Genomic DNA, 113,743 nt, shown 5'->3' with positions numbered 1-113,743 from the left:
CATGCCGCCGTGGCCCATCGCGATGCCGTCGTCGACCGCGATGGTGTTGAACTCGCGCGGGATGCCGCCCGCCTGCTTGATGGCCTCGGAGACGATCCGGCCGACCGGCTGGAGGTGCGTGTGGCCCGGGACGAACTCGGTGAAGGAGTTGGCCACCGCGATGATCGGCTTGCCGAAGTCCTCGCGGGCTACGCCGGCGGCCCGGAGAAGCGCCCGGGCGCCTGCCATGTTGCGACCGTGGGTGACCGTACGGGACTTCAGCTCGGGCACTGTGCTCCACTCCTTCGGAGGCTGCTGGCGGCCCCGCCGGAAGGGAGGGTGCGCGGCCGCTGTGTCTTTCGAGCCTACGCCCGCCGTCCGGCGGGCGGACACCGCGTCCGCCATGCGGTCAGGCCGCGCCGCCCGGGGTCCGGGCGACGGTGAGGTCCAGGATGTAGGGCTCGATCACCCAGCCGTCCGGGAACTCGGCCAGCAGGGCCTCGCGTTCGACGGCGAGCAGCGGCGCGCGCTCCTCGGGGGCGAGGGAGGCGAGGTAGGAGCGCGAGGTGAGGTCGGTGATCACGTGGTCGACGGTGACCCGGCGTTCCCAGCGCAGCACGGCGGTGTCGATCCGCAGGTCGTAGGGGGCGAGGTGGCCGACGATCTCGTTCACCGCGCCGTAGCCGTGGTAGATGCCGGACAGCGCGGTGGAGAGCCGCTCGCCCATCGCCCGGACCCAGCCGACACCGGCGTCCTTCACGTTCCACCAGGTGGCCAGGGCGCCGCCGGGCCGCAGCACGCGGATCGCCTCGGGGACGGACCGCTCGGCGCGGGTCCAGTGGAAGGCCTGGGCGTAGGTGACGAGGTCGGCGCTGTGGTCGTGGAACGGCAGCTCGTCGCCGGTGCCCTTGACCAGCGGCAGGCCCGGGGAGGAGGCCAGGTACTGGGCGCCCATGCCGGGGCTGGGCTCGACGCCGATGACCTCGGCCCCCCGGGCGGCCAGCAGCCGGGTGGCGATGCCGGTGCCGGCGCCGACGTCCAGCACCCGGGCGCCCTTGAGGGTCCGGCCGGCCAGGCGCTCCAGCTCGTCGAACAGCTCGTCGGGGTAGGAGGGGCGCCCCCGGTCGTACTCGGCGGCCACCCCGCCGAAGGATGCGGCGAGCTCGCGGTAGTCCCTGTTCTCCGTCATGTCTCCCCCTCGGTACGGCAGTTCGGTGATCATCGTACGCGTGCGGGGGTCGCCAGGTGCAGGCGGGTGAAGGCGAGCGCCTCGGCGAGATCGGCCTCGCGTTCGGCGGGGGAGATCGCGCGCCGGGTGTTGACCTCCAGCACCACGTGGCCGTCGAAGCCGGTCCGGGCGAGGTGTTCCAGCAGCTCGGCGCAGGGCTGCTTGCCGCGGCCGGGGATCAGGTGCTCGTCCTTGCCCGAGCCGCTGCCGTCGGCGAGGTGGATGTGGGCGAGCCGGTCGCCCATCCGGTCGACCATGGCGAGGGCGTCGATCCGGGAGGTGGCGGCGTGCGAGAGGTCGATGGTGAAGTGCCGGTACTCCTCCTCGGTGACGTCCCAGCCGGGGGCGTAGGCGAGCATCTCGCGGTCGCGGTAGCGCCAGGGGTACATGTTCTCGACGGCGAAGCGGACGTCGGTCTCGCCCGCCATCCGGTTCACGCCCTCGACGAACTCGCGGGCGTACTGGCGCTGCCAGCGGAACGGCGGGTGGACGACGACGGCGTCGGCGCCGAGCTTCTCGGCCGCGGCCCGGGCCCGGACGAGCTTGGTCCACGGGTCGGTGGTCCAGACCCGCTGGGTGATCAGCAGACAGGGCGCGTGCACGGCCAGGATCGGCATCCGGTGGGTGTCGGAGAGGCGGCGCAGGGCCTCGATGTCCTGGCTGACGGGGTCGTTCCAGACCATCACCTCGACGCCGTCGTAGCCGAGCCTGGCGGCCAGTTCGAAGGCGATGGCGGTGTTGGCCGGGTACACCGAGGCGGTGGAGAGGGCGACCTTGGTGTCGGGGATGTGCAGGGCGGGGTGCGGGGGCAGCACCAGGCGGTCGGTGGTGCGCAGCAGGGGGGCGGTGCGGGCGGCGGCCTGGCGGGCGGCCTTGACGGACTTCACCGACTGGACGGCGGCCTTGGCGGCGCCGGCGGCGCGGGCGGTCCTGGTCTCCCGCGGGGCCCTGGTCTCACGGGCCGTCCTGGTCTCGCGAGGGGGCTGGGTGGCAGGGGTCCCGGCGGCCTTGGCGGTGGGCGGCTTGGCCGCGGGGGTCTTCTTGGCGCTCTTCTTGGCGGCCTTCTTCACCGCCTTCTTCGCGGCCTTCTTCGCCGTCTCGGCCGGCTCGGCCGGCTGCGCGGTCTTCGCCGCCCTGGCGCCCTTCACGGCCTTGCCGAGCTTGCGGGCCCGTCCGGGGGCTCCCGGTTCGTCGCCCCCGCCGCCGCCTGCGGGGCGCCGACCGCGCGGGGCGTCCGACCGCGGCTGCCCGTCCCCGGGCGCGCGGCCCTCCCGCGTCCCGTCCTCGTCCGCTGGTTGCGCCACGGGAGACAGCGTAAGCGGACCGCGCCCGGAACGGGACCGGCCCCCCCGGGACCGGCTGCGCGGATGTCGTCGGATCGGCGCCCGGCCGGGCGTGTCGGCGGCGCCCTCAGGGCGTCAGGGCCGGGCTGCGGTCGGCGGGGCTGTTTATGGCGTCCAGGCGGCGCAGGATGATGCCCTCCCGCAGCGCCCAGGGGCAGACGTCGAGCTCGTCCAGGCCGAACAGGTCCATCGCCGCGTCGGCGACCAGGGCGCCGGCCAGCAGCTGCTTGGCCCGGCCCTCGGAGACGCCGGGGATCTGCGCCCGCTCGGCGACGGTCATCGCGGACAGCCGGGGCACCCAGGCGGCGAGCCCGCTGCGGGTGAGCCGGCGGTCGGTGTACGGGCCGGCGTCGGCGGGGGCGGCGCCGGTCATCCGGGCGAGCTGCTTGAAGGTCTTGGAGGTGGCGACGGCGTGGTCGGGGGCGCCGAGCCGGGAGATCTCGCCGACCACGGTGGCGATCTCGGCCCGGATGTGGCGTCTGAGCTCGCGCAGGCCGTCCGGGTCGGCGACGTCACCGGGCAGCCAGCGGGCGGTGAGCCGGCCGGCCCCGAGCGGCAGCGAGCAGGCGACGTCGGGCTGCTCGTCCAGGCCGCAGGCGATCTCCAGCGAGCCGCCGCCGATGTCGAGGTTGAGCAGCCGCCCGGAGGACCAGCCGAACCAGCGGCGCACGGCCAGGAAGGTGAGCCGCGCCTCGTCCTGACCGGAGAGCACCTGCAGCTCGACGCCGGTCTCCTCGGCGACCCGGCGCAGCACCTCCTCGCCGTTGGCGGCCTCCCGGACGGCGGAGGTGGCGAACGGCAGGATGTCGACGACGCCCTTGTCCTCGGCGACCCGGATCGACGAGGCGATCATGCCGACCAGCCGGTCCACCCCGGCCGCGCTTATCGCCCCCTGCTCGTCGAGGAGTTCGGCGAGCCGCAGCTCGGCCTTGTGGGAGTAGGCGGGCAGCGGGGCGGCACCGGGATGGGCGTCCACCACAAGGAAGTGGACCGTGTTGGAACCTACGTCGAGCACACCGAGTCGCATAACTCTCCACGCTACGCGATCCGGCCCCGCGGGAGGCCCGGGGTGGCGGTATCCGTGCTGGTCCGGGCGGTTGGTACGAACCAGTGCGAAGCGGGTGGGGTGCGGGTGCGGGTGCGCGGTCGGCGCGTACGGCTGTCCGGTCAGTGCGGGCGGCCGCCGCGCGGCGCGACCCCGTCCGCACCGCGGCAGTTGGCGTCGGCCCAGTGCCGGGCCCGGCCGGGGGTGTCGGTGATCAGGCCGTCGGCCCCGCGTTCGGTCATCAGCTGCCAGGAGTCCTCGTCGTCCAGCGTCCAGACGTAGACCTCGCGGCCGGCCTTCCGCTCGGCGGCGATCCGGGAGGCGGTGGCGAGGGTGGCGTCCAGGGCGATGCCGTGGAGGGGCAGGTCGCCCGGGTCCTCGGCGATCGCGCCGCCCTGGATGAGGACGACCGGCAGGGCGGGCGCGACGGCGTGGGCCTGCCGCAGGTGCTCGGCGGAGAACGAGTAGAGGAAGACCCGGGCGCCGCTTGCGGACGCGATCCGGGCGATCCGCTGCACGTCCTCGGCGCGCTGCCACTTGAGCTCCATGAGCAGCGTGACGCTGCTGCCGGCCAGCCGCCGGAGCAGCTGGTCGAGGGTGGCGACGGGTTCGGCCGGGCCCGGTCCGACGGTCACCTTGAGGTCGGCGATCTGGGCGGCCGTCAGGTCGGAGACGGCGCCCCTGCCGTTGGTGGTCCGGTCCACGGCGGCGTCGTGCATCAGCACCGGCACGCCGTCCCGGGTGGTCTGGACGTCCGTCTCCAGCCAGTCGGCGCCCTGGGTGAGGGCGGTCTCGAAGGAGGCCATGGTGTTCTCGGGGGCGCTGAGCGGCGAGCCCCGGTGGCCGATCACCGCGGGTGCACCGCAGGCCGGCGGGGCGGCGGCCGTCCTGGCGCGCAGGCCGGGTGCGCCGGCGCAGCCGGCGGCCAGGACCGCGAGGGCGGCCAGGACGGCGGTGTGGGCGGCGCGGGGCGAGGCGGTCACGGCTCGGGCTCCAGCTCTGGTTCGGACGCCGGGTGCGGGCGTGAGGGGAATCCTCGACGGATCGGTGGAGGATCATCAAATCGATCTGACAACCCGACAGCGCTGCCGGTTCCCCTCAGCCTGCTCCCGCGGTACGGGGCATCCGGGCCGCGCCGCACCGCGGTTCACCCGGACGCCCGCCGGGATCCCGCCGCGCCGCCCGCCCGCACCGCCCGCCGCCGGGCCCCGCCGGCCGTCCTCACAGCAGGCCGTCCCAGAGCTGCTCGACGATGACGGCCCACCAGTTCTCGGGGTCGTCGAAGACCGTCGGGTCGATCGCGGCCAGGCCCCACTGCAGGGCGGCGACGGCGGGCCCGGCGGCGTGCGGGTGCAGTCCGCGCAGGCCGGGCAGCTGCTCGGCGAACAGCGCCAGGCACCGGACGAAGGCCGCCGGGCCGGCGTTGCAGTGCCGGGCGGTGGCGTAGTCGGGGTCGACCGCGCGGACGGCGCCGCAGGCGGTGTCCAGGGTGACCAGCGCCCAGCCGTCGGTGCCGAGCAGCAGCTGCGGCGCGAGCGCCCGGAGCTCGCGCTCGGCCGCCCGGGTGCCGCGGCCGGCCTCCGCCAGGTGGGCGGCGATCGGGGGGAGCACCGGGCCGGGCCGGGTGCCGTCCGCGATGGCGTCCGGCCTGGGGTGGTGCAGCGCGAAGAAGCCCTCGACGGCGACCGGCACACCGACCGTCAGCAGGAACCGGGCGGTGTCCTCCGGCAGGTCGGCCCGGGTGACGTTCTGCGGGTCGAAGCGCTGGACGCCGCCGGGGCCGAACCGCTCGACGAGCCGGGCGGCGAGCAGCCGGTCCGGCTCGGCGGGCAGCGGCGGGACGGCCCGCGGGAACGGCACCCGGTTGCGGCGCGGCTCGCCGGGCTCGGGCGGCAGGGCGCGGACGGCGGCCGCCCGGTGGTCGAAGCGCGGCCCGTACGGCAGCTCGGAGCCCACCCGGGCGGCGGGCAGCTCGGCGGCCAGGGCGTGCGCCCAGTAGCCGCCGGGCAGGGCGCCCATCCGCAGGTCGGTGTGGACGGCGAGGACGTCCTCGGGCCGCAGGCCCTGCTCGCGCAGCCGCCACCAGGCGCGCAGCGCGGGGTGCGGCCGTCCGGGCTCCGAGCGCAGGACGAGCGAGCAGGGCTCGCCCTGGGCGTCCAGGTAGCTCAGCTCGGCCCTGGCGCCCCGGCCGGTGACCGGCGGCAGGGCCGGGTCGTGGCTCCCGGCACCGAGGAAGTCCCGGTAGAGCGTGACCACCTGGTCCACCGGTACGGACGGCCAGACGGTGAACCGGCCGGTCGCCCGGTCCACCACCGCGCAGGCCGCGCCGATCTCCTCGGGGGCCCGCCGCTCGCCGGTCAGCGGGTCGATCCGGACCGGTGGGGGCTCGGCCCAGACCACCCAGCCGAGGTCGAACTCGTGCGAGTGCACCGGACGGCTGCCGGTCGCCCCGTCGGCCGAGGCCCTGGGCAGGTCGCCGTTGATCCAGCGATGCGCGGCCTCGATCGCCTGCGCGCGGGTGGTCACGGGGTGGTGCTCCTTGCATCGGCGCGGTGGGGGGCGGGGGGTCCGCCCGGGCGGGGTGCGGCGCCGCGCGGGCCCGCCGGACGGGTGGCGGCCCGCGCGGTGCGGCGGGCGGTCACGAGGCGGCGCCCACCGCATGGGCGGCGCCGGTGGCGGCGAGGTCCAGCGGGCGGCCCTCCGGGTCCAGGGCGATCGCCCAGAGGCCGTGGCCGCCGTCGTGCAGCGGGGCCGCGCCGCGGCGGCCGACCTGGTGGTCCAGGTAGGTCACGGTGTCCTGGTGGTTGACCGCGTTCCAGGCGTGCGGGCGGCCGAAGCCGTCCAGGGTGAGCAGGACGGCCTGGGAGCCGTGGCCGGCCCGGCGCAGCTCGCCGGCCAGCCGGTCGAAGGCCGGGTCGCCGTCGCCGAGGTCGCGGAAGGGCGCACCGAGCTCGCGCTCGGCGCGGTCGCGGCCGCCGCGCTCGCCCGCGTCGCCCTCGGTGGGGATCCGCGGGGCCGCGCAGGTGGGCCGGCCGGTGAAGGTGTCGACGGCGGAGAGGGCGATCTCCAGGCTGTTGTTGGCGCGGCCCGGCTCGCCGTACCCGCCGTCGTTGACCACCTCGGCCCAGCCGCCGGCCGCCGGGTCGGGGTGGCGTACCGGCACGCCGTCGCCGTCCCGGGGTGCCCGGCGCTCCACCTCGCGCTGGTGCTCCGGGTCGACCGGGCCGAGCCCGCCCGGGAGCCCGTACGGGCGGCTGTCGGCGATGGTGCGCAGCCGGACCGCCAGGGCGTCCTCGGCGCCGCCGTCCTTGCGCAGGGCGCGCATGGCCAGCTGGAGGGCCATCGCGTGGGCGGTGGCGACGGGGAGGACGGCCCAGCCGAGGCCGGTCTGGCCCTCGGTCGGCGAGCCGTCCGGGCGGCGGCGGGTGTCACCGGAGTGGAACTCGGGGCGGCCGGCGCCGGGTCCGACGACCGGCGGGGCGGCCGGGGGCGGCGGCACGGGCAGCGGGCCGGGGGCGGTGACGGGGTGCGGGGTGCCGGTGGCCGCCCGGGGCGCGCCCACGGCGGCGCCCGGCCGGGCCTCGGCGGGGGCGTGCTGTCCGGGGCCGGCCGTACCGGGCGTACTCCCGCCGGGCGTGCCGGAGCCTGGGGCGGCCGCCCCCGGGAGGGCGACCAGGCCGGCCGGACCGGCCGGGCCCGCCGGTGTGCCGTGGACCGCGCCGGCGGCGCCGGCCGGGGCGGCCGGGCCGGTACCGCCGCCGAACGGCGCCGGGCCGTGCCCGATCGCACCGGAGCCCGGCGCCGGGCCGCCGCCCGCGTACGGGCCGGGGCCGACCGGTCCGGCGCCCACCGGTCCGAGGCTGACCGGCCCCGCGCTCACCGGTCCGCCGAACGGGGTGCTGTACGTGCTGCCGCCCGAGCCCGCGGACGGCCCGTGGTGGACCTCCGGGCCCGGGGCGGAGCCGGGGCTGTACGAGGGGGGTGCGGGCGGTGCGAGCACCGAGTCGGTCCGCACGGTGACGGGCGCGCCGACGCCGCCACCGCCACCGTTGCCGTTGCCGTGCGAGGGCGCCGAAGGCTGGCCGGCGGAGGGCGCGTCGCCGCCCCCGCCGCCGGAGGGCGCCGAGCCGCCGCCCTGGTGGGCCGGGGCGGCGGGCCGCACCGGCGGGGACCAGTCGCCACCGCCACCGCCGCCCGCGCTGACCGGCCCGGTCCGGACCTGCACCGGGCCGTCGTCGCCACCGCCGCCGTTGGAACCACCGTTGGAGCCGTTGGAGCCGCCGTGCGCACCGCCCACGCGGACGGACGCCTCCGGGCCCGCCGCCAGCACCACGCCGTCCGCACCGGACGCCGTCAGCACCACCCCGTTCGCGCCGGGCGGCACCGAGCCCGGGCCGCCCGGGCCACCCGGACCGCCCGGTCCACCCGGCCCGCCCGGGGCGCCGTCCAGCGCCGTCTCCCGCCCCGGTTTGCCGTGCGTGTGCCCGGGGTCGGCCAGCGGCACGCCGAGCACCTGTCGGCCGTCCTGGTCGGTCAGCACCGGTCGGCCGTCCTTGCCGAGCACCGGCCGTCCGTGCTCGTCCACCTGCACGGCCAGGTTCTCCACCCCGACCACCGGCTTGCCGTCCGCGCCCTGGACCACCAGCAGCCCGTCGGAGTCCGCGACCGCGGTGCCGTCCGCCCGGACGATGACCGGGTTGCCCTCCTCGTCCAGCACCGGCTTGCCCGCCGCGTCGAGCTTGACGGTCAGGCCGGGTACGCCGACCACCGGCTTGCCGTCCTGGCCGACCACCACCGCCAGGCCCGCGCCGTCGGCGCCCAGCACCCCGGGCTCGCCGAGCACGGCGGGCAGTCCGGCCGCCGCCGGGTCGAAGACGCCGCCCGGCCCGGTAACGGAGGTCGTACGCACCGCGGTGGAGCCGCCGGGGCCGGTGGCCAGGCGCAGCAGCGCGACCACGGCCGGCTCCTTGAGCGTGCTGGTGAGGCCGTCCTTCATGGCCCGGCCGAGCTCGTCCAGCAGCCCGCCGATCTTCAGCTTGGCGGTCTCGACGGCGACCGCCGCCATCGTCTCGGCGACCTTCTCGGTGGCCGTGTTCCGCACCCCGGAGGCGATCGCGCCGACGCTCTGGCGCAGCCCGCCGAACACCCCGCCGGGCGCGTCCCCGCCGCCGTTCTGCGCGGCCGCGGCGACCTTGGCGGCGGCCTCCTTGGCCTGGGCCGCCTGCTCCTCGGCCTTCTTCAGCTCGGCGGCCAGCTCGTTGAGGGTGGCGACGATGTCGGCCTTGCAGCCGTCGACGGCCCGGGCGGCCGTGTCGAAGGCCCCGGCGACCAGCCCGGCCGCGGAGTGCGCGTCGTCGAGGTGGCCCTTGCCGCCGCCGGTGAACGCCTGCCAGTACTCGCCGAAGGCCTCCACCGCGAGGCCGGAGTTCTCCCCGGTGACGCGCTTGGCGGAGTCCCCGCCGCGCTTGGCGAGGCGTTCGGACTCCGTGGCGAACTCCCGCCAGTGCCCGGCCGCCTTGCGCAGCCCGTCCTCGTCGGCCTGCGGCCACTGGTGGCCGGTCCTGGCCAGTACGGGTACCAGTTCATCGGGCAGCTTCCGGGACACGCGCATCTCCCCCTTCGACGTACGCACTTCAGCGGATCTCTGCGGTCCGCGGCCGTCGCACCGGCGCCGCGGACGGTTCGGGCGTCAGGCCGACCTGTCCCTGGGGACGGTCCCGGGCGCGCGCGGGGTTGCCGCCGGTCCTGCGGCGGAGCCCGGGCCGAAGGCGGCCGCGGCCGTGCCGTCGGCGTCGGCGGTGCGCTCGGCCATGGTGTGCAGACCGGTCCCGACCTGGCCGAGTCGACCGGCCAGCCCGCGCAGCCCGCCGAGCAGCGGGCCGTGCGCCTCCTGGTAGGCGGCGGCGAATCCGCTGCCCGGCTTGTCGAGGCCCCAGGGGCTGCCGAGCGCGGTGAGGCTCTGCTCCAGAGCCGCCGCGGCCTTCCCGAAGTCCTGCGAGATCTTCTCGAACTCCCGCCCCTCGCCGTGCAGTTCCCACGGCTTGATAACGAGCTTCCCACCCCCGGACGTGCCGGTACTGCTGCCGCTGGCCATCCCCGTACCTCCCCGTAGCGGACCGGCCGCCATCCTAGGGGTGCCGCCGGTGCGGCCCGCAGGGCGCAGGCGACCTCTTCACCCCGCCTTCACCACCACCGCCCGGGCCGCCGGGGCCGCCCGGCCGGTGAAATCACCGCAAATGCCCCGGCCACGGGCGGTTCGCACCCCCGTGGAGGCTCTACCCTTGCCGGGTGGCAGCAGACACGTCCAAGAAGAAGTCCAAGGCCGGCTCGACCCCGGTCGATCTCGCCATGCCCACCCTGGGCCCCGGGGTCCCCGAGGTCGCGCTCGACTTCCCCCGCGCCTGGGTCGAGTTCGCCGACCCGGACGACGAGGAGCAGGTGTTCCGCTGCGACCTCACCTGGCTGACCTCCCGCTGGACCTGCATCTTCGGCCGGGGCTGCCACGGCATCCGCGAGGGCCGCGGCGAGTCGGACGGCTGCTGCACGCTCGGCGCGCACTACTCGGACGAGGACGACGAGAAGCGCGTGTCCGGCCACGCGGCCCGGCTGACGCCCGAGATCTGGGAGAACTTCGAGCACGGCACCGACGACAGGGGCCGGATCAGGCTCGACGGCGGCATCACCATGTTCGACGAGGACGGCGACCGCCAGACCCGCCGGATCAACGGCGCCTGCCTCTTCCTGAACAGCCCCGGCTTCCCCGGCGGCGCCGGCTGCGCGCTGCACACCCTCGCCCTCAAGGAGGGCCGGGAGCCGCTGGAGACCAAGCCCGACGTCTGCTGGCAGCTGCCGGTGCGCCGCACCTACGACTGGATCGACCGCCCGGACGACACCCGCTACCTCCAGGTCACCATCGGCGAGTACGACCGCCGCGGCTGGGGCCCCGGCGGCCACGACCTGCACTGGTGGTGCACCGGCAGCCCGGAGGCGCACGACGGCCCGGACCCGGTGTACATCAGCTACCGCCCCGAGCTCACCGAGCTGATGGGCCCCGCCGGGTACCAGGTGCTGGCCGGCCTGTGCGAGCAGCGGATCGCCACCAAGGGCGACCGCAAGGTCGCCCCGCACCCGGCCGACCCGGTGAAGAAGGCCAAGAAGTAGCGGCTACTTGTCGATGTCCCCGACGACGAAGAACATCGAGCCCAGGATCGCCACCATGTCGGCGACCAGGGTGCCGGGCAGCAGCTCGGTCAGCGCCTGGATGTTGTTGAAGGACGCCGAGCGGAGCTTGAGCCGCCACGGCGTCTTGTCGCCGCGCGAGACCAGGTAGTAGCCGTTGACCCCGAGCGGGTTCTCGGTCCAGGCGTAGGTGCTGCCCTCGGGCGCCTTGAGCACCTTGGGCAGCCGCAGGTTGACCGGGCCGGGCGCCAGCGTGGCGAGCTTGTCCAGGCAGGCGTCCGCGAGGTCCAGCGAGTTGACCGTCTGCTCCAGCAGGCACTCGAAGCGGGCCAGGCAGTCGCCCTCCTCGCGGGTGACCACGGTCAGCACCCGCCGCAGCTCCTCGGAGCCGTACGCCAGGTACGGCTCGTCGCGGCGCAGGTCGAAGTCCAGGCCGCTGGCGCGCGCGATCGGGCCGCTGACCCCGTAGGCCTCGGCGTGCGCCCGGCTGAGCACCCCGACGCCGGCCGTCCGGGCGCGGAAGATCTCGTTGCCGAGCACCAGCTCCTCGAACACCGGCAGCTGGGCGCGGACGATGCCGACGGCCGCCCGGACCCGGCCGAGCCAGCCGGCCGGCAGGTCCTCCTTGAGGCCGCCGACCCGGTTGAACATGTAGTGCATCCGGCCGCCGGAGGCCTCCTCCAGCACGTGCTGGAGGTCCTCGCGGCCGGAGAAGGCGTGGAAGATCGGGGTGATCCCGCCCAGCTCCAGCGGGTAGGAGCCGAGGAACATCAGGTGGTTGAGCACCCGGTTCAGCTCGGCGAGCAGGGTGCGGATCCACACCGCCCGCTCGGGGACCTCCATGCCGAGCATCCGCTCGACGCCCAGCACCACGCCGAGCTCGTTGGCGAAGGCCGAGAGCCAGTCGTGCCGGTTCGCCAGCATGATGATCTGCCGGTAGTCCCGGGCCTCGAAGAGCTTCTCCGCGCCGCGGTGCATATAGCCGATCACCGGCTCGGCGGACACGATCCGCTCGCCGTCCAGCACCAGCTTCAGGCGCAGCACGCCGTGGGTCGCGGGGTGCTGCGGGCCGATGTTGAGCACCATGTCGGTGGTGCCCGCCTCGCCCGTGAAGTTCTCGGCTCCCGCCCCGATGCCGACCGTGGTCTCCCTCATGACTGGAGAGTCTGCCATCCCTCCAGGCCGGCGAGGCTCTCCGGTACCGGCATGCGGACGGTCTGCGCCAGCCAGCCGAAGCCGCCCAGCCCGGCCGGATCGGTCAGCTCGGCGCCCTCCCCCGCGCCGCCGAGCGCCCGCAGGTAGGCCACCGGATCGGTGGACGCCAGGGCCAGTGCCGGGCGGGCCCCGCTCACCCCGAGGGCCCGCAGGGCGTCGCGCTGCGTTGTCCACAGGCTGTGGAGGGCGGGGGCCGCCACCGCGTCCAGCGCCACGTGCGCGGTGATGTCGCAGGAGCCGTCCGGCACCGGCGGGACTTCACGGCCGGCCCGGAAGCCGGTCCGGGTGGTGAACGGCGGGCGGGTGGCGAGGGTGTGCCCGTAGTCCACGGCCACCGCCAGGCCGCGCTCCAGCGTGCCGACCGCCGCGGCCCAGGCCTCGTCGCGCGGGGCGCCCAGCTCGACGAGGTCCCCCGGGCGCCGGACCGGCCACCAGCGCCCGGCCCAGGCGGCGTCGGCCGCCGCCACCGGCTCGCCGAGCCGCTCCACGCCGGTCGTGCGGTCCACCTCGGCGTAGCGCAGCACGCCGTCCCCGTCGACCTCGGCGAAGTCCAGCGGCACGTTGTCGAGCCACTCGTTCGCGAACAGCAGTCCGGTGACGCCCGGCGGGGGCGTGTCCGTCCACAGGACTGTGGACGGCAGGCCCGGCGGGCGGGCGGCGATCTCCACCCCGTACGGCCGGAGCCTGGCCCGCACCGGGTCCGGCAGCTCGGCGAGGACCCCGGACAGCAGCTCGCCGCGGCCCGCACCGACGTCCACGAAGGCCAGCTCCTCCGGACGGCCGAGGGCCCGGTCCACCTCCACCAGCAGCCGGGCCACCGCCCGGGCGAACAGCGGGGAGGCGTGCACCGAGGTGCGGAAGTGCCCCGCCGGGCCCTCCGGCCTGCGGTAGAAGCCGCCGTCCGGGGCGTAGAGGGCCTGTTCCATGGCGGGCCGCCACCGCATCCAGCTCATGCCGCCGGACGCTACCGGCAGACCGGGCGACCCTCCCAACCGAAGCCGGGGCTTCTCCGACCTAGGGAGTAGGAGGGATCGCCCTCCCGGCGGACCTGGACACGCTTCGCGACTGCCTAGGCTTAACAGCGTGCAACGACTCAATGCCTGGATCCGCCGACACCCCATGGTGGTCGACTCCGCATGGGCGGCGATCGTGCTCTTCCTCGGCGTCCTCCCGGACAGCGGCGCCAACACGGGCTGGCGGGCGGGCGTCCAGTTCGCCGTCGCCCTGATCATCCCGCTGCTGATGGTCTTTCGGCGCCGCTACCCCGACGCCACGGTGGCCGCCGCCACCGCGCTCGGCGTCGGCCAGATCGTGCTGGGCGTCCTGCCCGCCGCCTCCAGCATCGGTTACCTGGTCTTCGCCTACACCGGTGCCGCGTTCGGCTCCCGCTGGACGTCCCGGCTGGCCCTGACCGCCGGGCTGGCGGCCGGACCGCTGACCTTCTGGCAGATCCACCCCACCAAGGTGCTGCGCGACGAGGACGGCGACATCCTGCAGCGCCCGTACCAGCTGGGCGAGTCCGTCCTGATCACCGCGCTGATGAGCACCCCGTTCATCCTCTGCTGGGCGTGGGGCAGGCTCACCCGGGTCCGGCGGGCGTACCTGGTCGAGCTGGAGGACCGCGCCGCCCGGCTGGAGCGCGAGCGCGACGCCCAGGCCAAGGTGGCGGTCGCCGCCGAGCGCGCCCGGATCGCCCGCGAGCTGCACGACGTGGTCGCGCACAACGTCTCGGTCATGATCGTCCAGGCCGACGGCGCCGCCTACGTGCTGGACAACTCGCCCCACCAGGCCAAGGAGGCGCTGAGCACCATCGCCTCCACCGGCCGCCAGGCCCTGGTCGAGATGCGCCGCCTGCTGGGCGTGCTGCGCACCGCCGACACCGCCGAGGAGTACGTGCCGCAGCCGGGCGTCGAGGAGCTGCCCGAGCTGCTGGAGCAGGTCCGCACGGCCGGTCTGCAGGTCGAGTTCGCCACCTCCGGGGACCCTCGCGAGCTGCCCCGCGGCGTCGAGCTGACCGTCTACCGGATCGTCCAGGAGGCGCTGACCAACGTCCGCAAGCACGGCGGCCCCGATGTGCACGCCCGGGTCGCGGTGGACTTCGGCGAGCGCGAGCTGGCCGTGCTGATCGAGGACGACGGCCGCGGCACCACCGACGAGCAGCTGGCCTCCGGCGGCGCGGACGGCCAGGGCCATGGTCTGATCGGCATGCGTGAGCGGGTCGGCATGGTCAGCGGCAGCCTCGACGTGGGCCCGCGGCCCGGCGGGGGCTTCCGGATCCGAGCAGTCCTGCCGCTCAAGACCGCCCACTGAACCGCGCCGCCGCACCCCTGCGCAGCCCTCGAAATAGGAGCCACCTTGACCATCCGCGTGATGCTCGTCGACGACCAGGAGCTGCTGCGCACCGGGTTCCGGATGATCCTGCAGTCACAGGGCGACATCGAGATCGCCGCCGAGGCCGGTGACGGCGCGCAGGCCCTGGAGCGGCTCAGGCACACGTCGGTGGACGTGATCCTGATGGACGTCCGGATGCCCCGCCTGGACGGTGTGCAGACCACCCGCCGGATCTGCCTGGCCGAGGACGGCAGCCCGCTGCCGGACGCCCCGCACGTCCTCATCCTCACCACCTTCGACCTGGACGAGTACGCCTTCGCCGCGCTCAAGGCGGGCGCCAGCGGCTTCCTGCTCAAGGACGTGCCGCCGACCGAGCTGGTGGCCGCGATCCGCGCGGTGCACGGCGGGGACGCGGTGGTCGCCCCGACCACCACCCGCCGCATGATCGACCGCTTCGCCGAGGTGCTCCCCACCCCGGCGAGCGCGGCCGGACCGGACACCCTCGCCCCGCTGACCGAGCGCGAGCGGGAGGTGTTCCTGCTGGTCGCCCAGGGCCTGTCGAACGGCGAGATCGCCGCCCGGCTGGTGCTGTCCGAGGCCACTGTGAAGACCCACGTCGGCCGGATCCTGGCCAAGCTCGGCCTGCGCGACCGGGTCCAGGCCGTGGTGCTCGCCTACGAGGCGGGCCTGATCCGGGCCGGCGCCGCGGACTGAGCCGTCGCCACGGCCCGAGCCGGGACCCGGGTTTGGGCCCGGGCGGCGGTTCGACCGGCCACCGGCGGATGGATGCACCCCGGCGTCCGGCCCGTAGAATGGGCCGGTACGTCCGGTACCCGAAGAGGACCGGAACGGAGAGTGAGGACGAGGGTCGAGCCGTGAGCACGTCCGACAGCGCCGACTTCACCGGGTCCGACGGGTTCGCCCCGCTCGGCGACGGCTTCGCCGACCCGGCCGACCCCGGCAACCGCCCGGCCCGACTGGCCGTCGGCGTGGTCGGCACCGGCCGGGTGGGCCCCGCGCTCGGCGCCGCCCTGCAGCTCGCCGGACACCGGGTGGTCGCCGCCTCCGGGGTCTCCACCGCCTCCCGCCGCCGGGCCGACGCACTGCTGCCCGGTGTGCGGATCGTCACCCCGCCGCAGGTGCTCGCCGCCGCCGACCTGGTGCTGCTGACCGTCCCCGACGACGCCCTGGCCGACCTGGTCGCCGGGCTCGCCTCGACCGGCGCCGTCCGCCCCGGCCAGCTGGTCGTGCACACCTCCGGCGCGCACGGCGTCGCCGTCCTGGAGCCCGCCACCCGGGCCGGGGCGCTGCCGCTCGCGCTGCACCCCGCGATGACCTTCACCGGCACCTCCGTCGACCTGGCCCGGCTGGCCGGCTGCCCGTTCGGGGTGACCGCCCCCGAGGAGCTCCGCCCGGTCGCCGAGGCCCTGGTGGTCGAGATGGGCGGGGAGCCCGAGTGGGTGCCGGAGGGCGTCCGCCCGCTCTACCACACGGCCCTCGCGCACGGCGCCAACCACCTGGTCACCCTGGTCGCGCAGGCGCTGGAGCTGCTGCGCACCGCCGGTGTCGCCGAGCCCGGCCGACTGCTCGGCCCGCTGCTCGGCGCCGCCCTGGACAACAGCCTGCGCTCCGGCGACGCGGCCCTCACCGGCCCGGTCGCCCGGGGCGACGCCGGCACCGTGCGGCGCCACCTGGCGCAGCTCAGTACGGTGTCCCCGGACATCCCCGCGGCCTACCGGGCGATGGCCAGGGCCACCGCGCAGCGGGCACTCGCCAACGGAACCATCGACGAAGCGTCGGCGGCGGCGCTGCTGGACGTACTGAACGAGGAGAGCAACTGATGGCACGCGGCAAGCAGCCGGCCAAGGCGCACCGGGCACCCAAGGTCCGCCGGGCCGTTGTGACGTACACCGTCGCCGACTTCGAGTCCGCCTTCTGGCCGGACGAGCAGCCGGTGGACAACGCGGTCGTGATGACCATGGGCGCGCTGCACGCGGGCCACGCCGCCCTGATCCGGGCCGCCCGCAAGCAGGTCGGCCCCGAGGGCCGGGTGGCCGTCACGGTCTTCGTCAACCCGCTGCAGTTCGGCGCGGGCGAGGACCTGGAGCGCTACCCGCGCAGCCTGGACGAGGACGTCCAGCTGGCCGAGGAGGCCGGCGCCGACGTGGTCTTCGCCCCGACCGCGGACGAGGTCTACCCCAACGGCGAGCCGCAGGTGCGCCTGGCGGCCGGCCCGATGGGCGAGCGCTTCGAGGGCGCCACCCGGCCCGGCCACTTCGACGGCGTGCTGACCGTCGTCGCCAAGCTGCTGCACATCACCGACCCGGACTTCGCCTTCTTCGGCGAGAAGGACGCCCAGCAGCTGGCGATCGTCCAGCGGATGACCGCCGACCTGGACTTCGACGTCGAGATCGTCGGCGTGCCGACCATCCGCGAGGAGGACGGGCTGGCGCTGTCCTCGCGCAACCGCTACCTCTCGGAGGAGGACCGCGCGCACGCGCTCGCCCTCTCCAAGGCCCTGTTCGCCGGCCGCGACGCGGCCGCGCAGGGCCCCAAGGCCGTCCGCGAGGCCGCCGCGGCCGTCCTCGACACCGCCGAAGGTGTCACCCTTGACTACCTCGCCCTGATCGATCCCCACGACTTCGTCGAAGCCGCGGACGACTTCCAGGGCGAGGCCGTGCTGGCCGTCGCCGCGACGGTGGGCTCCACCCGCCTGATCGACAACGTCCGCCTCATCTGCCGCTAGGCGGCCGGGGCGCCCGCACGCGTCCGCCGCCCGGCGGCGGACGAGCACCACGCACGGAATCCGCCACCACTGCGCGGACGAGCACCACACTGAACCGTTCGGTAACCGAAGCACCCTCAGGCATGCACTCACAGGAGGCGTGACCCCATGCTCCGCACCATGCTCAAGTCCAAGATCCACCGGGCCACCGTGACCCAGGCCGACCTGCACTACGTCGGCTCGGTCACGGTGGACGAGGACCTGCTCGACGCCGCCGACCTGCTCCCCGGCGAGCTGGTCCACATCGTCGACATCAACAACGGCGCCCGGCTGGAGACGTACACCATCGCCGGCCCGCGCGGCACCGGCGTGATCGGCATCAACGGCGCCGCCGCCCGCCTGGTCCACCCCGGCGATCTGGTCATACTCATCGCCTACGGGCAGATGGAGACCGCGGAGGCCAAGGGCTACGTCCCGAAGGTGGTCTTCGTGGACGCGCAGAACCGGATCACCGGCATGGGCGGCGACCCCGCCGAGGCCGGGGAGGGCACCGGACTGATCCGCGGCGACGAAGCGTACGGTAGCCCGGACGGCGCGGCCGCAACCGCCGCGCGCTGAAGGAGCCACTGAACGCCATGCCCACCACGCACCGCCTCACCGCCCCCGCCCCCGGCTGGACGACCGCCACCGACGTCGTCGTGGTCGGCTCCGGGGTGGCCGGCCTCACCGTCGCCCTCAACGTCCGCAAGGCCGGCCTGCGGGCCGTGGTGGTCACCAAGGCGATGCTCGACGACGGCTCCACCCGCTGGGCCCAGGGCGGCATCGCCGCCGCCCTGGGCGAGGGCGACACCCCCGAGCAGCACCTGGCCGACACCCTGGTGGCCGGCGCCGGGCTCTGCGACGAGGAGGCCGTCCGGACCCTGGTGACCGAGGGCCCGGAGGCCGTCCGCCACCTGATCGCGACCGGCGCCGCCTTCGACCGCGGCGAGGACGGCGAGATCCTGCTCACCCGCGAGGGCGGCCACCACCGCCGCCGGATCGCGCACGCCGGCGGGGACGCCACCGGCGCCGAGATATCCCGTGCCCTGGTCTCCGCCGTCCGGTCCGACCCGGGCCTTGAGCTGATCGAGCACGCCCTCGTGCTCGACCTGCTCACCGACGCCGACGGACACACCGCCGGCCTCACCCTGCACGTGATGGGCGAGGGCCAGCGCGACGGCGTCGGCGCGATCCGGGCCCGCGCGGTGGTGCTCGCCACCGGCGGGATGGGCCAGGTCTTCTCCGCCAGCACCAACCCCGCGGTCTCCACCGGCGACGGCGTGGCGCTCGCGCTGCGGGCCGGCGCCGAGGCCACCGACCTGGAGTTCGTGCAGTTCCACCCGACCGTGCTCTGGCTCGGCCCGGAGGCCGCGGGCCAGCAGCCGCTGGTCTCCGAGGCCGTCCGCGGCGAGGGCGCCCACCTGGTGGACGCCGAGGGCACCCGCTTCATGCTCGGGCAGCACGAGCTGGCGGAGCTCGCCCCGCGCGACATCGTCGCCAAGGCGATCACCCGGCAGATGCAGCTCAAGGGCGCCGAGCACATGTACCTGGACGGGCGGCACTTCGGCGCCGAGATGTGGGAGCAGCGCTTCCCCACCATCCTCGCCTCCTGCCGCTCGCACGGCATCGACCCGGTCACCGAGCCGATCCCGATCGCCCCGGCCGCGCACCACGCCTCCGGCGGCGTACGGACCGACCTGTCCGGCCGCACCACCGTCCCCGGCCTGTACGCCTGCGGCGAGGTGGCCTGCACCGGTGTGCACGGCGCCAACCGGCTGGCCTCCAACTCCCTGCTGGAGGGCCTGGTCTTCGCCGAGCGGATCGCGGCCGACCTGGTCGCCCGCCACCGGGCGGACGACCTGCCCGAGCGCTCGGTGGACGTCGCCGCCGCCCGCGCCGCGCACCCGGTGCCGCTGCCCGCGCCCGAGGCCCGCGCCGAGATCCAGCGGCTGATGTCCCGCGGTGCGGGCGTGCTGCGCTCGGCCGCCTCGATGGCCGACGCGGCCGCCGGGCTGGCGCTGCTCTCCGAGCAGGCCCACGCGCACATCGCCGAGGAGAAGCCGGCCGACCCCCGGGTCGAGACCTGGGAGGCCGCCAACCTGCTGCTGGTCGCCACCGCCCTGGTCGAGGCCGCCTCCCAGCGCGCGGAGACCCGCGGCTGCCACTGGCGCGAGGACTTCCCCGAGCGGGACGACGACCGTTGGCAGCGCCACCTGATCACCACCCTCACCGCGTCCGGCGATCTTGTCAGCACTCCTGAGGAGCAGTAGAACCATGACCCACTCGCACGAGGAACTCCCGATGGCCGACGGCTGCGGCGACGGCTGCGCATGCGGGGACGCCGAGGGCTACGAGACCGGCCTGGACCCGCAGCTCGCCGAGCTGCTGGAGGCGGCCGGGCTGGACCCGGTCGAGGTCGAGGACATCGCCACCCTGGCGCTGGCCGAGGACCTGGCCGGCGGCGAGGACGTCACCTCGGTGGCCACCGTGCCGGCCGACGCCGTCGCCACCGCCGACTTCACCGCCCGCGAGGCGGGTGTGGTGGCCGGTCTGCGGATCGCCGAGGCCGTCGTCTCGCTGGTCTGCGAGGAGGAGTTCGAGGTCGAGCGGCACGTCGAGGACGGCGACCGGGTCGAGGCCGGCCAGGTGCTGCTCTCGGTGCGCAGCCGCACCCGCGACCTGCTGACCGCCGAGCGCAGCGCGCTGAACCTGCTCTGCCACCTCTCCGGCATCGCCACCGCCACCCGGGCCTGGGCGGACGCCCTGGAGGGCACCGCCGCGGTGGTCCGCGACACCCGCAAGACCACCCCGGGCCTGCGGGCGCTGCAGAAGTTCGCGGTGCGCTGCGGCGGCGGTGCCAACCACCGGATGGCGCTCTCCGACGCGGCCCTGGTCAAGGACAACCACGTGATCGCGGCCGGCGGCGTCGCCGAGGCGTTCCGGGCCGTCAGGGCCGCCTACCCCGACCTGCCGGTCGAGGTCGAGGTGGACACCCTGGAGCAGATCCCGCCGGTGCTGGAGGCCGGGGCCGACCTGATCCTGCTGGACAACTTCACCGTCCCGCAGCTGAAGCAGGCCGTCGAGCTGGTGGCCGGCCGGGCCCGGCTGGAGGCCTCCGGCGGACTGACCCTGGCCACCGCGGCCGAGGTCGCCCAGACTGGTGTCGACTACCTGGCCGTGGGTGCGCTCACGCACTCCTCGCCGATCCTGGACATCGGCCTCGACCTGCGCGCCTGATCGGACCTCACCTCCCCTCACGCAGAAAGCGCCCCATGCTCCTCACCATCGACGTCGGAAACACCCAGACCACGCTCGGCCTGTTCGACGGCGAGGAAGTGGCCGAGCACTGGCGGATCTCCACCGATCCGCGCCGCACGGCCGACGAACTGGCGGTGCTGCTGCAGGGCCTGATGGGCTCGCACACCGCGGTCGCCGAGGCCGCGGTGGACGGCCTGGCGATCTGCTCCTCCGTCCCCGCCGTGCTCCACGAGCTCCGCGAGGTCGCCCGCCGCTACTACGGCGACGTCCCCGCGGTGATCGTGGAGCCGGGGGTGAAGACGGGCGTGCACGTCCTCATGGACCACCCCAAGGAGGTGGGCGCCGACCGGATCGTCAACGCGCTGGCCGCCAGCCACCTCTACGGCGGCCCGTGCATCGTGGTCGACTTCGGTACCGCCACCACCTTCGACGCGATCAACGCCCGCGGCGACTACGTCGGCGGGGCGATCGCGCCCGGGATCGAGATCTCGGTGGAGGCGCTCGGGGTGCGCGGCGCCCAGCTGCGCAAGATCGAGCTGGCCCGCCCGCGCAACGTGATCGGCAAGAACACCGTGGAGGGCATGCAGTCCGGCATCCTCTACGGCTTCGCCGGCCAGGTCGACGGCCTGGTCGACCGGATGGCCCGCGAGCTCGCCAAGGACCCGGACGACGTCCAGGTCATCGCGACCGGCGGCCTCGCCCCGCTCGTCCTCGGCGAGGCCACCACCATCGACGTGCACGAGCCCTGGCTGACGCTGATCGGCCTGCGCCTGGTGTACGAGCGCAACCGGCCTGCGGCCGCCTGAGCCGGCCCCGGCACCACCCGCCCGCCACGTGCCGATGGCGCGTCCGTCCTGCGGACGCGCCATCGGCACGTGGGCGGGTGGGCCGGATCAGCGGCCCGCCTCCGCGGTCGGCGAGGGGAGCGGCCCCGGGGAACGCCCGACGACCACCTTCGTGTAGCCGTCCGCGGAGGTCGCCTCACCCTGCCCGGCCGCCAGGGAGGCCAACGCGGAGGCCACCGCCTCCGAGGGCGCGGACGGAGCCTGGCCGCCGGGGCTGGCGGGGGGAGCGCTGGGCTTCGGTCCGGCCTGCGCCAGGGATGCGGCGACCTGCCGCCAGCGCGCGTCGGTGGCCACCGCGGCGAGCTGCCCGGTGTTCAGCAGCGGGTCGGTACGGGTGATCGGGGTGCCCCGCTCCAGCGGCTTGCGGTTCCACTCCTGGATCATCAGCGTGTAGCCGTTCGCGCTGTACAGCGACGCGGCCCAGGTCTTGGAGCCGGCCGGCTCGCCCGCCCGGGTCCCGGCTTGGTAGACCACCAGGTCGGAGCCGTCCGGCAGGGTCGTCGCGGTGCAGCCGTCCCCGGCGATCGGCGGATTCGGGCAGGTGTGGTCGGGGCCCACCGCAGTCGGGGTGATCCAGAACAGCAGCTGGCCCGCGCCGTTGCCGTCGTCGTGGACCATCCGGATCTGGGTGGTGTCGGTCTCCGTCCCGCGGGCCTCGCCGACCTCCGTCGTCCCGGCCGGCAGCAGCTCGGTCAGCAGGGCGAGGACCTGCTCGCCGGAGAGCTTCGGTGCTGCGGTGCCGCCCTCCGACGCCGCGCCGACCACGGAGGGGGAGCCGGCTCCGGAGCCCAGGGCCACCCCGCCGACCCCGATCAGCGCCAGGGCGGCGGCGCCGGCCGCCATCGACGCCCGCCGGCGGCGGCGCAGCCGGCGGCCCACCACCCAGGCGGAGTCGATCAGCGCGGTGGGCTCGGTGTGGAAGGTCTCGCCCGCCCGGGCGAGCTCCCGGGCGAAGTCGTGCGTGTACTGCTCGTCGATCGGGGTCGGGTCTGCGGACATGACGGATCTCCCTGTCGGGCCTGGAGTGCGGGTGAAGGTGGTGATCGAGGGCGGGCGGGCGGCGCGGTCAGCGCTCCGCGAGCTCGCCGAGGCTGTCGCCGAGCAGCGACCGGATCCGGCCGAGCGCGCGCACCGTCCGGGTGCGGACCGCCCCGGAGGTGCTGCGCAGGATGTCGGCGGTCTCCCCGACGCTGCGGTCCTCCCAGTAGCGCAGGACCAGGACCGCCCGGTCCTGGGGCGACAGCCGGCCGAGCGCGTCGACCAGGGTCAGCCGCAGCGTGGTGTCGCCCTCCCGGGCGGCGCCGTCCGGGACCTCGTCCACGGGCTGCTCGGTGGAGCTGCGCCGGCCGCGGTGCGAGAGGAAGACCCGGACCAGCACCGTGTGCGCGTAGCCGGCCGGGTTCTCGATCCGGGCCCGCGGCGTGAACCACGAGGTGCGGTGCCACTGGGCGTAGATCCGCCCGAGCGCCTCCTGGACGAGGTCCTCCGCGAGGTGGGTGTCGCCGCCGGTGAGCAGGCACGCCGTCCGGTACAGGTGTCCCGTCCGGGCCACCGCGAAGGCCTTGAACGCCTCGTCCCGCGCGCCGCGGCCCCCCGGGCCGGCCTCACTGTTTCGCGCCATCTCTGCCTGGGCTCCCCCGGATTGATTTCCCTTACATATGGATGACCCGGGTCGCGGCGGGGATGTTACAGCGGCGGCGAAAAACTCTTCCGGGGCGAGTTCGTGTCCGGCCGAACGTGGGGCGTCGGCGCGACGTTACCGACAAATCGGATATTCCTCACGTAGTGTCAACCCATGCCTACGCCACACGGATCGCGCGGCGGCATGGCCTTCAGCGCCGACGAAGTCCGCGTGCTGCGCCGCGCCCTCGCCCAAGCCCTGCACCCCGCCGTACCCGTCCACCTCCAGGTCTCCGACCGCCTGCCGTTCGCCGGCGTCGGCGCCGAACTGTGGGCGGAGGACGTCCAGGACGCCCTGCGTCTGACCGAGGCGATCGACGAGGCCGTCCAGGAGGGCGGCCGGCTGCGCGCCTTCCTGCTCGCCGACCTCGCCCGCTACCGGGCGGCCCTGCCCGGCAGCGCGAGCGGCTACCTGGAACGTCTGGAGGAGGCCGTGACCGACGGCTACCTGCCCGGCCCCGAGGACCTCACCGCGCTGCGCGGGCTGACCCGCCAGCCGTGCGGCCAGAGCGAACGCTCCCGCCGCTCCCGGCTGGCCGGCCGCTGCCACGCGCTGGCCGAGGCCGCCGTCCGCGAACGGCTCGCCCTCACCACCGGACAGCGCCACCTCATGGCCGTACCGAGTCCTGCCGCACCCCCGCGCAGTCTCCCCACCCCTGTTGGAGGACGGATCCCGATGAGCAGCACCGACTCCCCCGCCGAGAAGCCCGCCGCTCCCAAGGGCCAGCCCCGGCCGCACCGGATGCCCACCCCCGCCGAGCTCTTCGGCCGCCGCCCCAAGCCCGCCGTCCACCCGGCCCCGCCCACCACGGACCCGGAGGAGCTGGAACTCGCCACCGGTACCGGCTGACCCCGGGGCGTCGGAGGGGCGGTGGGCCATCGGCCCGCCGCCCCTCCGAGGTTTTTGCCGAACGGTGATCATCGGGGTGCAGCCGGAGTGATCGCCGCGCTGGTATGACTGTGGGGTGCCGGAGCGCCCCTCCGGCGGGGGCGGGCTTTGCAGGGGCATCCTCATTCCTTTTCGCCGGACACCGCACCGGCCGCGATCCGCGCGGCCGCACCGCGGGCGGCCGTCCATCGTGCGCTCCCCCCGATCTACCGACCCACGATCCCTGGAGCAAGGATGGATTCGTCCGCCCCCCACCCGCCGCGGCCCCGGGCCTGGTCACCGCCGCGCGCACTGCTGCGCCTCGCGGTCGCGGGCACCGCCCTCGCCCTGGCGACGGCCGCCGTACCGGCCTCGGCCGCACCGGCCGCCGCCGGCGGCCCCGTCCCCCCGGCCGCCGTCCAGCCCGGCCGGTTCGTCCAGACCGACCTCACCCGGCTGCTGGACACCCGGAACGCCATCGGCGTCCCGACCAGGAGCCCGCTCGGCGGCGACAGCACGCTGCGCTTCGCCGTCGGCCAACTCGCCCCCGGCGCCACGGCGGTGGTCCTGAACGTCACCGCGACGGACACCACCGAGGAGAGCTACGTCACCGTCCACCCCGACGGTAGGCCGCGGCCCCGCACCTCCAACCTCAACTTCACCCCCGGCCAGACCGTCGCCAACCTGGTCACCGTGCCGGTGACCAACGGCTACATCGACATCTACAACCACCTCGGCTCGGTCGACCTGGTGGCCGACGTCTTCGGCTACTACACCGACGACGCGGCGGCGACGGCGTCCACCTTCCAGCCGGTCACCCCGTCCAGGGCCCTGGACACCCGGAGCAGCGGGCCCGGCGGCAGCGCCCAGCACGTCGGCACCGACGGCACCGTCAACCTCAAGCTCGCCGGGAAGAACCGCGTCCCGGCCGCCGGGGCGACCGCCGTGGTGCTCAACGTGACCGCGACCGACACCGCGGACTCCAGCTTCGTCACGGTCTACCCGCACGGCACCGCCCGGCCCTCGACGTCGAACCTCAACTTCTCCGCCGACCAGACGGTGCCCAACCTCGTCACCGTCCCGCTGGGCGCCGACGGCAGCATCGACCTCTACAACCACATCGGCACGGCCGACCTGGTCGTGGACGTGTTCGGCTTCTACACCGGCGCCCCGAGCGGCTCCGGCTTCACCGCCACCGGTCCGACCCGGGTCCTGGACACCCGGGACCCGGGCCGCCAGAAGGTCGGCCCGGGCGGCGTGCTCGGCTGGAACGTCGGCGAGGGCTCCGGGCTCGGCGACGCCAGGCCGAGCGCCGTCGTGCTCAACGTGACCGCGACCGGTCCGACCGCCACCGGCCACCTCGACGTCTACCCGGGCGGCAGCCCCCGTCCGAGCAGCTCGAACCTCAACTACACCGCGGACCAGACCGTGGCCAACACGGTGATCGTCCCGGTGGACGCCTCCGGGAACGTGAACTTCTACAACAACGCCGGCTCGGTCGACGTGGTGGTCGACCTCTTCGGCTACTTCACCGCCCCCCAGGGCGGCCCGACCGGCCTGTCGATGGACTGGGAGTACCCGGTCGCCTGCGACGTCCCCAGCCCCGGCCGCTGGCTCCACCCGGGCATGTACTCGACCGGCTTCAGCGCCGTCGGAAGCCCGGTGCCCGGCGCCACCGGCCCGGTCTGGACGCAGTACGTCATCACCGGCCCCGACGGCACCAGGAGCTACGCGGGCCCCCAGGCCGCCCCCGGCACCAAGTCCACCTTCGGCGTCCCCCTGGCGGACCTCAAGACCGGCAGCGCCTACAGCTGGTACGCCTACGGCACCGACGGCGTCCACACCACCGCGGCCAGCCGGCCGTGCAGCTTCCGCTACGGGAACGACCCCGGCTTCCGGATGACGATCTCCGACCCGGGGACGCTCTACTCCGGACAGACCGCCCGGTTCACCCTCACCGCCGCCACCGACGAGATCGAGCCCGGCTTCCAGGCCGCGACCTTCCGCTACGGCCTGGACGACAACTCCTCGCTGCGCTCCAGCATCGCCGCCACCGGCGGCACCGCGACGCTCGACCTCCCGGTGTACCAGTGGGGCAGCCACACGCTCTACGTCGAGGCCGTCAGTGCCGACGGCACCCGGACCTCCCGGACCAACGCGTACTTCTACGTGATCTCGCGCTGACCCGACCGGACCCGGAAGGGGGAGGGCGCCCCGGCGCCCTCCCCCTTCCGCCGTACCGCACGGCGGTGCGGCGGGGATATCCCGTGGCGGAGCACGGTGTGTGGCTGGCTACCCTTGTGGGGTGAGCGATCAGAGCCCCATCACCGCGACCGACGACCTTCCCGAGCAGATGCGCGTCCGGCGCGAGAAGCTGGACCGGCTCCGGGCGGCCGGCGTCGACCCGTACCCGGTCGGCTTCCCCCGCACCAGCACCATCGCGGACCTGCGCGCCAAGCACCCGGACCTGGCGCCGGACACCGCCACCGGTGAGCGGGCCGGCATCACCGGCCGGGTGATCCTCTCCCGGACCGGCGGCAAGCTCTGCTTCGCCACCCTGCGCGACGGCAGCGGCGACCTCCAGGTGATGCTGTCGCTGGACAAGCTCGGCGAGGAGCGGCTGGCGGCCTGGAAGGCCGACATCGACCTCGGCGACCAGGTCGGCGTCGAGGGCGAGGTGATCACCTCCCGGCGCGGCGAGCTGTCGGTGATGGTGGACAGCTGGGCGCTCACCGCCAAGTGCCTGCGCCCGCTGCCGGACAAGCACAAGGGCCTGACCGACCCGGAGGCCCGGGTCCGCCAGCGGTACGTCGACCTGATCGTCAACCCCGAGGCCCGCGAGATCCTGCACCTGCGCAGCAAGGTGGTCCGCTCGATCCGCCGCACCTACGAGGACCGCGGCTACATCGAGGTCGAGACCCCGATGCTGCAGCCGGTGCACGGCGGCGCCAACGCACGTCCGTTCAAGACGCACATCAACGCGTACGACATCGACCTGTTCATGCGCATCGCCCCCGAGCTGTACCTCAAGCGGCTGGTGGTCGGCGGCGCTGAGAAGGTCTTCGAGATCAACCGCAACTTCCGCAACGAGGGCGCGGACTCCACCCACAACCCCGAGTTCACCTCGCTGGAGTCGTACGAGGCCTACGGCGACTACGACACCCAGGCCGAGCTGATCCGGGCGACGATCATCAACGCCGCCCGCGACGCGCTGGGCACCACGGTGATCCGGGGCCTGGACCCGCACGGCGTGGAGCACGAGATCGACCTGGCCGAGCCGTGGGCGGAGGTCGGCGTCTACCCGGGCATCTCCAAGCACCTGGGCACCGAGGTGACCCCGGAGACGGGCGTGGAGGAGCTGCGCAGGCTCGCCACCGAGCACGGCATCCCGTTCGAGAAGGACTGGGGCCACGGTCAGATCGTGCTGGAGATGGTCGAGCGCCTGCTGGAGGAGAACGCGATCGCGCCGACCTTCATCAAGGACTACCCGACCGAGGTCTCCCCGCTCACCCGCCAGCACCGCTCGGTCGCGGGCGTGGCGGAGAAGTGGGACCTGGTGATCTTCGGGACCGAGATCGGCACCGCCTACTCCGAGCTGGTCGACCCGGTCGAGCAGCGCGCCCGGCTGACCGCGCAGTCCCTGCTCGCGGCCGGCGGCGACGTCGAGGCGATGCAGGTGGACGAGGACTTCCTGCGGGCCCTGGAGTACGCGATGCCGCCCACCGGCGGGCTCGGCCTCGGGGTGGACCGCCTGATCATGCTGCTCACCGGCAAGAACATCCGCGAGACGGTGCTCTTCCCGCTGGTGAAGCCCGAGCCCAAGGCGTCCGCCGCACCGGCGGCGGAGAAGACCGAGGAGGAGTGACCTGATGGACTACGTCAGCGCGATCGTCCCGCCGCTGGTCATGGCGATCGGCTTCGGATTCCTGGTGCGGGCCATCATCCGCAGCCAGGGCGGGGCCCAGAAGGCCAAGGAGGACGCGGTCGACTGACCCGTCGGCCGCCCGTCCACCGGCGCGCCGCCATTCCCGATTCCCGGGGGTGGCGGCGCGCCGGTTTGGCGGCACTTCACAAGATTTGCCCCATTCACTCCCTATCCTGGCCGCACTATGGTCCGGCAACTCGGCGAACTTGAGAACGCCATCATGACCCGGGTGTGGCAGTGGAACCGACCGGTCACGGTTCGCGAGGTTCTCCTGGATCTGCAGTCGGAACGCGAAATCGCGTACACCACGGTGATGACCGTCCTGGACAAGCTCCACAGAAAGGGCTGGTTGCGTCGGGACCGGGCCGGGCGGGCCTATCGATATGAACCGGTCTCGTCCCGCGAGGCGTACACGGCGGCACTGATGAACGACGCGTGGGCCACCAGTGACAATCCCGCGGCCGCCCTGGTGCACTTCTTCGGCCTGATGTCACCCGAGCAGCGCGAGGCACTGCGCGATGCACTGCGGGTCGCCGCTCTGTTCCCGTCCGATCCGGCCAACCCTGATTCCGAGGGCAACGGGCCCGATACCGGGGAGACCCCACCGGGTCCGACACGATAACGTCCCGCCATGGAGGTCACCATCCGCCGGGCGCGGACCACGGACGTGCGGGCGGTACGCGGGCTCATCGACGCCTACTCGCGCGACGGCATTCTGCTCGACAAGCCCACCGTCACCCTGTTCGAATCCGTGCAGGAGTTCTGGGTCGCGGAACGCGACGACAACGGCGCGGTGGTGGCCTGCGGCGCACTGCACGTGATGTGGGAAGACCTGGCCGAGGTCCGCACCCTCGCGGTCGATCCGTCCTGCCGCGGACACGGCGTCGGACACGTACTGCTGGACAAGCTACTGCAGACCGCGCGCTGGCTCGGCGTCCGTCGGATTTTCTGCTTGACGTTCGAGGTCGCCTTCTTCGCGAAACACGGTTTCGTCGAGATCGGCGAGCTGCAGGAAACCGATGATGGTACGACAGACCCGGCGGCGATCGCTACGGATGTCTATGAAGAACTTCTCCGCTCGTACGATGAAGGTGTCGCGGAGTTCCTGGACCTGGAGCGGGTGAAGCCCAACACGCTGGGCAACTCGCGCATGCTGCTGCACCTGTGAGGCGCTCCCGACCGGGGCAGGGGTTTGTGTTTTCCGGTGAAAGGCGCTTTCCTTTCCTTAGGCAATGGGTCGTTTAGCGGAAAGGGAAGCCCGTGGCACAGAGGGTGCAGGTCATTCTTGAAGACGATCTCGACGGCGGTTCGGCGGACGAGACGGTGACGTTCGCGCTCGACGGCGTTGCCTACGAGATCGATCTGAAGAGCGCCAACGCGGACAAGCTCCGCGGTCTGCTGGCGCCGTACGTGGACAAGGGCCGCAAGCAGAGCGGCCGGCTGGTCGGCGCCCGGCGCCCGGGCCGGGGCACCGCCCCGCGTCCGTCCGGAAGCGCCCCGGACACCGCCAAGATCCGCGCGTGGGCCAAGGAGCAGGGCCTGGAGGTCAACGACCGCGGCCGGGTGCCGAGCAACGTGCGCGAGGCGTACGAGAAGGCCAACGCGGCCTGATTCCGGCTCCGCCGGACGGACAGCAGGACCCGGCTCCGCCGGACACACTGCAGAGCCCGGCTGCGCCGGACCGCCGGAGCGGGTGCGGGGCCCCGGCGGCCGCCCGCGGCGTCCGTGGCACACGCGCGGGGCGCGGAGGGATCCCCTCCGCGCCCCGCGGTGCACACACGGGCATCCCGGGTCCCGGCGACGGGGGCTCGGACGACGCGGGCTCGGGCGGCGGAACATTCACGGGCTGTGCAACGCTGTAGTGGCGAAGCGGTAACGCCGGTACCACCGGGACGGCCTACGGACCGAGGCATCCGCCGCTGAGACACCGTCACCGCCGGCCGACTTCTCGCCAGGCGAACACCGCCACCGCGGAAACTGCGCGAGAAGCTCCCCGTAACCGGGTATGAATGCAGGTGGACGGGGTCCCAGACCCCGACCGGGGCAGTATGCACGACCGGCCGGACGCCATCCCGCTCCGCCGAGGCGGCTGTTGTTCGCCGATGGCGTAGCGGTATCTGGTGCATCGGGCCCACCTGTGGGAACACCGTCTCCCAGCATCAGGTTGGGATTGGTGTCGGCTGGTCGCGCAGCATCTCGCTCCCGATACCGGGGAGTGAATCCGTGGGCCGCGCCGCTGAGCGGGACTAGCATGCGGAAGGACAGGGCGGGGACCGACCCCGAACTGCCCGACCGCTCTGAGGAGCGATAAACGATGTTCGAGAGGTTCACCGACCGCGCGCGGCGGGTTGTCGTCCTGGCTCAGGAAGAAGCCCGGATGCTCAACCACAACTACATCGGCACCGAGCACATCCTCCTGGGTCTGATCCACGAGGGTGAGGGTGTCGCCGCTAAGGCCCTGGAGAGCCTCGGGATTTCTCTAGAGGCCGTTCGCCAGCAGGTCGAGGAGATCATCGGCCAGGGCCAGCAGGCCCCGTCCGGTCACATTCCCTTCACCCCCCGGGCGAAGAAGGTCCTGGAGCTGTCGCTGCGGGAGGCCCTGCAGCTCGGCCACAACTACATCGGCACCGAGCACATCCTGCTCGGCCTGATCCGCGAGGGCGAGGGCGTCGCCGCCCAGGTCCTGGTGAAGCTGGGCGCCGACCTGAACCGGGTGCGCCAGCAGGTCATCCAGCTGCTCTCCGGCTACCAGACCGGCAGCAAGGAGTCGGCCACGGCCGGCGGGCCCGCCGAGGGCACCCCGTCGACGTCGCTGGTCCTGGACCAGTTCGGCCGCAACCTCACCCAGGCCGCCCGCGAGGCCAAGCTCGACCCGGTGATCGGGCGCGAGAAGGAGATCGAGCGGGTCATGCAGGTGCTGTCCCGCCGCACCAAGAACAACCCCGTGCTGATCGGTGAGCCCGGCGTCGGCAAGACCGCCGTGGTCGAGGGCCTGGCCCAGGCGATCGTCAAGGGCGAGGTCCCGGAGACGCTGAAGGACAAGCAGCTCTACACGCTGGACCTCGGCGCCCTGGTGGCCGGCTCGCGCTACCGCGGTGACTTCGAGGAGCGCCTGAAGAAGGTGCTCAAGGAGATCCGCACCCGCGGCGACATCATCCTGTTCATCGACGAGCTGCACACCCTGGTCGGCGCGGGCGCCGCCGAGGGCGCCATCGACGCCGCCAGCATCCTCAAGCCGATGCTGGCCCGCGGCGAGCTGCAGACCATCGGTGCCACCACGCTGGACGAGTACCGCAAGCACCTGGAGAAGGACGCCGCGCTGGAGCGCCGCTTCCAGCCGATCCAGGTCGCCGAGCCGTCGCTGCCGCACACCATCGAGATCCTCAAGGGCCTGCGCGACCGCTACGAGGCCCACCACCGGGTCTCGATCACGGATGCCGCCCTGGTCGCCGCCGCCACCCTGGCCGACCGCTACATCTCGGACCGCTTCCTGCCGGACAAGGCCATCGACCTGATCGACGAGGCCGGCTCGCGAATGCGCATCCGCCGGATGACCGCGCCGCCGGACCTGCGCGAGTTCGACGAGAAGATCGCCGACGTCCGCCGCGAGAAGGAGAGCGCGATCGACGCGCAGGACTTCGAGAAGGCCGCGTCCCTGCGCGACGACGAGAAGCAGCTCCTGCAGGCCAAGGCCAAGCGCGAGAAGGAGTGGAAGGCCGGCGACATGGACGTCGTCGCGGAGGTGGACGAGGAGCTCATCGCCGAGGTCCTGGCCACCGCCACCGGCATCCCGGTCTTCAAGCTCACCGAGGAGGAGTCCTCCCGGCTGCTGCGCATGGAGGACGAGCTGCACAAGCGCGTCATCGGCCAGAAGGACGCCATCAAGGCGCTCTCCCAGGCCATCCGGCGCACCCGTGCGGGCCTCAAGGACCCGAAGCGCCCCGGCGGCTCGTTCATCTTCGCCGGCCCGTCCGGCGTCGGTAAGACCGAGCTCTCCAAGACGCTCGCCGAGTTCCTCTTCGGCGACGAGGACGCGCTGATCTCGCTCGACATGTCGGAGTTCTCGGAGAAGCACACCGTCTCCCGGCTCTTCGGTTCGCCTCCCGGCTACGTGGGCTACGAGGAGGGCGGCCAGCTGACCGAGAAGGTCCGCCGCAAGCCGTTCTCCGTCGTCCTCTTCGACGAGGTCGAGAAGGCCCACCCGGACATCTTCAACTCGCTGCTGCAGATCCTGGAGGACGGTCGCCTGACCGACTCCCAGGGCCGCGTGGTCGACTTCAAGAACACCGTCATCATCATGACGACCAACCTCGGCACCCGGGACATCTCCAAGGGGTTCAACCTGGGCTTCGCGGCCACGGGTGACTCCACCACCGGGTACGAGCGGATGAAGGCGAAGGTCGGCGAGGAGCTCAAGCAGCACTTCCGCCCCGAGTTCCTGAACCGTGTCGACGACATCGTGGTGTTCCACCAGCTGTCCGAGGAAGACATCATCCAGATCGTCGACCTCATGATCGACAAGGTGGACGGCCGGCTGCGGGACCGCGACATGGGCCTGGAGCTCAGCATCGAGGCCAAGAAGCTGCTCGCCAAGCGCGGCTACGACCCGCTGCTCGGTGCCCGTCCGCTGCGCCGCACCATCCAGCGCGAGATCGAGGACCACCTCTCCGAGAAGATCCTCTTCGGCGAGCTGCGGGCCGGCCACATCGTGGTCGTCGGCGTCGAGGGCGAGGGCAAGGAAGCGAAGTTCACCTTCCGCGGCGAGGAGAAGTCTGCAGTTGCGGACACTCCGGCGGCTGTCGCTTCCTCGGGTCCCGACCTGACGAAGTAGAAACAGTTAACAGATAACAGCACACCGTCTGGGCCCCCGGCGTTCACGCCGGGGGCCCAGACCGTTTTACACGGCGTCACAGAAGCTGTGATCAAGCCCACGAATCCGCAGCTCGGAGGCCTGATCGGGGGGCTGTGCGGGTGCGATCGAGTTGACCTCCCGCTTTTATTACCAATACTGTTGACGGACCGTCAGCTGATAGGAAGTTGCGGAGCATAGCGCTGTAGCCATGTAACGGTCAAGGTCTATCTTTTCGGTCCACGCTTGGATCAAATGACGTCCACCTGTCTTTCATTGGTTTACCGGGAGGCCAAGAGCCAGACCGGTTTGGGGAGGACGTCACAACGTTGAAGATGACCAGGAAAGCCGCTGCGGCCGCCACGGCCGGGGCTGTCATAGCCGCGCTCGGCGCGGGGCTGTTCCCGAGCGTGGCCCTCGCGGCCGGCTCGGCGCCCGTGCCGAACGACCCGGCTGACGCCGTTCAGTCGGTCAAGACCGATCACAACCTGCCGGGCCCGCTGACCGAGAAGGTCGAGGCCGAGCAGAAGGCCGCCACCGAGCAGCTGCTCGCCGGCACCGCCCAGGTCGAGCAGCACGGCGGTAGCTCCAGCATCAAGCTGGGCAAGGACAAGTACGTCGAGCTGGCCCGTGAGCGCACGGACAAGATCTTCACCATCCTGGTCGACTTCAGCGACCAGGTGGACAACACCACGAAGACGCCGGACGGCAAGATCAAGTACGGCGGCACCCCCGGTCCGCAGCACAACCAGATCGCCAAGCCGGACGCTGCGACCAACAACTCCACGCTCTGGCAGGCTGACTACAACCAGCAGCACTACCAGGACATGTACTTCAGCAAGACCCAGGACTCGCTGAAGACCTTCTACGAGAAGCAGTCCTCGGGCCGCTACTCGGTCGACGGTCAGGTCACCGACTGGGTGAAGGTCCCGTGGAACGAGGCCCGCTACGGCTCGGACTACTGCGGCCAGCACGTCTGCAACAACGCGCAGGACCTGATCCGCGACGGCATCAACGCCTGGGTCGCCGACCAGAAGGCCAAGGGCCAGACGGACGCTCAGATCCAGGCCGTCATCGCGCAGTACGACCAGTGGGACCGGTACGACTTCGACCACGACGGCAACTTCAACGAGCCCGACGGTTACATCGACCACTTCCAGATCGTGCACTCCGGCGAGGACCAGTCGGCGGGCGGCGGCAAGCAGGGCACCGACGCGCTCTGGGCCCACCGCTCGTACGCCTACGGCACCCAGGCCGGCTCCACCGGCCCCGCCAACAACCTGCTCGGCGGCACCCCGGTCGGCTCGACCGGTGTCTGGATCGGCGACTACACCATGCAGCCCGAGAACGGCGGCCTCGGTGTCTTCGCCCACGAGTACGGCCACGACCTCGGTCTGCCGGACCTCTACGACACCTCGGGCAGCGGGATCGACAACTCGGTCGGCTTCTGGTCGCTGATGTCCTCCGGTTCCTGGCTCGGCGAGGGCAAGAACTCGATCGGCGACATGCCGAACGACCTCGACGCCTGGAGCAAGCTGCAGCTCGGCTGGCTGAACTACGACAAGGCCAAGGCCGGCACCGAGTCGACCCACCACATCGGCCCGGTCGAGTTCAACACCAAGCTGAAGCAGGCGCTCGTCGTCGACCTGCCGAAGAAGACCGTCACCACCACGATCAACACCCCGTTCGCGGGTGCCAACGAGTGGTGGAGCGGCAGCGCGGACGACCTGAACGTCTCGCTGACCCGTGACGTCGACCTGACCGGCAAGACCTCCGGTGCGCTGTCGGCCAAGGCCTGGTACGACATCGAGCAGGACTTCGACTACGGCTACGCCGAGGTCTCCACCGACGGTGGCGCCAACTGGACCGCCCTGAACGGCACCTTCAACGGGGTCGCGATCCCGAAGAACGCCGCCGACAAGGCCGGCCTGACCGGCAACTCGGGCAACAAGTGGGGCGACCTGTCGTTCCCGCTGGACGCCTACGCGGGTAAGGCCGTCAAGGTCCGCTTCCACTACACCACCGATGGCGGTCTGCACCTCAAGGGCCTGGCCCTGGACGACATCGCCATCACCGCCAACGGCTCCACCGTCTTCACCGACGGCGCCGAGAACGGCGACAACGGCTGGGCCCCCAAGGGCTTCTCGCGCATCACGGGCTCGTTCTCGAACGACTACGCCCAGTACTACATCGCCGAGAACCGCCAGTACATCTCGTACGACCGGACCCTCAAGACCGGCCCGTACAACTTCGGCTTCGCCAGCAAGCCGGGCTGGGTGGAGCACTACCCCTACCAGGCCGGTCTGCTGATCTGGCTGTGGGACACCTCCCAGAGTGACAACAACGTCACCAACCACCCGGGTTCGGGTCTGGTCCTCCCGATCGACTCGCACCCGGCGCCGCTGAAGTGGGCCGACGGCAGCCTGCTGCGTCCGCGCATCCAGGGCTACGACTCCACCTTCGGCTCGCGCAAGACCGACGGTCTGACCCTGCACAAGGCCGACGTCGAGACGGTCATCCCGAAGGCCAAGGGCGTCGACGAGTTCAGCGACCTCAAGTCGTACTGGTCGAAGGACAACCCGTACAGCAGCGTCATCGTCCCGAAGACCGGCACCAGCATCGAGGTCGAGAACGAGTCCTCGAACTACCTCGAGACCTGGATCCGCGTTCGCCCGGTCGACAACTGATCGAACTGAGCAGTGACGATCAGCCTGTGACCAGGCAGCACTGATACACCCCGTCCGGCCCGTCCCCGCACTGCGCGGGGGCGGGCCGGATGCTTTTCCGGACCGGCCCGGGCCCCGGCCGGACCGGACCGGCCCGGGGACGTCTGGGCCGGTCAGGACAGCAGGGCGAGGAAGGCGTCGACCGCCTCGGCGATGTCCTTGGCCGTCCACTCCATGGCCTCGGCGGCGACGGTGACCTCGGTCATCGCCAGGCCGGGGAGCCGGGGCTCGCGCCAGCCCCCGAACAGCGCCGTGCCGGACCGCTCGGCGAGCAGCAGCCCGGCCTCCTCCAGGCGGGCGGCCGGGTAGGGCAACCAGAGCTGGAACTGGTGGGTGTGCGGCGGGTCGGGGTACACCCGGGCGGCGGGCACGGCCGCGAAGGCCTCGGCGAGGGCCGCCGCCACGGTTCTGGCGTGCGCCACCCGGGCCTCCAGCCGGGGCAGTTCGCGGTCCAGCCCGGCCAGGGCGGCGAGGGCGGCCGGCCACTGTTGGAAGAGCTGGCCGCCGTAGCGGTGGCGCCATGCCTTGGCCGCGCGGACGAAGGGCGCCGGGCCTGCCAGCGCGGCGCCGCTGATCCCGCCGAGGGTCTTGTAGAAGGAGACGTAGACCGAGTCGGCGAGCCCGGTGATCTCCGGCAGCGGACGGCCGAGGTGGAAGGTCGACTCCCAGATCCGGGCGCCGTCCAGGTGCAGGGCGGCGCCGTGCTCCTCCCGGACCACGGCGGCGACGGCGGCCAGATCCGCCCACTGCGGCAGGACGAACCCGGCCTCGCGCAGCGGCAGCTCCAGGAGCAGGGCCGCGTACGGCTCGTCGAAGGCCCGCAGCTCGGCCACGGTCGGGATGCGCGGCGCGGTGGTCGGCCAGACGCTGCGCAGGCCGCCGAGGACGGTGAGGGCCTGCCGCTCGAACAGCTCGGTGTGGCCGAGCGGGTGCGTCGCGACGGTGCGCAGGCCGGCCGCCTCGGCGTGGATCCGCAGCGCGACCTGCTGGGCCATCGTGCCGGTGGGGAAGAAGGCCGCGTCCTCGGTGCCGAGCAGCCCGGCGACCCGGTGTTCCAGGGTGCGGACCACTCCGTCGCCGTACATGTCCGGTCGGCCGTCCAGGTCGTACGCGTTCGCGCCCTCCTCCGTGAGCGCGGCGATCCGTTCGCGCAGGCTCTGCGGCCGGGTGCCCGAGAGCAGCCGCTCGCAGCCGCGCAGGGCGGCGAAGCGGCGGTCCTGACTGCTCCGGCCGCCGCTGTCCGCGGTGCCGTCGGTGTCTTCGCTCCTGATGGCATACATGCGTCGATGGTCCCGCAGCTCGGCCGTCCGGTCAGCGGTGCGGACGTCGCGAATACCCGGGGTGGGCGGGAGTCGAGCAGAAGTGGGCCCGGCGTGGGACGGGAGTGGGGCGGAGCTGCAGCAGGGGTGCAGCGGGCGTCCGGCGGGGCGGGCCCGGGAACGCGGCTGGACGGCCGCCAAACCCGGGCGGCGGGTGGCTCTGGTCACAGGGGTCGACACCGGTACGACCGGCGGTAGTAGACCGCCCGGAGGGTCTCCGGAAGCTCAGATCCCATAACCGGACAATCCGATCTCATGATCGTTACTCCGTCAGCTTGAATCTCCGGCGCAACGCCGACTACACGCCGTAGTACGTCACACCGTTTGGGACTCCGCTCGGTGACGGTTACACCTGAGTGGTCCCCACCCAGCACGCCCGAACGGGCTCCGTGCTGCCCCCGTACGTCCGTGAGGTTGAGCTTCCCGATGTCCTCCGTCCCGCCCATGGGGCCGGCCCTCCGCCGCCTCGCCGCCCGCGCGGCAACCCACGCGGCGGACTGGCAGCCCCGACTCGGCCACGCCATCCGCACCCACGCCACACCGCTGCGCACGCTCACCGCGCCGCGGCACACCCTGCCCGGCACCCGGGCCTGGGCCGACCGGCACCGCACCGCCACCGCGGCCGGCGCGGCCGCGGTCATACTGTCCGGCGCCCTGCTGGTCGCCGCACCGGGCAGCGCCTCGGCGCAGACGGTCGCCCCCACCACCCCCGGCAGCTCGGCGTTCACCGCCCCGCAGAGCGCGGCGCCCGCGGCCGGCCTGGTCCAGGTGGCCGGCCCGAGCACCTACCAGCTGCCGCACGAGCACGACTCGGCACAGGAGTACGTGGCGGTCGCGGCGAACCTGCAGGCCCCCGAGCCGGCCCCGGCGCCCGCGCCCTCCTCGGACCAGGCCCCGGCCGCCGAGCCGGCTCCCGAGCCCGCTCCGGCACCCGCCCCCGAGCCCGCCCCGGCACCGGCCCCCGCGCCGGCCCCCGCGCCGGCCCCCGCACCGGAGTGGTCCGCGCCGGTACCGGGTGCGCCGACCAGCAACCCGTACGGCGTGGCCAACCCCGAGTACGCGGCCGGGTACCACACCGGCGTGGACTTCGCGGTCGCCCCTGGCACCCCGCTCCTCGCGGTCGGCAACGCCACCGTGGTGTCGGCCGGCTGGGACGGCGCCTACGGCAAGGAGGTCGTCCTGCGACTGGCGGACGGGCGCTACGCGCAGTACGCGCACATGTCGGCGCTCTCGGTCTCCGCGGGCGAGCGGGTGTCGGCCGGCGAGCAGATCGGCCGCTCCGGGAACACCGGCAACTCGACCGGTCCCCACCTGCACTTCGAGATCCGCTCCAGCAACCACTACGGCGCCGTGATCAACCCGATCGCGTACCTCTCCGGGCACGGCGTCACCGGGTTCTGATCCCCCCGGGGGTGACGGAGGCGGACGGCCTGGCCGTCCGCCTCCACGCGTTCAACCGCCGGTCGGCCACGGGCCTGGGCCGGCGGACCACGCCGCCGGTCAGACGTGCGCCGGGGGCCGGCGGATCAGGCCGCCGATCTCCAGCGCCACCCGCTGGGCGGCCGACATCGCCTCCTCCAGGGTGGCCACCCGCGCCTCGACCGCGCAGTGCTCCCGGGCGTCGTTCTGCTCCGAGACGTCCTGCTTGAGCATGAACAGCGCCGAGTTGATGGTGAACAGCGCCATCGTCGCCCGCAGCCGGTCCTCGAAGTCCGCGTCGGGACCGTGCACCAGCCGGATCATCGCGATCATGCGGTCCTTGAACTCCAGCCCGGCCGGCGACTCGCGCAGCGCGGGCTGGTTCTCGTGGAAGAACCGCAGCAGCGGCGCCCGCTCGGACATGCCCGCCGCGAACCGCCGGATCAGCTCGTCCCGCAGCTCCGGACTCCACTCCTGGTCACGGCCCCAGGCGATGGTCTCGTCGATCGGCGCGGCCATGCCCTGCACGATGCCGTGGACGATGTCGTCCTTGGTCTTGAAGTGGTAGTAGAGCGCCGCCTTGGTGACACCGAGCCGGTCGGCGATCTCCCGCAGCGAGGTCTGCTCGTACCCCTGCTCGGCGAAGAGCTCCAGCGCGACCGCGACGATCCGGGCCCGGGTGTCGCTACGGGGGCTGTGCGTCGTACCCATGGCCTGCCTCATGACTGCGTCGGTGACTGCTGCTGCGCTCGGTGAGCGCCCTCGGACGCTCGCCGTGGGCTCATTCTCCCTGCCCAGGGAGTCGGCGGGAAAACTGGCTTGACGCCCGACTAGTGGACAACTTACCGTGCCCACGGTCCAAGAAACTAGCCGGGCGACAAGTAAGTAAGCCACCGAAGGCCTGACGGTCGTCCCACATCCAGTCCGGGAGACACCACCCCATGTCACAACCGCAGGCCGACGCCCCGGCGCCGGAACAGAAGACGGCCGAGGAGGAGGCTCCACGGTCGCCGCGCGAGATCCGCCTGGTGATGACCGGCCTGGTCGTCACCATGCTGCTGGCCATGCTCGACAACCTGATCATCGGCACCGCGATGCCGACGATCGTCGGCGACCTCGGCGGCGCCGAGCACCTGTCCTGGGTCGTCACCGCGTACACCCTGGCCACCGCCGCCTCCACCCCGATCTGGGGCAAGCTCGGCGACCTCTACGGCCGCAAGGGCACCTTCCTCACCGCCATCGTGATCTTCCTGGCGGGCTCGGCGCTCTCCGGCCTCTCGCAGAACATGAACGAGCTGATCGGTTTCCGCGCCCTCCAGGGCCTGGGCGCCGGCGGCCTGATGGTCGGCGTGATGTCGATCATGGGCGCGCTCATCCCGCCGCGCGACCGCGGCAAGTACCAGGGCATGTTCGCCGCGGTGATGGCGCTCGCGACCATCGGCGGCCCGCTGATCGGCGGCTTCATCACCGATCACCTCAACTGGCACTGGACCTTCTACATCAACCTGCCGCTCGGCGTGGTCGCCCTCGCCGTCGTCATGGTCACCCTGAAGCTGCCGAAGGTCCGCTCGACCGCCCGGATCGACTACCTCGGCGCCCTGCTGCTCACCACCGGCATCACCGCGCTGACCCTGATCACCACCTGGGGCGGCCAGGAGTACGCCTGGGGCTCCAAGCAGATCCTCGGCCTGGCCGCGCTGGCCGCCGCCTCGCTGATCGCGTTCTGCTACGTCGAGCAGCGGGTCGAGGAGCCGATGCTCCCGCTCGACCTGTTCAAGAACCTGAACTTCACCCTGGTCTCGGTGATCGGCTTCGTCGTCGGCTTCGTGATGTTCGGCTCGACCGTCTTCCTGCCGCTCTACCAGCAGACCGTCCAGGGCGCCTCGGCCACCAACTCCGGCCTGCTGCTGATGCCGATGATGTTCGGCATGCTGGTCGTCTCGCTGGCCGTCGGCCAGGCGGTGACCAAGACCGGCAAGTACCGGATCTTCCCGATCATCGGTACGGCCGTGATGGCCGGCGGCTCGCTGCTGCTGTCCACGCTGTCCACCGACACCAGCACGTTCACCTCGGCCTGCTTCATGGTGGTGCTCGGCGCCGGCATGGGCTTCCTGATGCAGATCACCATGCTGGTCGCGCAGAACAGCGTCGAGCTCAAGGACATGGGCGTGGCCAGCTCCACCGCCACCCTGTTCCGCACCATCGGCGGCTCCTTCGGTGTGGCCCTGTTCGGCGCGCTGTTCAACAGCCGCGTCACCGAGACCATGAAGGACCGGCTCGGCGAGGCCGCCACCGGCGGCGTGCAGGGCGACCCGGGCCAGATGAGCCCGGCCGCGCTCAAGGCGCTGCCCGCGCCCGTCCAGGACGCGTACCACCACGCCGTGGCCAACGGGATGCACACCGTCTTCCTCTGGGGTGCGGCGGTCGCCGTGATCGCGATCGCCGCGGCGGTCTTCATGCGCGAGGTCCCGCTGCGGGGCTCCGGCGCCCCGACGGCGGACGACAAGGGCAAGGCCACCGAGCCCAACGTCGAGGCCGTCGCGATCTGACGCCCGGAAGTCCTCCCCCCTCCCCGGCCGGGGAGGGGGGATTTCGCGTTACTGGCGGCAGTTCGCGTTACTGCGGCAGTCGGTAGACGCCCTGCTCGACCGGCTCGACCAGGCCGTCGGCGACCAGTCCGTCCAGTGCCCTGGCCCGCTGCACCGCGTCCGGCCAGACGGCGTCCAACCGGGCCTGCTCCACCGTGCCGTACGCGTCGCGCAGCACCGCCAGCAGCTTGCCGCGCACCTGGCGGTCCGTCCCCTCGTAGGACTGGCCGCGCCGGGCCGGGCCCTCGTACGGCGGGCAGCCGGCCCGCTGCCAGGCGCAGTGGGTGAACAGCGGGCAGCCGCCGCACTCCGGGCTGCGCGCGGTGCAGACCAGCGCGCCGAGCTCCATCACGCCGACCGCCCAGGTCGCCGCGGTCTCCGCCGGCTCCGGCAGCAGCGCCGTCGCCGTCCGGCGCTCGGCCGCCGTGGTGGCCTGCGCCGGGTACTCCACGCCCGTCACCGCGCGGGCGAACACCCGGCGCACATTGGTGTCCAGCACCACGTGCCGCTGGCGGAAGGCGAACGAGGCCACCGCCGCGGCCGTGTACTCCCCCACCCCGGGCAGCCCGAGCAGCGTCGCGTGGTCGTCCGGCACCTGGCCGCCGTGCTCCTCGGTGATCGCCACCGCGGCCGCGTGCAACCGCAGGGCCCGGCGCGGGTAGCCCAGCCGGCCCCACATCCGGACGGCCTCGCCGGGGGCGTCGGCCGCCAGGTCGGCGGGGGTCGGCCAGCGCTCCAGCCACGCCTCGTAGGCGGGCAGCACCCGCTTCACCGGGGTCTGCTGGAGCATGAACTCGCTCACCATTACCGCCCAGGGCGAGGCCTCCGGGGTCCGCCAGGGCAGATCGCGCGCGTTGGCCTCGTACCAGCCGAGGACGGTCGAGTGCAGTACCGGCAGCGGGAGGGCGGCGGGACCGGGGGCGGGGGTGACGGTGATGGCAGCCATGGCCCTTCGATCCTCCCACGCCCGCGGCCCCGGCCGAAGCGGAGTCGTGAATTCCGAATTCCCTCGAAAGAGGTCCTCCCGCACTCCCCCGAACGGCGCAAATGGCGGATCATGTGAAGGAAGGGGCGACAGTGCGGTGTTGGTGAGTCAAAGGGCACACACTGTCTCGTAGAGTTTGGGCGTGCCTTCTCTGCGTCAACCCGTGGGACCGCTTCCGGCTTCGATCTACTGGCGTCGGCGCATCGTCATGCTCGCCGCCCTCGCCGCGGTCGTCGCCCTGATTCTCTGGCTGATGTCCGATCAGGGCGACGGCGGTGGACAGGGCAAGGCCGCGCAAGCCGTGCCGTCCCAGTCCCAGACCCCCGCCCAGGCGATCACACCCGGTGCCTCCCCGAGCGGTCCCGCCAACACGCTGCGCCCCGGCGGGGGCGGCAGCAGCGGGGGCGGCAGCGGCGGTCCCGGTGGCGGCACCGGCGGCGGTGCGGTGTCCGGCTCCGGTGGCGGCGATGTCAGCCTCGGCACGGGCGGGACGGGCGGCGGCAGCGCACCCAACCCGGCTCCGGCCACCGGCGGCGCGGGCGGAACCGCGGCGGGTGGCACGGCGGCGGGCGGCACGGCGGCGGGCGGGGCCGGCGGCACCGGAGGCGGAGCGGCCGGCGGTACCGGCGCACCCGCGGTGAACACCGCCGAGGTCATGGCGCTGCCGGTCTGCGCCTCCTCCGCGGTGACGCTGGAGCTGTCCAGCGCCCAGAACTCCTACCAGCCCAAGGACAAGCCGCGCCTGGCGCTGACCGTCCACAACGCCTCCGGCACCAACTGCCGGGTGGACCTGGGCCGGACGGCCTCCGCGATCACGGTGACGGCCAGCAGCAGCGAGCGGATCTGGTCCTCCGGCGACTGCCCCTCGGACCGCGGCGCCACCTGGGTGCAGATCCCGGCGAACAACGGCCTGACCGAGACGTTCACCTGGGACCGCAGCCGCAGCAAGCCCCAGTGCGCCACCGCCGACGCGGCGCCCGCGCCGGCCGGCAACTACCTGGTGGTCGCCGACCTCACCGGCCTGTCCGGTGGTCAGGTGTCGGCGCGCTCCTCGATCCGCCTGGAGAGCTGACCCGCACTCAGCCCCCCGTGCAGCACGGAAGCCCCGGCCCGAAGGCCGGGGCTTCGCCGTGTTCGGGGGCTGCTCGCCGAACTTCCCTTGAGCCCCGGGGCCGGTCCGTGTCAGACCCGGCCCGGGGGCGGGCAGGCCCCGGGGGCCTGGTCAGACGTAGCGCTCCAGGATGGACGATTCGGCAAGTCGCGACAGGCCCTCGCGCACCGAGCGGGCGCGGGTCTCGCCGACGCCCTCGACCGTCTGCAGATCGTCGATGCTGGCCGCGAGCAGCTTCTGCAGACCGCCGAAGTGCTCGACCAGCCGCTCTATCACCGTGTTCGGCAGCCGCGGGATCTTGGCCAGCAGCCGGTAGCCGCGCGGCGAGACCGCCGAGTCCAGGGACTCCGGCGAGCCCGAGTAGCCGAGCGCCTTGGCGACCGTCTGCAGGTCGAGCAGCTCGGCGTGGGTCAGCGCCTCCAGGTCGGCCAGCACCTCGGTGACCGTCCGGCCCTTCTTGGCGGCCCGCTCCGGGAAGTAGTCCCGGGCGACCAGCTCACGCTCCGGCTCCACGCCCGCGATCAGCTCGTCCAGCTGGAGCGAGAGGAGTCGGCCGTCCGTCCCGAGCTCCAGCACGTAGCCGGCGATCTCGGTGGCGATCAGCCGGACCATCTCCAGCCGCTGGGCGACGGCGGTGACATCCCGGACCGTCACCAGGTCCTCGATCTCCAGGGCGGAGAGCGTGCCGGCCACCTCGTCCAGCCGGAGCTTGTAACGCTCCAGGGTGGCCAGCGCCTGGTTGGCCCGGGAGAGGACGGTCGTGGAGTCCTCCAGCACCCGGCGGGTGCCGTTGACGTACATCGCGATCAGCCGCATCGAGTGCGAGACCGCGACCACCGGGAACCCGGTCTGCCGGTTGACCCGCTCCGCGGTGCGGTGGCGGGTACCCGTCTCGTCGGTGGGGATGGTGGAGTCCGGCATCAGGTGGACCCCGGCCCGGACGATCTTGGTGATGTCCTTGTCCAGCACCACCGCGCCGTCGAGCTTGCACAGCTCGCGCAGCCGCGTGGCGGTGAACTCGACGTCCAGGACGAACCCGCCGGTACAGATCGACTCGACCGTCTTGTCGAAGCCGAGCACGATCAACCCGCCGGTGTTCGCCCGCAGCACCCGCTCCAGGCCGTCACGCAGCCCCGTGCCGGGCGCGATGGCGCTGAGGGAGGCCCGTAGCAGGGCCTCCTCACGGGAGGACTTGTCCGCCCGGTCGCTGGCTGCCACGTGACTCCTCCGGTCGACCCCGTACCGCGCGCCTCGCGCCGTGCGCCGGCCTACGGTCTGTTGCTCTGTCGCTTATTACTGCCTTATCGGCAATTAGACAGGGGAAAGTCTAACTGCGTGCGGCAATAACAGAGCCTGGGTCAGCGCGGTTCGTCTCAGTCCAGGGGTTCCCACCCCTCCATGAGCTCCTCCGGGTAGGCGGCGACGGGGGCTTCGCGGCGGGCCCCGCGGGGGGCCGGCGGGGTCTCGCGCGGTGCCCCGGACCCCTCGCGGGGCGCCGACGACGCCTCACCCCGGGGCTTGGCGGCAGCGCGGCGGCGGCCGGGAATGGCCCGCAGCGCCTCGCCGATGTCGGCCACCTCGACCACCTTCATGCCCGGCGGCACCTTGCCCGGATCCGGCGGGACCAGCGCGTGGGTGAAGCCCAGGCGGTGTGCCTCGGCCAGGCGCCGCTGCACACCCGTCACCCGCCGCACCTCGCCCGCCAGACCGACCTCGCCGATCGCCACCAGGTTGCTCGGGAGCGGGGTGTCCGAGGAGGAGCTGGCCACGGCGAGGGCGATCGCGAGGTCCGCCGACGGCTCGCTGAGCTTCACCCCGCCGACCGTCGCGGTGTAGATGTCCTGCTTGCCGAGCTTGACCCCGCCGTGCCGCTCGACCACGGCCAGGATCATCGCGATCCGGGGCGACTCCAGACCGGAGGTCGTCCGGCGAGGGGAGGGGATCTGCGAATCCACCATCAGCGCCTGCACCTCCGCCACCAGCGGACGGCGGCCCTCCAGGGTGACGGTCAGGCAGGTACCGGGAACGGGCTTGTCACGCCTGGTCAGGAAAAGCCCGGACGGGTCGGCCAGGCCCACGATGCCCTCGTCGTGCAGCTCGAAGCAGCCGACCTCGTCGGTGGCGCCGTACCGGTTCTTGATCCCGCGGATGATGCGCAGCCGGGCGTGGCGGTCCCCCTCGAAGCTCAGCACCACGTCCACCAGGTGCTCCAGCAGGCGGGGGCCGGCGATCTGGCCGTCCTTGGTGACATGGCCGACCAGCAGGGTGGCCATGCCGCGGTCCTTGGACGCCCGGATCAGCGCACCGGCCACCTCGCGGACCTGGGCCGGCCCGCCGGGCGCACCGTCCAGCTCGGCGGAGGCGATGGTCTGCACCGAGTCCAGGATCAGCAGGCCCGGGTTCACCGCGTCGATGTGCCCGAGGACGGCGCCGAGATCGGACTCGGCGGCGAGGTAGAGGTGGTCGGAGAGCGCGTTGATCCGGTCCGCCCGCAGCCGGACCTGGCCGGCCGACTCCTCGCCGGTGACGTAGAGCGTGCGGTGCTGCGCGCTGGCCGCCTTGGCCGCGACGTCCAGCAGCAGGGTGGACTTGCCGACGCCGGGCTCGCCGGCCAGCAGCACCACGGCGCCGGGGACGATGCCGCCGCCGAGCACCCGGTCCAGCTCGGGCACGCCGGTCGAGCGGGCGGTGGCGACCTGCCCGTCGACCTGGGCGATCGGCCGGGCGGGCGCGCTGACCGGTCCGGCCGCCGTCGTCCTGATCGGTACCGCGCCGTACTCCTCGACCGTGCCCCAGGCGTTGCACTCCGGGCACCGGCCGACCCACTTGGGCAGCTGGTTGCCGCACTCGGTGCAGCGGTACGCCGGGCGCGGCTTGGCGGTGGTCTTGGTGCGGGCAGCCATGCGGCCACCGTAGCGGCTGGGTCGGACAACGGGCCGCGGGCGGGGGCTCGGACGGGGCGCGGGCGGGGGCGCGGGCGAGGGGCTCAGGCCGGGGCGCGGGGGCGTGGGCCGGGGCGCGGTCCGGGGCGCGGAGGCTCGCACCGGGTCCACGAATGGGCGATGTTGTTACCCGAAAGAAGTACAACAGGAGGGAAACGCCCGGGCTCGGGCCCGCGCCTCTCTACCGTCGGTCGGGTGACGACGAGTACTGACAGGTCCACCGGCGCCGTGCTCGCGGCCTACGACCGGCAGGTGGACGCCCTGTTCACCTACTGCCTCTCGGTGCTGTGCGAGCACGACGCGGCCGCCGCCGCCCTGCGGGAGGTGCGCGAGCTGGCGCTGCGGCACGGCGTGCGACTGGCCGAGCCCGGACTGGTGCGGCCCTGGCTGTACTCGCTGGCGCGGTACTGCTGCCTGCGCCGGCTGGAGGCCGGCCCCGGACCGGCGGACGGCCCAAGCCCCTCGGCCGCCGAGGCGACCCGGCGGCGGCGCGAGCTGGCCTCGCTCGCCTGGCCCGAGGCCGCGGGCACCGATCCCGAACAGCGGGAGGCGCTGGAGCTGTCGGTCCGCCACCGGCTGAGCCCGATCGAGGTGGCGGCCGTCCTCGGCGTCCCGCTCGACACCGCCCGCGCGCTGCTGGCCTCGGCGGAGGCGGAGGTCGGCCGGACCAGGGCGGCGCTGCTGGTGCTCGGCGTCGGCAGCTGCCCCGAGCTGGACCGGCTCGGCGGGGCCGGGGCGGAGAGCTGGCGGGACTGGGTGCTCGGGCCGGCGCTGCGCCGGGAGCTGGTGCAGCACGTGGTGGACTGCCCGACCTGCCGGGGGACGGCGGAGCGGGTGGCCGGGGAGGTGGCCGAGGGGGTCTCGGGGATGTCCGGGCTGCCGGTGCTGTCGGCCCCGGCGGCCGCGCCGGAGCGGGAGGGCGGGGTGGTCTTCCTGCCGGGCGCGGGCCCGGCGGGCGCGCCCGGGCGGCGGGCGGCGGGGCCGGTACCGGTGACCGAGCCGGGCCTGCGGTTCGACCAGGGCGGGTTCCCCCGGCACCGGCTGCCGGACGCGGGCCGGAGCCTGGCGGTGCGCCGCCGGGTGGTGACCACCGGGGTGCTGGCGGCCGTGCTGGCCGCGCCGGTGGTGGCGCTCTGGGCCGGTCACCGGGGTGGTGGCGGGGCCTCGGCGGCGGCCTCGGTCTCCTCGGTCCGGGTCGAGGACGACGGACGGGCCGCCGGTCAGCGGCCGCCGGGCGCGGTGACCGGGTCCGCGCTGGTCCAGCAAGGTCCGGCCGAGCAGGCCCGCGGGGGCGCCCCGGCCGTGCCCGGTCTGGAGCTGGCGGGGGCCGGCCCGGCACCTGCAGAAACGTTGCTTCCTGGATTCCTGGGCCCTGCTGTCCCGGTACCGAGCCACGGTGCGACTCCGCTGGGCAGTCCGACCCTGACCGCCACCCCGGCCCCGCCCGCCGGGCCTGGCGCGGTCCAGCAGCCCGCCCCCGTCGGACTGCTCACCGTCGAGGCGGGCGGGTACGGCAACCGGACGGTGCTCACCCTGACCAACTCCGGCGGCACCGAGATCCGCTGGCACGCCGTGGTGGACGCCGCCTGGCTCCGGCTCAGCCGGGACTCCGGGACGCTCGCCCCGGGCCAGCGGATCACCGTGATCGTCTCGGTGGACGAGGACCTCGCCCCGGGCAATCACTGGACGGCCCGGATCGCGCTGCCGCCCTCGCAGGCGGTGGTCACCCTGGAGGGCGGACCGCACAACCGCGGCGGCAGTACCCCCGTCCCGGGCGAGCCCGCGTCGACGGCGGATCCGACCGACACCCCGACCGGCGCCCCGACCGGCAGTCCGGCGGCCACGCCGTCCCCGACCGCCACCGCGCCGGGGCACCCCTCCCCCGGGACGCCGTCGGCGACCGCCACCCCGTCCGGGCCCGGGGCGACGGCCTCGCCGTCGCCGTCCACCCGGCCGTCCACGCCTGCGCCGTCCACCCCGCCGTCCACCCCGTCGTCCTCCCCGGCCTCGCCGCCCGCCCCGGCCTCCTCCGCCACCGCCGATCCGGCGCCGACCTCCCCGGCTCCGACGGCCACCGCCACCCCGCACTGAGCCCGTCGGGCCAGGGCCTCAGGAGGTCAGCCCGGAGACCGCGTCGCCGATGTACTTCGCCCCGAGGACGACCAGGACCACCATCATGATCGCCGCGTTGTGCGTGGCCATCCACGCCTTCCACTCCCCCAGCACCCTGACCGACCGGTCCCCGCCGAACAGGTAGACCGACAGCGGCAGCAGGGTGCAGAGCGAGCCGATCAGCACCATCAGCGCGGCGGCCACCGACTTGCCGCCACCGGAGGCGTCGCTGGTCGCGATCGAGACGGCGCCGCCGACCGCGAGCACCAGGTTCTTCGGGTTGACCGCCACCAGGGCGGCGGCGAGTCCGGCCGCCCTGGCCGGGGTGAAGCGGTCGAGGGCCTGCATCCACTTCGGCGGGGGCTGCACCCGGCCCGCGCGCGGGCGGCCCCGCCACTGCTTGAGGCCGAGCAGCACGAACAGCGCGCCGAAGGCCAGCTTCAGCCACCACGCCCAGGTCGGCTCGGCGGTCCCGGTGTCCAGGCCCGAGCCGACCAGCACCACCACCGTGACCAGCGCCGTCAGTGCCACCACCCAGCCGGCCGTGAACGCCAGGCCGTTGGACCTTCCCTTCGGAGTGGCCAGCATCAGGATCACCGCGACCAGCGGCATCGGGCTGATCGCGATTCCCACGGCCGAGGCCAGCATCTGGCCGACGGCGTCACCCATTCCTGTGTCCCTTCCTCGCCGCGCGATCCCTCACGACGCGCGGCCCCTCACGCCGCGCGGCCCCTCACGAGTCGACTACGTGGATCCGGGCCTGCCGGTCCGGCCGGTCGGGTCCGCGGGAGCGGATCCGCGGGCTCAGCGCGGTCGGCTCAGATCCGCCGGATCGGTGGCACCCGGTACGTGCCGTCCAGCGCGGCCGGCGTCGGTTGGTAGATCCGGATGATCGGCCGGAACCCGCCCTCCGGGGTCGGCAGCCAGTTCGCCGCCGCGGCCGGGTCCGCGGGCCGCTCGTGCTGGAGCAGCAGCGTCAGCGAGCCGCCCTCGCCGTACACCAGGCCGGGCGTGCGGTCGCCGACCGAGTAGCGCCCGAGGGGGTTCGCCACCAGGTAGTAGTCCGGCAGGGAGTACATGGTGACGGACCAGAAGGCGCCGGCCGGCGGCGGCTCGTCGAAGCGCAGGGTGTAGGCGTGGGCGCCGCTGAGCGGGCGGCCGTCGGCGTCGTCGTACGTCATCGCGTACACCGACTCGTAGGCGTGGTTGCCCCAGAGCCCGGCGCGGGCGGCGGCGGCCCGGCTCAGATAGGCGGCGCGCCGGTCGGGGATGCGCCACTCGGGGTCGTCGAGGGTGCCCGGGCCGAGGAAGTCGACGTTGTAGTCGAACAGGTGCAGCGCCGAGCGCCACTCACCGGCCGGGTGGTCCTCCGGCGGCCGGGTGGCGTCCTCGACCCGTTCACGGCCCGCCGCCAGGCCCTTGAGCAGGGCGAGCGTCCACTCCGGGGCGGCGGCGCGGTACGGCGAGGGGCCGGCGTCGAGCAGGCCGAGCGGGGCGAACCGCTGCTGGTACTCGATGTCGGGCCCGGCGGGCGGGAAGGCCGCCATCCAGACCCGCAGCCGTTCGAAGAAGGCCAGCCGCTCGGGCACCTCGGGGTCCGGCTCGGGCAGCCCGGCCGCCAGTCCGCCCGGCTCCAGCGGGGCGAGCGTCAGCCCGTCCTGGAGGGCCCGGACCCGCGGCAGGTCGTCGGGGCCGGTGCAGGCGAAGCGGCCGACGATGGTCGCGACCGCGGTCGGCGAGACGATGACGTTCTCCCGGCCCCCGCTGGGGGTGCCGTGCCAGCCGGGCGGGACGATCAGCCAGGTCCGCTCGCCGGTGCCGGTGGCGCGGCGGCCGACGTAGGCGAAGTTGTCGGTCCAGGCGCCGACGAACTGCAGCACGTAGTAGGCCCCGGCGGTGTCCGGGACGTGCAGCACCTGCGGGCCCTCGGAGAAGTCGAGCTGGGCGATCGAGTACACGGTGTCGTTGTTGACGGAGACGAAGGTGTCCTCCGGCTGCGCCAGGCGGGTCGCGTGGCTGAATCCGTTGAACGGAGCCGCGGGCAGGACGCCCAGGCCGCCCTGGGTGAAGCGCTCGACCATGGTGAGGGAGGACACCAGCGGGTAGCCGTAGACGTAGGCGTCGGCGGCCAGGGCCTCCAACTCGGGCTGGGTCATTCGGGAGTCCTTGTCCGGTCCGGTGGGGTGGCTCACGCGGGGTCGCCGCCGGGGGCGCGCACGGTCAGCGGCGGGAGTCCCCAGCGGCCGTCGAGGGCGGACTCGGCCGGGCCGTAGAGCCGGAGGACCACCGTGAACGGGCCGTCGGGGGCCGGCAGCCAGTTGGCCGAGTGCTCGGCGTCGGCGGGGCGCTTGTGCCGGATGTGGAGGGTGAGGCCGCCGTCCGGGTCGTGGACCAGCCCGGGGGTGCGGTCGCCGATCGAGTAGCGGTCCAGGGTGTTGTCGACCAGCATGCGGTCCGGGAGGGAGTACATGGTCGCGGACCAGAAGAACCGGACGGGCGGCGTCTCGCCGGGCCCGAACCGCAGCACGAAGTCGTGGTCGCTCCCGTTCGGCGGGTGGTTCCCCTCGCTGTCGGTCTCCCACACCCCGTACCAGGCCTCCTCGGTCGGCAGCCCGTACAGGCCCTTCATCGCGGCGACTGCCCTGGTCAGGTACCTCGCGCCGAGCTGCTCGCGGGTACCGAAGGCGCCGGCCGAGGAGGTGAGCTCCTCGGCCGCCCGGTCGAGCTCCGCGCGGGCGTCGGCGATGCCGCGCTCGATCTCGGCGCGGGTCCCGATCGGCAGGGCCGCGGGCTCGAACTCGCCGCGGCCGTCGATGCCCAGGTCGGTCAGTCGGCCGCGCAGGTCGGCGTCGGCCGGCAGCGCGGGGAAGAAGCCCAGCAGGAAGTCGAGGAAGCTGAAGAACTCGATGCCGCCCAGCACCTCCTCCCGCCAGACCGGCCAGACCGGGTTGGGCGCGGGCGGCGGGGCCGGGGTGTCCGTGTAGGCGTGCAGCGGGCGCAGCCGGTACTGCTGCTGGATCTCCTTCAGCTCCTCGACCGCCTCGGGCGAGGACGCACCGAGGTAGGTCCGGCCGACGATGCCGATCAGCTCGGTGGCGGTGCGGATCACGCCGCTGACGCCATCCGGTGCCGCGCCCTGCCAGCCGGGGCCTGCCACCAGGTAGTCGCCGGCCTCCTGCCCGGTGGTCCGGGCGCCGATGAACCCGGCGTAGGCGGTGTCGAGTTCGTGCAGCGGGAGCACGTAGTAGCGGTCCTCGGCGGGCACCGAGACCACCCAGGGCTCGGCGCGCAGATCGAGCCAGGCCCAGGAGTACGGGGTGTCGTTGTTGGGCGTGACGACATCGGTGTTGGCGGGGGTGGAGGGCTGCGGATAGTGCTGGAAGACCCCGAAGCCGCCGACGTGGCGCGGGTCCGCGTCGTCGACCGCCTGCGGGTAGAGCGTCCGGTAGTTCTCCAGGAGGGGGTACCCCCAGATCCACGCCTCTGCGGCGGTGGCGCGGACGGTGGCCGGATCCACGAGTGCCGGGTTGCCCATGCTGTCGATCTCCCCTGCGCCGGAGCATGCCTGATTCTGGACATCTAGGTACAAACGGGATCCTAGGTGTCACCCAGTCGGTCAGCACCTCGGCGGCGGGTGGGCGGTGCTCGGGTGCGGTGGGCTCGGGTGCGGTGGGGCCGCGGCGTCCGACCGGCGGCGGCCGACCGGTGGGTTCGGTCTGCGGGTTCGGTCTGCGGGTTCGGCGCGCGGGTTCGGCGCGCGGGTTCGCCGGCCGCGTCCTTTGACCGCGTCCGCCCACCGCGAACGAGGGCCCGCGAACGACCCGGCCGGGAGAAGCTGCCGGTATGAAGATCCTCCTGCTCGGGGGCTCGTCCTTTCTGGGACGGGCCTTCGCTTCCGAAGCCCTCGCCCGCGGCAACGAGGTCACCACCTTCAACCGCGGCCTCTCCGGTACCGACCTGCCCGGGGTACGGCCCGTTCGAGGCGAACGCGACCGCGCCGAGGACCTGGCCGCGCTGATCGAGGGGCGGCACTGGGACGCCGTCGTCGACACCTCGGCACAGCAGCCCGCCCAGGCCGCGCTCTCCGCCCGGCTGCTGCGCGGCCACGCCGACCACTACACCTTCGTCTCCTCGGTGCACGCCTTCGTCGACTGGCCCGCCCGGGTGGTCGACGAGACCTCCCCGCTGCACCCCTGCCCCGCCGACACCCCGCCCGACCAGCCGGCCGGCAATGCGCTCAAGGCGGGGTGCGAACGCGCGGTGCAGGAGCACTTCGGCGCGGAGCGCACGCTGATCCTCAACAGCGGACTGCTGATCGGCCCCTACGAGAACGGGGGCCGCCTGCCCTGGTGGCTGGAGCGGATGGCCCGCGGCGGAAAGGTCCTGGCGCCGGGGGACCAGAACCGGACGATGCAGGTCATCGACGTCCGGGACTTCGCCGTGCTCGGCCTCGACCTGCTGACGGCGGGCGACACCGGGCGCTACATCACCACCGCCCCGGCCGGGCGGACCACCTTCGGGGAGTTCCTGCGGACCTGCGCGGAGGTGGTCTGGGAGGGAGCGGACGGTACAGGTGGTCACCCCGCCGGCCCGCCCGTCGAACTCGTCTGGGTCGAGGACGGCCCTCTGCTCGCCGAGGGCCCGGACAGTGTGCAGCCGTGGACGGAACTCCCGCTCTGGGCACCCGACGTACCGGAAATGGCGGGGGTCTGGCTCGCCGACACCACCCGGGCCCAGGCGGCCGGGCTGCGCTGCCGACCGTTCGCCGAGACCGCCCGCGACACCTGGGCCTGGCTTCAGCAGCGCGGGCCGGCCGAGGACACCGACGTCGACGGCCTCAAGGGCCGTAAGAGCGCCCCGCACCGACAGGGCATCGTCCCGGCGAAGGAGCAGCGCCTGCTCGAAGCGCTGGGGTAGTCCGGCCGAGGCAGCGGGACCGGGGGCGGGGCGGGGCAGGGCGGCCGGTGCGGCGCCCCGCCCCGCAGGCTCAGTGCGTCCGGCGGGTGACCAGCTCGGCCAGGGCGAGGAGTTCGTCGGCCGCAGAGGGCTCGGGCACTGCGGTGGCCAGCTGCGCCAACGCGGCGGCCATCCGTTCGCAGGACTCGCCCTGGGCCCAGCCCCGCCCGCCGGCGCCCTCGACAGCGGCCGCGCACCGCGCCAGCTCCTCCGGGGTCAGCTGCCGGTCGAGTGCGTACAGCTCCGCCAGCCTGGCGCCCTCCGCCGTGCCGGAGCTCAACGCCGCCACCACGGGCAGGGACTTCTTGCGCGCGACCAAGTCCGCTCCGACCGGCTTGCCGGTGACGGCGGGATCGCCCCAGATCCCGATCAGGTCGTCGATCAGCTGGAAGGCCAGACCGATCTCACGGCCGAAGCCGTCCATCGCCTGCGCGGTCTCCTCCCCCGCACCCGCGTACTGGGCGCCCATCGCGCAGGCGGCCCCGAGCAGGGCGCCCGTCTTGGCCTCCGCCATCGCCAGGCACTCGGTCAGCGAAACGTCACTGCGCTGCTCGAAGGCGCAGTCGATCTGCTGGCCCTCGCACAGCTCGACCACGCAGTCGGCGAGTCGGCGCACCGCGGGCCGGGCGGCCGGGTGGGCGTCCTCGGCGAGGATGCGCAGCGCCAGCGAGTGCATGGCATCCCCCGCCAGGATGGCCTCGGTGGTGCCGAACACCCGCCAGGCGGTCGGCCGGTGGCGGCGGGTCTCGTCGCGGTCGATGACGTCGTCGTGGAGCAGGGTGAAGTTGTGGACGAGCTCGGCGGCGGCCGCCGCCGCGGTGGCCGAGGCCGGCGCGCCCCCGAGCGCCTGGGTCGCGGCCAGGACCAGGGCCGGCCTGATCGCCTTGCCGGACGGCGCGCCGGACGGTGTCCCGTCGGCCTCCCACCAGCCGAGGTGGTAGCCGGCGACCTTGCGCATCGAACCGGGTAGCGAGTCCACGGCGGCCCGCAGTACCGGGTCGACCAGGCTGCGCGCCCGAGCGAGCACGTCCTCCGCCTCGTGCCCCTCCCGATGGTCCCGCTCAAGCGTGAAGATTCCCATGGTCCTCCCCCTCGTGTTCAGTGGCGCCGCCCGGCCGGACATGGGACTTCCGGCCGGGCGGCGCGATTCCGACCGAATCGGTCAGGAAGTGCGATGTGCGATGTCGACGCTCTCGAGGACGCCGACGGCATCGGGCACCAGAATGGCCGCGGAATAGTAGGCGCTGACGAGGTAGGAAATGATGGCCTTCTCGCTGATCCCCATGAAACGGACCGAGAGGCCCGGCTGGTATTCATCGGGAATTCCGGTCTGGTGCAGACCGATGACGCCCTGGTTGTCCTCGCCGACCCGCAGCGCGAGGATCGAGCTGGTGTGCCCGCCGACGATCGGGATCTTGTTGCACGGGAAGATCGGCACCCCGCGCCAGGCCGAGACGTGCCTGCCCTGGACCTCGACGGTGCCCGGGTAGAGGCCTCGGCTGTTGCACTCCCGGCCGAAGGCGGCGATGGCCTTCGGGTGGGCGAGGAACATCTTGGTGCTGCGGCGCCGGCTGAGCAGCTCGTCCATGTCGTCCGGGGTGGGCGGGCCGGAGTGGGTCTGGATCCGCTGGTCGTACGCGGCGTTGCCGAGCAGGCCGAACTCCGGGTTGTTGATCAGCTCGAACTCCTGGCGCTCGCGCAGCGCCTCGATGGTCAGCCGGAGCTGGTGCTCGGTCTGGTTCATCGGCTGGTTGTAGAGGTCGGCGACCCGGCTGTGCACCTTGAGCACCGTCTGCGCGACGCTCAACTCGTACTCGCGCGGCCTCAGCTCGTAGTCCACGAAGGCACCGGGCAGCTCGAACTCGCCGTGGTGGCCGGCCGACAGCCCGATCGCCGCCTCGCCGTGCTTGTTCTGCGCCTGCTGGAACCCGGCCAGGTACTCCATGATCTGCAGCTGCAGCGCCTCGGAGCGGTCCGCCAGCTCCTGGAAGGCCGACCGCTCCAGGACCATCACGGTGCCCGCGGTGGCGGCCTTCACGGTGTACGGCCAGGTGCCGTCCTCCTGCTGGAGGGCCTCGTCGCCCAGGTGGTCGCCGTCGGCGAGGGAGCCGACCACCGTCTCCTCGCCGTACTTGCCGGTGCCGATCCGGTCGACCTTGCCGTGCGCGACGATGAAGACCTCGTCGATCGGCGCCCCCGAGTCGACCAGTACGTCGCCCACGGCGAAGTCCCGCTGGACGAACCGGCCCGCGAGCTGCTCCAGGACCGCGTCGTCCTCGAAGCCGCGCAGTACCGGCACCTCGCGCAGCGTGGGCGGCACGATCCGCACCTCGGGGCCCGTCTTGACGCAGCTCACGCGGCCCCGGCCGACCGAGTAGCGCAGGCGACGGTTCACCCGGTACGTACCGCCGGACACCTCGACCCAGGGCAGCATCCTGAGCAGCCAGCGCGGGCTGATCCCCTGCATCTGCGGCGCGGACTTGGTGGTCGTCGCGAGGTTCCGCGCGCCCGCAGTGCCGAGACTCTGCTGCTGGCCGGACTGTGGCAGCCCGCCCGGCGCAGAAATACCGACGTTGGTTTCGGTCGACATAGGGAGCCTTTCGCATACCCGATGAGGTGTCGCCTTGCAACAATCATGGTGGGGCCATTCAGGGGTGACCGCAATCACTCTTTCGAGTGGTCGGAATAACCGAACAAATAGGACGAGTAGATCACCTGATCGATATGCGTTCGGCTGGTATTCGAACGGATCGGAACCGGGCGTTCCGGCCCGCGAAGGCCCGCGCGGCACCGGTGCGGCACCGGCCCGACGGCTCTCCGGGTTGTCGACGGGCGGCCACCGGGCCGCCGCCCGACCGGCCCCCCACGCGGTTCACGCAGCCGACCACCCGCCGTTCGCGCCGGCGAAACGGACCGCTAAGGTGCCACCTCAAAGGGCCACGGGGCCAGTTGACGAGTGTGGCCGGACCGGATGCCCTCCCCCCTCGTTCACCCCTGCCCTGGGAGGCCGTCATGAGCGCCCCCGTACGTGTCTGGCTCAACCGCACCTATGCGGAGAACGTCTTCTTCATCGAACTGCTGCACGCCGCCCCGCGCCCGGTCGAGGTCCACGCCACGCACGTCGACCTCGACTCGCCCGTCCTCGCCGCCGCCGACCACGGCGCCCTGGAACCGGGCGACCTCACGCCCGACGCCTATGTCGCCTTCGCCCTCGACTACTGCGCCCGGCACGCCATCGACGTCTTCGTGCCCCGGCTCAACCAGCTCGCGATATCCCTGCACCACCAGGAGTTCGAGGCGATCGGCACCGCCCTCGCCTGCCCGCCCGCCACCGCGATCGCGGCCTTCGACAGCAAGGCGGACGGCTACGCCGCCATCGCCGACGCCGGGTTGCCCACCCCGCCCTGGTGGCAGGTCCGGACCGCCGAGGAGCTGCTCGCCGCCGTCGAGCGGATCGAGGGCGCCGGGCTCACCGCCTGCCTCAAGCCCTCCTCAGGCGCCGGGGGCGAGGGCTTCCGGGTGCTCACCCGCGAGCCGTTCGGACTGCACCGGCTGGCCGGCTGGGACAGCCGCGTCCAGGTCGACCAGGTCGCCGCCGCCCTGCGGGCCTCCGAGGAGCCGGCCGACCTGATGGTGATGCCCTACCTGGACGGTCCCGAGGTCTCGGTGGACTGCCTGGCCGACCGGGACGGCACCCTGCTCGCCGCCGTCGGCCGCAACAAGCACCGGCGCCGCCGCAGCTTCACCACCGAGCCGCGCTACCTGGAGCCCGCCCGGCGGCTGGTCGAGGCCACCGGCATGGCGTTCCTCTCCAATGTGCAGTTCCGCCACCTGGCCGGGGAGCCCGTCGTCATCGACGTCAACACCCGGCCCTCCGGCGGCCTGCACCAGTTGAGCCTGTGCGGCCTCAACCTCCCGTGGAACGCGGTGCAGTTGGCACTCGGAGAGCGGCCCGACACCGGACTGGCCGGAGACTTGGCGGGCGTCGAGTACACCCTGGTCTCCGGCATCCAGCCCGTCCTGCCGCGCCAGACGCCGTTCGAGCTCGTCACGGCCGAACTGGCCTACTGACCAGGCCGGTTCGACCCGCGGACGCACCGGCCTCTAGAGCGGGCCGTTCCAGTCCAACGTCGGCTCCAGCACGCCCTCCAGGGTGAGCAGCCAGCGCTTCACCTCGATCCCCACCCGGCCGCCGCCGAAGCCGCCGATCCCGTCCGCCGCCACCACCCGGTGGCACGGCACCAGCAGCGCGACGGGGTTGGCGGCCATCATCTGCCCGACCGTCCGGGCCGCCAGCCCGGGCTCCGCGACATCCTCGAACACCCCGCTACGGGAAGCCAGTTCGCCGTAGGTGATGGTCCGCCCGTACGGCACGTCGCGCCACAGCGTCTGCAGGACCGCCCGATGCGGCCCACTGCTCAGGCTCCAGTCGATCGGCAGCCCCAACTCGCGGCTGCGGCCCGCGAGATAGTCGGCCATCCGTCCGGTCACCGCGGCGATCTTCGACTCGTCCGTGCAGCGCGGGAGCTCGTCGAGGTGCTCCAGGTACCCCGCCGACGCCACGCCCAGCGGTGTCACCGCGACATGCATCGGCCCGCTGGGCAGCGGGGTCGGCACGGTCAGCCAGGACAACGACCGGGACTGCGGCACGCTCGGGCCCCCACCCTCCACCGGACCGGCCGCCGCCGTCCACGGCGGCACCCGTGGGGCGCGCGAGGACCACCCGCCCCGCGCGCCATCGTACGGCGGCACCCGCCCGCCCGGCGGCCCGTCCGGTGGGGCCGACGGCGGGAGGGGCCTCGTGGAGTCCGTCAGAGCCGCCCCTTCAGCTCCCCGGCGAGCGCCCGCGACCAGCGGGAGAGCTCCGCCCGGTCGGGCGCCCGGCCCTCGCACAGCGCGCCCAGCTGCGCGTCGTTGATCCGGTTCGGCCCCGGGATCTCCAGCAGGTAGGCGAGCTCGTCCAGTACGGTCGCGAGCCGCTTGGCATCCATGTGGTCGAGGGCGACCGTCGCCTCGTGATGGCTGATGGTGGAAGAACCGGGCATGGCCAACCTCCTTCGTTCGCCCCCGCACTCCCTCCACCGTACGACCGCCGCGGTCGCCGTGCCTCCCCCGGCGGGCCGGGAGGGGCGACGGCCGGCGCACGCCCCGTCTCCGGTGACCGATCCGGACCGACCGCACGCGGAGCGCGGCGGCGCACAGGGGGTGACGCGGCCCGGTACAGCCGGTGACGCGGTCGGTCGGGGTGACGCGGGCCGGCCGGGGTGACGCGGGCCGGCCCGGGTGGCCCGCCCGGTCGCCACGGCAGCCGCCGATCGCCCGGGCGGCCGTCAGCGCTCCGGTGCCGGGTACGGCGCGGGCGAGGCCTTCCGGTCGGCGCCCCAACGGCGCGCGCTCACCGCCGGTACCGCCAGCACCACCGAACCGGCGGCCAGTTGCCAGAACGCTCCGGCCAACAGCACGGTGTGCGTGCCGATCCGGTCGGACAGCGGACCGGCCGCCGCCAGTCCGACCGGTCCGAGGACGAACGCCCCCAGCCCGCCGAACGCGCTGATCCGGGCCAGGACTTCGGCCGGCACCCAGCTCTGCATCGTGGTCGCGTACAGCGTCCCGCAGACCGCCGAACCGACACCCGCGAGCAGTGCCGCCGCGGCCGTCCAGGCCAACGACGCGCCGACCGCGAGCGCCGCCGAGGGCAGCGCCCAGCCGAACGTCGCCACCGTCGCCACCGCGAGCGGCCGCCCCGGCCTGCGCCCCAGCATCAGCAGGCCGCCCGCCACCGCCCCGGCCCCGTACACCGCCATCACCAGCCCCCAGCCGCCCGCGCCGCCCAGCCCGCGCTGCGCGGTGAGCGGGCCTAGCACCAGGAACGGCGCCCACACCAGCAGGTTGAACAGCCCCATGTGCACCGTGGTGATCCAGAGCCAGGACCGCGAGCGGAACTCCGACCAACCCTCCCGCAGATCCGCCGACAAGGAGGCGGACCGCTCCGCCGCGACGGGCGCGGACGCCGGGAGCCGGGCCAGGGCGAACGCCCCGATCCCGTAGGTGACGGCGTCGACCATCAGCACCACGGCCGGACCGTGCACCGCCGTCACCACCCCCGCCACCGCCGGACCGGCCACCGTCGCCACCGAACGGGCCAGCCCCAGCAGCGTGTTGGCGTCCGACAGGCCCTCCTCGCGCCGCAGCAGACCGGGCACCAGCGCCCCGAGCGCGGGCAGGAACAGCCCCTCGCCGAGGCCCCAGACGGCGACCAGCACGACCATCGTCCAGATCGACGGACGCCCCGCCAGCAGCACCCCGGCGAACACCGCCTGCACGGCGCAGCGCAGCACGTCCGCGGCCAGCATCACCCGTCGGCTGCCCAACCGGTCGGCGACCACCCCGCCGAGCACCATCACCAGGACGATCGGCAGGATCCGGGCCGCCATCACCCAGCCCAGCTCCGTCCCGCCGCCCCGGCCCGTACCGCCCGCGTCGTCGAGCACCGCGAAGGCCAGTGCCACCGGCGCCATCGAGGACCCGACCAGCGAGGTCGCGTACCCGATGAAGAACCACCTGAAGTCACGTTCGCCCAACACGGCCAGCCGGCCCGTGCGGCGGATCTGCACATCCACTGCCATGGGCGGCAAGTCTGCTTCCGGACGGAAGGCCGCACAAGGCTTTCCCGTGGAAAACTTGAGCCTAAGGCCATCAATTTTCCCCACCCCTCCAACTGCCGCAGTAAAACCTCCCACAAACCCGCTACTACCTGCTCTTTACTGCGCTAACCTCCTGTCGTTCGATGACACCTTCCGATCAAATTTACTGCGGAAAGCGAGCACCCGATGCCCCAGCTCCCACCCGTCGAGTACGCGGTCGCCGTCGATCGCTACCTGGCCGCCTCCGGGCTCGGCGCCGGCTCCCGCCGCATCTACCGGATCGCCCTCGACACCTGGGCCTGGGCGCTCGCCGACCGCCCCGCCCCGGCCGGCCCCGAACGCCGCCGCGCGAAGCCGCCCGTCCTCCCGCTCGCGCTGCTCGACCACCCGGACTCCGCCGCCCGCCTCCACGCGGCCGTCGCCCACCGCTCCGCCGGCACCGACGCCCGCACCCTCAACCGCGAGCTCTCCACCCTGCGCGCCGCCGTCACCTGGTGGCGCGCCCAGGGCTGGATCGACACCGACCCCGCCGCCGCCCTGCGCCCACAGCCACTCCCCGCGGCCGGCCCGCCCGCGCTCGGCCCCGACGACCTGCGCATCCTCTTCGCCCTGCGCGCCCCCCTGCGCGAACAGGCCCTCTGGCACCTGCTCCACGAGAGCGGCGCCCCCATCGAGGCCGTCCTCGCCCTCGACGCCGACAACCTCGACCTCCCCGGCCGCCGCACCCGCCCCCCGGCCGCCCCCCTCACCTGGCAGACCGGGACGGCCCGCCTGCTCCCCCTCCTCCTCGCCGGCCGCACCACCGGCCCGCTCTTCCTCACCGACCGCCGCGCCCCGGCCACCACCCCCGCCGCCGACCGCTGCCCGCACACCGGCCGCGCCCGCCTCTCCTACCGCCGCGCCGCCGAACTCTTCACCGCCCTCACCCTCCCCTTCGCCCCCACCACCCCCTGGACCCTCCGCCAACTCCGCCCCACCGCCCCCGAAAACACCCGTCGCCGAGGCGGTGACCGGAGCGCCCGAGCAGGCCGCCGCGACGACGACCACTGACTGATCGCCAGGAACGCCTGGGCGGCGCGTGCTACAGATCGGAAACAGTGATCGTCCGGGCTGTGCGCGGGCAGCCACGGCTGGGGCATATTCCTTCCAGGTCCACCGATCCTCCACCGCATCGTCACTCGACCTCCAGGAGTTCGCAGATGCACGAGAAGCCGTCCGGGATACCCGCACAGCCGTCGGACAGGAACGTCCAGCCACCACCCCCGCCTCCGCCCCACGGTCCGCCTCCACCCCCGTCCCCGCCCGCCTACGGTCCGCCTCCACCCGCGTACGGGCCGCCGCCGACCGGATGGAACCAGCCGGCACCGGCCCGGCCCTCCCGCACCGGTCCGTGGATCGCGCTGGGGGTCGTCGGCGCGATCGTCCTGGCCGGCACGGCGTTCGCCGTGACGAGGTCGGAGGACGGCACGCAACCCGGCACGGCCCCGGCGGGTGCGGCGGCGGCTCCGGCCGGAGGTGCGGCAGCACCGGCGTCTGGCGACACAGGGGCAGCCGCCGGGGCGGGTTCGGGGAATCAGGCGCCGGGCACGGCGAGCCAGACGATGGGTCGCCTCCACCTGCCCGACACCTTCCTCGGGATGAAGCGCGACGACAACGCCCCCGAGGCCGCGGCGATGCGGCAGCAGGCCGAGGCCATGGTGCGGGACGACCCGCACAAGCGCGTCATCGTGACCTCGTACAAGAGCGGCCAGTTCGGGGAGAACAACGCGTTCGTCGTCGCGGTCGAGAACGACGTCCCGTTCTCCGAGAAGGACCGCGCGGAGGCGCTGACCGGCATCAACGACGGCTCGGCGGAGACCCCGGGCATGAAGGTGACCCACGGCGAGGTCAAGGACGCGGACCCGGGACCGCTGGGTGGCGTCATGAAGTGCAAGGTGACCTTCACCAAGACCGACGCGCCGGATGCCTTCGGCAACGACCTGTTCAGCGCGACCAACTGTGCATGGCTGGACGGAAACACCTACGTGACCGTCACCGAGGGCAACGGCGTGACCGGGCACGACCTCGCCAAGGCCGCGGACCACGCCCGCCAGTTCCGCGCGCAGGCAGAGACCCGCCGGTAGCCCGCCGGCTCCGAGGCCGCGCGCCACCGGCCCACTGATCAGTGCGGGCAGTGGCCGGATCGGTGCGGTGGCGGCGTCGAAACGCCCGGGTTGGTGACGCTGCCGGTCCGCCTCCCGCATGCGGCGCGTGACGCCTGATGCCGCGTGGCGCCGAACCTACGGGTCGGCGCCACGCGGCAGGTTTCGGCGGCCCGGCCCCACGCAAACGGCCCCGGACGAGTCGTCCGAGGCCGGTGATCAAGCCCCCGGAAGGCCAAATCCGTAGCGCGTCCGGGGTGGTACGCAGAGCCCCCTGTCGGGTTCGAACCGACGACCCCCGCTTTACAAGAGCGGTGCTCTGGCCAACTGAGCTAAGGAGGCATGGTGACCGTCCGCGATGGATCACGGCGGCACCGGGGGCAGTCTACCGGGCCGGGGTGGGGCGGTGGTGGCATATCCGGTGGGTCGGCGGGCGGGCAGGCGTGATGGAACCGATGCCGAAATCAGGTGGACCGGGGGCTGACAAGCGGCGGAAGCGCAGGTAGCGTCGCCGGGAGTCGGGCCGGGTGGTGGTTGAGACCACTGGACGGGTCCGGCGAACGACAATCCACCCTTTACTCGGATCGTCCGGCACGTTCCTGCCGGTGAAGGAGAGCACAGCCGTGGCTTCTGTGACGTACGACAAGGCGACCCGTGTCTACCCCGGCGCCGACAAGCCCTCCGTGGACGGGCTGGACCTGCACATCGAGGACGGCGAGTTCCTCGTCCTGGTCGGCCCCTCCGGCTGTGGCAAGTCCACCAGCCTCCGCATGCTGGCCGGTCTGGAGGACGTCAACGGCGGTGCGATCCGCATCGGCGACCGCGACGTGACGCACCTTCCGCCGAAGGACCGCGACATCGCGATGGTTTTCCAGAACTACGCGCTGTACCCGCACATGACCGTCGCCGAGAACATGGGCTTCGCGCTGAAGATCGCGGGCGTCAACAAGACCGAGATCCGCGCCAAGGTCGAGGAGGCCGGCCGGATCCTCGACCTCACCGACTACCTGGACCGCAAGCCGAAGGCGCTCTCCGGCGGCCAGCGCCAGCGTGTCGCGATGGGCCGCGCGATCGTCCGCGAGCCGCAGGTCTTCCTGATGGACGAGCCGCTGTCGAACCTGGACGCCAAGCTCCGCGTCTCGACCCGTACCCAGATCGCCGGGCTGCAGCGCCGCCTCGGCATCACCACCGTGTACGTCACCCACGACCAGACCGAGGCGCTCACCATGGGCGACCGGGTCGCGGTGCTCAAGGGCGGCGTGCTGCAGCAGGTCGACACCCCCCGCAACATGTACGACCGGCCCGCCAACCTCTTCGTGGCCGGCTTCATCGGCTCGCCCGCGATGAACCTGGTCGAGGTGCCGCTGGTCGACGGCGGGGTGAAGTTCGGCGGCTCGGTGATCAACATCTCCCGCGAGGACCTGGCCGGCGCCGGCACCGACAAGACCGTGACCGTCGGCATCCGCCCGGAGCACTTCCAGGTCGTCTCCGAGGGCGGCATCGAGGGTGTCGCCGTGACGGTGAACGTGGTCGAGGAGCTCGGCTCGGACGGCTTCGTCTACGGCACCACCAAGATCGGCGGCGAGGACAAGGACCTGGTCGTCCGCGTGCACGGCCGCCAGATCCCGGCCCGCGGCGAGACGGTCCACGTCGTGCCGATCGCCGACGAGACCCACGTGTTCTCCACCAGCACCGGCGCCCGCCTCAGCAGCTGAGCGAGTACCCGAAGCACGCCACGGAGCCCCGTCGGACCCGGTGAGGGTCCGGCGGGGCTCCGCCGCGTCAACACGCTGAAGGGACGAACCCGGACACGGTGTCACTCGATGGTGTAACGGAGGGCGATCCGGGGCCCACCCAGCGCTACTCTCCTGAGCGTGAAGCAGCTTGTTCGCCGTATCGGCCAAACCATCGCCCTCACCCTGCCCGTGGTCCTGGTGACCACCGGCACCCTCGCCGTGACCAGGGTCCCGTGGGCCCCGCCCACCGGGCTCGATCAGCAGGTGGTGGCGGCGTCCAGCGGGGACGGCGCCGGGATCGGCCGGGCCGGTGCGGGCAAGGCCCCGGACGGGCTCGCCCCCCAGGAGTCGCTGCGCGTCGCCCTGCTCGACGAGCTGCGCGCGCACAACCCCGGCAGCGCGCTGGACCTGTTGGAGCGCTCGATGCTCGAACAGCCTGCGCTGACCCCGTACTGCTCCTCGCTCGCGACCGAGCTGGGCAAGGCGGCGGTGCGCAAGTACCAGGGTGACGTCCAGCGGGCCCGTACCTTCGCCCGGCCGGTCTGCGACGGCTCCTTCGCCTCCGGTACCGCCGGCTGACAGCCGCCACGGGGGGCGCCCGCCTATTGTTCAGGCATGACCGCTGAGAGCACGCCCCCGCAGTCCCCGACGCCCCAACCGACCGCCGTCACCCAGGCGGTGATCCTGGCCGGCGGCCAGGGCACCCGGCTGCGGCCCTACACGGACGACCGTCCGAAGGCCCTGGTCGAGATCCCGGGGACGGGCATGCCGATCCTCGGGCACCAGCTGGCCTGGCTCGCCTCCGAGGGCGTCACCGACGTGGTCATCTCCTGCGGGCACCTGGCCGAGGTGCTGGAGGAGTGGCTCGACAAGGCCGACCTGCCGCTGAGCGTGCGGACCGTCGTGGAGGCCGAGCCGCTCGGGCGCGGCGGCGGGCTGAAGTACGCCGCCAAGGCGCTGCCCCGCCCCGAGGAGCCCTGGTACGCCACCAACGGCGACATCTGGACCCGCTTCAGCCTGCGCGACATGGCCGCCTTCCACCACGAGCGGGACGCCGTCGCGACGCTCGCGCTGGCCCGGCCGCGGATCCCCTGGGGGGCCGTGGAGACGGACCAGTTCGGCAATGTGCTGGACTTCATCGAGGCTCCGCCCTCGCCGTTCCTGATCAACGCCGGCCTCTACGTGTTCAGCCCGGAGTTCGCCGAGCTGCTGCCGGACGTCGGCGACCACGAGCGCACCACCTTCCCGCAGTTGGCCCGCGGCAAGCGCCTGGCGGGCTACCAGCTGCCGCAGGGTGTCTACTGGCGGGCCATCGACACCGCGAAGGACCTCACCGAGGCGGCCAAGGAGCTCGCCGCCGGGGTCGGCCGCACCCCGCAGTAGCCGAGCGGTCGACACCACCGGCCGGGCGAGCCAACCAGGCAGGCGAATCAACCGCCCAGGACGGCCGCGGCAGGCGGCACCGCCAGGCGGCAACCACGCGGCACCGTGAAGCAGCAACCACGCGCACCGCCATGCGGCAACCACGCGGCACCGTGAAGCAGCAACCACGCGCACCGCCATGCGGCAACCACGCGGCAACCAGGCGCAGAAGAAACGATTGGCCGGGTGCTCCCCCACGGAGCACCCGGCCAACTCGTCCGCCCTGCCGGGCGGTGGACCCGCAGGACCGCCGAGCGGTCACCACGGTCAGGTGGAGGTCGCCGCCCCCGGCCGCGAGGCCCGGCCGCCACCCAGCTCGGCCAGCGGTCCGCTGCCCAGCACCCCGCCCAACAGGCCGGAGCCGGACCCGGAGCCGGACCCGCTGCTCGGGCTCGGCTTGGGCGCCGTCCCCGAACTGCCGCCCGGTGCCGGAGTGCTGCGCTGCGCGGGCGCCGACCCGGCCGGGGCCGCCGCCGTCGGAGCCGCCGGAGCCGGGCTCGCCCCGGCCTCCGGCTTGGTCGAGCGGGCCTTGCCGCTCGGGGTGGCCGTCGCCGCCTTCGGCGAGGCCGGTCCGGTGGACGCCGGCCCGGCCGGAGCACTGGCTGCGGGCGAGGCCGGACGCGTGGCCGTCGGCGAGGGCGAGGGCGAGGTGGTGGACGGGCCCTGGCCCCCGGCGGGGGCGGACGGGCCGCCGGACGGCCAGACCGGGGTGCCGTAGTCGGTGGCGGGCCTGGTCGGCGCGGGGTGCGGCCGACTGCCGGTCCGGACCGCCGCACCCAGCATCGAGCCGAGCAGCAGGGTCAGACCGACCACCACCGAGGTGACCACCGCACCCCGGCGCAGCACCCGGCGGCGCTGCGCCGCCGGAGCGCCGGAGCCGTGCCGCCGCCAGGCCTCCAGGTTGAGCCGCCCGTCCAGCGAGGCGAACGGCGCACCGGCGATCAGCAGCGGGCTCCACGCCGCCAGGAAGATCAGGTCGGGGGTGTCGTAGACCGGCACCGACCGCCAGCTGACGGTGAACAGCAGCGCGGCGGAGAGCAGCATCGCCGCCCCGGCCGCGAGCCGCTGCCAGAGGCCGAGGATGGTCAGCACGCCGACCACGATCTCGGTGAACGACACCACCAGGCCGGAGCCGACCGGGTGCGCCATGGCGAAGGCCAGCAGCGGATCGGCGACCTTCCACGGGTGCAGCGAGGAGAGCCAGCGCATCATCGAACCGCGCTCGCCGCCGTCGAAGTACACCGGGTCGCAGAGCTTGCTGAACCCGGCGTAGACGGACAGCGAGCCGAGCACCACCCGCAGCGGCAGCAGCACCAGGCCGAGGTCGACCCGGCGACCGGGGTACCACGGCTGCTTGGCGTCGCCCGCCGCGGCGGAGACCTCGGGCAGCTCACCGCTCGGGGTCCAGCCCTGCGGTGCGCCGACCGGGCCGATCCCGGCCTCGGTCGCACTGCCGGCGCCCTCGCGCGGCTGGCGGGGGACGGTCCGCGCGCCCGCGTACGGCGCGATCAGCTGCGTGTCGTCGTCCGCCGGGACGCCGCCCGCACCGACCCGCGCGCCCACCCCGGCCGGGGTCGGCACGGTGGTCAGCCGGACGGCCTCCAGCAGCTGGGTGGCCGCCAGGTCCCCGGGGGGCGCCTGACCGGTCCAGGTGACGGCGGTGACCCGGCCCTTGCGGCGCTGCGCACCCGCCCCGCCGAGCGCGGGCACGGTGGAGGCGGGCACGATCACCTGCGGGGTGACCAGCGGACGGCGGATCAGGCCCTGGGTGTTGTACGGGTCGCCGAACGCGGCGCCGGGGGACAGCAGTCCGGCCGGAGCCTCGATCAGCGGCGCCACCGGTGCCGCGAGCCGGAGCCGGAAGCTCGCCTGGGTGCTGCTGAGCCGAGCGGGGTCGGACATCACCTTGACGGTGTTGAGGCCGGGGCCCGCGTCTATCCCGGTACTGCCGCCGCCCAGCAGGGGGCGCCGAGGTGTTCTGGTGTCCACACCCGTCTAACCGGGTGACACCCGGTTAGGACACTCTCCCGGGTGGATTCCCGGCGCCCCCTTGAAATGATCATGAGAAAAGCGATCGGGCCCGGTCGAGCCCGATCGCTTCCCATCCGGATTGCGGGGAATTCAGAAGATCTCCCGCGCGCCGGCCCTCGACTGTGATCGGCCTTGACCGACCCGTCCGTACCGGTCTCAGCCGACCTTGCTGCGCATCCGCGCGGCCTCGTACAGGACGATGCCCGCCGCGACACCGGCGTTCAGCGACTCGGTGGCACCCGGCATCGGGATCCGGACCCGGATGTCGCAGGTCTCCGCGACCAGCCGGGACAGGCCCTTGCCCTCGCTGCCTGCCACGATCACGACCGGGCCGGTCAGCGCCTCCAGGTCGCCGATCTCGGCCTCGCCGTCGGCGGCCAGGCCGACCACCAGCAGGCCGGCCTTCTGGTAGGCCTCCAGGGCCCGGGTCAGGTTGGTGGCACGGGCCACGGGCAGCCGCGCCGCCGCACCGGAGGAGGTCTTCCAGGCACCGGCGGTCATGCCGGCCGCGCGACGCTCGGGGATGACCACGCCGTGCGCACCGAAGGCGGCGGCCGAACGGACCACGGCGCCGAGGTTGCGCGAGTCGGTGACGCCGTCCAGCGCCATGATCAGCGCGTCCTCGCCGGCCTCCGAGGCCCCGTTCAGCAGGTCCTCCGGGTGCGCGTACTCGTACGGCGGGACCTGGAGCACCAGGCCCTGGTGGTTGAGGCCGCCGGTCATCTGGTCCAGCTGCGGGCGCGGGGCCTCCATCAGCGGGATGCCCCGGTCGTTGGCCGCCTGGAAGGCGTCGCGGACCCGGTCGTCGGTGTCGATGAACTGCATGACGTACAGCGCGGTGGCCGGCACGCCGCCCTGCAGCGCCTCGACCACCGAGTTGCGCCCCACGACCAGCTCGGCTGCGCCGGCGCCGCCGCGGCCGCCCCGGCCGCCGCCGCCGGCCCGGCGCATGCCGGCCCGGGCCTTGGCGTCCCGCTCACGCTTCAGCGCGGCGTTCGCCTGGCGCTGCTTGGGGTGTCCCTTGCGCTCCGCGCCGGGCGGGGTCGGGCCCTTGCCCTGGAGTGCCTTCCGGCTGTGGCCGCCGGTACCGACACTCGCGCCCTTCTTCGATCCGGGGTTGCGGCGGTTCCTGCGTGCACTGTTGCCGGCCATGGCTGTACTTCCTGTCTGTCCGGCATGCCCGGCCGCACCGGTGAACCCGGTGGCGGCCGACGGCATGCGCTACGTCATGCGGGAGGGCCGCACCGGTCCGGTACGGCCCACCCTCACCCCAGTCGTCAGATGGGGTTACTGGTTGTTGATCGTCCAGCGCGGGCCGGACGGGGTGTCCTCGATCGCCAGCCCGGCCAGGCCGAGCTGGTCGCGGATGGCATCCGCGGTGGCGAAGTCCTTGCGCACCCGGGCCGCCTGTCGCTGGTCCAGGACCAGGCGAACCAGCGAATCGACCACGCCGTGCAGGTCCTCACCGCGCTCCGCCCCGGCCCACTGCGGGTCGAGCGGGTCAAGACCCAGCACTCCGAGCATCGCACGGACCTCGGCCAGACGCGCCACCGCGTTCTCCTTGTCGTCCGCGGTGAGGGCGCTGTTGCCCTGGCGGACGGCGGTGTGCACGATGGCCAGCGCCTGCGGTACGCCCAGGTCGTCGTCCATCGCCTCGGCGAAGGCCGGCGGCACCTCGGGCGCGGCGTCAACCGCGCCGCAGCGCTCGACCACGCGCTGGATGAAGCCCTCGATCCGGCCGAAACCGGCCTCGGCCTCGCGCAGCGACTCCTCGCTGTACTCGATCATCGAGCGGTAGTGCGGGGCGGCGAGGTAGTAACGCAGGACGATCGGACGCCAGCGCTCCACCATCTGCGAGACCAGCACCGAGTTGCCGAGCGACTTGCTCATCTTCTCGCCGCTCATGGTGACCCAGGCGTTGTGCACCCAGAAGTTGGCGAAATCGTCGCCGTACGCCTTGGACTGGGCGATCTCGTTCTCGTGGTGCGGGAAGATCAGGTCGATCCCGCCGCCGTGGATGTCGAAGGCCCGGCCCAGGTACTTGTGCGCCATCGCCGAGCACTCCAGGTGCCAGCCGGGACGGCCGCAGCCCCACGGGGTGTTCCAGCTCGGCTCGCCCGGCTTGGCGGACTTCCACATCGCGAAGTCGCGCGGGTCCCGCTTGCCGGTCTCGCCCTCGCCCTCGGGCTGGCGCAGGTTCTCCAGCTTCTGGTTGGAGAGTTGGAGGTAGCCGGGGTAGGACTTCACGTCGAAGTAGACGTTGCCGTCCGCGGCGTAGGCGTGCCCCTTGGCGATGAGCGCCTGCATCATCTCGATCATCTCGGGGATGTGCCCGGTCGCACGCGGCTCGACGGTCGGCGGAAGGCAGCCGAGCGCCGCGTAGCCGTCGTTGAAGGCCCGCTCGTTGGCGTAGGCGATCTGCCACCAGGGCGTGCCCAGCTCGCGTTCCTTGGCGATGACCTTGTCGTCGATGTCGGTGACGTTCCGGGCGAAGGTCACCTGGTAGCCGCGGTAGGCGAACCACCGCTGCATGACGTCGAAGTTGAGCCCGGACCGGATGTGCCCGATATGAGGCGCCGACTGGACGGTAGCGCCACACAGGTAGATCGAGACACAACCCGGTACAAGCGGGACGAAGTCGCGTACCTGGCGGGTGCTGGTGTCGTACAGGCGAATGCTCACAGCGTCAAGCGTAGTGGGCGGCAGGGGGTGCCCCGCGACATTCTGAAATGTCAATACCGCGGCAGCGCCGTTTCGCGTACGTGACGTTGCGGAGGCACCCACTCCGGGGCGCCTCCGCCGCCCTGCCCGGGATCAGAGGTTGCCGACCGCCTTGCGCGGGCTGAGCCGGACCACGACCCGCACGTCGTCCGGGCCGTCGAAGCCGTAGGAGTCGTCGCCGCGGTACTTGCGTGCCAGCTCGTCGATCAGCTCCCGGCCGCCCTCCCGGGTGAAGGTCACCTCGCCGCGCAGCTCCACGTAGGTGTAGGGGCTCTCCGGCGGGTTGATCACCAGCGAGATCCGCGGGTCCTTCACCAGGTTGAGGTGCTTGCGGCGGCCCTCCACGGTGGAGAACAGGATGTCGTCGCCGTCCCGCTTCACCCAGACCACCGAGGACTGGGGGCTGCCGTCGGGCTGGATCGTGGAGACCACGGCGAAGCTCTTGCCGTCGATCAGGGCCTTGGCCCGGTCGGAGAGGTGTGCGGCCATCGGGGGACCTCGTCTCGTCAAGCGGCGTCGGGAAAGGGCCTGCCGAGGGGCCCCGCACCGAACGGTAGCGACTCCCAACCCGGCACGGTGTCCTGAACACCCGTCAATGCCCGGGTATTCCCGATCGACCACCCGGACCGGCCCGAGGCCCCCGGAGGCCCGGCGTCAGCGGCAGCCCGAAGCCAACGGCGGCCCGGCGTCAGCGGCGCTCGTAGACCAGGGCGGTCGCGATCGCCGCCAGGCCCTCGGCCCGGCCGGTCAGCCCGAGCCCGTCCGTGGTCGTGCCGGAGACGGAGACCGGCGCGCCGACCGCGGCCGAGAGCGCGGCCTGCGCCTCGTCCCGGCGCTTGCCGATCTTCGGCCGGACGCCGATCACCTGGACCGAGACGTTGCCGATCTCGAAACCCGCCACCCGGACCAGCCGGGCCGCCTCGCCGAGCAGCGTCGCCCCGGAGGCGCCGGACCACTCGGGCCGGTCGGTGCCGAAGTGCGCGCCCAGGTCGCCGATCCCGGCGGCCGAGAACAGCGCGTCGCAGGCCGCGTGCGCGGCCACGTCGGCGTCCGAGTGCCCGGCCAGGCCGTACTCGGCACCGGGCCACTCCAGTCCGGCCACCCAGAGCGGGCGGCCGGCCTCGAAGGCGTGCACATCGGTGCCGACGCCCACCCGGGGCAGGACGGGCGGCGCGGCGGCCGACGCGGGATCAGTGGATCCAGCGGAGCCAGTGGAATCAGAAGCCATCGGAGGCCCTCCGGCGGGCGAGTACGGCCTCGGCGAGCACGAGGTCCAGCGGACGGGTCACCTTGAACGCCTCCTCGTGGCCGGGCACCACGACCACCCGGCCGCCGAAGCGCTCGACCAGGCCGGCGTCGTCGGTGACCGGCGGCAGACCGCCCCCGGCCTCCTCGGTCAGCGCCTTGGCGTGCACCTCGGCCAGCGTGGCGCGCTGGAAGCCCTGCGGGGTCTGCACCGCGCGCAGGGTGGCCCGGTCGGGCGTGTCGAGCACCGGCTCGGTCCCGCCCGGGTTCGGCTCGACCCGCTTGACGGTGTCGGCCAGCGGCACGGCGGGGACGACCGCCTCGGCTCCGGCACGGACGGCGGCGGCGACCGCGTCCACCACCTCGACCGGCACGAGCGGACGGGCCGCGTCGTGCACCAGGACGATCTCCACCTCGGCCGGGATCGCGGCCAGCCCGAGGCGCACCGACTCCTGCCGGGTCGCGCCGCCTGCCACCACCCGGATGTCCTTGCCGTCCAGGCCGTGGCTGTCCAGCAGGGCGACCACCTCGGCGACGCCGTCCGCCGGGGCTGCGACCACCACCAGGCCGACCGCCCGGCTGCGGGCCAGCGCCCGGACGGCGTGCACCAGGAGCGGCACCCCGCCCAGTTCCCGCAGGGCCTTGGGGGCCCCGGGCCCCAGCCGCTCGCCGCGTCCGGCGGCGGGCACCACTGCTGCTGCGACTGCTGCTGTGGCGTTCAGGTTTCACTCCTTCGGCGAAGTGGGTATGGCCTTGGCGTGCACGACGGGCGCGGACCCCTTCCGAAGCAGCACGGTCCTCCGCCCGCAGAAACGGTCTTTCACATGTGAACGGGGGAACGGTTCACCGGCGCGGGGTACGGCCGCCTTCCGGGCACGCCTCAGCGCCCGAGGTGCCACTGCACCACTCCAGGACGGTTCATCCTGTGAGCGGCGCGCGGACATCGGGCGCTGTGAGCGTAACGGGCGCTTCAGTGGGGCGGGGCGCGAGCCCGACCGCACTACGAGGCGAGGACCTCGTCGAGCAGCGTCTCCGCCTTGTCCTCGTTGGTGTTCTCAGCCAGCGCGAGCTCGCTGACGAGGATCTGGCGGGCCTTGGCGAGCATGCGCTTCTCGCCGGCCGACAGACCGCGCTCGCGCTCGCGACGCCAAAGATCGCGCACAACCTCGGCGACCTTGATAACGTCACCCGAGGCGAGCTTCTCGAGGTTTGCCTTGTAGCGACGGGACCAGTTGGTCGGCTCTTCGGTGTACGGTGCGCGAAGCACCTCGAAGACCCGGTCCAGACCCTCCTGGCCGACTACATCGCGCACGCCGACGAACTCCGCGTTCTCGGCGGGCACGCGGAGCGTCAGGTCTCCCTGCTGCACCTTGAGCACCAGGTAGGTCTTGTCCACACCTTTGATCTGGCGAATTTCGATGGCCTCGATCAGCGCGGCCCCGTGATGGGGGTAGACCACCGTGTCGCCAACCTTGAACGTCATGTGACAGGACCCCTTCCGTGGCTTTCCAGAATAACACGCTTTTCGGCGCACCCGAAGGGCGTTTTCGCAGGTCAGGGCCGGTCTCGGGGCTTGACAAGGACCCCCATGACGTGCTGCGACCGGTGTTCGACGCAGGCTTCCCGCAGGTCGGAGGCGGTTCCGGCGCCCGTCGAAACCTGCGGCAACACTCCCGAAACCGTGATTGGATCTTGAGTTTTCACCGTTTATCGGGCCGTTTCCCGATCGTGATCCGATCTTGGTCGACTCCGGGCGCGTCGCCGGAGCGGTTCCGCGGGCATTACCCGGCCGCGTCACCGGTCGGCGCGCCCGGGTCAAAGCTTGACCTGAACACGTGGAACTGCGGCCGTACGGGCGCCGGGCAGGGGCCGGGAGCGCGACACGGGGACCCACCCCGTGAAGAGCGCATAAGCGAGGTCGATAATCTGAGACCTGACCACCCGACACGTGACCTTTACCTTTAGGAGAAGCCGCCGCCGTGAGCCGCAGCCTTCGACGCGGCAGCATCGCCGCCCTCGCCGCCCTGGCCATCGTTTCGCTGTCCTCCTGCGCGACCGGCAACTCGCCGGAGACCCTGGAGATCAAGCCGGACAACGCCTCGGCGACGCTCGGTACGAACCTCCGACTGAACAACATCGTCGTCGTCACCGGCGACGAGTCCTCGGGCGAGCACACCGGCCCCGCCAACGTGACGGTCAACATCAGCAACAGCGGCACCGAGCCGGTCGAGCTGGCGTCCATCACGGTCGGCGCCGGCGCGACCGCCGCCTTCGCCGACGAAAAGGGCGCCCCGCTGACCGGCATCGTCGTGCCGGCCGGTGGCGCGGTGCTGCTGGGCGGCGACGGCAACCCGTCCGCCAAGGTCGCCTCGGCCACCCTGAGCGTGGGCGGCTTCGTGCCGACCACGTTCGCCTTCAAGAGCGGCGACAAGGTCGCGGCCGAGGCCGCGGTCAGCCCGAACAAGGGCGTCTACAAGGGCTACGGCCCGACCGCCTCCCCGGCGGCCGCGCCGTCCAAGTCCGCGCCGGCCTCGCCCGCCGCCTCCGGCTCGGCCGCCCCGGCCACCGCGTCCACCGGTGCGGCCACGCCGTCCGGCAGCGCCTCGACGGCCGCCGCCACGCACTGACGCGCGGCCCCTCGGGGCCGGGCAGCACACGGGGAAGGCCCCCCTCCGGCGGATACCGGAGGGGGGCCTTCGCCATGTGTGCAGCAGTCGGCCGCCGCGGCGGTTTACGGCTCGAACTTGTAGCCCAGGCCACGCACCGTGACCAGGTAGCGCGGGGCGCCCGGGTCCGGCTCGATCTTCGCCCGCAGGCGCTTGACGTGGACGTCCAGGGTCTTGGTGTCGCCGACGTAGTCCGCGCCCCAGACCCGGTCGATCAGCTGCATCCGGGTGAGCACCCGGCCCGCGTTGCGCAGCAGCATCTCCAGCAGGTCGAACTCCTTGAGCGGCAGGTCGACCTTGGCACCGTCCACCGTCACCACGTGGCGGTCCACGTCCATCCGGACCGGGCCCGCCTCCAGGGCGCCCGGGCCGCCGCCGTTGTCGCCGACGCCGTCGGCCTCGCCGCGCCGGCGCAGCACCGCGCGGATCCGGGCGACCAGCTCCCGGGTGGAGTACGGCTTGGTGACGTAGTCGTCTGCGCCTATCTCCAGCCCGACGACCTTGTCGATCTCGCTGTCCTTGGCGGTCACCATGATCACCGGGACGTTGGAGCGCACCCGCAGCTGGCGGCAGACCTCGGTACCCGGCAGGCCCGGCAGCATCAGGTCGAGCAGGACGAGGTCGGCGCCGTTGCGTTCGAACTGCTCCAGGGCGTCGGGGCCGGTGGCGGCGATGGCCACCTCGAAGCCTTCCTTGCGGAGCATGTACGAGAGGGCGTCGCTGAACGACTCCTCGTCCTCGACCACCAGTACTCGGGTCACGATCAGGCCTCCGGGGCAAGCTGCTGGGTTGTGTCTGACAGGGGTGCTGCGGGCTCCCCGGCGGGGAGCGGGCGGTCCGGGCGGCCCGTGGTGGCCGTCCGGTCCGTGAGGGTCTTGGGGGCGGTGGCGGCCGCGGCGGTCCCGGCCTCGGCGGCGGGCGCCTGGCCGGCGGGCAGGCGCACGGTGAAGGTGGAGCCCTGGCCTTCGACGCTCCACACCGAGACGGTACCGCCGTGCGAGGCGGCCACGTGCTTGACGATGGAGAGGCCGAGGCCGGTGCCGCCGGTCTGCCGGGAGCGGGCGGGGTCGACCCGGTAGAACCGTTCGAAGACCCGCTCGCGGTCCTTCTCGGAGATGCCGATGCCCTGGTCGGTCACCGAGATCTCGATCAGCTCGCCGTCGGCCTCGCCGAGCGCGGCCGCGCTGGAGATCCGGCGGGTGGCGATCGCGACCCTGGTCCGCGGCGGGCTGTAGTTGACGGCGTTCTCGACCAGGTTGCCGAGCGCCGCGGCCAGCTGGCCGCGGTTGCCGTGCAGGTAGAGGCCGGCGATGCCGCCGGCCGCGATCAGGATCTGCTTGGCGGCGGCCTGCTGGCGGCAGCGGTCGATCGCCTCCGCGATCAGCTCGTCCACCGCGACCGGCTCCGGGTCGACCATCAGCCGGTCGTCCTGGACCCGGGAGAGGTCGATGATCTCCTGGACCAGGCTGGCCAGCCGGGTCGCCTCGATCTGCATCCGGCCGGCGAAGCGCTGGACGGCCTCCGGGTCGTCGGACGCGTCGGCGACCGCCTCGGAGAGCAGCGACAGGGCGCCGACCGGGGTCTTGAGCTCGTGGCTGACATTGGCGACGAAGTCGCGGCGGACCGCCTCGACCCGGCGGCGGTCGGTCTGGTCCTCGACCAGGACCAGGACCAGCCGGGAGCCCAGGGGGGCGACCCGGACGGACACCGCGAGCGGTTCGGCGGCGCGGGCCGCTCCGGGGCGGGGCACCTCCAGTTCGACCTGGCGGATCTCGCCGTCCCGGCGGGTGGCGCGGGCCAGCGAGAGCATCTGGTCGACGGCTACCGCGCCGCCGCGGACCAGGCCCATGGCGTACGCCGCCGAGCTGGCCTTGACCACCTCGTCGCCCTCGCCGAGCACGATCGCGCAGGAGCGCAGCACGGAGAGTACGGTGTCGACCCCCGGCGGGAGGGGGGGTTCCTGGGGGCCGGCGCCCAGGATCTGCTGCCGACCGTTGTTCTTGCCGCTGGTGCCGCTGTACCTGCCCCGGGCCTGTTCGCGCTCGCTCCAGCGGAATGCGATGGAGGCCGTGAGGCCGACGCCGAGCCCGGCTATGGCGCAGGCAGCGGCGGCGGCCACGTTCACGTCCATACCGCCAGCCTAAGCGCACAGTGCGGGCGCTCCCCCTGGGTCGGATCAAGGGATCGGCCGCACGTTGCCGAGAATTCACCTTCACGTAGCTGCCGATTCACCGCGCGGGTCGTGCGTGGTCGCCCGGACGGCCCAGAGTTGGCCACGCAGCCCGTGTGGGAGAGGGTGGCGGGCCGAACTGCCGTCCGTCGCCCCGGTGCGCGCGTAGCATTCGCGCCACCAGCAGCGGTCACTCGAACGCCGTACCGACGGTCGTCCGGAATGACCGGTCGGCACCGCCACCGACACAGCTACTGAGGAGAGAGCAATGCGCGACGCGTACCACGAGGAACTCGACTCGATCGGCGACAGCCTGGTCGAGATGGCCCGGCTGGTCGGTTCGGCCCTGGGGCGGGCCACCACGGCACTCCTCGACGCGGACCTGGAGCTGGCGGAGAGCGTGATCGCCGCCGACCAGAAGGTCAACGACCTGCACCACGAGCTGGAGAACCGGGCCATCGACCTGCTGGCCCGCCAGCAGCCGGTCGCCACCGACCTGCGCATCGTCGTCACCTCGCTGCGGATGAGCGCCGACCTGGAGCGCTGTGGCGACCTCGCCCGGCACGTGGCCAAGGTGGCGCGGCTGCGCTACCCCGAGTCGGCGGTGCCGAGCGACCTGCACGCGACCGTCCTGGAGCTCGGCCAGCTCGCCCAGCGGCTGGTGGCCAAGGCCGGCCTGGTGATCGCCACCAAGGACGTCGACAAGGCGCTGGAGCTGGAGCAGGACGACGACGCGATCGACGCGCTGCACCGCGAGCTGTTCGCGCACCTGATCGACGACCGCTGGCACCACGGCATCGAGACCGCGGTGGACGTCACCCTGGTCGGCCGCTACTACGAGCGCTTCGCGGACCACGCGGTGTCGGTCGCCAAGCGCGTGGTGTACCTGGTGACCGGTGAGCACGTGGACGAGTTCGTGGCCTCGTCGGAGGCCGCCGCCGCCGCGGAGTGAACGCCGCGGCGGGCCCGTAGGGAGCGGGCGGGCGGCCCGGTGGGGTTCGTCAAGGCGCCGGCCTCGCCCCCGGCCGCGGGTAAACCTCGGGCAGGGGTGGTGAGGGCGCACGGCATCTCGGGTGCCCCACCACTGCGCGCCCGTTGACGCTCCGTCCGCTCGGCGGTTTCACTCGATGCCGTAGGCACCGAAGTGTGCCCGTCACAAGGAGGGTCCAGCGCGATGAAGGCAAACCCGACCCGACCGACACCGGCACACGACACCGTAGAGCCGCCCGCTCCGAAGCTGCTGCCGGTCCTCGCGGCCGGTTGCGGCTGCGGCCCGGGCTGCGGCTGCGGCTGCCAGTCCGGCGCGCCCTGCCAGTGCGGCGGCGCCACGGGCGGCTGCTGCGGCCACTGACGCCGGCGGCCGGTTACCGCAGGCAGGCTCCGTGGTGCACGGCCGCCGTGGGAGACGGTCGTGCACCCCGGAGCCCGGCCCCCGTCCGACTGCGGGGCCGGGCTCCGATCCGGCCCGGTCAGAACCTCACGTCGGTGCAGGAGTAGAACGCGTTGCCGGTGTCGGCGATCTCCCAGACCGCGACCACGACCTGGTGACCGGTCCGGCCGCCGGGGAGCACGGCCTTGTGGCTGACCGTGCTCGGAATCTGCGTCCCGTTGTAGGGGACGGTGAGGAACGGCGTGAGCTCCAGGCTCGCGCGGGTCACCGGCTGGGCCGCGTTGTAGCCGGCCTTGGTGAGGTAGTACTTGAAGTTCGTGGTGGCGTGCCGCGCGGTGAACCTCCAGGTGAAGGTGAGCTGCTGCCCCGCCGCGACCGCGGTGGTGGGCCAGTTGCCGCCGCGCGGGGCGTCCAGCTCGGCGAACCGCGAGTTGCCTCCGGCGCAGATGGCGCCGTCGGCCGGGCCCCTGGCCGGGAAGCCCTTCGGGCCCTCGACGCTCTGCGGCTCCCACTGGATCTCACCGCAGCCGGTGACGGTGCCCGCCGCGCAGAGCGCGGCCCGGCTGGGCGGGGTCGTGATGTAGCCGTGCGACTGGGCCGGCAGGGCCAGCGTGAGCGGTACCGCGAGCGCGGCCAGCGCGGCCCCGACGATATGACGTTTGCGCATGGTGCTCCTCCGTGGGGGTGGATGGAGAGTGCGCCGGGCGCAGTCACGCGCGCGTGGGGGTGCGGCGGTCCAGGGGTCTTGGGGGCGACCTCTGGCATGCCTGCGCCAGGTAGGTGCTCACACGGTAGGAGCCGCCACCGGGACCGTCAATGGTCTGAACCACTTTTGCAGCAGCCAACAACCCACCCCCACAGCGGAGTTGAACGACAAAGGCCCCGCCCCCCGATATCCGGGGAGCGGGGCCTGAGCAGTGTCGGACCTTACTTCTTGCCCTGGTTCTTGACCGCCTCGATGGCGGCCGCGGCGGCGTCCGCGTCCAGGTAGCGGCCGCCCTTGGCGACGGGCTTGAAGTCGGCGTCCAGCTCGTACACCAGCGGGATGCCGGTCGGGATGTTGAGGCCGGCGATGTCCTCGTCGGAGATGCCGTCCAGGTGCTTGACCAGCGCGCGCAGGCTGTTGCCGTGGGCGGTGACCAGGACGGTCTTGCCGGCGGCCAGGTCCGGAACGATGGCGTCGTACCAGTACGGGAGCATCCGCTCGACGACGTCCTTGAGGCACTCGGTGGCCGGACGCAGCTCGCTCGGGATGTCGGCGTAGCGGGCGTCACCGGCCTGCGAGTACTCGGCGTCGTCGGCCAGCACCGGCGGCGGGGTGTCGTAGGAGCGGCGCCACAGCTGGAACTGCTCCTCGCCGAACTCGGCCAGGGTCTGGGCCTTGTCCTTGCCCTGGAGGGCGCCGTAGTGGCGCTCGTTCAGGCGCCAGCTGCGGCTGACCGGGATCCAGTGCCGGTCGGCCTTGTCCAGGGCGATCTGCGAGGTGCGGATGGCGCGGCGCAGCAGCGAGGTGTGCACCACGTCGGGGAAGAAGCCCTCGGCGGCGAGCAGCTCGCCACCGCGTGCGGCCTCCTTCTCACCCTTCTCGTTGAGGTCGACGTCGACCCAACCGGTGAACAGGTTCTTCTGGTTCCACTGGCTCTCGCCGTGGCGGAGGAGGATGAGTCGGTACGTCGTGTCAGCCATGGCGCCCAGCTTAGTGGAGGCGGGAAAAACCCCCTGGTCGGGACCACCCCCGCTGTGTAATGTGTGCACAGCACTTGTGACACTTACCACGACCGCTGTCCGGGACCACCGGTACCGCTCAGCGGAAGTCTGCCGCCGGGAGCCCGACATGCCGCCCCACCTGCCCGTCTTCGCCCGTGTCCAAAGAGCCGCGAGCGAGTCGGCGGGCGGTCTGCCGCGGCAGTTCTGGTGGCTCTGGACGTCGACCCTGATCAACAAGCTGGGCGCGTTCGTGGTGACGTTCCTGGCGTTGTACCTCACCACCGACCGCGGGTACTCGGCCTCGTACGCGGGTCTGGTCGCCTCGCTGTTCGGCCTCGGCGCGGCGATCGCGTCGATCGGCGCCGGGGTCCTGACCGACCGGATCGGGCGCCGTCCGACGCTGGTCGCCGCCCAGCTCGGCACCGCGCTGTTCACGGCGGTGCTCGGGTTCACGGACGGCCAGGTGGCCATCGCCGTCGTCGCCTTCCTGGTGGGTCTGTGCAACAACGCGACCCGGCCGGCCACCTCGGCGATCATCGCGGACATCGTGCCCGCCCAGGACCGGGTCCGCGCCTACGCGCTGAACTACTGGGCGATCAACATCGGCTTCGGCATCTCGGCGGCCGCCGCCGGGCTGATCGCCACCCACGGCTATCTGACGCTGTTCCTGCTGGACGCGCTCTCCACCCTGGTCTGCGCGGTCGTGATCTTCGTCCGGATCCCCGAGACCCGGCCGGACACCCCGGCCGGCCCCGCCGACCGGCCGACGGTCGGGCTCGGCACGGTCTTCCGGGACACCCGCTTCATGGCGGTGGTCGGGCTCACGCTGCTGCTCGCGCTGGTCGCCCAGCAGGGCAGCACCACCCTGGCCGTGGACATGGGCCGGTCCGGGATCTCGGCCACCCAGTACGGCCTGGTGATCGGCCTCAACGGCCTGCTGATCGTGCTGCTGCAGATCCCGCTCACCCGGTGGATGGAGGGGCGCAACCGGACGGCGCTGCTGGTCGCCAGCTCGCTGTTCATGGGCTGGGGGTTCGGGCTGACCGCGCTGGCCGGCTCCTCGGCGTGGTTCTACGCGTTCACCGTCGCGGTCTGGACGATCGGCGAGATCCTGAACGCGCCGACCATGATGGGCCTGGTCGCGGAGCTGTCGCCGACCCATGCCCGCGGCCGCTACCAGGGCGTCTACTCGCTGTCCTGGTCGCTCGCGTCGTTCCTCGGCCCGGCGGTCGGCGGGGTGCTGCTGGAGCACGCGGGCAGCGGGGTGATGTGGGGCGCCTGCGCGGCCTGCGGCACGCTCGCGGCGGTGGGATACGCCGTGCTGGGGCGGCGGCCCGGGGCGGCGACGGCCTCCGCGGTGGCGGCCGGCCGGCCGACGCAGGCCGGGGCGGGCACCGGACCGAAGGCCGGGGCGGGCGCCGGAGCGATCGATGGGGCGGACGTCGGGACGGACGCCGGGGTGAAGCCCGCCCCGGCCTGTTAGTCCTCGACCGGCGTCCGGTCCCCGGTCGGGGCCGCGAGGTGGGCGAACGCGGCCAGGTTGCGGGTGGACTCCCCGCGCTTGGTCCGCCACTCCCACTCACGCCGGATCGCCGAGGCGAAGCCCAGCTCCAGCAGCGTGTTGAACGGCTCGTCGGCGTTCTCCAGCACCGTGCCGAGCAGCCGGTCCACGGTGTCCGCGCTGAGCGCCTCCAGCGGCAGCCGGCCCGCCAGGTAGACGTCGCCGAGCGGGTCGATCGCGTAGGCGACCCCGTACAGCCTGGTGTTGCGCTCCAGCAGCCAGCGGTAGACGCCCTCGTGGTTCTCGTCCGGGCGGCGGATCACGAAGGCGTTCACCGAGAGGGTGTGGTCGCCGACCCGCAGGGCGCAGGCGGTACTCAGCTTCCGGGTGCCCGGAAGGGTCACGACCAGCGTGTACGGGTCGGCGGCGGCCGGCTCCCAGGCCGCCCCGGTGTCGTCCAGGGCGGTGCGCAGGAGGGTCAGGGCCTCGTCCTTGGTGCGGATTGCCATGAGGGTGACGTTACTCGGCGGTACCGGAGGGCGCAGCAGCGACCGGGCCCGCCGGACGGGCGGTCACCCCCGGCGGCGGACGCTGCCGCGGGCGGTCACGCCAGCCACAGGCGGGACCCGGTGAGCCGGCCCGCCGGGCGGGCCAGGCTGCCGGCGTACACCTCGGCGGTGGTCGCGGCCGCGGTGTCCCAGCCGAAACCGGCCGCGTGCCGGGCCGCCGCCTCGCCCTGCCGGGCCACCAGAGCCGGCTCGGTGACGTACGGCTCCAGCGCGTGCGCCCAGGCCAGCGGGTCGTGGCCGTGCACCAGCGCCCCGGTGTGGCCGTCCCGGACGGCCACCGGAAGGCCGCCGACCGCGGCCGCCACCACCGGGGTGCCGCAGGCCTGCGCCTCCAGGGCGACCAGCCCGAAGGACTCGCTGTACGAGGGCATCACCAGCGCCGTCGCGGCCCGGTACCACTCGGCGAGCAGGGCCTGGCCGACCGGCGGGTGGAACCGGACCACGTCCCCGATGCCCAGCTGGGCGGCGAGCTTGTGCAGGCTCTCCGGCCGGGCCAGCCCGGTACCGGACGGGCCGCCGACCACCGGCACCACCAGCCGCTCGCGCAGCTCCGGTCGGCGCTCCAGCAGCGCGGCGACGGCGCGCAGCAGCACGTCCGGGGCCTTCAGCGGCTGTATCCGGCCGGCGAAGAGCAGCACGGCGGCGTCCTGCGGCAGGCCGAGGCGGGCCCGCGCGGCGCTCCGGGCGCCGGGGCCGCCGGGGCGGAAGACGTCCAGGTTGACGCCGGGGTGGACGACGGCGAGCTGGTCCGGGCGGGCCGCGTAGTGCAGCGCCAGCTCGGCGGCCTCCTCGGTGGTGTTGGCGATCAGCCGGTCGGCGGCCTCCACCACCTGGGTCTCGCCGATGACGCGGGCGGCCGGCTCGGGGGTGTCGCCCTCGGCCAGCGCGGCGTTCTTGACCTTCGCCATGGTGTGCATGGTGTGCACCAGCGGCACTCCCCAGCGCTGGGCGGCCAGCCAGCCGACCTGGCCGGAGAGCCAGTAGTGCGAGTGCACCAGGTCGTAGTGGCCGGGGCGGTGGCCCGCCTCGGTGCGCAGCACCCCGTGGGTGAAGGCGCAGAGCTGGGCCGGCAGGTCCTCCTTGACCAGGCCCTCGTACGGGCCGGCGGTGACGTGCCGGACCAGGACGCCGGGGGCGAGCTCGACGGTGGGGGCGTCGTCCGAGCAGATCGCCCGGGTGAACACCTCGACCTCGATGTCGAGGTCGGCGAGCCGCTTGGCGAGCTCCACGATGTAGACGTTCATGCCGCCCGCGTCACCGGTACCGGGCTGGTGGAGCGGCGAGGTGTGGACGCTGAGCATCGCTATCCGGCGCGGGCGGCGCTGGCGGCCCGTGACGAGCGACTGGATCCGGCCGCGGGCCGGCGAGCTCGGCTGGGCACGGCGTACCGGACGGACGGGGTGCTGGATCACCTGGCTGAAGCCTCCTCTGTACTGCCCGGTCACTGCAGCCTGCTGTCTGCTGCTCGGTCTGTGCGCGTCCGCCCATGCCGCACCGCCACGCCGGGGGTGCGGCGCGGCGGCATGCTGCCCCGTCCGGGCACACATCACCACCAGTGTGCCAACCACCTGGTCACCGATCGGCATTCCCGTCTCGGCCGATGAGATGGCGCGGCCGGGCGGCGGGGCCCGGCCCGGGCGGTGAGCCGGGGCGGGCGGGGCCGTGCGGGCGCTCCCGGCGCACCCCGGGTACGGGCGCCCGGTGCGCCCGCTACGGGGTGCGCCGGCGTACCCGGTGACGGGGTGGCCGGCGGAGGGCGGCGGAGGGCGGCGGAGGGCGGCGGGCGGGGTTCCGCGTACCCTTCTGGGCATGCCCGCCTCCTTCGACGCCGCCGCCGCGCCTGCCCGAGGGCGCCCGGGGCGGCCGGTGGGGACGGTCACCCGGGGGACCACCAACACCAACCGGCTCCGTCGGATGGACCGCTGGATCGCCCACACGCTGGGCCCCGCGCTGCGCTCCGCCGACCGCCCGCCGGTGGCCGTCGACCTGGGGTACGGCGCCGCGCCGTGGACGGCGGTCGAGCTGTCCGGGCGGCTGCGGGCGGTGCGCCCGGACGTCCGGGTGGTGGGGATCGAGATCGAGCCGGAGCGGGTCGCGGCGGCGCTGCCGTACGCCGAGCCGCCGCTCCTGACCTTCCGCCGCGGCGGCTTCGAGGTCCCGCTGGACGGCGGCGCCCCGGCCGGGCTGATCCGGGCCGCCAACGTGCTGCGGCAGTACGACGAAGCCGCGGTGGCCGGGGTCTGGGAGCGGCTCTGCGCCCGGCTGGCCCCGGACGGGCTGCTGGTCGAGGGGACCTGCGACGAGATCGGTCGGCGGCACGTCTGGGTCGCGCTCGGCCCGGAGGGCCCCCGAACGGTCACCTTCGCGGCCCGGCTCGGCGGGCTGGGGCAGCCGTCCGACCTGGCCGAACGGCTGCCGAAGGCGCTGATCCACCACAACGTGCCGGGTCGCCCGGTGCACGCCTTCCTCGGCGACTTCGACCGGGCCTGGGCGGCGGCCGCGCCGTACGGGGCGTTCGGCGCCCGGCAGCGCTGGGTGGCCGCGTGCACGGCGCTGGCGGGCAGCTGGCCGCTGGTGGACGCGCGCGGGCGCTGGCGGCAGGGCGAGGTCACGGTGCCCTGGACGGCGCTCGCGCCGTAGGCCGGGTCCGCCACGGGGGGCGTTCCACGGGCGGCCGACCGGCCCGGGAGCTGATGAGCGAGCCCAGGGATTCACTCGAACGAGTTATCGAATACCTCTGGCGTGTTGACGCCCCCTCACGCCACCATGGGGACACCCGAGCGGCACCGCCACGGCCGCCCGGGCCACCGGCCGCTCAACCGCCCGGACCACCCCGCTCGACCTCGTTCAACCTGCGCAGCTCCACCTCGAACGCCCCGTACGCCTCCGCCCCGAACAGCACGAACCGCACCTCGTCCAGCTCCGCCTCCGCCCCCGGCCGCCGGCCCCGCACCAGGCCGGCGACGGTGCCGAGCGCGATCCGGGCCGCATCCTCCAGCGGCCACCCGTACACCCCGGCGGACACCGCCGGGAAGGCCACCGTGCTCGCGCCGAGCCGCACCGCCGCCCGCAGCGACTCGCGATAGCAGGAGGCCAGCAGCTCGGCCCTGCCGTCGTAGTCCTCCGCCAGATAGACCGGCCCCACCGTGTGCACCACCCAGCGGGCCGGAAGCAGCCCGGCCGTCGTCGCCACGGCCTGCCCGGTGGGCAGGCCCTTGCCCCAGTGCGAGGCGCGCAGCCGGCGGCAGTCCTCCAGAATCAGCGGCCCGCCCTTGCGGTGGATCGCACCGTCCACCCCGCCGCCACCCAGCAGGGAGGAATTGGCGGCGTTCACCACCACGTCCACCTGCTGTTCCGTGATGTCACCCTTGACCAGAGTGATCCGCGTCACCATCGCCCAACCCTTTCCTGCCCGCCCCCGCGCCTGCCGGTACGGGGCTCGGCCGCTGTCCCAGTCCGTCCATCACACCGCCACCGGCGTGGCAATAGCCACAACGGCGCCGGTCAGCCAGAGAAATCCCCGGAGATCACGTTATGGTCGCGAGACATTCCCCGACGCACGGTGCCAGGCGGGCACTGCGGACGGACTCCGACCGTTACGCACTCGGGGAAAGGGAGGATCAACCGATGCCCGCAACGGGAGACGGGCGGGTGCCTGGTGCCGCAGACCTGCCGGGCGCCCTCGACGGCACCCTCTCCGGCCATGCCCGCAAGCGGCCCGGTCCCGCCGAGCAGTCGACGGGACGCGTCACCGTCACCCCCCAGATACCTCACCCCCGGGCGAACGCCGGCAGCGCCCTCCCCTCCCCCGCCTCCGCTCCGGCCAGGGGCCCCGCCCCCTCCGCCGCACCGCTCAAGCTGCTGGTGATCGAGGACGACGCCTCCGACGTCCAGCTGATCAAGGCCGCGGTGGCCGACAGCGGCACCTCCATCGAGGTCCACTGGGCCCGCGGCCTGGAGCAGGCCACCGAGCTGCTGGGCACCGCCCCGCCGTGGAACCGGCGCGGCCGCCCGCGCGGTACCGACTTCAGCTGCGTCCTGCTCGACCTCGCCGCCCCCGCCGATCTGCCGCACCCCTCGGACGCCTCCGACGGCCTGGAGGGCCTGCACGAGCTGCTCCGCCGGGCCCCGCACACCGCCGTCGTGGTGCTCACCGACGCCGCCGGAGCCGAGCTGGGCGCCGCCGCCGTGGCGGCCGGCGCCCAGGACTTCCTGATCAAGAACGAGACGGACGGCCCGCTGCTGGCCCGGGCGCTGCGCTACGCGGTCGAGCGCAGACGGGCCGACGAGTCGCAGCGCCGCCTGGTCGAGGCCGAGCTGCGCGGCCAGGAGAACGCCCGGCTCCAGCGCCATCTGCTGCCCACCCCGCTGCTGGACGGCGCCGGTCTCTCCTTCACCCGGCGCTACCGCCCCGGCCGCCGCCGCGCCCTGCTCGGCGGCGACTTCTACGACGCCGTCCGCACCGACGACGGCACCGTCCACGTGGTGATCGGCGATGTCTGCGGCCACGGCCCCGACGAGGCCGCCCTCGGGGTGGCACTCCGGATAGCGTGGCGCACCCTCGTCTTCGCCGGCCTCACCGGCGAGGCCCTGCTCACCACCCTCCAGCACGTCCTGGAGCATGAGCGGCGCAGCGACGAGATCTTCGCGACGCTCTGCATGCTGGTCATCGAGCCCGGCGCAGGCCCCGGCGAACTCACCTCGCTCGGCGCCCCCGAGTACGCCCGGCTCTATCTGGCCGGCCACCCCGCGCCGCTGCTGCTGAGCCGGGACCGCAAGCCCGTGATGCTCCCCGCCGATCTCGCCGGGCCCGCGCTCGGCCTGTTGCCCTGCGACGACGGCCAGGCCGTCTGGCCCGCGCACCGAATCGAACTGCCGCCCGGCTGGCGGCTGTTGCTCTACACCGACGGGCTGATCGAAGGCCGGGTCGGCGCCGGCTCCCGCCGCCTCGGGCAGGACGGACTGGCCGATCTGATCGGCGACCACCAGTCCGCCGGGCTGACCAGGGGCCGACTGGTCGACAGCGCCATCGCCGAGGTCGAGGAGCTCAACGGCGGCGCGCTGACGGACGACGTCGCGGTGCTGCTGCTGGAGCGCAACCCCGTCCAGCTGATCCTGGGCTGACCTGGCCCCGGACGGCATCGAGCCCCGGCGCGCGGTTCGTCACGCGCGCCGGGGCTCGATGTCTGTCTGCTGTCCGCCGGTACGGCCGGCGGCTTACCAGGGCCCGTACGGCCCCATGTTGCGCCGGTCGTCCCGGCCGCCGCCCCGGTTGGTCAGCTCCCGGATCGCCGGACGCACGTCGACCATGTAGACGATCGCCGCGACCAGGCCGCCGAGGGTCAGGAAGCTGGTCAGGAAGTTCGCCCCGAACAGCAGGTCCAGCCCGAACGCGATACCCAGAAGGACCAGCCAGAACGCCTTGGTCTTCTTGTCGGCCGCCCGGTAGCCGTCCTCCGGACGGGTCGCGGCGTCGAGAAGCGCGAACAGCTTGAAGCCCAGGATGGCGATGGCCAACCACCAGAACGGATTCAGGTAGTCCAAGTCCAGCAACTGGACCAGTCCGCCCATCACGGCCTCCTCTTCGTCTCTGTGCCGGCACCCGTCCGCCCATCCTGGCACGGCGCTGCGGGCGGCACGGGGTCAACGTACCGGGCTCACCGGATGTGCCCCGGCGGGCCGGGCCGCAACCGGCCTCGGCCTGCTACTCGGCGGTCTTCTTCGTGCGGGCGGCCTTCTTCGGCGCGGGCGCGGGCGCGTCCTCGGCCGCGTCCTCCTCGACCAGCTCCGCCTCGATCGGCTCCTGCTCGGTCTTCGCGTCGGCCTTCGCATCGGTCTTCGCGTCGGTGTGCTGCGGCTCGGCGAGCTCGCCCGGTCGGCCCCGGTCCACGACGCCCTTGCCGCGCTCGGCCAGCTCGTCGTAGGCCTCCTTGGCCTTCACCGCGAGCTCGACGGCCCGGCCCACCTGCTGGAGGGCGAAGGTCTGGGCCTTCTCCTGCAGCACCTTGAGGTCGGTCGGCAGCGTCGTGACGCCGTCCGTCACCTTCGCCTGAGCCTCGACCAGCCGGGCCTGGGCCTCCTGGAGCGCGGCGGTGGCCTTCTCCTGGGTGCCCTTGCGGTCCGCCGCCAGCGCCTCGACCTTGCCCGGCACCTCGCGCAGCTTCTCGTACGCGAGGTCGCCCGCACCTGCGAGGGCGTAGAGCGGGGTCGGGTCGCTCAGGGTCTTCTTGATCTCGTCCGTGATCGGCATGGCCGGTCCTCCCGGTGTCTAGGTTTCTGGGCCATCGGCTTGCGGGCCGTCGGCTTGGGGGCCGTCGGACGCCGCGTCCTGGTGAGCGGCGTTCTCCTTGAGGAAGGCGTCGTAGACCGCGAGCAGCGCCTGCTTCTGCTGCTCGTTGATCAGCGGATCGGCCAGGATCGAGGCCCGTAGCTCCAGGCCCTCGCCCCGCCGCTCCTCCAGGATCCCGGCCTGGACGTACAGCGTCTCCGCCGAGATCCGCAGCGCCTTCGCGATCTGCTGCAGGATCTCCGCGCTCGGCTTGCGCAACCCTCGCTCGATCTGGCTGAGGTACGGGTTGGACACGCCGGCGGCCTCCGCCAGCTGCCGCAGCGAGTACTGCGCGTTCCTCCGCTGCTCGCGGATGTACTCGCCCAGCGAACCGACATTCAGTGAGGCCATGCCACCACCCTGCCCGACGCTGCTTGCAAATGCAAGCACGGCGCTAGCAGCAGCAAACGCGCCGGGCGCGGCCTCTGCGATAGAGCGCCACTCTGCGTGGTCGCCGGCCGCAGTCCTGGTAGAACCCGGCCTGGTGGCACTTGGGCCACCAGGCGCTGGGGGCGGTATGTCGGGACCGGCAGTTGGGCTGTGGCTCTTCGAACCATGCGGGTTCGCGGACGCCCCGGCCGACGTGGCCATGCCCATCGGCTCTACAACGTGCCCCGGCTGTAGGTCACCACTCGGGCAGCGAGGTCGCGCGAAGTTCCAGGTGCCGGCCTGACGCGCTGCCAGGATGTCCGGCATGGCGATACGTGCACTCAGTTTCGGGGCGATGGCCCAGGCGTACGAACGGTTCCGCCCGGGGTATCCGGCCGAGCTCCTCGACCTGGTGCTGGCGTATGCGGGTCGGCCGGTGCGGACCGCCCTGGAGATCGGCGCCGGAACGGGCAAGGCGACGCGCCTGTTCGCCGGGCGCGGGGTCGCGGTCACCGCGACCGAGCCCGACGAGGCGATGCTCGCCGAGCTGCGCAAGCATGTGCCGGCCGGCGTCAGGACGGAGCGGGCAGCGTTCGAGGTGCTGCCCTTGGGCGAGCGGTACGGGCTGGTCTACGCGGCGGCGTCGCTGCACTGGACGAACCCGGTGGGCCGCTGGCCGCGGATGGCGGCGCTGCTGGCGCCCGGCGGTGTGTTCGCCTCGTTCGGCAGCCCGGTCCGGCTCGCCGACCCGGAACTGGCACAGGCCGTCCAGCAGGCCCGACTGCCCTTCCTGGACACCGACGAGATCGCGTCCCCTGACGGCACGCCGCCGGAGCAGGCCATGCAGTGGCCGGGCACCGAGCTCCAGCAGTCCGAGTGGTTCACCGACGTGCGGCAGGCGGAGATCGAACGGCCGCTCACGATGACCGCCCACGCGTACATGGGCCACCTGTCGACCGTCTCGGCCTACCTGATCCTGTCGGCCGCAGACCGGGAGCAGGTGTTCCACCGGATCCGGGAGGTGCTTCCCGCCACGGTCGGGCTGAACGCCGACCTGACCGTGCACCTCGCCCGCCGTCGGCCGGAGAAGTAGCACGGCCGCGGCCTGCGGCGGCATCGGGCTTGGGGGTCAGGCGGGTTGGGGGATTCGGATCGGCATCAGCAGGGAGAAGGTGCCGTCCCGGCCGGGGGTGCGGATGGCGAGCGGGGCGATGGGGCCGCCGAGTTCGAGCACGAGCTGCTCGGGGGCTCCGGCCCGGAGCGCGTCCAGCAGGAATTCGCGGTTGACGGCCACCCGGAGGCCGTCGTCGGTCGGGGCGCCCTCGTCGGCCGGGGCGACGGTGAGGTGGCCGCCCTGGTCGACGGTGAGCACGGTGACCTCACAGACGGCGCCGTGCGGACCGGAGGGCAGGCTGCGGGTGGCCCCGGACTCGACGGCACGGCGCAGCTCGGCGGCGGACAGACCGATCCGGTGGCCCGGGTCGAGGCGGACCAGCGGACGGTAGTCGGGGTAGTCGTGGTCCAGGGTGGCGCCCTCGATCCGATGGCCGCCGGTCTCGGCCCGGACCAGGCCGGTGCCGAGGGTCAGCTCCGCCTCCTCGGCGCCCGCGCCGAGCAGGGCGCGGATGCCGTCGGCCAGCGCCGTCGGGACGATCACGCTCGCCGTACCGGGATCGAACGCGGCACCGGGGACGGGCAGTTCGGCCGTTGCCAGCCGGTAGCGGTCGGTGGCGACCAGGCGCAGCACCCCGCCGTCCAGGTCGAACAGCACACCGGCCAGGACCGGCATCCCCGGATCGTGGCCGACGGCGAAGCGGACGGCGTCCAGGGCGGCGGCCAGCTCCTCTGCGGCGACGGTGACGCGGTGTTCGGTGGGGGTGGTGGTCACGGGGTTCTCCCTCTGGTCGATCAGCACTCGGATCAGGGAGAGCTCACGGCGGGCGTCGGCGAGGCCGTCCTCCAGTCGGCGCAGATGCGCGGCGACCACCTGGTGGGCGGCCCCGGAGCCCGGGGCGGCACCGAGCACGGCCCGGATGTCGGCGAGCGGCAGGCCCACCCGCCGCAGCCGGCAGAGCAGCCGGGCGTCGGCGAGTTGCCTGGGCCCGTACCATCGGTAGCCGCTCTGCGGGTCGACCCAGGCGGGGGTGAGCACGTCGGCGCCGTCGTAGAAGCGCAGCGCGCTGACGCCGAGGCCGCTGTCGCGGGCCAGTTCGCCGATGCTGCGCAGGTCGCTCTCCATACCGGGGACTCTCGGGTCTCGACCAGGTCGAGGGTCAAGCCCGGCCGGGGGCATCGCCCGTCCCGGCGAGGGGGGTGAGCGTGGCCTGGACGTGGGCCTTCGCCCGGCCGCCGGGCATCCGGGAGCCGACGACGCTGCCGCCGCCGTCGCCGAAGACGAGCGTGCGGCGGGGCTGTCCGAAGGCGGCGAGGTCCGGTCCGGCGGGGGTGTCCGTCACCCGGGCGACGCTACCGCACCGGGATCCGGGGACCGCCCGGCCGGACCGGCCGAAGGCGCGGCCGGCCCCACCCGGCGCGCCCGTGCGGCCTCAGGCCCGGAAGTGCTCGTAGGCCGGGGCCAGCAGGTCGGCGAGGTCGCTGCCGCGCACGGTGATCCCGGACGGGCCGAGGCGTCGCAGTGAAGGCTCCTCCGGGTCGTGCGGCCCGGCGGCCCCCAGGGTGAAGTCGCCGCGCCAGTAGTCGGCGACCGTCACCGTCTCGGCCGCGGCGTCGTCGCCCGGCTCCGCCTGCTCGGACTGCTCCGGCTGCTCGGTCAAAGCTCCTCCTCCTCGGCCACCGCGTCCCGGGAGAGGGTGACCAGTTCGTGCAGCGCCTCGGCGGAGAGCCCGGTCAGCCACTGCTCCCCCTCCCCCACCACCGCCTCGGCCAACGCGCGTTTGCCCGCCAGCAGTTCGTCGATCCGCTCCTCGATCGTGCCGACGCAGACCAGCCGGCGGACCTGGACGTCCCGGCGCTGCCCGATCCGGAACGCCCGGTCGGTGGCCTGCTCCTCCACCGCGGGGTTCCACCAACGGTCGAGGTGCACCACCTGGTTGGCGGCGGTGAGGTTGAGGCCGGTACCGCCCGCGCGCAGCGAGAGCAGGAACACCCGCGGCCCGTCCGGGGACTGGAAGCGGTCCACGAGCTCCTGGCGGCGCGCCCTGGGCACCCTGCCGTGCAGGTGGAGCACCTCCTCCCCGAGTCGGCGGGCCAGATGCGGCTGGAGCATCGCGCCGAACTCCGCGTACTGGGTGAAGACCAGCGTCCGGTCACCGTCGGCGAGGGCCTGCGCGAGGATCTCCTCCAGTCGGGCCACCTTGCCCGATCGATCACCCAACGCCGAACCGTCGTGCAGCAGTTGGGCCGGGTGGTTGCAGGCCTGCTTGAGCTTGCCGATGGCCGCCAGCACGGTGCCGCGCCGCTGCACGCCCTTGATGCCCTGCACCCGCTGCAACAGGTCGGCCACCACGGCCTGGTAGAGGCCGGCCTGTTCCGCGGTGAGGTTGCACCAGACGGTCATCTCCTGCTTGGCGGGCAGCTCGACCGCCACCGCCGGATCGGACTTGAGCCGCCGCAGCACGAACGGGCCGGTGCGGCGCTGGAGTTCGGCGGTGAGTTCGGGGTTGCGGTGCAGTTCGACCGGGATCGCGTAGCGCTCCTTGAAGCGCTCGGCCGAGCCGAAGAGGCCGGGGTTGGCGAAGTCCAGGACGGCGTGCAGCTCGGCCAGCCGGTTCTCCACCGGGGTGCCGGTCAGGGCGATCCGGTGCACGGTGACCGGCAGCGCGCGGATCGCCCGGGACTGCGCGGTGCCGAGGTTCTTGATGTGCTGCGCCTCGTCCGCGACCACGCGGCGCCAGCGGACCGCGCGCAGCGCCGCGAGGTCGCGCTGGACCAGGCCGTAGGTGGTGACGACCAGGTCCGCCCCCTCGGCGGCGGCGCGCAGTTCGTCCTCGGCGAGGCGGCCGGAGCCGTGGTGGACGTACAGCCGCAGGCCGGGGGCGAACCGCTCGGCCTCCCGCTGCCAGTTGCCGACCAGGGACATCGGGCAGACCAGCAGGGTCGGCCCGGCGGCCCCCTCGGCCTGTTCCACGGCGAGCAGGGCCAGGGTCTGGACGGTCTTGCCGAGGCCCATGTCGTCGGCCAGGACGGCGCCGAGGCGGAGTCCGGCGAGTCCGCGCAGCCAGGCCAGCCCGCGCTCCTGGTAAGGGCGGAGGGTGGCGCCGAAGTCGGCCGGGAGCACGGTCGCGGGGGCCGCGGCGGCGCGCCCGGCGAGCAGGTCGCCGAGCGGACCGGTCGCCCGGACCGCGGTGACCGGCAGACCCGCCACGGTGGCCTCGGGGTCGAGGGCGGTGCGCAGCAGACCGGCGGTGGACAGCACGCCGTCGCGGCGGTGGGCGAGAAAGGCGAGCGCGGCGGCGATCTGCGCGGGGTCGGCCTCGATCCACCTGCCGCGCACCCGGACCAGGCCCTGCTTGGCGGCGGCGAGGTCGGCGAGCTCCTGCTCGGTGAGCGGGTCGGCGTCGTCGCCGAGTGCGGCCTGCCAGCGGAAGGCGACCACCGCGTCCCGGTCCACCTGGGCGGCGACGGCGAGCGATCCGGGGGCGGGGGGCGCGGTGGCCTGCAGGGCGAGCCCGAGCCGGGGGCGGCGGCGCCACCAGGCGGGCAGCAGTACCCCGAAGCCGGACTCGGCCAGGACGGGGGCGGCGGTGCGCAGGAAGTCGAGTGCACCGGCCCGGTCGATGGTCAGCGCCGCCGGGCGGGCCCGGTGGCGCAGCCGGTCCAGGGCGGGCCAGCGGTGCGCGGCCCTGGACAGCTCGGACAGCAGGACGCCGGCCGGGTCCTCCGCCGTCCGGGCGAGGGCGGCCAGCGAGGAGCCGCCCTCGTGCAGGTCGGCGGCCCGGACCAGCAGGGAGGGCTCGTCGACGGCCTGGAGCAGGAGCTCGACCTGCCAGTGGTCGTCGGAGGGACGCCCTTCGGGGTCGTCCGGGCCGGGGCCGAGCGGCTCCAACAGCCGGAAGCAGAGCCGCAGTCGGGGCTCCGTGGGCTCGGCGGCGGCGTACCAGGTGGCGAGCCGGCGCTGCAGCTCGGCGAAGTCGTCCGCACCGTCGCCGGGGGCGCCGGAGCGGCCGGGCTCCGGGGCGGGGTCGGACATGGGGGCAGACGCGGGCTCCGGCGCGGGGGCGAGCCGGCCGTCCGGCGCGGACAGGGCTGCGAGCCAGCGTTCAGCGGCGCCCACGCGGGCACCGCCGGACGGGCGCAGCGGCGCCGGGGGCCCGTCGGCGAGGGCGGCCCGCGCCTCGGCGTCGACCAGGGCGGTCAGGACCGCCGCCAGCAGCTCCTCCGGATCGCGCCCGGACGCGCCGCCGACCGGCCACTCGCCCCGGCCGACCGGCGGGCAGCCCGCCGCCAGGGCGGCGGCCTCACGGCGCTCGGCCGGGCCCGGGTCCGGTTGCCAGCGGGCGTGCGGGGCGCCGTCCTCCAGCACCGCCACCGGCAGCACCCGGCCCCGGCCGACCGTCCGCCAGGCGAGGTCGTGCACGCCGGTGAGCCAGCGCAGCGAGGGGCCGTAGGTGACCTCGACCCGGCCGGCGCCGGGGAGTTCGGCGCTGGTGACGGCCCAGTGCGGGTCGAACACCTCCCCGAGCAGCTGGGCCGCCGCACCTGCGTCGAACAGCAGCGCAGGCACCCGCCACGGCTGCAGGGTGGCGGCCCCGCGCAGGGGCGTGACCGGCAGGTCGGGGGAGGGCGCGGGCCGCCCGCCGGCGGTGGGCAGCAGCAGGGTGGACCACCGCTCGGGGGCCTGCCCGGCCAGCCAGCCCAGGCCGGGGCCGATACCGCCCAGCAGGGTGGCCAGGTCACCGGCCGGGAGGGCGTAGCCGTGGGCCCGGGGGGCGGGCCGGTCGGCCGGCTCGTGCGCGGACTCGTAGGCCCGGGCGTCCTCGGCCCAGAGCGCCAGCCGCCCGTCCGCCCGCCAGAGCGCGTGCAGGACGAACATCGGCGGGCCTCCGGTGGTCACGCGGTACGGACCTTCGAAGGGTATCCGGCCACGGCGGGGCCGATGCGGACAGGAAGTCGCGCCACCCCCGGCCTGACCGAAGCGGGGAGCCCGCGGCCGGAGCCCCGCCGACGAGGGCCGTCAGGGTGGCTGCCGGGGTGTTCAGCGGACTCTCGGCACGCATGGTTGAACTTTGAACGAAACGGGTCTATGGTGGAGCCAACAAGTTGAAGCCTAAACAAACGGCTTCCGACCCGAGGAGGAGCCATGGGCATCTTCAACCGCACCAAGACCACCACCGCCGTCGCCGTCGCCGAGGCCCCCGCCGGGCCGGAGCTGGGCCACCTCACCGGTGACTGGACCATCGACACCACCCACAGCGAGGTCGGCTTCTCGGTGCGCCACGCGATGGTCACAAACGTCAAGGGCCGCTTCACCGAGTACGACGGCAAGCTGCACCTGAACGGGACGACGCCGGCCGACTCCAGCGCCGAGCTGGTCATCAAGGTCGCGAGCATCGACACCAACCAGGCCCAGCGCGACGAGCACCTGCGCACCGGCGACTTCTTCGCCGCCGAGACCCACCCCGAGATCCGCTTCCGCTCCACCTCCGCCGAGCGGCTGCGCGGCGACTCGTACCGGATGACCGGCGACCTGACCATCAAGGGCACCACCCGCCAGGTCGTCCTGGACCTGGACTACACCGGCAGCGCCACCGACGCGTACGGCGCCGAGCGGGTCGGCTTCGAGGGCTCGGCCGTCCTGGACCGCACCGACTGGGGCCTGACGTACAACGCCGCCCTGGAGACCGGCGGCGTCCTGATCGGCGAGAAGGTCAAGCTCAGCTTCGACATCTCCGCCGTCAAGGCCGCCTGACCCGGCCTCCGCCGCCGCACCGAGAACGCCTCGCCCCTGCCGACCCCCGAGCGGCAGGGGCGAGGTCGTCCCCGGCCACAACAACCGCCGGGGGCCCGGCAATCCCCGAATCCGCGGGAAAATCGTCAGACCGTCAGCAGCGCCGCGTCCGCGTCCGGCAGCCAGCTGCCCGCCGGGCGGCGCAGCCAGCCCTCGCCCGCGCCGAGCCCCGCCGCCGCCTCGGCCAGCGCCGTCAGCCCGGGGTGGCGCAGCTGCGGGCGGCACACCAGGCTGACCAGGCTGAGCGGCACCGGGTCGACCAGCGGCACGTTCACCACACCGGGGATCAGCGGTCCGCCGGTGGTGGTCAGCATCGGATCGCCGTGCCGGGTGAGGTAGCGGGCCGTCTCGTCGACCCCGACCGGCGGCACGTACGGCGCGGCCGGGGTCAGCCCGTGCTCGCGCAGCAGTCTGCCGCCCAGCTCGGCCCACTCGGTGGTGGCCGGATTGCCGGCGCAGACGTCCACCGGGTGGTCCGCCAGCTCCGCGAGGCGCAGCACCGCCCGGCCGGCGAGCGGGTGGCCGGCCGCCATCATCACCGAGATCCGCTCCAACCGCACCGGGGTCTGGTGGAGTTGGGCGCGCTGCCCGGCCGCCAGCCCGGCGAAGCGGCCGAACGAGACGTCCAGCCGGTGGGCCAGCAGCTCGCCGGCCGCCGCCGCGAGCCCGCCGTGGAACCGGGCCAGGATCTCGCCCTGCGGCCAGGCGGTGCGGGCCTGTTCGAGGATCCGGGCGGAGGTCAGGTCCGGTCCGGTGACGTCGCTGTTCAGGTCGAGCAGCAGCGGGCGTTGCGCGGCGTCCGTGACCAGTTCGTCGTGCAGGTCCAGCAGCCTGCGGGCCTTGGGCAGCAACCGCAGCCCGGCCGGGGTGAGTTCGACGCTGCGGGTGCTCCGGGCGAACAGCGCGTCGCCGAACAGGCCCTCCAGTGAGCGGATGTCCCGGCTGAGCGCCTGCTGGGCGATGTGCAGCCGCTCGGCGGCCCGGCCGAAGTGGAGGGTCTCGGCGGTCGCGACGAAGCCGCGCAGCAGACGGGGGTGCAGGTCACGGGACATGGCGGCAGATTAACAACATGATGTTGTGAGTGCGGCGAAACAGGTGTTGGACCGTCGACGGGCGGCTCCGCGACGCTGGGGACATCCACCCCCTTCTCCTTCGGAGTCCCATGCCCGTCTCGTACCGCCGGCTGTTCGCCCTGCCCGGCACCGCCGCCTTCACCCTCGCCGGGCTGCTCGGCCGCCTCCCGCTGTCGATGACCGGCGTCTCCCTGGTCGTGCTGATCAGCGAGCGGCGCGGCTCGTACGCGCTGGCGGGCACCGTCGCGGCGGCCGGGCTGGCCACCGGGGCGATCGGACTGCCGCTGGTCGGACGGCTGGTGGACCGGTACGGGCAGGCGCGGGTGACCGTACCGGCCGTCCTGTACAACGCCTTGCCGCTCACCGGGCTGCTGCTCTGCGTCCGGCTCGGCGCGCCGGACTGGACGCTGTACGCGTGCTGGGCGGCGTGCGCGGGCACGCCGAACCTCGGCGGCATGGCCCGGTCCCGCTGGGCGCACCTGTACCGGGCGGACCCGGCGGCCCGGCACCTGGCCAACTCCCTCGAACAGGCACTGGACGAGCTGTGCTTCATGGCCGGGCCGGTGCTGGCGCTGCTGCTCTGCACCACGGTGGCGCCGGAGGCCGGGCTGATCACGGCGGGCGTGCTCGGCACCGCGGGCGCGCTGCTGTTCGCCGCCCAGCGGCGGACCGAGCCGCCGCTCACCGCGGCCACCGCCAGGGAGCGGCACGGCTCGCCGCTGCGGGTGCCCGGGCTGCGGGTCATGCTGCTGACCTTCCTGGCCACCGGCGTGCTCTTCGGCTCGCTGGAGGTCACCACCCTCGCGTACGCCGACGCGCTCGGCCAGAAGCCGCTGGCGGGCGTGCTGCTGGGCCTGGTGGCGGGCGGCTCCTGTGTGGCGGGGCTGGTCTTCGGGCTGCTGCGGCCGCGCCGGGCGGCGGGTACCCGCTTCCTGCTGGGGGTCGCGGCGATGGCCGGACTGCTGCTCCTGCCGCTGGCGGCGGGACTGGGCGGTGCCGGTCTCGGCATGCTCGGGGCGGTGCTGTTCGTGGCCGGGTCGGGCACCGCGCCGACCATGGTCACCGGGATGACGCTGGTGCAGGAGCTGCTGCCGCAGCGGCAGCTGAACGAGGGGATGGCCGTCGCGGTGTCCGGCATCGTGGTCGGCATCTCGGCCGGCGCGGCGCTCGGCGGGACGGTCGCCGAGCACGCCGCCCCGGGCACCGGCTACTGGCTGCCGGCCGGCGCCGCCGCGCTCGCCCTGCTGATCGCCCTCGCCGGCCGCCGCCACCTGCGGGGACCGCGCGACCGCACCGCGGGCGGCACCGTGACCGGCACCGCGGCGGCAACGGGATCGGCGGGAACGGTCGGGACGCCGGAAAGCCGTGAGCGCACTGTCGGTGCCGCCCGCTAGCGTGCGGGCATGGAGACGGCGACCATCCGGTATCTGCGGGGCGATGCCACCGCGCCCCAGGGGAAGGGCGTGAAGGTGATCGCGCACGTCTGCAACGACCTCGGCGGCTGGGGCAAGGGGTTCGTCCTGGCCCTGTCGAAACGCTGGCCGGAACCGGAGGCGGCGTACCGACTCTGGCACCGGGAGCGTGCGGGGAACGACTTCCGACTGGGCGCCGTCCAGCTGGTGCAGGTCGAGCGGCTCACCTGGGTGGCGAACATGGTCGGCCAGCGCGGCATCCGGACCGGCCGTTCGACGGGCGCGCCCGTCCGGTACGAGGCGATCGACGCCGCCCTGGAGCGGCTTGGCGGGCAGGCGCTCTCGCTCGGCGCCTCCGTTCACCTGCCCCGGATCGGCTGCGGCCTGGCCGGCGGGCGCTGGGACCTGGTCGAGCCGCTGGTGACGGCGCGCCTGGTGGACCGGGGGGTGCCGGTGACGGTCTACGACACCGACTGACCCGCCATCACGCGAAGCGCCTCGGCCGGCCAGGTGTACTCGTACTCGGGCAGCACGTACCCGCCCGGGAAGACGCCCTGCTGCTCGGCGGTGCGGCGCCCGCCCTCGCGCTCGTAGAAGGCCACGGCGCGGGTGTTCCCGCACAGCACCTCCAGATAGAGGTCGGCCCCGGGGTGCTGCCGCGCGACGTGCCCGCCGGCCGCGGACAGCAGTGCGCGGCCGATGCCGCCACCGGTACGGCCCGGCCGGATGTGCAGGTTGTCGAGCAGGACGCGCCCGTCCGGCTGCGGGACGACGTACGCGAAGCCCACGGCGCTCCCGGCCTCCTCGGCGATCAGGAGTTCGGGGGTGTTGGCCGGCTCGCCGTAGTCGACGGAGAGCCGCAGCGCCCAGACCTCGTGCCGCTCGCCGGTGAGCCCGTCACCGAGTGCCGCCTCGGGGACGATCCCGGTGTAGGCCGTGCGCCAGCTGCGGGCGTGCAGCTCTGCGACGGCCGCGGCGTCCTGCGCGGTACCCCGACGAATGGTGGCGTTCATGTGACGAGCCTCCCACACCTCGGACTTGAACATGTTCAAGTCCTACCTCTAGAGTCACCCCATGCTTTTGAACGTGTTCGAAATAGTCGGGGGCGGGGCGGCGGTACCGGATGCGGAGGGGGCATCCGGTGCCGTTCGCACCGACACCGGTTGGAGCTGAGCGATCCGGCTAGGCTCGTGGCCGTGGACGATCTGGCAGCGACGAACGGAACGAACGGCATCGGCGGCACGGACAGCCCGGAGGGGGCGGACGGTACGCCGACGGCGGCACCGCCCGCCGAGCCGCGCGGCAGCCGCGCCCAGCCGAAGACCGACAAGAGCGAGCAGACCCGCGCGCTGATCCTGGAGACGGCCATGCGGCTGTTCCAGGAACGCGGCTACGAGAAGACGACCATGCGCGCCATCGCCGCCGAGGCGGGCGTCTCGGTCGGCAACGCCTACTACTACTTCTCGTCGAAGGAATTCCTCATCCAGGGGTTCTACGACCGGATGACCTACGAGCACGCCGCCGACGCCCGGCGCCGGATGGCCGGCACCAAGGACTTCACCGAGCGCCTGGAGATCGCGGTGGCCTCCTGGGTCGACTGCGCGGCGCCGTACCACGAGTTCGCCGCCCAGTTCTTCCGCACCGCGGCCGACCCGACCAGTTCGCTGAGCCCGTTCTCCAACGAGTCCCACCCGGCCCGGGCCACCGCGGTCGAGCTGTTCCGCGAGGTGCTGACAGGCTCCGACCTCGCCCCCAAACTGGACGCCGAACTGGCCGAGCTGCTGCCCGACCTGCTCTGGCTCAACCTGATGGTCGTCGTCCTCTACTGGGTCTTCGACCGCACCCCGGACACCGAGCGCACCCGCGAGTACATCCACCGCTCGACCCCGATGGTCGCCCGGGTCATCAACCTCTCCCGCTACCGGGTGTTCCGGCCGATCGTCCGCGACGCCAAGGGCCTCATCCAGGACTTCATCCTGCCCACCATCGGGAAGACCGCCGTCAAGTAGGAGGACCGCCGTCAAGAGGCGCGACGGCACCCGCCACCGTCCCGGTCGGGGCGGCGGCGGGTGCCGTCGGGGGCCTGCGCAGTAGGGCGCCGGTCAGAAGCTGTCCGGGTTCCAGGCGAGCAGCGGGGTGCGCAGCAGCAGGTCGGCGGCCGCGGCGGCGCCCGGGCGGAGCTCGGTGACCAGACCGGCGGCAGCCAGCCTGGGCGCGGTCTCGCCGCCCAGGTAGAGCGAGCCGAGGGCGGCGGCGTCCAGGGCGAGGTCGGCGTCGTCCGCGGTGCGGGTGACCCGGCCGGTGCCGTCGGCTGCGACCTCGATGGCCCAGCGGCCGGCGGCGTAGCCGTCGCGGTCCGCGACGTCGAGCACGATCCGGCCGGGGGCGCCGTACGTCCGGGCGGCGAAGGCCGCCTCGACGTCGAGGACCCGCAGCCACATGAAGTCGGCGTTCTCCACGTACGGGGTGGCCGCGCGCGGGTCTCCCAGCAGCAGCGGCAGCGGGTCGTCCGGGCCGATGTTCTCGATGACGACCTTGCGCACCCAGTCGACGGAGAGGACGAAGCGCCACAGCTCCGCGGCGGTGGCCCGGTCGAGGGCGAGGAAGTCGACGACGGTCAGGGTGCAGTTGGGGTAGCTGCCGTCCCAGGCGTCGTCCACCCGGTAGGCCGCGTAGCCGGTGACGTTGCCCTCGGCGTCCCGGTGGACGGCCGCGAACGGCTCCTTGAACTCGAAGCCGGGCACCTGGATCTCGCCGGTCTGGCGCTTCCACCAGACCTCGTCCCGGGCGATCGCGCCGGGCTGGGTGAGCCGCCAGCGGTCGTGCAGCTCGGGGCCCAGCTTGCGCATCTCCTCCATGGTGGCGAAGTCGACCCGCCCGCCGGGCACGGTGGGCAGGCCGGCGCGCAGGCCGCGGGCACGCTGCAGGTCGACGTCCCAGCCGTGGCCACGGGTGGCCGGGCCGAAGCCGAACCGGCCGTAGATGTTGTACTCGGCGGCGATCAGGATGGCGACCGGCAGGCCGCGCTCGCGGGCGGCCGCGAGGTCCCGGGTGATCATCCGGCTGAGCAGGCCGCGCCGCCGGTGGGTGGCGCTGACGGTGACGGAGGTGACGGCGTCCGCCTGGACGGTGGCCCCTCCGGGGACGGTCAGCTCGGTGTCGAAGCTGCGGTAGGTGGCGACGTGGCGGCCGCCGTCCAGCGCGGCGAGCAGGCGGCCGGGCTGCCACTGGAGCCGCCGGTAGTCGGCGGCGCTGTCCACGTGGGAGCGGAGGAACCCTAGGGCCAGCGCCCTGTCCCACGCGGCGATCTCGTCCTCGGCGATCGCGCGGATCTCGACCCCGCCGGCGGCCTCTTCCGGTCGGCCGCTCCCCGGATCACGGGTCGCGCCGTGTACATCGTTGCCCATCGGCCCACCGTACGACCGGGCCCCGGGGACGGCATCCCATTTATTCCGGCACCGCTGCCGGGCAGGATCACAGGCGGGCCCCGGGCTACGGGCGGGCGTAGAAGTCCGGGGTGCCCATGATCCAGAGGCTGGCCTGCTTGACGGGCATGCCGGGGCGGGGGGCCTCGATCATCTGGTCCTCGCCGATGTAGAGGCCGACGTGGTGGATGTCGGCGGCCCGGCCGGTGCCGGACCAGAAGACCAGGTCGCCGGGGCGGAGCTGGCGGTAGCCGATCGGGGTGCTCTGGGCGTACTGGTCGGCGGCGAAGTGGTTGAGCTGCCGGCCGGCCTGCCGCCAGGCCATCATGGTCAGCCCGGAGCAGTCGTAGCCGCCCGGGCCCTCGCCACCCCAGACGTAGGGCAGGCCGATCCTGGAGCGGGCGAAGGCGACGGCCGCGGCGGCGCCCTCCGCCGACCACGGGCGGGCGGCGGGCGGCGGCGCGGCCGCGCCCTTGGCCGGCTTCTCCGCGGCCACGGCGGCAGCGGCGGCGGTCGCCGCGGCCTCCGCGGCAGCCTTCTCGGCGGCCTCCGCAGCGGCCTTCTCCGCAGCCTCCCGCTCGGCGGCGGCCTTCTCCGCGGCGGCCCGCGCGGCCTCCTCCGCCTCCCTGGCCGCGATCGCCTCCAGGGCCTCCTGGCGCCGGCGCTCCAACTCGACGGTGGTGTTGCGGGCGGCGGCGAGGTCGACGAGCAGCTGTTCGCGGCGCCGGCCGACGGCGACGACCTGGGTCTGCTGGGCGGCGAGCCGCTGCTCGGCGCGCTGTCTGGCGGCGCCGACCTCGGTGGCGGCCCGCGCGGCGGTCTCGGAGGCCTGCCGGGCGGCGGCGGAGGCCCTGGTGGCGGCGGCGGCCGTGGAGGTGGCCGCGTCCAGGATCTGGCGGGTCCGGTCGCTGGCGACGCCGACCACGGCGGCCTGGTCGCCGGCCTCGCGCGGACCGTGTGCGCCGAGCAGGGCGTTGATGGCGGAGAGTTCGGCGGTGGTGCCCTGACGGTACGTTTCGGCGGCCAGTTGGGCGGCTCCCTCGGCGGCCTCGGCCCGCTCGGCCTCGGCCGCGGCGGCCCGGGTGGCGGCGGCGGACTCCTCGGTGCGGGCCCGGTCGAGCGCGAGCCGGGCGCCGTTGTACGCCTCGACGGCCTGCTCGGCGGCCCGGCCGTCCCGGTCGAGTTCCGCCCTGGCGGCGACGAGCCCGGCCTCGATGGCGGTGACCGCGGCGGCCCGCCGGTCGGCCTCGGTCCGGGAGCGGTCGATGTCCTCGGTCGAGGGATAGGCCTCGTCCGCGGCGCCCGGTCCACCCGGAGCCGGGGCGTCCACCGGGGAGGCCGGGAGGCCCGGGGACACCGGGGACACCGGGGAGGCGGCGGCGACGGGGAGCAGCCCGAGCAGGGCGGTGAGGGACAAGGCGAGGGACGACAGGAGGGTCGGCAGGATCCTGCGGGCCACGGGACACCCTTCTCATGCGCCCGGCACCGTACCGCCGTGGGGGCGGCCAGGCCTGACGATCCGGCGGAAACATCGCATCACGTGACAATTCAGTCACTCGCCGCAATGCTCTCAAGCCCGGCGCTTTTCACACACCAACCCCGCACCGCCGACCGAGTGATCCATCGGATGATCCGACTGCATCTCACCTTCGGCCAGGCGGAAAGGGTATACGAACTACCGGTGGATCCTGGGCGTGCGCGGCCGCAGCCGGGGGTGCCGGTCCGGTCGGCGCTCCAGGCCCGTCGGGCGCACCGCGTACGTACGGCTGCGGCCGGCCCGGACCGTCCGGCGGCGCTCCTGCGCCCCGTGCCGACGGCCCGGCTCGCGCCCGGCGGGTGCGTAGCCGGACGGTGTCCGGGCGTACCCGCCGGCGGTTGGCGCGCCGCCGGGCGAGGAGGCCGCCGAGCGGCGGTCGGCGAGCCTGGCCGAGCGCCGGGCCAGCGCCCGGGCGGCGTGCGCGTCGAGGTGGGCGCTGGCCCGGGCGGCCATCCGCTCGGCGACCCGGTGGGCGGCGGGGTGGTTGGCCGAGACCTTGTCGGGGGCGCCGGCGATCAGGTCGAAAAGCCAGGTACGGGCGATGTCCGCACGCCGGTGCAGGCGGCGCTCGCGCCGGAGCGCCCGGGCCCGGCGGCGCGGGCGGGTCGCGTACCGCCAGCGCGCCCAGGGGCTGTTCGGGCGGGCGAGCCGGATCGCACCGATCCAGGAGATGCCGGGGACCATGATCCCGAGCAGCCCGGTCCACAGCTTGCCCTTGAGCAGGGTGACGACCATGGCCAGCGCGTTCGCCGAGATCACCGAGACCAGCCCCCACCTGGTGTCCTGGCTGGGCTCCGCGCCGAGCGGCACGTACCCCACGAGCAGTAGCGCGGTGAACAGGATGCCGAAGATCACCGCGTCCACCGACTTGCGGCCCTGCTCGCCCCAGTAGACGTCGTCCAGGTGCAGGATCAGCGCGAACTCGTCCAGGACCAGGCCGCAGCCGATGCCGAAGAGCAGCCCGAACAGGTCGATCCACGGGTGCCCGCCGTAGGTCGCGAACACCCCGATGCCGCCCGCCAGCAGGAAGCCCAGGCCGAACACCATGTGGTGGATGTGCAGCCCGCCGGGGGTGACGTTGCCGGGCCACCAGCGCACCTTGGCCCTGATCATCCGCACGCTGAACCGGATGAACACGAAGGAGGTGATGAAGCCGACCAGCAGCAGGAACAGCGGTTGTTTGTGCGAGGCGAGGATGTGCTCGCGGTAGCCGTCCAGCAGTGTGGTCATGGGTCTTACCTTCGTTCCTGGTACTGCGTGCTGCCTGCCGCGACATGGACCGGGGGACAACAGCCGCCCAACCACCGGTCCGCGTGGCTCCGTGCCTGTTCCAACGCCCGGTCAGAAGCCCCGGGTGCGCTTGGCCGCCCGTCTGGGGACGGCCGGGGCGAGCAGCGGCCGTTCGCCGCCGCCACCGGGGAGCTTCATGAAGAGCCGGGCGACCTCGCCACCGAGGTTGACGCCGATCGCCAGCGCCATCGCGATCGCCGCCGCGCGGCTGATCTGGACCAGGCCGCCGCTGGCGTGGCCCTGGGCGAAGGAGAGCATCCCGAGGTAGAGCGCCGAACCCGGCATCAGCGGCCCGATCGCCGCCGTCACGTAGGGCAGCGCCGAGGCGTAGCGGTAACGGGCCATCAGCTGCCCGAAGAGGCCGACCAGGCCGGCCGCCACGCCGGTCGCGACGATCGGGGAGACGCCCGCGTTGTAGACCAGCACGCCGTAGCTGGACCAGCCGATGCCGCTGTTCAGGGTGACCATCGCGAGTGCGCGGCGGTCGGTCTGCAGCAGCATCGCGAAGGCGAGGGTCAGGACCAGCGCGGCGACCATCTGGACCGGCGGGTAGTTGACGCCGACCAGGCTCTCGTCCGGTCTGAGCCTGGCCTCGAAGCCGACGCCGAGGTAGAGGATCAGCATCACGCCGATCACGATGCCCGCGACCAGGTAGATCACTTCGAGCAGCCGGGCGGCGGCGGTGATGTAGAAGCCGGTCAGGCCGTCCTGGACGGCGGCCACCAGGGCGCGCCCGGGGAGCAGGGCGAACAGTCCACCGGTGATCACGACGGAGCCGCGCAGGCCCCAGTCGTTGAAGGACAGGATGATGCCGGAGGCCGCCGCGGGCATCGCGGCGAGCACGAACTGGTAGAACTCCGGCAGCCCGCGGCGGGCGATCGAGGACGCCAGCCGGTCGCCCAGGACGGCGGCGGTGAAGGCGCTGGCGAAGACCAGCCAGGCCTTGTCGTCCATCCGCCCGCCGACCAGGAAGGTCGCCGCACCGGCCAGCAGCCCGGTGTTCAGCGAGAGCACCCAGGCCGGGTAGGGGTGCCGGTTGCGGCGGATCGCGGCGAGGCGGCGGTACGCGTCGTTGACGGAGACCTGCTCCGCGGTGATGTCGGCGACCAGCTCGTAGACGGCGGTAAGGCGGGTGTAGTCGGAGGTGCGGCGGCGCACCACGCGGTCCGCGGTGATCGGCGGCTCGACCAGCGAGGGCTGGTGGGAGATGCCGATCAGGGTGAAGGTGACCTGCGGTTCGCAGCGGTCCAGCCGGTAGGCGTGCGCGATGCCGAGCATGGCCGCCTCGACGTCCTCGGCGGCCTCCCCGCTGGCGAGCAGCAGTTCGCCGATGCGCAGCGTCAGGTCGAGGATGCGCGGGACGTTGCGGGCGGCGGAGGCGGAGGGGTGCAGCTCGCGGGCGGTCCGCTCGAAGGCCGGGCGCTCGGACATCGGGGTGCGCAGCAGGGTGCGCATCCGGTCCGGCCAGGGGGCCTCGCCGGGGGCGCCGACCTGGAGGGTGGGGACGGCGATCCCGGTGGGCGGGGTGTAGCCGGCGGCGCGCCACTCCTCGGGGGTGAGGGTGTCCTCGGCGACCGAGCGCTGGCGGCGCGCGGGCGCCTCCGGGCCGGGCCCCGGCACCGGCTCGACGGGCTCGACGGGCTCGGGGAGCGTGGTGGACTCGGGGAGCGCGGTGGACTCGGGGGCCAGCAGGCCCCTGGTCGGTGGGACCGGCGGGACGAGCGGGATCACGGTGGCGGGTTCGGCGGACGGGGCCGGGTGCCCGAGCAGCCCCTCGGTGGGCGGCGCGTCGGAGGGGTGGACCGGCTGTGCCGGAGGTGTCTGCGGCCCGGTCCGGCGGGCCTGCCGAGCCGCTCTGCCGCCCCTGGCCCGCTTGCCCCCGCCCGGTCGGCCCCGCTTAGGCACTTCCGCTCCTCGCCGCCCCTTGGTGGCACCGGGTTTCCCGGGCCGCCGTTCGATCTCCGGTTACACCTTGCCTGATCGAACAGCCGGACGCACATGTACGCGGCGGCGGGCGGCCGCGCCCGTGGGTGCCTACCCGGCGCGGTGGCGCGCGGTGGAGGCGCCCGCCCGGCGGGCCCGGAGGAGTTCGACGGCCACCGGGATCACCGAGACCAGCACGATGCCGACCAGGATCGCCTCGATGTTGTCACGGACGACGGGGATCTGACCCAGGAAGTAGCCGAGCACGGTGACGCCGGCGCCCCAGAGCACCCCGCCGATGAGGTTGAAGAGGACAAAGGTCCGGTAGTTCATCCCGCTCACCCCTGCGACGATCGGGGTGAAGGTCCGCACGATCGGCACGAAGCGGGCCAGCACGATGGCCTTGGGGCCGTGCCGGTCGAAGAACGCGGCCGCCTTCTCCACGTTCTCCTGTTTGAACAGCCGGGAGTCGGGGCGGCGGAACAGGCCTGGGCCGACCTTGCGGCCGAAGAGGTAGCCGACCTGGTCCCCGGCCACGGCGGCGGCCACGATCAGTGCGCAGATCAGCCAGAGCGGCTGGTGGAGGTAGCTGCCGTCGGCCACCAGCAGGCCGGTGGTGAAGAGCAGCGAGTCCCCGGGGAGGAAGAAGCCGATCAACAGGCCGGACTCGGCGAAGACGATGGCCAGGATGCCGAGCGGCCCGAAGGTGGAGATCAGGTGGGTCGGATCGAGCCAGGACGGGCCGAGGGCGAGGCTGGTCACGGGGTGGACGCTCCTGAGGGGGGTCGACTCTTGGCAATGAAACAGTAAAGCATTCACCAAGAGGATCTAAAGCAGGAGACCGGAGCGACCCCGGCCGGCGGCGGGGACGCGGACAGCGGAGGGGCGGCAGCGCAGACCGGGGCAGGGTGCACCACGGCCCCGGCGGGGCCCGGGAGGCCGGCCCGCCGGGGCCGTGGACGGTGTGGAGCGAGGTGACCGGACCTCAGAGGCCGTAGCGCTCGATGATCCCCTCGTGCCGGGCGGTGTCCGCACCCGCGGCCCTGGCCAGGTCGAGCCAGGCGAGCGGGTGCGGCCAGGCCGCGGTGAGCCGGTGCAGCAGCGCGTCCGCCTCGGCGGCCTGCGCGGTCGGCGGTACGGCGAGGGCGGCGTAGATGCCGGGCAGCATGCCGTCCTTCTCCGCCGGGTCGGTGATGCTGTACTGCTCCCCGCTGTACGCCCACACCGCGTAGCCGGCCTGCTGCAGCTCCTCGCGCAGCACGCCCCAGGCCTGGTCGCCCGGCCAGCCGCCGTCGATCCAGTAGGTGGTGCAGCCGGCCGGGTCGAGCAGGGTCAGCAGCCCGAACACCGGACGCCAGCGCCGCTTCTCCTCCTCCGGGGCGTCCTCGGCCGGCGGCTCCTCCAGCAGGGCCGGGCCGAAGACCACCACGTCGCCGTGGTTGAGCGTCAGGTCGTCACCGAGCACCGGCAGGATCCGGGCGGTCGCCGGGCCGGTCCGGACGGCCGGCAGGTCCGCGGTGGCGCCGTTGGTCCGGGTGGCCCGGACGGTGACCAGCTGCCACTCCTCGTCCACCGGGCCCTCGGGCTCGTCGAACTCGATGCCGATCAGGGCGCCGGTGGAGCGGACGACGGCCCAGTCCCGGTTGGCGGTGGCCGCGGTGATCAGGTGCCAGAGGTCCGGCTCCCGGACGGTGCGGTGCCGCTCGTGCTCCGGGGTGCCCTCGGCGGGCAGCGCGTGCTCCAGGATCTCCTGGTACAGCCGCTGCACGGTCACGTGGTCGCCCAGCTCGGTCGCCGCGGTGGCGGCCAGCCGACGGGTGTTGATCCGGTCCGGGTGCGCGGCCAGGATCGCCTCGCACTGCTCCACCGCCTCGGCCCAGCGCCCCTCGGCGGCGGCCCAGCGCGCCCGCACCCAGTGCCCGTCGGCCGGGCTGGTCAGGGCGAGCCGGTCGGCGAGGCGGCGGACGCCCTCGTCGTCCTTCGCCTCGATCAGCATCGCGCCGAGCATCCCGGTCAGCTCCTCGCTCGCCGGATCGGTGTCGAGCCGCTCCCAGAGCAGGTCGGCGGCGGCCCGGGCGTGGCCGAGGCCGCCCAGCACCGCGGCCAGGCTGAGCGCCAGCCCGGTGGCGCCGGCGGGCTCGCCCCGGTACTGCTCCAGGGCGGCGGAGAGCAGGTCGGCGGCGCTCTCGTAGGGCGCGTCCGTCTCGGCGAGGTGGGCCGCCAGCTCGGCGGGGGGCACCGGCAGCGCGGGCACCGCGAGGGCCTCGGCGGCCGCCCGCAGCTCGGCGACCTGCTCGGCGACGCCCTCGGTGCGCCGCAGCCGGCCGAGCTTGCGCTCGCCGGTGGCGGCCAGGGTGAGCGCGACCGTCCGGGCGCCGCGGGCCAGGGCCAGCCGCCCGGCGGCCAGCAGCAGGTCGACGCAGGGGCGGTGCGAGCCGGTGGCGTCGAGGTAGCCGACCCAGCCGGCCAGGGCCGCCCCGAGCTCGGCGTCGTTCTCCCAGGCACCAGCGGCGACCAGCAGCTCGACCGTCTTCGTCCACCCCGCCCGCAGGTCCGCGTGGCGCTCGGCCTGCTCCAGCGGGGGCAGCAGGGCGAGGGCCTCCTCGGTGCGGCCCAGCGAGGCGAGCGCGCGGGCCCGCAGCAGGGCGCCCCAGCGCCGGTCGCTCTCGTCGATCTCGCGGTCCCGGGCGCGCTCGGCCTGCTCGGCGGTGTCGAGCAGGGCCAGCACCTCCTCGTGCCGGTCGAGCAGGTGGAGGGTGCCGGCCCGGGCGTGGTGGAAGTGCAGCGAGAGCCGCTCGCCGGCCGCCTGGATCCGGGCGGCGGCGGTGTCGAGGTGGCTGAGCGCCTCGGCCGGGCGGCCGTCGTCCTCCAGGGCGTCGGAGTACTCCCGGGAGAGGCAGTCGAAGCAGGCCCGGGCGGGCTCGATCCGCTCCAGCGTCTCGCTGAGCACGGCGATCCGCTCGGCCACGTAGCCGGGGCCGTCGACCCGGGCGTGGCAGATCGCGAAGTCCTGCACCACGCAGACGGACTGCGGGCAGCCCGCGGTCTCCTCGCGGTGCGCGAACTCCAGCAGGTCGACCGCCTCGGGCAGGGCCTGCTCGCCCTGGTGGCGCTTGTTCAGCAGGTTCTGCATCCGCCAGTGCCGCAGGTAGACCTCGACCCAGGGCAGGCCGAGTGCCCGGGCGGCGGCGACGGCCTCCGGGAAGACGGCGTCGAGCTGGTCGTTGCGCCCCTCGTTGGCGTGGCCGGGGAGCTCGTAGATGGCGTCGGCCAGCCGCCGGTGGCCGGCCTCGGCCAGCTGCTGGTGGGTGTCGTGCACCCAGGCCCAGATGTCGGTGCTCATACCGGTTCCGTCTCCCCCTGCGGGTTGTGCGTCGTGCTGATGGACAGTGTGATGCCGGCCTCCGACGGTCCGTCCGGCGGCCCGGCCTGCGGGGGCACGGTTCAGAACCCCCCGGTGCGCCCGTCGGAGCGCTCCTCGGGACCACCGGGACCGCCCAGGCCGTCCAGGCTGTCCGGGACGCCGGGCAGGCCCTCGGGAACGGCCGCGGTCAGCGCCGAGACCGCCGTGCCGATGCCGGCCAGGGCCGCCGTGAGGTCTCCGCCGGCCGAACCCGCCGAGGCCGCCGCCATGATCACCTTGAGCGAGCGGAGCAGCCCGGCGGCGGTGGCGCTGCCGGTGTGCCCGGCGCGGTAGGCGGTCAGCAGGTCCTGGACGGCGGGGCAGGCGAGGTTGAGGTACAGCCGGGCCTTCACCTCGCCGTCGGTGCGGGCGGTGAACGCCCGGGCCAGGCGCAGCGCGGCGGACGGGATCCGGGCGTCCGCCTGGTCGTCCTCGATCCGGGCCTTGAGCTCGGCCTCGCGGTCCGGCACCAGCACCAGCGGCAGGCCGGGCGGGTCGAACCGGGCCGGGACGAGCTGCTCGCCCGGTTCGGCGAGGGCGCCGGCCAGCCACCCGGCCTCCTCCGCGGGCAGCGGGCGCTCCGGGTCGCGGAACAGCTCGCGGTTGCCGCTCTCGCTGCCGAGTTCGACGATCCGGCAGTCGCGCAGCCCGGCGTAGCGGCGCAGGAACGGCAGGACGGCGTAGCGGTCGCCGCGGGCGATCGGCACCTGCATGGCCCGGTAGAGCATCTCCTCGAAGCCGCCGCCGCCGCCGAGCGCGACGTGCACCGCTCCCCCGCCGGCCGCCCGCAGCGCCCCGGCGGTCAGGTCGCCCTGGGAGGTGGGGACGGGGACGTCGTCGGCGAGCAGGGTGAAGAGCCGGTCGTCGCAGAGCGCGGCGCCGAGCAGGTCCTGGCCGTGCCGGGCGAGGATGCGGCGCCAGGCGGCGGGGTGCAGGCGGGCGGTCTCGTAGAGGCCGTCGACGATGGCGTCGGTGAGGGTCTGCTGGAGGGCCCGGTAGTGGTCGTCGCGCTGGAGGTCCTCGCGGCTGGCGGTGGGGGTGAGCCGGCTGGACTCGACCACGCCGCCGATGAACCCGGCCCAGCTGGGCAGCAGGTCGCGGCCGTCCTCGGAGAGCAGCATGCCGCGCAGGTAGACGGCGAGGTCGCGGTTGTCGCTGCTGCCGTAGGTGCCGCCGTCCTGGACCCAGAGCAGGCCGATCGCGTCGGTGCCGCCCTCGACCGGCTCGACCGGGAAGGCGGTGAGCGGTTCGAAGCGCCGGCCGAAGGCGGAGGCGAACCGCATCCGGGCCGCGTGCAGGTCCCCCGCGGTCTGCTGTCGCCAGGGCACCGGGACGGCGTTGACGGGCTGGTCGTCGTCGCCGACGTAGACCGGGATCGGCAGCAGCACGCAGTACCGGCCGAGCACCTCGCGCAGCGCGTGCTCGTCGGCGAGGTGGGCGTGTTCGGCTTTCAGCGACAGCTCGACCACGGTGCCGGGGACGGGCCGGGCGGGCACCGGTTCAACGCTGTACTGCTCGCCGCCGCGGCTGCGGTAGCGGTGGCCGAGGGCCGGCTCGCGGTGCGAGGTGGTGGTGACGACGACCTCGTCGGCGACCGAGAAGGCGGAGAGGAAGCCGAGCCCGAAGGCGCCGATCAGCTCCTGGTTGCCGGTGAGTTCGCGCAGCATCCGGGTGTAGCCGGTGCCGACGGTGGCCAGGTAGGAGTGGATCTCCGGCTCGGTCAGACCGGCGCCGGTGTCCTCGATGGCGACGGTGCGCCGGTCGGCGTCGCCGCGGACCCGGATCAGCGGCCGGTGGTCGCCGTCCGGATCCTCCAGCAGCCGCCGGGTGTGCGAGTCGTGGGCGTTCTGGACGAGTTCGCGCAGGGCGACCAGCGGGGTGGAGTAGAGGTGGGTGGCGAGGACGTTCACCAGTCCGCCGAGATCGACCTCGGTCGTACGCAGATCCTCGGCGGGCACGGGGTCGAGCGGGAGGCCTTCAGACATGGGTCCCCAGTGTGCCAGTGCGACTATCCTGCGACCATTTCTTTCTGACGACAGAGGACCGGTCAACACCGCGTTGACAGCTGGGCCTTGTCGAGGGGCCCGTTCGGCGGACCGAACAGGCCGCCGTACGAGGGAACTTGGGCACTATGGCGAAACCCGCGCCGGGGTGCGGCCGTTCTCCGGAAATGCCTTCTTGATGACACCATCGGGCGAATTGCCACCCATTCGGTGGAGTTCGCCCACGGTGCTGGTGAATGCTGGGCGTGCGACGTCAGGCAACGGCGCTTCGGGGCGGCCACTCCGGAGACGCCACTTTTCGCACTCCACCACCAGGGAGACCAGCGTGTCCCGTATTCGCGCAGCCGCCGCCGTCACCGCCCTCGGGGCGTTCCTCCTCGTCGGCGTCGGTGCCGCCACCGCGCACGCCGACAACGGCGCCGGCGCCGACCACCACTCCAACAGCAGCGTGGTGAGCAACACCGGCTCCAACAACATCATCGGCAACGTCACCGGCAACGTGGTCAACACCCAGCAGACCGCCACCGGCTCCGGTGCGTCCAACCAGAACAACGGCGTGGCCGTCGCCGGGAACTCCGGAAACGTCGGGGCCCTGCAGGGCAACGGCAACCTCGCGGCCAAGGTGTACTACCCGCACGTCCTCTACTAGGCCGCGCCCGCGCTCCCCACGGCGCAACCGTTCCAGGCCCGGGTGCCCGCCCCACCAGCGCGGGGCGGGCACCCGGCCGCGGCTATCCGTCCACTCCGAGGACGGCCCGGCCCAGGCGCTGCAAGCAGTCGCCGAGGTCCGGCCGCTCGCTGCCGGGCCGGTTCCGCACCCCGTCGTTGACCAGGGCAAACAGCGCGTGCACCCGGATCCGGGCCTCCGCGCCGTCGTACTCCGGGCGGACGGCGCAGAGCAGCCCGACCCAGGTCCGCAGGAAGTCCCGGCGGAAGTCGACCGCGGCCCGGCGGTCCGGCGGGGCCAGCCGCTCGGTCTCGCTGAGCATCGCGCCCAGGTAGTCGCTGTTGCGCCGGGCGAATCCGACGTACGCGGCCAGGCCCGCCGCCAGCGCCCGCTGCGGCCCGTCCGCGGTGGCGATGGCGCCCCCGACCTCGTGCCAGAGCCGCTCCCGGCTGCGGACCAGTGAGGCGGCCAGTAGTTGCGCCTTGCTGTCGAAGTGCCGGTACACGCTGGGCCCGGAGATGCCGACCGCGGCGCCGAGCCGGTCGGTGCTGACGTTGTCGAAGCCGCGCTCGTGGAACAGCCGGACGGCCGCCGCCAGCAGTTCCTCCCGGCGCGACTGCGGCCTCGGCTCCGCTGCGGACGGCACGGCCGGACCGGAATCGGGATCGGCCGCCGGGTCGGCCAGGGCGGTGTCGAGCGGCACCGCGAACACCGCCGCCACCAGCTCGCGCAGCAGCCGCTCGGCCCGGCGCGGCGGCGGCGCCGCCGACTGGTAGGACAGCCCCGAACAGACCGAGAGCGCCGACCAGCCCAGCAGTTCGGCGTCCGCGGCGGCCAGCGCGGGCCGCTCGGCGCGCAGCAGGGCGGCCAGCACCGCGACGTCCGCCCGCAGTTCACGGCGCAGCGCGGCCCGTCGGGCGGGCGGCAGCAGCCGGGCGTCCCGCTGCACCAGGGTGCCGAGCGGCCGGTGCCCGACCGCGACGGCGGCCAGCGCCGCGCCGGCCCCGGCGGTGTCCCCGGCCGCGCGCAGCCCCTCCCCGAGCGCGTCCAGCCCCACCCGGACGGCGCGGTCGAGCAGTTCGGGCTTGCCCCGGAAGTGCCGGTAGAGGGCCGGCGCGGTGATGCCGACCCCGGCGGCGACCTCGGTCATGGAGACCTGGTGGTAGCCGCTGCGGTGGAACCGGTCGGCGGCGACGGCGAGGATCTGCGCCCGCCGGGAGGACGCGGGCGGTCGCCGGACCACCATGACGCTCCTCCTCCACCCTTTGGTGCGATGCCGCCCGTAGGCTAGCAAGCATTCACTTGAGGGGCTCGGGGGCCGGGCCGGACACCGGCAGAGGCCGCGTGGAAACCCCGGTCGCAGCCGCCGTCGAAACCCGGGTGGCGACCCTGGACAGGCGAAGCTACCGGAGATTAACTTGTGGGGCGATCACCTGGCACCACCGAAGGGAGCGCCGTCGTGCGCCGCACCGTGTTCACCGAGGACCACGAGGCCTTCCGGGAGACCATCCGGGACTTCGTCGCACGCGAGGTCGTCCCCGTCTACGAGAGCTGGGAGGCCGAGGGCCACCCGCCGCGCGACTTCTACCGCAAGCTCGGCGAACTGGGCGTCTACGGCATCGAGGTGCCGGAGGAGTACGGCGGCGCGGGTGAGAGCGGCTTCAAGTACCAGGCGGTCATCGCCGAGGAGGTCGCCCGGGCGGGCGTCAGCTTCGGATCCTCCGGCGTCCACACCGGCCTGGTGCTGCCGTACCTGCTGGAGTACGCCGACGAGGAGCAGAAGCGGCGCTGGCTGCCGGGCTTCGTCTCCGGCGACATCATGACCGCCATCGCGATGACCGAGCCGGGCGCCGGCTCCGACCTGGCCGGCATCACCACCACCGCCCGGCTCTCCGAGGACGGCACCCACTACATCCTCAACGGCGCGAAGACCTTCATCACCGGCGGCGTGCTGGCCGACCTCGTCCTGGTGGTCTGCCGCACCGCGCCGTACGACCCGGAGAACCGCCGGGCGGGCCTGTCCATCCTCTGCGTGGACACCGCGTCCGAGGGCTACACGGTCGGCCGCAAGCTGCAGAAGATCGGCCTGCGCACCTCGGACACCGCCGAGCTGGCCTTCAGCGACGTCAAGGTGCCGGTGGAGAACCTGCTCGGCGAGGAGGGCAGGGCCTTCTCGTACCTGACCCACAACCTGGTTCAGGAGCGGCTGGCGATCGCGGTCGGCGCCTACGCGGCCTCCGCGGCGGCGGTGCGGTTCGCCGTCCAGTACGTCAAGGACCGCAAGGTCTTCGGCAAGGCGGTGGCGGAGTTCCAGAACACCAAGTTCACGCTGGCCGACTGCGAGGCCCAGGTGATGGCCCAGCAGTCGATGGTGGACCGCGCGCTGGAGCTGTACCAGCACGGCGAGCTGACGGTCGCGGACGCGGCGGCGGCGAAGCTGTTCTGCACCGAGTCCGCCTCGACGCTGATCGACAAGTGCCTTCAGCTGCACGGCGGTTACGGGTACATCCTGGAGTACCCGATCGCCCGGCTCTACACCGACAACCGGGTGTTCCGGATCTACGGCGGGACGAGCGAGGTCATGCGCAGCATCATCGCCAAGTCGCTCGGGCTCTAGAGTCCTTGATTCGTCGGCAGTAGCTGGCGAGGGCTTGGCCCGACCGGGTGACAGCCGGGCCCGGGATGACGGGGTCGCGGGGGGGGGCCCCCCCCCCCCCCCCCCCCCCCCCCCCCCCCCCCCCCCGCCCCCCCCCCGCCCCCCGGGGGGGGGGCCCCCGCCCCCCCCGGCGCCCGCCG

96 protein-coding genes, 1 tRNA gene and 1 pseudogene (1 of these 98 cut by a window edge) are annotated in these 113,743 nt (G+C 73.7%); 41 read left to right on the top strand and 57 right to left on the bottom strand.

What is annotated here, in order from left to right; translation table 11 throughout:
* The 8 genes from ilvD to ACGFZP_RS25875 all read right to left on the bottom strand — a co-directional run.
* Positions 1-270 carry the 5' portion of a dihydroxy-acid dehydratase gene (ilvD, locus tag ACGFZP_RS25910; protein ID WP_392937336.1) on the bottom strand. 1,575 nt of this gene lie to the left of the window's left edge, so 270 of the gene's 1,845 nt are visible here — the first part of the coding sequence; its start codon is at positions 268-270; the stop codon falls past the left edge of the window.
* A gap of 118 nt (positions 271-388) precedes the next feature.
* The gene (locus tag ACGFZP_RS25905; RefSeq protein ID WP_392937334.1) at positions 389-1,168 is read right to left on the bottom strand and encodes a class I SAM-dependent methyltransferase; all 780 of its coding nucleotides are present in this window, start codon (positions 1,166-1,168) and stop codon (positions 389-391) included.
* Between the two features lie 29 nt (positions 1,169-1,197).
* Positions 1,198-2,025: a sugar phosphate isomerase/epimerase family protein gene (locus ACGFZP_RS25900; RefSeq protein WP_392937634.1), complete on the bottom strand. Its 828-nt coding sequence runs from the start codon at positions 2,023-2,025 to the stop codon at positions 1,198-1,200.
* A 592-nt stretch (positions 2,026-2,617) separates the two neighbouring features.
* A complete protein-coding gene (locus ACGFZP_RS25895) occupies positions 2,618-3,577 on the bottom strand; it encodes a Ppx/GppA family phosphatase (protein WP_392937331.1) in 960 nt (319 codons plus the stop codon).
* 140 nt (positions 3,578-3,717) lie between these two features.
* Positions 3,718-4,578 carry a glycerophosphodiester phosphodiesterase gene (locus ACGFZP_RS25890; protein ID WP_392937328.1) on the bottom strand — a complete coding sequence of 287 codons (861 nt, stop codon included), beginning with the start codon at positions 4,576-4,578 and terminating at the stop codon, positions 3,718-3,720.
* A 238-nt stretch (positions 4,579-4,816) separates the two neighbouring features.
* The gene (locus ACGFZP_RS25885; protein ID WP_392937325.1) at positions 4,817-6,121 is read right to left on the bottom strand and encodes an SUKH-4 family immunity protein; all 1,305 of its coding nucleotides are present in this window, start codon (positions 6,119-6,121) and stop codon (positions 4,817-4,819) included.
* A 112-nt stretch (positions 6,122-6,233) separates the two neighbouring features.
* Positions 6,234-9,200 (bottom strand): toxin glutamine deamidase domain-containing protein, encoded by a 2,967-nt coding sequence (locus ACGFZP_RS25880; RefSeq protein WP_392937322.1) that lies wholly within the window; start codon positions 9,198-9,200, stop codon positions 6,234-6,236.
* An 84-nt stretch (positions 9,201-9,284) separates the two neighbouring features.
* Complete coding sequence (locus ACGFZP_RS25875; protein ID WP_392937319.1) at positions 9,285-9,689, bottom strand: hypothetical protein; 405 nt, start codon at positions 9,687-9,689, stop codon at positions 9,285-9,287.
* A 254-nt stretch (positions 9,690-9,943) separates the two neighbouring features.
* Between ACGFZP_RS25875 and ACGFZP_RS25870 the strand changes: the two genes are divergently transcribed.
* Complete coding sequence (locus ACGFZP_RS25870) at positions 9,944-10,756, top strand: hypothetical protein (RefSeq protein WP_392937631.1); 813 nt, start codon at positions 9,944-9,946, stop codon at positions 10,754-10,756.
* 3 nt (positions 10,757-10,759) lie between these two features.
* Here ACGFZP_RS25870 and ACGFZP_RS25865 read toward each other — a convergent pair whose 3' ends face one another.
* Both ACGFZP_RS25865 and ACGFZP_RS25860 read right to left on the bottom strand, forming a co-directional pair.
* Positions 10,760-11,929 (bottom strand): NADH-quinone oxidoreductase subunit D, encoded by a 1,170-nt coding sequence (locus ACGFZP_RS25865; protein ID WP_392937317.1) that lies wholly within the window; start codon positions 11,927-11,929, stop codon positions 10,760-10,762.
* Positions 11,926-12,942 carry an SAM-dependent methyltransferase gene (locus ACGFZP_RS25860; protein ID WP_392937314.1) on the bottom strand — a complete coding sequence of 339 codons (1,017 nt, stop codon included), beginning with the start codon at positions 12,940-12,942 and terminating at the stop codon, positions 11,926-11,928. The genes ACGFZP_RS25865 and ACGFZP_RS25860 overlap by 4 nt, the downstream gene beginning before the upstream one ends.
* 130 nt (positions 12,943-13,072) lie before the next feature.
* On the opposite strand from ACGFZP_RS25860, the gene ACGFZP_RS25855 reads away from it, so the two are divergent.
* The 8 genes from ACGFZP_RS25855 to ACGFZP_RS25820 all read left to right on the top strand — a co-directional run bounded on the left by ACGFZP_RS25855 (position 13,073) and on the right by ACGFZP_RS25820 (position 21,148).
* Complete coding sequence (locus ACGFZP_RS25855) at positions 13,073-14,299, top strand: sensor histidine kinase (protein ID WP_392937311.1); 1,227 nt, start codon at positions 13,073-13,075, stop codon at positions 14,297-14,299.
* A 45-nt stretch (positions 14,300-14,344) separates the two neighbouring features.
* Positions 14,345-15,034 (top strand): response regulator, encoded by a 690-nt coding sequence (locus tag ACGFZP_RS25850; protein WP_392937308.1) that lies wholly within the window; start codon positions 14,345-14,347, stop codon positions 15,032-15,034.
* 161 nt (positions 15,035-15,195) lie between these two features.
* Positions 15,196-16,161 carry a Rossmann-like and DUF2520 domain-containing protein gene (locus ACGFZP_RS25845; protein WP_392937305.1) on the top strand — a complete coding sequence of 322 codons (966 nt, stop codon included), beginning with the start codon at positions 15,196-15,198 and terminating at the stop codon, positions 16,159-16,161.
* A complete protein-coding gene (gene panC, locus ACGFZP_RS25840; RefSeq protein WP_392937302.1) occupies positions 16,161-17,066 on the top strand; it encodes a pantoate--beta-alanine ligase in 906 nt (301 codons plus the stop codon). Before ACGFZP_RS25845 ends, panC begins: the two co-directional genes overlap by 1 nt.
* A 147-nt stretch (positions 17,067-17,213) precedes the next feature.
* A complete protein-coding gene (panD, locus tag ACGFZP_RS25835) occupies positions 17,214-17,663 on the top strand; it encodes an aspartate 1-decarboxylase (RefSeq protein WP_392937300.1) in 450 nt (149 codons plus the stop codon).
* Positions 17,664-17,680: 17 nt separating this feature from the next.
* On the top strand, positions 17,681-19,354 hold the full coding sequence (locus ACGFZP_RS25830) for an L-aspartate oxidase (RefSeq protein ID WP_392937297.1): 1,674 nt from the start codon (positions 17,681-17,683) through the stop codon (positions 19,352-19,354).
* Between the two features lie 4 nt (positions 19,355-19,358).
* Positions 19,359-20,321, top strand: coding sequence for a carboxylating nicotinate-nucleotide diphosphorylase (gene nadC / locus ACGFZP_RS25825; RefSeq protein WP_392937294.1), 963 nt, complete (start codon positions 19,359-19,361; stop codon positions 20,319-20,321).
* 35 nt (positions 20,322-20,356) lie between these two features.
* Complete coding sequence (locus ACGFZP_RS25820; RefSeq protein WP_387946808.1) at positions 20,357-21,148, top strand: type III pantothenate kinase; 792 nt, start codon at positions 20,357-20,359, stop codon at positions 21,146-21,148.
* Positions 21,149-21,235: 87 nt separating this feature from the next.
* On the opposite strand, the gene ACGFZP_RS25815 is transcribed toward ACGFZP_RS25820, so the two are convergent.
* The gene (locus ACGFZP_RS25815) at positions 21,236-22,186 is read right to left on the bottom strand and encodes a hypothetical protein (protein ID WP_392937291.1); all 951 of its coding nucleotides are present in this window, start codon (positions 22,184-22,186) and stop codon (positions 21,236-21,238) included.
* 67 nt (positions 22,187-22,253) lie between these two features.
* Entirely contained in the window at positions 22,254-22,808 is a 555-nt protein-coding gene (locus ACGFZP_RS25810; protein ID WP_392937288.1) for a SigE family RNA polymerase sigma factor, read from the bottom strand.
* A 174-nt stretch (positions 22,809-22,982) separates the two neighbouring features.
* Here ACGFZP_RS25810 and ACGFZP_RS25805 point away from each other — a divergent pair, with 174 nt between their 5' ends.
* The 9 genes and pseudogenes from ACGFZP_RS25805 (at position 22,983) to ACGFZP_RS25765 (ending at position 35,196) form a co-directional block, all read left to right on the top strand.
* Positions 22,983-23,717 carry a hypothetical protein gene (locus ACGFZP_RS25805; protein ID WP_392937286.1) on the top strand — a complete coding sequence of 245 codons (735 nt, stop codon included), beginning with the start codon at positions 22,983-22,985 and terminating at the stop codon, positions 23,715-23,717.
* A 273-nt stretch (positions 23,718-23,990) separates the two neighbouring features.
* Positions 23,991-25,919, top strand: a complete 1,929-nt coding sequence (locus ACGFZP_RS25800) for a hypothetical protein (protein WP_392937284.1) — start codon at positions 23,991-23,993, stop codon at positions 25,917-25,919.
* A gap of 151 nt (positions 25,920-26,070) precedes the next feature.
* Positions 26,071-27,600: pseudogene (gene lysX, locus ACGFZP_RS25795) on the top strand (bifunctional lysylphosphatidylglycerol synthetase/lysine--tRNA ligase LysX); the annotation flags it as partial.
* Between the two features lie 4 nt (positions 27,601-27,604).
* The gene (locus tag ACGFZP_RS25790) at positions 27,605-27,727 is read left to right on the top strand and encodes a hypothetical protein (protein WP_329488349.1); all 123 of its coding nucleotides are present in this window, start codon (positions 27,605-27,607) and stop codon (positions 27,725-27,727) included.
* A gap of 117 nt (positions 27,728-27,844) precedes the next feature.
* On the top strand, positions 27,845-28,282 hold the full coding sequence (locus tag ACGFZP_RS25785; RefSeq protein ID WP_392937281.1) for a BlaI/MecI/CopY family transcriptional regulator: 438 nt from the start codon (positions 27,845-27,847) through the stop codon (positions 28,280-28,282).
* Positions 28,283-28,291: 9 nt separating this feature from the next.
* Positions 28,292-28,828, top strand: coding sequence for an amino-acid N-acetyltransferase (locus ACGFZP_RS25780; protein ID WP_387946793.1), 537 nt, complete (start codon positions 28,292-28,294; stop codon positions 28,826-28,828).
* Between the two features lie 92 nt (positions 28,829-28,920).
* A complete protein-coding gene (locus tag ACGFZP_RS25775) occupies positions 28,921-29,271 on the top strand; it encodes an Lsr2 family protein (RefSeq protein ID WP_387946791.1) in 351 nt (116 codons plus the stop codon).
* Positions 29,272-29,974: 703 nt separating this feature from the next.
* Positions 29,975-32,491, top strand: coding sequence for an ATP-dependent Clp protease ATP-binding subunit (locus ACGFZP_RS25770; RefSeq protein WP_392937278.1), 2,517 nt, complete (start codon positions 29,975-29,977; stop codon positions 32,489-32,491).
* A gap of 353 nt (positions 32,492-32,844) precedes the next feature.
* Positions 32,845-35,196: an immune inhibitor A domain-containing protein gene (locus tag ACGFZP_RS25765; RefSeq protein WP_392937274.1), complete on the top strand. Its 2,352-nt coding sequence runs from the start codon at positions 32,845-32,847 to the stop codon at positions 35,194-35,196.
* 152 nt (positions 35,197-35,348) lie between these two features.
* Here ACGFZP_RS25765 and ACGFZP_RS25760 read toward each other — a convergent pair whose 3' ends face one another.
* Positions 35,349-36,515, bottom strand: a complete 1,167-nt coding sequence (locus ACGFZP_RS25760; protein WP_392937272.1) for a threonine aldolase family protein — start codon at positions 36,513-36,515, stop codon at positions 35,349-35,351.
* Positions 36,516-36,998: 483 nt separating this feature from the next.
* Between ACGFZP_RS25760 and ACGFZP_RS25755 the strand changes: the two genes are divergently transcribed.
* The gene (locus ACGFZP_RS25755; protein WP_392937271.1) at positions 36,999-37,955 is read left to right on the top strand and encodes a M23 family metallopeptidase; all 957 of its coding nucleotides are present in this window, start codon (positions 36,999-37,001) and stop codon (positions 37,953-37,955) included.
* A gap of 99 nt (positions 37,956-38,054) precedes the next feature.
* Here ACGFZP_RS25755 and ACGFZP_RS25750 read toward each other — a convergent pair whose 3' ends face one another.
* Positions 38,055-38,684 carry a TetR/AcrR family transcriptional regulator gene (locus ACGFZP_RS25750; RefSeq protein ID WP_392937268.1) on the bottom strand — a complete coding sequence of 210 codons (630 nt, stop codon included), beginning with the start codon at positions 38,682-38,684 and terminating at the stop codon, positions 38,055-38,057.
* Between the two features lie 230 nt (positions 38,685-38,914).
* Between ACGFZP_RS25750 and ACGFZP_RS25745 the strand changes: the two genes are divergently transcribed.
* Positions 38,915-40,522 carry an MDR family MFS transporter gene (locus tag ACGFZP_RS25745; protein WP_392937266.1) on the top strand — a complete coding sequence of 536 codons (1,608 nt, stop codon included), beginning with the start codon at positions 38,915-38,917 and terminating at the stop codon, positions 40,520-40,522.
* A 67-nt stretch (positions 40,523-40,589) separates the two neighbouring features.
* On the opposite strand, the gene ACGFZP_RS25740 is transcribed toward ACGFZP_RS25745, so the two are convergent.
* A complete protein-coding gene (locus tag ACGFZP_RS25740; RefSeq protein ID WP_392937263.1) occupies positions 40,590-41,507 on the bottom strand; it encodes an A/G-specific adenine glycosylase in 918 nt (305 codons plus the stop codon).
* A gap of 181 nt (positions 41,508-41,688) precedes the next feature.
* On the opposite strand from ACGFZP_RS25740, the gene ACGFZP_RS25735 reads away from it, so the two are divergent.
* The gene (locus tag ACGFZP_RS25735) at positions 41,689-42,618 is read left to right on the top strand and encodes a hypothetical protein (protein ID WP_392937261.1); all 930 of its coding nucleotides are present in this window, start codon (positions 41,689-41,691) and stop codon (positions 42,616-42,618) included.
* A gap of 150 nt (positions 42,619-42,768) precedes the next feature.
* Here the strand turns inward: ACGFZP_RS25735 and disA are convergent, their stop codons facing one another.
* Positions 42,769-43,875, bottom strand: coding sequence for a DNA integrity scanning diadenylate cyclase DisA (gene disA / locus ACGFZP_RS25730; RefSeq protein ID WP_387946773.1), 1,107 nt, complete (start codon positions 43,873-43,875; stop codon positions 42,769-42,771).
* A 155-nt stretch (positions 43,876-44,030) separates the two neighbouring features.
* Positions 44,031-45,560: a DNA repair protein RadA gene (gene radA, locus ACGFZP_RS25725; protein WP_392937258.1), complete on the bottom strand. Its 1,530-nt coding sequence runs from the start codon at positions 45,558-45,560 to the stop codon at positions 44,031-44,033.
* A gap of 234 nt (positions 45,561-45,794) precedes the next feature.
* Between radA and ACGFZP_RS25720 the strand changes: the two genes are divergently transcribed.
* Complete coding sequence (locus ACGFZP_RS25720) at positions 45,795-47,690, top strand: sigma-70 family RNA polymerase sigma factor (RefSeq protein WP_392937256.1); 1,896 nt, start codon at positions 45,795-45,797, stop codon at positions 47,688-47,690.
* 18 nt (positions 47,691-47,708) lie between these two features.
* Here the strand turns inward: ACGFZP_RS25720 and ACGFZP_RS25715 are convergent, their stop codons facing one another.
* The 3 genes from ACGFZP_RS25715 to ACGFZP_RS25705 all read right to left on the bottom strand — a co-directional run bounded on the left by ACGFZP_RS25715 (position 47,709) and on the right by ACGFZP_RS25705 (position 51,246).
* Positions 47,709-48,380, bottom strand: coding sequence for a GAP family protein (locus ACGFZP_RS25715; protein WP_392937253.1), 672 nt, complete (start codon positions 48,378-48,380; stop codon positions 47,709-47,711).
* A 149-nt stretch (positions 48,381-48,529) separates the two neighbouring features.
* Positions 48,530-49,867: a DUF1254 domain-containing protein gene (locus ACGFZP_RS25710; RefSeq protein ID WP_392937251.1), complete on the bottom strand. Its 1,338-nt coding sequence runs from the start codon at positions 49,865-49,867 to the stop codon at positions 48,530-48,532.
* Positions 49,868-49,899: 32 nt separating this feature from the next.
* Entirely contained in the window at positions 49,900-51,246 is a 1,347-nt protein-coding gene (locus ACGFZP_RS25705) for a DUF1254 domain-containing protein (RefSeq protein ID WP_392937249.1), read from the bottom strand.
* A 308-nt stretch (positions 51,247-51,554) separates the two neighbouring features.
* On the opposite strand from ACGFZP_RS25705, the gene ACGFZP_RS25700 reads away from it, so the two are divergent.
* On the top strand, positions 51,555-52,628 hold the full coding sequence (locus tag ACGFZP_RS25700; RefSeq protein ID WP_392937246.1) for an NAD-dependent epimerase/dehydratase family protein: 1,074 nt from the start codon (positions 51,555-51,557) through the stop codon (positions 52,626-52,628).
* A gap of 70 nt (positions 52,629-52,698) precedes the next feature.
* Here the strand turns inward: ACGFZP_RS25700 and ACGFZP_RS25695 are convergent, their stop codons facing one another.
* Together ACGFZP_RS25695 and ACGFZP_RS25690 are read right to left on the bottom strand one after the other, a co-directional pair.
* Entirely contained in the window at positions 52,699-53,748 is a 1,050-nt protein-coding gene (locus ACGFZP_RS25695) for a family 2 encapsulin nanocompartment cargo protein polyprenyl transferase (protein WP_392937243.1), read from the bottom strand.
* Between the two features lie 81 nt (positions 53,749-53,829).
* Entirely contained in the window at positions 53,830-55,257 is a 1,428-nt protein-coding gene (locus ACGFZP_RS25690) for a family 2B encapsulin nanocompartment shell protein (RefSeq protein WP_392937241.1), read from the bottom strand.
* Positions 55,258-55,679: 422 nt separating this feature from the next.
* On the opposite strand from ACGFZP_RS25690, the gene ACGFZP_RS25685 reads away from it, so the two are divergent.
* On the top strand, positions 55,680-56,738 hold the full coding sequence (locus ACGFZP_RS25685; protein ID WP_392937238.1) for an ATP-grasp domain-containing protein: 1,059 nt from the start codon (positions 55,680-55,682) through the stop codon (positions 56,736-56,738).
* Positions 56,739-56,771: 33 nt separating this feature from the next.
* Here the strand turns inward: ACGFZP_RS25685 and ACGFZP_RS25680 are convergent, their stop codons facing one another.
* From ACGFZP_RS25680 to ACGFZP_RS25670, 3 genes are all read right to left on the bottom strand, one after another.
* Positions 56,772-57,317, bottom strand: a complete 546-nt coding sequence (locus ACGFZP_RS25680; RefSeq protein ID WP_392937236.1) for a methylated-DNA--[protein]-cysteine S-methyltransferase — start codon at positions 57,315-57,317, stop codon at positions 56,772-56,774.
* Between the two features lie 161 nt (positions 57,318-57,478).
* The gene (locus tag ACGFZP_RS25675; RefSeq protein ID WP_392937233.1) at positions 57,479-57,712 is read right to left on the bottom strand and encodes a hypothetical protein; all 234 of its coding nucleotides are present in this window, start codon (positions 57,710-57,712) and stop codon (positions 57,479-57,481) included.
* 285 nt (positions 57,713-57,997) lie between these two features.
* The gene (locus ACGFZP_RS25670; protein WP_392937230.1) at positions 57,998-59,293 is read right to left on the bottom strand and encodes an MFS transporter; all 1,296 of its coding nucleotides are present in this window, start codon (positions 59,291-59,293) and stop codon (positions 57,998-58,000) included.
* 204 nt (positions 59,294-59,497) lie between these two features.
* Between ACGFZP_RS25670 and ACGFZP_RS25665 the strand changes: the two genes are divergently transcribed.
* Entirely contained in the window at positions 59,498-60,361 is an 864-nt protein-coding gene (locus ACGFZP_RS25665; protein ID WP_392937228.1) for a hypothetical protein, read from the top strand.
* A gap of 551 nt (positions 60,362-60,912) precedes the next feature.
* Positions 60,913-61,434 (top strand): hypothetical protein, encoded by a 522-nt coding sequence (locus tag ACGFZP_RS25660; RefSeq protein ID WP_392937225.1) that lies wholly within the window; start codon positions 60,913-60,915, stop codon positions 61,432-61,434.
* A 286-nt stretch (positions 61,435-61,720) separates the two neighbouring features.
* Here ACGFZP_RS25660 and ACGFZP_RS25655 read toward each other — a convergent pair.
* Positions 61,721-61,794 (bottom strand) — tRNA-Thr (locus ACGFZP_RS25655).
* A gap of 281 nt (positions 61,795-62,075) precedes the next feature.
* On the opposite strand from ACGFZP_RS25655, the gene ACGFZP_RS25650 reads away from it, so the two are divergent.
* The 3 genes from ACGFZP_RS25650 (at position 62,076) to ACGFZP_RS25640 (ending at position 64,571) form a co-directional block, all read left to right on the top strand.
* Positions 62,076-63,167, top strand: a complete 1,092-nt coding sequence (locus ACGFZP_RS25650) for an ABC transporter ATP-binding protein (protein ID WP_392937222.1) — start codon at positions 62,076-62,078, stop codon at positions 63,165-63,167.
* Positions 63,168-63,326: 159 nt separating this feature from the next.
* Positions 63,327-63,767 carry a hypothetical protein gene (locus tag ACGFZP_RS25645; protein ID WP_392937220.1) on the top strand — a complete coding sequence of 147 codons (441 nt, stop codon included), beginning with the start codon at positions 63,327-63,329 and terminating at the stop codon, positions 63,765-63,767.
* Positions 63,768-63,803: 36 nt separating this feature from the next.
* Positions 63,804-64,571: an NDP-sugar synthase gene (locus ACGFZP_RS25640; protein ID WP_392937217.1), complete on the top strand. Its 768-nt coding sequence runs from the start codon at positions 63,804-63,806 to the stop codon at positions 64,569-64,571.
* A gap of 306 nt (positions 64,572-64,877) precedes the next feature.
* On the opposite strand, the gene ACGFZP_RS25635 is transcribed toward ACGFZP_RS25640, so the two are convergent.
* From ACGFZP_RS25635 to ACGFZP_RS25605, 7 genes are all read right to left on the bottom strand, one after another.
* Positions 64,878-66,512: a DoxX family membrane protein gene (locus tag ACGFZP_RS25635; RefSeq protein ID WP_392937216.1), complete on the bottom strand. Its 1,635-nt coding sequence runs from the start codon at positions 66,510-66,512 to the stop codon at positions 64,878-64,880.
* A gap of 285 nt (positions 66,513-66,797) precedes the next feature.
* Positions 66,798-67,793, bottom strand: coding sequence for a 23S rRNA (guanosine(2251)-2'-O)-methyltransferase RlmB (gene rlmB / locus ACGFZP_RS25630; protein WP_392937213.1), 996 nt, complete (start codon positions 67,791-67,793; stop codon positions 66,798-66,800).
* A gap of 135 nt (positions 67,794-67,928) precedes the next feature.
* Positions 67,929-69,323: a cysteine--tRNA ligase gene (gene cysS, locus ACGFZP_RS25625; protein WP_392937211.1), complete on the bottom strand. Its 1,395-nt coding sequence runs from the start codon at positions 69,321-69,323 to the stop codon at positions 67,929-67,931.
* Between the two features lie 132 nt (positions 69,324-69,455).
* Positions 69,456-69,851, bottom strand: coding sequence for a PPOX class F420-dependent oxidoreductase (locus tag ACGFZP_RS25620; protein ID WP_392937209.1), 396 nt, complete (start codon positions 69,849-69,851; stop codon positions 69,456-69,458).
* Positions 69,852-70,050: 199 nt separating this feature from the next.
* Positions 70,051-70,590, bottom strand: a complete 540-nt coding sequence (gene ispF / locus ACGFZP_RS25615; RefSeq protein ID WP_392937206.1) for a 2-C-methyl-D-erythritol 2,4-cyclodiphosphate synthase — start codon at positions 70,588-70,590, stop codon at positions 70,051-70,053.
* Positions 70,580-71,329 (bottom strand): 2-C-methyl-D-erythritol 4-phosphate cytidylyltransferase, encoded by a 750-nt coding sequence (ispD, locus tag ACGFZP_RS25610; RefSeq protein WP_392937629.1) that lies wholly within the window; start codon positions 71,327-71,329, stop codon positions 70,580-70,582. The genes ispF and ispD overlap by 11 nt, the downstream gene beginning before the upstream one ends.
* A 278-nt stretch (positions 71,330-71,607) precedes the next feature.
* The gene (locus ACGFZP_RS25605) at positions 71,608-72,090 is read right to left on the bottom strand and encodes a CarD family transcriptional regulator (RefSeq protein WP_030244332.1); all 483 of its coding nucleotides are present in this window, start codon (positions 72,088-72,090) and stop codon (positions 71,608-71,610) included.
* A 496-nt stretch (positions 72,091-72,586) separates the two neighbouring features.
* Here ACGFZP_RS25605 and ACGFZP_RS25600 point away from each other — a divergent pair, with 496 nt between their 5' ends.
* Complete coding sequence (locus ACGFZP_RS25600) at positions 72,587-73,234, top strand: DUF461 domain-containing protein (RefSeq protein WP_392937205.1); 648 nt, start codon at positions 72,587-72,589, stop codon at positions 73,232-73,234.
* Between the two features lie 104 nt (positions 73,235-73,338).
* Here ACGFZP_RS25600 and ACGFZP_RS25595 read toward each other — a convergent pair whose 3' ends face one another.
* Positions 73,339-74,034, bottom strand: a complete 696-nt coding sequence (locus ACGFZP_RS25595) for a response regulator (RefSeq protein ID WP_392937202.1) — start codon at positions 74,032-74,034, stop codon at positions 73,339-73,341.
* A gap of 2 nt (positions 74,035-74,036) precedes the next feature.
* A complete protein-coding gene (locus ACGFZP_RS25590) occupies positions 74,037-75,404 on the bottom strand; it encodes a sensor histidine kinase (RefSeq protein ID WP_392937199.1) in 1,368 nt (455 codons plus the stop codon).
* 307 nt (positions 75,405-75,711) lie between these two features.
* Between ACGFZP_RS25590 and phoU the strand changes: the two genes are divergently transcribed.
* Positions 75,712-76,395: a phosphate signaling complex protein PhoU gene (gene phoU / locus ACGFZP_RS25585; RefSeq protein ID WP_392937196.1), complete on the top strand. Its 684-nt coding sequence runs from the start codon at positions 75,712-75,714 to the stop codon at positions 76,393-76,395.
* 517 nt (positions 76,396-76,912) lie between these two features.
* On the opposite strand, the gene ACGFZP_RS25580 is transcribed toward phoU, so the two are convergent.
* Both ACGFZP_RS25580 and ACGFZP_RS25575 read right to left on the bottom strand, forming a co-directional pair.
* Positions 76,913-77,500 carry a lytic polysaccharide monooxygenase gene (locus tag ACGFZP_RS25580; protein ID WP_392937193.1) on the bottom strand — a complete coding sequence of 196 codons (588 nt, stop codon included), beginning with the start codon at positions 77,498-77,500 and terminating at the stop codon, positions 76,913-76,915.
* Between the two features lie 260 nt (positions 77,501-77,760).
* Positions 77,761-78,519: a phosphoglyceromutase gene (locus ACGFZP_RS25575; protein ID WP_392937191.1), complete on the bottom strand. Its 759-nt coding sequence runs from the start codon at positions 78,517-78,519 to the stop codon at positions 77,761-77,763.
* 148 nt (positions 78,520-78,667) lie between these two features.
* Between ACGFZP_RS25575 and ACGFZP_RS25570 the strand changes: the two genes are divergently transcribed.
* Positions 78,668-80,023, top strand: a complete 1,356-nt coding sequence (locus ACGFZP_RS25570; RefSeq protein WP_392937188.1) for an MDR family MFS transporter — start codon at positions 78,668-78,670, stop codon at positions 80,021-80,023.
* Here ACGFZP_RS25570 and ACGFZP_RS25565 read toward each other — a convergent pair.
* Together ACGFZP_RS25565 and mshA are read right to left on the bottom strand one after the other, a co-directional pair.
* Entirely contained in the window at positions 80,020-80,550 is a 531-nt protein-coding gene (locus tag ACGFZP_RS25565) for a YbjN domain-containing protein (RefSeq protein ID WP_392937186.1), read from the bottom strand. The genes ACGFZP_RS25570 and ACGFZP_RS25565 overlap by 4 nt on opposite strands.
* A 95-nt stretch (positions 80,551-80,645) precedes the next feature.
* Positions 80,646-81,959 carry a D-inositol-3-phosphate glycosyltransferase gene (gene mshA / locus ACGFZP_RS25560; protein WP_392937626.1) on the bottom strand — a complete coding sequence of 438 codons (1,314 nt, stop codon included), beginning with the start codon at positions 81,957-81,959 and terminating at the stop codon, positions 80,646-80,648.
* 460 nt (positions 81,960-82,419) lie between these two features.
* Between mshA and ACGFZP_RS25555 the strand changes: the two genes are divergently transcribed.
* On the top strand, positions 82,420-83,250 hold the full coding sequence (locus ACGFZP_RS25555) for a class I SAM-dependent methyltransferase (protein ID WP_392937183.1): 831 nt from the start codon (positions 82,420-82,422) through the stop codon (positions 83,248-83,250).
* Between the two features lie 175 nt (positions 83,251-83,425).
* On the opposite strand, the gene ACGFZP_RS25550 is transcribed toward ACGFZP_RS25555, so the two are convergent.
* Positions 83,426-84,001: an O-acetyl-ADP-ribose deacetylase gene (locus ACGFZP_RS25550; RefSeq protein WP_392937623.1), complete on the bottom strand. Its 576-nt coding sequence runs from the start codon at positions 83,999-84,001 to the stop codon at positions 83,426-83,428.
* Positions 84,002-84,237: 236 nt separating this feature from the next.
* Here ACGFZP_RS25550 and ACGFZP_RS25545 point away from each other — a divergent pair, with 236 nt between their 5' ends.
* Positions 84,238-85,734 (top strand): SpoIIE family protein phosphatase, encoded by a 1,497-nt coding sequence (locus tag ACGFZP_RS25545; protein WP_392937181.1) that lies wholly within the window; start codon positions 84,238-84,240, stop codon positions 85,732-85,734.
* Positions 85,735-85,827: 93 nt separating this feature from the next.
* Here ACGFZP_RS25545 and ACGFZP_RS25540 read toward each other — a convergent pair whose 3' ends face one another.
* The 3 genes from ACGFZP_RS25540 to ACGFZP_RS25530 all read right to left on the bottom strand — a co-directional run bounded on the left by ACGFZP_RS25540 (position 85,828) and on the right by ACGFZP_RS25530 (position 87,289).
* Entirely contained in the window at positions 85,828-86,181 is a 354-nt protein-coding gene (locus ACGFZP_RS25540; protein WP_392937178.1) for a DUF2516 family protein, read from the bottom strand.
* 133 nt (positions 86,182-86,314) lie between these two features.
* The gene (locus ACGFZP_RS25535) at positions 86,315-86,860 is read right to left on the bottom strand and encodes a hypothetical protein (protein WP_392937176.1); all 546 of its coding nucleotides are present in this window, start codon (positions 86,858-86,860) and stop codon (positions 86,315-86,317) included.
* A gap of 18 nt (positions 86,861-86,878) precedes the next feature.
* A complete protein-coding gene (locus tag ACGFZP_RS25530) occupies positions 86,879-87,289 on the bottom strand; it encodes a helix-turn-helix domain-containing protein (protein WP_392937173.1) in 411 nt (136 codons plus the stop codon).
* Positions 87,290-87,632: 343 nt separating this feature from the next.
* Between ACGFZP_RS25530 and ACGFZP_RS25525 the strand changes: the two genes are divergently transcribed.
* Positions 87,633-88,400 carry a class I SAM-dependent methyltransferase gene (locus ACGFZP_RS25525; protein WP_392937172.1) on the top strand — a complete coding sequence of 256 codons (768 nt, stop codon included), beginning with the start codon at positions 87,633-87,635 and terminating at the stop codon, positions 88,398-88,400.
* Between the two features lie 36 nt (positions 88,401-88,436).
* On the opposite strand, the gene ACGFZP_RS25520 is transcribed toward ACGFZP_RS25525, so the two are convergent.
* From ACGFZP_RS25520 to ACGFZP_RS25505, 4 genes are all read right to left on the bottom strand, one after another.
* Positions 88,437-89,546 (bottom strand): MerR family transcriptional regulator, encoded by a 1,110-nt coding sequence (locus ACGFZP_RS25520; RefSeq protein WP_392937170.1) that lies wholly within the window; start codon positions 89,544-89,546, stop codon positions 88,437-88,439.
* A gap of 34 nt (positions 89,547-89,580) precedes the next feature.
* Entirely contained in the window at positions 89,581-89,763 is a 183-nt protein-coding gene (locus ACGFZP_RS25515; RefSeq protein WP_392937167.1) for a hypothetical protein, read from the bottom strand.
* A gap of 90 nt (positions 89,764-89,853) precedes the next feature.
* On the bottom strand, positions 89,854-90,081 hold the full coding sequence (locus tag ACGFZP_RS25510; protein ID WP_392937166.1) for a hypothetical protein: 228 nt from the start codon (positions 90,079-90,081) through the stop codon (positions 89,854-89,856).
* Complete coding sequence (locus ACGFZP_RS25505; RefSeq protein ID WP_392937163.1) at positions 90,078-93,320, bottom strand: SNF2-related protein; 3,243 nt, start codon at positions 93,318-93,320, stop codon at positions 90,078-90,080. The genes ACGFZP_RS25510 and ACGFZP_RS25505 overlap by 4 nt, the downstream gene beginning before the upstream one ends.
* Positions 93,321-93,566: 246 nt before the next feature.
* Between ACGFZP_RS25505 and ACGFZP_RS25500 the strand changes: the two genes are divergently transcribed.
* Complete coding sequence (locus ACGFZP_RS25500) at positions 93,567-94,175, top strand: YceI family protein (RefSeq protein ID WP_392937160.1); 609 nt, start codon at positions 93,567-93,569, stop codon at positions 94,173-94,175.
* A 125-nt stretch (positions 94,176-94,300) separates the two neighbouring features.
* Here the strand turns inward: ACGFZP_RS25500 and ACGFZP_RS25495 are convergent, their stop codons facing one another.
* Positions 94,301-95,266 carry a LysR family transcriptional regulator gene (locus ACGFZP_RS25495; RefSeq protein ID WP_392937157.1) on the bottom strand — a complete coding sequence of 322 codons (966 nt, stop codon included), beginning with the start codon at positions 95,264-95,266 and terminating at the stop codon, positions 94,301-94,303.
* Between the two features lie 110 nt (positions 95,267-95,376).
* Between ACGFZP_RS25495 and ACGFZP_RS25490 the strand changes: the two genes are divergently transcribed.
* Together ACGFZP_RS25490 and ACGFZP_RS25485 are read left to right on the top strand one after the other, a co-directional pair.
* Positions 95,377-96,681 (top strand): MFS transporter, encoded by a 1,305-nt coding sequence (locus tag ACGFZP_RS25490; RefSeq protein WP_392937155.1) that lies wholly within the window; start codon positions 95,377-95,379, stop codon positions 96,679-96,681.
* Positions 96,682-96,690: 9 nt separating this feature from the next.
* Positions 96,691-97,176: a macro domain-containing protein gene (locus ACGFZP_RS25485; RefSeq protein WP_392937153.1), complete on the top strand. Its 486-nt coding sequence runs from the start codon at positions 96,691-96,693 to the stop codon at positions 97,174-97,176.
* Here ACGFZP_RS25485 and ACGFZP_RS25480 read toward each other — a convergent pair.
* On the bottom strand, positions 97,161-97,712 hold the full coding sequence (locus tag ACGFZP_RS25480; protein ID WP_392937150.1) for a GNAT family N-acetyltransferase: 552 nt from the start codon (positions 97,710-97,712) through the stop codon (positions 97,161-97,163). The two genes, ACGFZP_RS25485 and ACGFZP_RS25480, sit on opposite strands and share 16 nt — an antisense overlap.
* Positions 97,713-97,904: 192 nt before the next feature.
* Between ACGFZP_RS25480 and ACGFZP_RS25475 the strand changes: the two genes are divergently transcribed.
* Positions 97,905-98,708, top strand: coding sequence for a TetR family transcriptional regulator (locus ACGFZP_RS25475; RefSeq protein ID WP_392937620.1), 804 nt, complete (start codon positions 97,905-97,907; stop codon positions 98,706-98,708).
* 93 nt (positions 98,709-98,801) lie between these two features.
* On the opposite strand, the gene ACGFZP_RS25470 is transcribed toward ACGFZP_RS25475, so the two are convergent.
* The 7 genes from ACGFZP_RS25470 to ACGFZP_RS25440 all read right to left on the bottom strand — a co-directional run bounded on the left by ACGFZP_RS25470 (position 98,802) and on the right by ACGFZP_RS25440 (position 110,262).
* On the bottom strand, positions 98,802-100,106 hold the full coding sequence (locus ACGFZP_RS25470) for a GNAT family N-acetyltransferase (protein ID WP_392937148.1): 1,305 nt from the start codon (positions 100,104-100,106) through the stop codon (positions 98,802-98,804).
* 85 nt (positions 100,107-100,191) lie between these two features.
* Positions 100,192-101,583 carry a C40 family peptidase gene (locus ACGFZP_RS25465; protein WP_392937145.1) on the bottom strand — a complete coding sequence of 464 codons (1,392 nt, stop codon included), beginning with the start codon at positions 101,581-101,583 and terminating at the stop codon, positions 100,192-100,194.
* A 216-nt stretch (positions 101,584-101,799) separates the two neighbouring features.
* Complete coding sequence (locus ACGFZP_RS25460; protein ID WP_392937142.1) at positions 101,800-102,891, bottom strand: hypothetical protein; 1,092 nt, start codon at positions 102,889-102,891, stop codon at positions 101,800-101,802.
* A 111-nt stretch (positions 102,892-103,002) separates the two neighbouring features.
* A complete protein-coding gene (locus ACGFZP_RS25455) occupies positions 103,003-104,856 on the bottom strand; it encodes a threonine/serine exporter ThrE family protein (protein WP_392937140.1) in 1,854 nt (617 codons plus the stop codon).
* A gap of 129 nt (positions 104,857-104,985) precedes the next feature.
* The gene (locus ACGFZP_RS25450) at positions 104,986-105,636 is read right to left on the bottom strand and encodes a DedA family protein (protein WP_392937137.1); all 651 of its coding nucleotides are present in this window, start codon (positions 105,634-105,636) and stop codon (positions 104,986-104,988) included.
* A 223-nt stretch (positions 105,637-105,859) separates the two neighbouring features.
* The gene (locus ACGFZP_RS25445) at positions 105,860-108,217 is read right to left on the bottom strand and encodes a hypothetical protein (RefSeq protein WP_392937135.1); all 2,358 of its coding nucleotides are present in this window, start codon (positions 108,215-108,217) and stop codon (positions 105,860-105,862) included.
* A gap of 101 nt (positions 108,218-108,318) precedes the next feature.
* Complete coding sequence (locus ACGFZP_RS25440; protein WP_392937132.1) at positions 108,319-110,262, bottom strand: ATP-binding protein; 1,944 nt, start codon at positions 110,260-110,262, stop codon at positions 108,319-108,321.
* A gap of 343 nt (positions 110,263-110,605) precedes the next feature.
* Here ACGFZP_RS25440 and ACGFZP_RS25435 point away from each other — a divergent pair, with 343 nt between their 5' ends.
* The gene (locus ACGFZP_RS25435) at positions 110,606-110,929 is read left to right on the top strand and encodes a hypothetical protein (protein WP_392937129.1); all 324 of its coding nucleotides are present in this window, start codon (positions 110,606-110,608) and stop codon (positions 110,927-110,929) included.
* Positions 110,930-111,011: 82 nt separating this feature from the next.
* Here ACGFZP_RS25435 and ACGFZP_RS25430 read toward each other — a convergent pair whose 3' ends face one another.
* A complete protein-coding gene (locus ACGFZP_RS25430) occupies positions 111,012-112,193 on the bottom strand; it encodes a TetR/AcrR family transcriptional regulator (RefSeq protein ID WP_392937126.1) in 1,182 nt (393 codons plus the stop codon).
* Positions 112,194-112,406: 213 nt separating this feature from the next.
* On the opposite strand from ACGFZP_RS25430, the gene ACGFZP_RS25425 reads away from it, so the two are divergent.
* Positions 112,407-113,564 carry an acyl-CoA dehydrogenase family protein gene (locus ACGFZP_RS25425; RefSeq protein WP_392937123.1) on the top strand — a complete coding sequence of 386 codons (1,158 nt, stop codon included), beginning with the start codon at positions 112,407-112,409 and terminating at the stop codon, positions 113,562-113,564.
* Positions 113,565-113,743: the final 179 nt, after the last annotated feature.

This window comes from Kitasatospora sp. NPDC048239, assembly GCF_043202015.1.
Lineage (GTDB): Bacteria > Actinomycetota > Actinomycetes > Streptomycetales > Streptomycetaceae > Kitasatospora.
This window is presented reverse-complemented; position numbering and strand designations above follow the sequence as displayed.

What these genes read in the sequence shown, in the direction of transcription:
- ACGFZP_RS25525 (WP_392937172.1), top strand. Translation starts at nt 87,633, where the DNA reads ATGGCGATACGTGCACTCAGTTTCGGGGCGATGGCCCAGGCGTACGAA.
- ACGFZP_RS25860 (WP_392937314.1), bottom strand. Translation starts at nt 12,942, where the DNA reads ATGAGCTGGATGCGGTGGCGGCCCGCCATGGAACAGGCCCTCTACGCC.
- ACGFZP_RS25620 (WP_392937209.1), bottom strand. Translation starts at nt 69,851, where the DNA reads ATGGCCGCACACCTCTCCGACCGGGCCAAGGCCCTGATCGACGGCAAG.
- ACGFZP_RS25530 (WP_392937173.1), bottom strand. Translation starts at nt 87,289, where the DNA reads ATGGCCTCACTGAATGTCGGTTCGCTGGGCGAGTACATCCGCGAGCAG.
- ACGFZP_RS25565 (WP_392937186.1), bottom strand. Translation starts at nt 80,550, where the DNA reads ATGGCAATCCGCACCAAGGACGAGGCCCTGACCCTCCTGCGCACCGCC.
- ACGFZP_RS25540 (WP_392937178.1), bottom strand. Translation starts at nt 86,181, where the DNA reads ATGGGCGGACTGGTCCAGTTGCTGGACTTGGACTACCTGAATCCGTTC.
- ACGFZP_RS25770 (WP_392937278.1), top strand. Translation starts at nt 29,975, where the DNA reads ATGTTCGAGAGGTTCACCGACCGCGCGCGGCGGGTTGTCGTCCTGGCT.
- ACGFZP_RS25790 (WP_329488349.1), top strand. Translation starts at nt 27,605, where the DNA reads ATGGACTACGTCAGCGCGATCGTCCCGCCGCTGGTCATGGCGATCGGC.
- ACGFZP_RS25635 (WP_392937216.1), bottom strand. Translation starts at nt 66,512, where the DNA reads ATGTCCGACCCCGCTCGGCTCAGCAGCACCCAGGCGAGCTTCCGGCTC.
- ACGFZP_RS25805 (WP_392937286.1), top strand. Translation starts at nt 22,983, where the DNA reads ATGCCTACGCCACACGGATCGCGCGGCGGCATGGCCTTCAGCGCCGAC.
- ACGFZP_RS25640 (WP_392937217.1), top strand. Translation starts at nt 63,804, where the DNA reads ATGACCGCTGAGAGCACGCCCCCGCAGTCCCCGACGCCCCAACCGACC.
- ACGFZP_RS25590 (WP_392937199.1), bottom strand. Translation starts at nt 75,404, where the DNA reads ATGGACGTGAACGTGGCCGCCGCCGCTGCCTGCGCCATAGCCGGGCTC.
- ACGFZP_RS25685 (WP_392937238.1), top strand. Translation starts at nt 55,680, where the DNA reads ATGAGCGCCCCCGTACGTGTCTGGCTCAACCGCACCTATGCGGAGAAC.
- ACGFZP_RS25905 (WP_392937334.1), bottom strand. Translation starts at nt 1,168, where the DNA reads ATGACGGAGAACAGGGACTACCGCGAGCTCGCCGCATCCTTCGGCGGG.
- ACGFZP_RS25755 (WP_392937271.1), top strand. Translation starts at nt 36,999, where the DNA reads ATGGGGCCGGCCCTCCGCCGCCTCGCCGCCCGCGCGGCAACCCACGCG.
- ACGFZP_RS25715 (WP_392937253.1), bottom strand. Translation starts at nt 48,380, where the DNA reads ATGGGTGACGCCGTCGGCCAGATGCTGGCCTCGGCCGTGGGAATCGCG.
- ACGFZP_RS25675 (WP_392937233.1), bottom strand. Translation starts at nt 57,712, where the DNA reads ATGCCCGGTTCTTCCACCATCAGCCATCACGAGGCGACGGTCGCCCTC.
- ACGFZP_RS25580 (WP_392937193.1), bottom strand. Translation starts at nt 77,500, where the DNA reads ATGCGCAAACGTCATATCGTCGGGGCCGCGCTGGCCGCGCTCGCGGTA.
- ispF (WP_392937206.1), bottom strand. Translation starts at nt 70,590, where the DNA reads ATGGCTTCTGATTCCACTGGCTCCGCTGGATCCACTGATCCCGCGTCG.
- ACGFZP_RS25750 (WP_392937268.1), bottom strand. Translation starts at nt 38,684, where the DNA reads ATGGGTACGACGCACAGCCCCCGTAGCGACACCCGGGCCCGGATCGTC.
- rlmB (WP_392937213.1), bottom strand. Translation starts at nt 67,793, where the DNA reads ATGGCCGGCAACAGTGCACGCAGGAACCGCCGCAACCCCGGATCGAAG.
- panD (WP_392937300.1), top strand. Translation starts at nt 17,214, where the DNA reads ATGCTCCGCACCATGCTCAAGTCCAAGATCCACCGGGCCACCGTGACC.
- ACGFZP_RS25495 (WP_392937157.1), bottom strand. Translation starts at nt 95,266, where the DNA reads ATGTCCCGTGACCTGCACCCCCGTCTGCTGCGCGGCTTCGTCGCGACC.
- ACGFZP_RS25470 (WP_392937148.1), bottom strand. Translation starts at nt 100,106, where the DNA reads ATGGGCAACGATGTACACGGCGCGACCCGTGATCCGGGGAGCGGCCGA.
- ACGFZP_RS25865 (WP_392937317.1), bottom strand. Translation starts at nt 11,929, where the DNA reads ATGAGGGAGACCACGGTCGGCATCGGGGCGGGAGCCGAGAACTTCACG.
- ACGFZP_RS25570 (WP_392937188.1), top strand. Translation starts at nt 78,668, where the DNA reads ATGCCGCCCCACCTGCCCGTCTTCGCCCGTGTCCAAAGAGCCGCGAGC.
- phoU (WP_392937196.1), top strand. Translation starts at nt 75,712, where the DNA reads ATGCGCGACGCGTACCACGAGGAACTCGACTCGATCGGCGACAGCCTG.
- radA (WP_392937258.1), bottom strand. Translation starts at nt 45,560, where the DNA reads ATGGCTGCCCGCACCAAGACCACCGCCAAGCCGCGCCCGGCGTACCGC.
- ACGFZP_RS25830 (WP_392937297.1), top strand. Translation starts at nt 17,681, where the DNA reads ATGCCCACCACGCACCGCCTCACCGCCCCCGCCCCCGGCTGGACGACC.
- ACGFZP_RS25545 (WP_392937181.1), top strand. Translation starts at nt 84,238, where the DNA reads ATGCCCGCAACGGGAGACGGGCGGGTGCCTGGTGCCGCAGACCTGCCG.
- ACGFZP_RS25670 (WP_392937230.1), bottom strand. Translation starts at nt 59,293, where the DNA reads ATGGCAGTGGATGTGCAGATCCGCCGCACGGGCCGGCTGGCCGTGTTG.
- ACGFZP_RS25760 (WP_392937272.1), bottom strand. Translation starts at nt 36,515, where the DNA reads ATGTATGCCATCAGGAGCGAAGACACCGACGGCACCGCGGACAGCGGC.
- ACGFZP_RS25745 (WP_392937266.1), top strand. Translation starts at nt 38,915, where the DNA reads ATGTCACAACCGCAGGCCGACGCCCCGGCGCCGGAACAGAAGACGGCC.
- ACGFZP_RS25700 (WP_392937246.1), top strand. Translation starts at nt 51,555, where the DNA reads ATGAAGATCCTCCTGCTCGGGGGCTCGTCCTTTCTGGGACGGGCCTTC.
- ACGFZP_RS25555 (WP_392937183.1), top strand. Translation starts at nt 82,420, where the DNA reads ATGCCCGCCTCCTTCGACGCCGCCGCCGCGCCTGCCCGAGGGCGCCCG.
- ACGFZP_RS25870 (WP_392937631.1), top strand. Translation starts at nt 9,944, where the DNA reads ATGCCCACCCTGGGCCCCGGGGTCCCCGAGGTCGCGCTCGACTTCCCC.
- nadC (WP_392937294.1), top strand. Translation starts at nt 19,359, where the DNA reads ATGACCCACTCGCACGAGGAACTCCCGATGGCCGACGGCTGCGGCGAC.
- ACGFZP_RS25690 (WP_392937241.1), bottom strand. Translation starts at nt 55,257, where the DNA reads ATGTCGACCGAAACCAACGTCGGTATTTCTGCGCCGGGCGGGCTGCCA.
- ACGFZP_RS25605 (WP_030244332.1), bottom strand. Translation starts at nt 72,090, where the DNA reads ATGACGTTCAAGGTTGGCGACACGGTGGTCTACCCCCATCACGGGGCC.
- ACGFZP_RS25800 (WP_392937284.1), top strand. Translation starts at nt 23,991, where the DNA reads ATGGATTCGTCCGCCCCCCACCCGCCGCGGCCCCGGGCCTGGTCACCG.
- ACGFZP_RS25460 (WP_392937142.1), bottom strand. Translation starts at nt 102,891, where the DNA reads ATGACCACACTGCTGGACGGCTACCGCGAGCACATCCTCGCCTCGCAC.
- ACGFZP_RS25665 (WP_392937228.1), top strand. Translation starts at nt 59,498, where the DNA reads ATGCCCCAGCTCCCACCCGTCGAGTACGCGGTCGCCGTCGATCGCTAC.
- ACGFZP_RS25740 (WP_392937263.1), bottom strand. Translation starts at nt 41,507, where the DNA reads ATGGCTGCCATCACCGTCACCCCCGCCCCCGGTCCCGCCGCCCTCCCG.
- ACGFZP_RS25780 (WP_387946793.1), top strand. Translation starts at nt 28,292, where the DNA reads ATGGAGGTCACCATCCGCCGGGCGCGGACCACGGACGTGCGGGCGGTA.
- panC (WP_392937302.1), top strand. Translation starts at nt 16,161, where the DNA reads ATGGCACGCGGCAAGCAGCCGGCCAAGGCGCACCGGGCACCCAAGGTC.
- ACGFZP_RS25520 (WP_392937170.1), bottom strand. Translation starts at nt 89,546, where the DNA reads ATGGAGAGCGACCTGCGCAGCATCGGCGAACTGGCCCGCGACAGCGGC.
- ACGFZP_RS25875 (WP_392937319.1), bottom strand. Translation starts at nt 9,689, where the DNA reads ATGGCCAGCGGCAGCAGTACCGGCACGTCCGGGGGTGGGAAGCTCGTT.
- ACGFZP_RS25815 (WP_392937291.1), bottom strand. Translation starts at nt 22,186, where the DNA reads ATGTCCGCAGACCCGACCCCGATCGACGAGCAGTACACGCACGACTTC.
- ACGFZP_RS25785 (WP_392937281.1), top strand. Translation starts at nt 27,845, where the DNA reads ATGGTCCGGCAACTCGGCGAACTTGAGAACGCCATCATGACCCGGGTG.
- ACGFZP_RS25480 (WP_392937150.1), bottom strand. Translation starts at nt 97,712, where the DNA reads ATGAACGCCACCATTCGTCGGGGTACCGCGCAGGACGCCGCGGCCGTC.
- ACGFZP_RS25440 (WP_392937132.1), bottom strand. Translation starts at nt 110,262, where the DNA reads ATGTCTGAAGGCCTCCCGCTCGACCCCGTGCCCGCCGAGGATCTGCGT.
- ACGFZP_RS25430 (WP_392937126.1), bottom strand. Translation starts at nt 112,193, where the DNA reads ATGGTGGTCCGGCGACCGCCCGCGTCCTCCCGGCGGGCGCAGATCCTC.
- ACGFZP_RS25445 (WP_392937135.1), bottom strand. Translation starts at nt 108,217, where the DNA reads ATGAGCACCGACATCTGGGCCTGGGTGCACGACACCCACCAGCAGCTG.
- ACGFZP_RS25710 (WP_392937251.1), bottom strand. Translation starts at nt 49,867, where the DNA reads ATGACCCAGCCCGAGTTGGAGGCCCTGGCCGCCGACGCCTACGTCTAC.
- ACGFZP_RS25705 (WP_392937249.1), bottom strand. Translation starts at nt 51,246, where the DNA reads ATGGGCAACCCGGCACTCGTGGATCCGGCCACCGTCCGCGCCACCGCC.
- ACGFZP_RS25895 (WP_392937331.1), bottom strand. Translation starts at nt 3,577, where the DNA reads ATGCGACTCGGTGTGCTCGACGTAGGTTCCAACACGGTCCACTTCCTT.
- ACGFZP_RS25575 (WP_392937191.1), bottom strand. Translation starts at nt 78,519, where the DNA reads ATGGCTGACACGACGTACCGACTCATCCTCCTCCGCCACGGCGAGAGC.
- ACGFZP_RS25490 (WP_392937155.1), top strand. Translation starts at nt 95,377, where the DNA reads ATGCCCGTCTCGTACCGCCGGCTGTTCGCCCTGCCCGGCACCGCCGCC.
- ACGFZP_RS25535 (WP_392937176.1), bottom strand. Translation starts at nt 86,860, where the DNA reads ATGCCGATCACGGACGAGATCAAGAAGACCCTGAGCGACCCGACCCCG.
- ACGFZP_RS25820 (WP_387946808.1), top strand. Translation starts at nt 20,357, where the DNA reads ATGCTCCTCACCATCGACGTCGGAAACACCCAGACCACGCTCGGCCTG.
- ACGFZP_RS25660 (WP_392937225.1), top strand. Translation starts at nt 60,913, where the DNA reads ATGGGTCGCCTCCACCTGCCCGACACCTTCCTCGGGATGAAGCGCGAC.
- ACGFZP_RS25695 (WP_392937243.1), bottom strand. Translation starts at nt 53,748, where the DNA reads ATGGGAATCTTCACGCTTGAGCGGGACCATCGGGAGGGGCACGAGGCG.
- ACGFZP_RS25810 (WP_392937288.1), bottom strand. Translation starts at nt 22,808, where the DNA reads ATGGCGCGAAACAGTGAGGCCGGCCCGGGGGGCCGCGGCGCGCGGGAC.
- ACGFZP_RS25485 (WP_392937153.1), top strand. Translation starts at nt 96,691, where the DNA reads ATGGAGACGGCGACCATCCGGTATCTGCGGGGCGATGCCACCGCGCCC.
- ACGFZP_RS25765 (WP_392937274.1), top strand. Translation starts at nt 32,845, where the DNA reads ATGACCAGGAAAGCCGCTGCGGCCGCCACGGCCGGGGCTGTCATAGCC.
- ACGFZP_RS25500 (WP_392937160.1), top strand. Translation starts at nt 93,567, where the DNA reads ATGGGCATCTTCAACCGCACCAAGACCACCACCGCCGTCGCCGTCGCC.